Annotated in this window: 96 protein-coding genes and 1 riboswitch (1 of these 97 running past the window's edge); of the genes, 39 read left to right on the plus strand and 57 right to left on the minus strand. The window is 53.9% G+C overall.

From position 1 onward, the window contains the following. On the plus strand, positions 1–627 hold a 627-nt coding region (locus tag CJP46_RS30725; RefSeq protein WP_094599447.1), incomplete at its 5' end, for an IS3 family transposase. Positions 628–699: 72 nt separating this feature from the next. On the opposite strand, the gene CJP46_RS30730 is transcribed toward CJP46_RS30725, so the two are convergent. Next, entirely contained in the window at positions 700–3243 is a 2544-nt protein-coding gene (locus CJP46_RS30730; RefSeq protein WP_094599448.1) for a beta-mannosidase, read from the minus strand. A 593-nt stretch (positions 3244–3836) separates the two neighbouring features. Here CJP46_RS30730 and CJP46_RS37280 point away from each other — a divergent pair. Continuing rightward, positions 3837–3968, plus strand: a complete 132-nt coding sequence (locus CJP46_RS37280) for a hypothetical protein (protein WP_256992609.1) — start codon at positions 3837–3839, stop codon at positions 3966–3968. A 65-nt stretch (positions 3969–4033) separates the two neighbouring features. On the opposite strand, the gene CJP46_RS30735 is transcribed toward CJP46_RS37280, so the two are convergent. After that, the gene (locus CJP46_RS30735) at positions 4034–5947 is read right to left on the minus strand and encodes a sensor histidine kinase (RefSeq protein WP_094599449.1); all 1914 of its coding nucleotides are present in this window, start codon (positions 5945–5947) and stop codon (positions 4034–4036) included. A gap of 246 nt (positions 5948–6193) precedes the next feature. Here CJP46_RS30735 and CJP46_RS30740 point away from each other — a divergent pair, with 246 nt between their 5' ends. Next, complete coding sequence (locus tag CJP46_RS30740) at positions 6194–7123, plus strand: hypothetical protein (protein WP_094599450.1); 930 nt, start codon at positions 6194–6196, stop codon at positions 7121–7123. Between the two features lie 74 nt (positions 7124–7197). Then, a complete protein-coding gene (locus tag CJP46_RS30745; RefSeq protein WP_076173667.1) occupies positions 7198–7437 on the plus strand; it encodes an NHLP leader peptide family RiPP precursor in 240 nt (79 codons plus the stop codon). 84 nt (positions 7438–7521) lie between these two features. Here the strand turns inward: CJP46_RS30745 and CJP46_RS30750 are convergent, their stop codons facing one another. Continuing rightward, a complete protein-coding gene (locus CJP46_RS30750; RefSeq protein WP_094599451.1) occupies positions 7522–9423 on the minus strand; it encodes a sensor histidine kinase in 1902 nt (633 codons plus the stop codon). A gap of 359 nt (positions 9424–9782) precedes the next feature. Between CJP46_RS30750 and CJP46_RS36730 the strand changes: the two genes are divergently transcribed. Beyond that, complete coding sequence (locus CJP46_RS36730; RefSeq protein ID WP_179281398.1) at positions 9783–9947, plus strand: hypothetical protein; 165 nt, start codon at positions 9783–9785, stop codon at positions 9945–9947. A 73-nt stretch (positions 9948–10020) separates the two neighbouring features. Continuing rightward, the gene (locus CJP46_RS30755) at positions 10021–10449 is read left to right on the plus strand and encodes a hypothetical protein (protein WP_094599452.1); all 429 of its coding nucleotides are present in this window, start codon (positions 10021–10023) and stop codon (positions 10447–10449) included. A gap of 89 nt (positions 10450–10538) precedes the next feature. Here CJP46_RS30755 and CJP46_RS30760 read toward each other — a convergent pair whose 3' ends face one another. Then, positions 10539–11564, minus strand: a complete 1026-nt coding sequence (locus CJP46_RS30760; protein WP_094599453.1) for a YeiH family protein — start codon at positions 11562–11564, stop codon at positions 10539–10541. Between the two features lie 218 nt (positions 11565–11782). On the opposite strand from CJP46_RS30760, the gene CJP46_RS30765 reads away from it, so the two are divergent. Beyond that, the gene (locus CJP46_RS30765; RefSeq protein ID WP_094599454.1) at positions 11783–12685 is read left to right on the plus strand and encodes a LysR family transcriptional regulator; all 903 of its coding nucleotides are present in this window, start codon (positions 11783–11785) and stop codon (positions 12683–12685) included. Here CJP46_RS30765 and CJP46_RS30770 read toward each other — a convergent pair. From CJP46_RS30770 to CJP46_RS30785, 4 genes are all read right to left on the minus strand, one after another. Next, complete coding sequence (locus CJP46_RS30770; RefSeq protein ID WP_094599455.1) at positions 12670–13485, minus strand: formate/nitrite transporter family protein; 816 nt, start codon at positions 13483–13485, stop codon at positions 12670–12672. The two genes, CJP46_RS30765 and CJP46_RS30770, sit on opposite strands and share 16 nt — an antisense overlap. 323 nt (positions 13486–13808) lie before the next feature. After that, on the minus strand, positions 13809–14822 hold the full coding sequence (gene moaA, locus CJP46_RS30775) for a GTP 3',8-cyclase MoaA (protein WP_094599456.1): 1014 nt from the start codon (positions 14820–14822) through the stop codon (positions 13809–13811). 66 nt (positions 14823–14888) lie between these two features. Further along, positions 14889–15695: a formate dehydrogenase accessory sulfurtransferase FdhD gene (fdhD, locus tag CJP46_RS30780; RefSeq protein WP_094599457.1), complete on the minus strand. Its 807-nt coding sequence runs from the start codon at positions 15693–15695 to the stop codon at positions 14889–14891. Positions 15696–15702: 7 nt separating this feature from the next. Next, entirely contained in the window at positions 15703–16050 is a 348-nt protein-coding gene (locus CJP46_RS30785; RefSeq protein WP_094599458.1) for a Na-translocating system protein MpsC family protein, read from the minus strand. A 334-nt stretch (positions 16051–16384) separates the two neighbouring features. Here CJP46_RS30785 and fdhF point away from each other — a divergent pair, with 334 nt between their 5' ends. The 3 genes from fdhF to CJP46_RS30800 all read left to right on the plus strand — a co-directional run bounded on the left by fdhF (position 16385) and on the right by CJP46_RS30800 (position 20988). After that, positions 16385–19321, plus strand: a complete 2937-nt coding sequence (gene fdhF / locus CJP46_RS30790; RefSeq protein WP_094599459.1) for a formate dehydrogenase subunit alpha — start codon at positions 16385–16387, stop codon at positions 19319–19321. A gap of 18 nt (positions 19322–19339) precedes the next feature. Then, a complete protein-coding gene (locus CJP46_RS30795) occupies positions 19340–19813 on the plus strand; it encodes a helical membrane plugin domain-containing protein (protein ID WP_094599460.1) in 474 nt (157 codons plus the stop codon). A gap of 257 nt (positions 19814–20070) precedes the next feature. After that, on the plus strand, positions 20071–20988 hold the full coding sequence (locus tag CJP46_RS30800; RefSeq protein ID WP_094599461.1) for a polysaccharide deacetylase family protein: 918 nt from the start codon (positions 20071–20073) through the stop codon (positions 20986–20988). Positions 20989–21304: 316 nt separating this feature from the next. Here CJP46_RS30800 and CJP46_RS30805 read toward each other — a convergent pair whose 3' ends face one another. From CJP46_RS30805 to CJP46_RS30815, 3 genes are all read right to left on the minus strand, one after another. Further along, a complete protein-coding gene (locus CJP46_RS30805; RefSeq protein WP_094599462.1) occupies positions 21305–21850 on the minus strand; it encodes a glutathione peroxidase in 546 nt (181 codons plus the stop codon). 240 nt (positions 21851–22090) lie between these two features. Beyond that, positions 22091–22834, minus strand: a complete 744-nt coding sequence (locus CJP46_RS30810) for an SDR family oxidoreductase (RefSeq protein ID WP_094599463.1) — start codon at positions 22832–22834, stop codon at positions 22091–22093. A 278-nt stretch (positions 22835–23112) separates the two neighbouring features. Beyond that, positions 23113–23490, minus strand: a complete 378-nt coding sequence (locus CJP46_RS30815; RefSeq protein ID WP_094599464.1) for a MerR family transcriptional regulator — start codon at positions 23488–23490, stop codon at positions 23113–23115. Between the two features lie 316 nt (positions 23491–23806). Between CJP46_RS30815 and CJP46_RS30820 the strand changes: the two genes are divergently transcribed. Then, positions 23807–24550: an SDR family NAD(P)-dependent oxidoreductase gene (locus CJP46_RS30820; RefSeq protein ID WP_094599465.1), complete on the plus strand. Its 744-nt coding sequence runs from the start codon at positions 23807–23809 to the stop codon at positions 24548–24550. A gap of 75 nt (positions 24551–24625) precedes the next feature. Here the strand turns inward: CJP46_RS30820 and CJP46_RS30825 are convergent, their stop codons facing one another. Beyond that, positions 24626–26002, minus strand: a complete 1377-nt coding sequence (locus tag CJP46_RS30825) for an N-acyl-D-glucosamine 2-epimerase (protein WP_094599466.1) — start codon at positions 26000–26002, stop codon at positions 24626–24628. A gap of 135 nt (positions 26003–26137) precedes the next feature. Between CJP46_RS30825 and CJP46_RS30830 the strand changes: the two genes are divergently transcribed. After that, positions 26138–26518 (plus strand): hypothetical protein, encoded by a 381-nt coding sequence (locus CJP46_RS30830; protein ID WP_256992610.1) that lies wholly within the window; start codon positions 26138–26140, stop codon positions 26516–26518. Positions 26519–26851: 333 nt separating this feature from the next. Here CJP46_RS30830 and CJP46_RS30835 read toward each other — a convergent pair whose 3' ends face one another. From CJP46_RS30835 to CJP46_RS30850, 4 genes are all read right to left on the minus strand, one after another. Then, positions 26852–27313 (minus strand): DUF2269 family protein, encoded by a 462-nt coding sequence (locus tag CJP46_RS30835; RefSeq protein WP_094599468.1) that lies wholly within the window; start codon positions 27311–27313, stop codon positions 26852–26854. Further along, positions 27310–27930, minus strand: coding sequence for a TetR/AcrR family transcriptional regulator (locus tag CJP46_RS30840; protein WP_094599469.1), 621 nt, complete (start codon positions 27928–27930; stop codon positions 27310–27312). Before CJP46_RS30840 ends, CJP46_RS30835 begins: the two co-directional genes overlap by 4 nt. Before the next feature lie 32 nt (positions 27931–27962). After that, complete coding sequence (locus CJP46_RS30845) at positions 27963–28421, minus strand: DoxX family protein (RefSeq protein ID WP_094599470.1); 459 nt, start codon at positions 28419–28421, stop codon at positions 27963–27965. Between the two features lie 103 nt (positions 28422–28524). Beyond that, on the minus strand, positions 28525–29157 hold the full coding sequence (locus CJP46_RS30850) for a TraX family protein (RefSeq protein ID WP_094599471.1): 633 nt from the start codon (positions 29155–29157) through the stop codon (positions 28525–28527). A gap of 240 nt (positions 29158–29397) precedes the next feature. Between CJP46_RS30850 and CJP46_RS30855 the strand changes: the two genes are divergently transcribed. From CJP46_RS30855 to CJP46_RS30880, 6 genes are all read left to right on the plus strand, one after another. After that, a complete protein-coding gene (locus CJP46_RS30855) occupies positions 29398–30597 on the plus strand; it encodes a MalY/PatB family protein (protein ID WP_094599472.1) in 1200 nt (399 codons plus the stop codon). A gap of 390 nt (positions 30598–30987) precedes the next feature. Continuing rightward, positions 30988–31782: an SDR family NAD(P)-dependent oxidoreductase gene (locus CJP46_RS30860; protein WP_094599473.1), complete on the plus strand. Its 795-nt coding sequence runs from the start codon at positions 30988–30990 to the stop codon at positions 31780–31782. Beyond that, complete coding sequence (locus tag CJP46_RS30865; RefSeq protein WP_094599474.1) at positions 31779–32555, plus strand: SDR family NAD(P)-dependent oxidoreductase; 777 nt, start codon at positions 31779–31781, stop codon at positions 32553–32555. The genes CJP46_RS30860 and CJP46_RS30865 overlap by 4 nt, the downstream gene beginning before the upstream one ends. 29 nt (positions 32556–32584) lie before the next feature. Beyond that, positions 32585–33973, plus strand: coding sequence for a mandelate racemase/muconate lactonizing enzyme family protein (locus tag CJP46_RS30870; RefSeq protein WP_094599475.1), 1389 nt, complete (start codon positions 32585–32587; stop codon positions 33971–33973). Positions 33974–34164: 191 nt separating this feature from the next. Further along, positions 34165–34599, plus strand: coding sequence for a MarR family winged helix-turn-helix transcriptional regulator (locus CJP46_RS30875; protein WP_179281399.1), 435 nt, complete (start codon positions 34165–34167; stop codon positions 34597–34599). A 13-nt stretch (positions 34600–34612) separates the two neighbouring features. Beyond that, the gene (locus CJP46_RS30880) at positions 34613–35362 is read left to right on the plus strand and encodes an SDR family oxidoreductase (protein ID WP_094599477.1); all 750 of its coding nucleotides are present in this window, start codon (positions 34613–34615) and stop codon (positions 35360–35362) included. Positions 35363–35487: 125 nt separating this feature from the next. Here CJP46_RS30880 and CJP46_RS30885 read toward each other — a convergent pair whose 3' ends face one another. From CJP46_RS30885 to CJP46_RS30900, 4 genes are all read right to left on the minus strand, one after another. Beyond that, complete coding sequence (locus CJP46_RS30885; RefSeq protein ID WP_094599478.1) at positions 35488–36486, minus strand: mannonate dehydratase; 999 nt, start codon at positions 36484–36486, stop codon at positions 35488–35490. A gap of 135 nt (positions 36487–36621) precedes the next feature. Then, positions 36622–37899 carry an ABC transporter substrate-binding protein gene (locus CJP46_RS30890; RefSeq protein ID WP_094599479.1) on the minus strand — a complete coding sequence of 426 codons (1278 nt, stop codon included), beginning with the start codon at positions 37897–37899 and terminating at the stop codon, positions 36622–36624. 65 nt (positions 37900–37964) lie between these two features. Further along, positions 37965–38735, minus strand: a complete 771-nt coding sequence (locus CJP46_RS30895; protein ID WP_094599591.1) for a carbohydrate ABC transporter permease — start codon at positions 38733–38735, stop codon at positions 37965–37967. 53 nt (positions 38736–38788) lie between these two features. After that, on the minus strand, positions 38789–39754 hold the full coding sequence (locus CJP46_RS30900) for a carbohydrate ABC transporter permease (protein ID WP_373558058.1): 966 nt from the start codon (positions 39752–39754) through the stop codon (positions 38789–38791). Positions 39755–40051: 297 nt separating this feature from the next. Between CJP46_RS30900 and CJP46_RS30905 the strand changes: the two genes are divergently transcribed. Continuing rightward, positions 40052–40957: an RraA family protein gene (locus CJP46_RS30905; protein WP_094599481.1), complete on the plus strand. Its 906-nt coding sequence runs from the start codon at positions 40052–40054 to the stop codon at positions 40955–40957. A 62-nt stretch (positions 40958–41019) separates the two neighbouring features. Here CJP46_RS30905 and CJP46_RS30910 read toward each other — a convergent pair whose 3' ends face one another. Further along, positions 41020–42189, minus strand: coding sequence for a helix-turn-helix domain-containing protein (locus CJP46_RS30910; RefSeq protein ID WP_094599482.1), 1170 nt, complete (start codon positions 42187–42189; stop codon positions 41020–41022). A 46-nt stretch (positions 42190–42235) separates the two neighbouring features. Continuing rightward, complete coding sequence (locus tag CJP46_RS30915) at positions 42236–42883, minus strand: GntR family transcriptional regulator (protein WP_094599483.1); 648 nt, start codon at positions 42881–42883, stop codon at positions 42236–42238. A gap of 683 nt (positions 42884–43566) precedes the next feature. Between CJP46_RS30915 and CJP46_RS30920 the strand changes: the two genes are divergently transcribed. Further along, positions 43567–45570, plus strand: a complete 2004-nt coding sequence (locus CJP46_RS30920) for a methyl-accepting chemotaxis protein (RefSeq protein ID WP_306431110.1) — start codon at positions 43567–43569, stop codon at positions 45568–45570. A gap of 441 nt (positions 45571–46011) precedes the next feature. On the opposite strand, the gene CJP46_RS30925 is transcribed toward CJP46_RS30920, so the two are convergent. The 4 genes from CJP46_RS30925 to CJP46_RS30940 form a co-directional block, all read right to left on the minus strand. Next, entirely contained in the window at positions 46012–47115 is a 1104-nt protein-coding gene (locus tag CJP46_RS30925; RefSeq protein WP_094599484.1) for a Leu/Phe/Val dehydrogenase, read from the minus strand. A 185-nt stretch (positions 47116–47300) separates the two neighbouring features. Further along, positions 47301–49031, minus strand: a complete 1731-nt coding sequence (nagZ, locus tag CJP46_RS30930) for a beta-N-acetylhexosaminidase (protein WP_179281400.1) — start codon at positions 49029–49031, stop codon at positions 47301–47303. Positions 49032–49127: 96 nt separating this feature from the next. After that, the gene (locus CJP46_RS30935; protein WP_373558059.1) at positions 49128–50495 is read right to left on the minus strand and encodes a (Fe-S)-binding protein; all 1368 of its coding nucleotides are present in this window, start codon (positions 50493–50495) and stop codon (positions 49128–49130) included. Then, positions 50488–51903, minus strand: coding sequence for an FAD-binding oxidoreductase (locus tag CJP46_RS30940; protein WP_094599485.1), 1416 nt, complete (start codon positions 51901–51903; stop codon positions 50488–50490). Before CJP46_RS30940 ends, CJP46_RS30935 begins: the two co-directional genes overlap by 8 nt. Before the next feature lie 352 nt (positions 51904–52255). Here CJP46_RS30940 and CJP46_RS30945 point away from each other — a divergent pair, with 352 nt between their 5' ends. Further along, positions 52256–52984 carry a FadR/GntR family transcriptional regulator gene (locus tag CJP46_RS30945; RefSeq protein WP_094599486.1) on the plus strand — a complete coding sequence of 243 codons (729 nt, stop codon included), beginning with the start codon at positions 52256–52258 and terminating at the stop codon, positions 52982–52984. Between the two features lie 135 nt (positions 52985–53119). On the opposite strand, the gene CJP46_RS30950 is transcribed toward CJP46_RS30945, so the two are convergent. Next, positions 53120–53734 carry a glycerol-3-phosphate acyltransferase gene (locus CJP46_RS30950; protein ID WP_306431111.1) on the minus strand — a complete coding sequence of 205 codons (615 nt, stop codon included), beginning with the start codon at positions 53732–53734 and terminating at the stop codon, positions 53120–53122. Then, the gene (locus tag CJP46_RS30955; protein ID WP_094599487.1) at positions 53731–54837 is read right to left on the minus strand and encodes a glycosyltransferase family 2 protein; all 1107 of its coding nucleotides are present in this window, start codon (positions 54835–54837) and stop codon (positions 53731–53733) included. The genes CJP46_RS30950 and CJP46_RS30955 overlap by 4 nt, the downstream gene beginning before the upstream one ends. Before the next feature lie 295 nt (positions 54838–55132). On the opposite strand from CJP46_RS30955, the gene CJP46_RS30960 reads away from it, so the two are divergent. Both CJP46_RS30960 and CJP46_RS30965 read left to right on the plus strand, forming a co-directional pair. Beyond that, complete coding sequence (locus CJP46_RS30960; protein WP_094599488.1) at positions 55133–55561, plus strand: Rrf2 family transcriptional regulator; 429 nt, start codon at positions 55133–55135, stop codon at positions 55559–55561. 140 nt (positions 55562–55701) lie between these two features. After that, positions 55702–56340, plus strand: a complete 639-nt coding sequence (locus CJP46_RS30965; protein WP_094599489.1) for an NAD(P)-dependent oxidoreductase — start codon at positions 55702–55704, stop codon at positions 56338–56340. Positions 56341–56443: 103 nt separating this feature from the next. Here the strand turns inward: CJP46_RS30965 and CJP46_RS30970 are convergent, their stop codons facing one another. Further along, complete coding sequence (locus CJP46_RS30970) at positions 56444–56890, minus strand: hypothetical protein (protein ID WP_143813060.1); 447 nt, start codon at positions 56888–56890, stop codon at positions 56444–56446. 434 nt (positions 56891–57324) lie between these two features. Here CJP46_RS30970 and CJP46_RS30980 point away from each other — a divergent pair, with 434 nt between their 5' ends. The 3 genes from CJP46_RS30980 to CJP46_RS30985 all read left to right on the plus strand — a co-directional run bounded on the left by CJP46_RS30980 (position 57325) and on the right by CJP46_RS30985 (position 60340). Continuing rightward, positions 57325–58245 (plus strand): AEC family transporter, encoded by a 921-nt coding sequence (locus CJP46_RS30980; RefSeq protein ID WP_094599492.1) that lies wholly within the window; start codon positions 57325–57327, stop codon positions 58243–58245. 11 nt (positions 58246–58256) lie between these two features. Beyond that, positions 58257–58391 (plus strand): hypothetical protein, encoded by a 135-nt coding sequence (locus CJP46_RS37285; protein WP_256992611.1) that lies wholly within the window; start codon positions 58257–58259, stop codon positions 58389–58391. A gap of 449 nt (positions 58392–58840) precedes the next feature. Then, positions 58841–60340: an MDR family MFS transporter gene (locus CJP46_RS30985; protein ID WP_256992612.1), complete on the plus strand. Its 1500-nt coding sequence runs from the start codon at positions 58841–58843 to the stop codon at positions 60338–60340. 134 nt (positions 60341–60474) lie between these two features. Here the strand turns inward: CJP46_RS30985 and arsC are convergent, their stop codons facing one another. From arsC to CJP46_RS31000, 3 genes are all read right to left on the minus strand, one after another. Then, entirely contained in the window at positions 60475–60894 is a 420-nt protein-coding gene (gene arsC / locus CJP46_RS30990; RefSeq protein WP_094599493.1) for an arsenate reductase (thioredoxin), read from the minus strand. Positions 60895–60920: 26 nt separating this feature from the next. After that, positions 60921–62210, minus strand: a complete 1290-nt coding sequence (locus CJP46_RS30995) for an arsenic transporter (RefSeq protein ID WP_094599494.1) — start codon at positions 62208–62210, stop codon at positions 60921–60923. Positions 62211–62303: 93 nt separating this feature from the next. Next, on the minus strand, positions 62304–62630 hold the full coding sequence (locus CJP46_RS31000) for an ArsR/SmtB family transcription factor (protein ID WP_094599495.1): 327 nt from the start codon (positions 62628–62630) through the stop codon (positions 62304–62306). 156 nt (positions 62631–62786) lie between these two features. On the opposite strand from CJP46_RS31000, the gene CJP46_RS31005 reads away from it, so the two are divergent. The 3 genes from CJP46_RS31005 to CJP46_RS31020 all read left to right on the plus strand — a co-directional run bounded on the left by CJP46_RS31005 (position 62787) and on the right by CJP46_RS31020 (position 66519). Continuing rightward, a complete protein-coding gene (locus tag CJP46_RS31005) occupies positions 62787–63236 on the plus strand; it encodes a MarR family winged helix-turn-helix transcriptional regulator (protein ID WP_094599496.1) in 450 nt (149 codons plus the stop codon). A gap of 372 nt (positions 63237–63608) precedes the next feature. After that, the gene (locus CJP46_RS31015; RefSeq protein WP_094599498.1) at positions 63609–64421 is read left to right on the plus strand and encodes an arsenite methyltransferase; all 813 of its coding nucleotides are present in this window, start codon (positions 63609–63611) and stop codon (positions 64419–64421) included. A gap of 130 nt (positions 64422–64551) precedes the next feature. After that, positions 64552–66519 carry a DUF2339 domain-containing protein gene (locus CJP46_RS31020; RefSeq protein ID WP_094599499.1) on the plus strand — a complete coding sequence of 656 codons (1968 nt, stop codon included), beginning with the start codon at positions 64552–64554 and terminating at the stop codon, positions 66517–66519. 176 nt (positions 66520–66695) lie between these two features. Here CJP46_RS31020 and CJP46_RS31025 read toward each other — a convergent pair whose 3' ends face one another. Continuing rightward, complete coding sequence (locus CJP46_RS31025; protein ID WP_094599500.1) at positions 66696–67418, minus strand: HAD family hydrolase; 723 nt, start codon at positions 67416–67418, stop codon at positions 66696–66698. A gap of 430 nt (positions 67419–67848) precedes the next feature. Between CJP46_RS31025 and qoxA the strand changes: the two genes are divergently transcribed. The 5 genes from qoxA (at position 67849) to CJP46_RS31050 (ending at position 72961) form a co-directional block, all read left to right on the plus strand. Then, positions 67849–68799 carry a cytochrome aa3 quinol oxidase subunit II gene (gene qoxA / locus CJP46_RS31030; protein WP_373558060.1) on the plus strand — a complete coding sequence of 317 codons (951 nt, stop codon included), beginning with the start codon at positions 67849–67851 and terminating at the stop codon, positions 68797–68799. Positions 68800–68826: 27 nt separating this feature from the next. Continuing rightward, entirely contained in the window at positions 68827–70773 is a 1947-nt protein-coding gene (gene qoxB, locus CJP46_RS31035) for a cytochrome aa3 quinol oxidase subunit I (RefSeq protein WP_094599501.1), read from the plus strand. Further along, positions 70770–71366, plus strand: a complete 597-nt coding sequence (gene qoxC, locus CJP46_RS31040) for a cytochrome aa3 quinol oxidase subunit III (protein ID WP_094599502.1) — start codon at positions 70770–70772, stop codon at positions 71364–71366. Before qoxB ends, qoxC begins: the two co-directional genes overlap by 4 nt. Position 71367: 1 nt before the next feature. Continuing rightward, on the plus strand, positions 71368–71649 hold the full coding sequence (gene qoxD / locus CJP46_RS31045) for a cytochrome aa3 quinol oxidase subunit IV (protein WP_094599503.1): 282 nt from the start codon (positions 71368–71370) through the stop codon (positions 71647–71649). 193 nt (positions 71650–71842) lie between these two features. Next, positions 71843–72961 carry an acyltransferase gene (locus tag CJP46_RS31050; RefSeq protein WP_094599504.1) on the plus strand — a complete coding sequence of 373 codons (1119 nt, stop codon included), beginning with the start codon at positions 71843–71845 and terminating at the stop codon, positions 72959–72961. Positions 72962–73163: 202 nt separating this feature from the next. Here the strand turns inward: CJP46_RS31050 and CJP46_RS31055 are convergent, their stop codons facing one another. From CJP46_RS31055 to CJP46_RS31095, 9 genes are all read right to left on the minus strand, one after another. Continuing rightward, positions 73164–77699 (minus strand): collagen binding domain-containing protein, encoded by a 4536-nt coding sequence (locus tag CJP46_RS31055; RefSeq protein WP_094599505.1) that lies wholly within the window; start codon positions 77697–77699, stop codon positions 73164–73166. 247 nt (positions 77700–77946) lie between these two features. Beyond that, on the minus strand, positions 77947–78561 hold the full coding sequence (locus CJP46_RS31060) for a class D sortase (RefSeq protein ID WP_094599506.1): 615 nt from the start codon (positions 78559–78561) through the stop codon (positions 77947–77949). 33 nt (positions 78562–78594) lie between these two features. Then, positions 78595–78885, minus strand: a complete 291-nt coding sequence (locus tag CJP46_RS31065; protein WP_179281401.1) for a hypothetical protein — start codon at positions 78883–78885, stop codon at positions 78595–78597. Between the two features lie 147 nt (positions 78886–79032). Further along, positions 79033–82146, minus strand: a complete 3114-nt coding sequence (locus CJP46_RS31070; RefSeq protein ID WP_094599507.1) for a hybrid sensor histidine kinase/response regulator — start codon at positions 82144–82146, stop codon at positions 79033–79035. A 201-nt stretch (positions 82147–82347) separates the two neighbouring features. After that, positions 82348–83523 carry a response regulator gene (locus tag CJP46_RS31075; RefSeq protein WP_094599508.1) on the minus strand — a complete coding sequence of 392 codons (1176 nt, stop codon included), beginning with the start codon at positions 83521–83523 and terminating at the stop codon, positions 82348–82350. 594 nt (positions 83524–84117) lie between these two features. Next, positions 84118–84633: a mismatch-specific DNA-glycosylase gene (locus CJP46_RS31080; RefSeq protein ID WP_094599509.1), complete on the minus strand. Its 516-nt coding sequence runs from the start codon at positions 84631–84633 to the stop codon at positions 84118–84120. 24 nt (positions 84634–84657) lie between these two features. Next, positions 84658–85512, minus strand: a complete 855-nt coding sequence (locus tag CJP46_RS31085) for a MurR/RpiR family transcriptional regulator (protein ID WP_094599598.1) — start codon at positions 85510–85512, stop codon at positions 84658–84660. Between the two features lie 427 nt (positions 85513–85939). After that, entirely contained in the window at positions 85940–87280 is a 1341-nt protein-coding gene (locus CJP46_RS31090; protein ID WP_094599510.1) for a hemolysin family protein, read from the minus strand. A gap of 639 nt (positions 87281–87919) precedes the next feature. After that, complete coding sequence (locus CJP46_RS31095; protein WP_094599511.1) at positions 87920–90169, minus strand: ATP-binding cassette domain-containing protein; 2250 nt, start codon at positions 90167–90169, stop codon at positions 87920–87922. An 85-nt stretch (positions 90170–90254) separates the two neighbouring features. Between CJP46_RS31095 and CJP46_RS31100 the strand changes: the two genes are divergently transcribed. Then, positions 90255–91196, plus strand: a complete 942-nt coding sequence (locus CJP46_RS31100; RefSeq protein WP_179281402.1) for a helix-turn-helix transcriptional regulator — start codon at positions 90255–90257, stop codon at positions 91194–91196. A 140-nt stretch (positions 91197–91336) separates the two neighbouring features. Here CJP46_RS31100 and CJP46_RS31105 read toward each other — a convergent pair whose 3' ends face one another. The 5 genes from CJP46_RS31105 to CJP46_RS31125 form a co-directional block, all read right to left on the minus strand. Beyond that, a complete protein-coding gene (locus CJP46_RS31105) occupies positions 91337–91786 on the minus strand; it encodes a VOC family protein (protein ID WP_094599513.1) in 450 nt (149 codons plus the stop codon). A 56-nt stretch (positions 91787–91842) separates the two neighbouring features. Then, positions 91843–92295: a VOC family protein gene (locus CJP46_RS31110; RefSeq protein WP_094599514.1), complete on the minus strand. Its 453-nt coding sequence runs from the start codon at positions 92293–92295 to the stop codon at positions 91843–91845. 159 nt (positions 92296–92454) lie between these two features. Beyond that, on the minus strand, positions 92455–93993 hold the full coding sequence (gene gntK / locus CJP46_RS31115) for a gluconokinase (RefSeq protein WP_094599515.1): 1539 nt from the start codon (positions 93991–93993) through the stop codon (positions 92455–92457). A 43-nt stretch (positions 93994–94036) separates the two neighbouring features. Then, complete coding sequence (locus tag CJP46_RS31120; RefSeq protein ID WP_094599516.1) at positions 94037–95398, minus strand: GntP family permease; 1362 nt, start codon at positions 95396–95398, stop codon at positions 94037–94039. Between the two features lie 161 nt (positions 95399–95559). Further along, a complete protein-coding gene (locus CJP46_RS31125; RefSeq protein WP_094599599.1) occupies positions 95560–96237 on the minus strand; it encodes a GntR family transcriptional regulator in 678 nt (225 codons plus the stop codon). A gap of 423 nt (positions 96238–96660) precedes the next feature. Between CJP46_RS31125 and CJP46_RS31130 the strand changes: the two genes are divergently transcribed. Continuing rightward, positions 96661–97653 (plus strand): hypothetical protein, encoded by a 993-nt coding sequence (locus tag CJP46_RS31130; RefSeq protein WP_143813061.1) that lies wholly within the window; start codon positions 96661–96663, stop codon positions 97651–97653. A gap of 1 nt (position 97654) precedes the next feature. Here CJP46_RS31130 and CJP46_RS31135 read toward each other — a convergent pair whose 3' ends face one another. The 10 genes from CJP46_RS31135 to CJP46_RS31180 form a co-directional block, all read right to left on the minus strand. Beyond that, positions 97655–98455, minus strand: coding sequence for an ABC transporter ATP-binding protein (locus CJP46_RS31135; RefSeq protein WP_094599518.1), 801 nt, complete (start codon positions 98453–98455; stop codon positions 97655–97657). Further along, on the minus strand, positions 98442–99452 hold the full coding sequence (locus tag CJP46_RS31140; protein WP_094599519.1) for an ABC transporter ATP-binding protein: 1011 nt from the start codon (positions 99450–99452) through the stop codon (positions 98442–98444). The genes CJP46_RS31135 and CJP46_RS31140 overlap by 14 nt, the downstream gene beginning before the upstream one ends. Before the next feature lie 4 nt (positions 99453–99456). Beyond that, a complete protein-coding gene (locus CJP46_RS31145; protein WP_094599520.1) occupies positions 99457–100293 on the minus strand; it encodes an ABC transporter permease in 837 nt (278 codons plus the stop codon). 1 nt (position 100294) lies between these two features. Continuing rightward, entirely contained in the window at positions 100295–101305 is a 1011-nt protein-coding gene (locus CJP46_RS31150; protein WP_094599521.1) for an ABC transporter permease, read from the minus strand. 111 nt (positions 101306–101416) lie between these two features. Further along, positions 101417–103282 carry an ABC transporter substrate-binding protein gene (locus tag CJP46_RS31155; RefSeq protein ID WP_094599522.1) on the minus strand — a complete coding sequence of 622 codons (1866 nt, stop codon included), beginning with the start codon at positions 103280–103282 and terminating at the stop codon, positions 101417–101419. A 478-nt stretch (positions 103283–103760) separates the two neighbouring features. Continuing rightward, positions 103761–104717, minus strand: a complete 957-nt coding sequence (locus tag CJP46_RS31160; protein WP_094599523.1) for a DMT family transporter — start codon at positions 104715–104717, stop codon at positions 103761–103763. Between the two features lie 127 nt (positions 104718–104844). Continuing rightward, positions 104845–105005: riboswitch (FMN riboswitch) on the minus strand. A 245-nt stretch (positions 105006–105250) separates the two neighbouring features. After that, complete coding sequence (locus CJP46_RS31165; protein ID WP_094599524.1) at positions 105251–106357, minus strand: S-layer homology domain-containing protein; 1107 nt, start codon at positions 106355–106357, stop codon at positions 105251–105253. Positions 106358–106513: 156 nt separating this feature from the next. Continuing rightward, on the minus strand, positions 106514–110137 hold the full coding sequence (locus CJP46_RS31170) for a DUF6359 domain-containing protein (protein WP_373558061.1): 3624 nt from the start codon (positions 110135–110137) through the stop codon (positions 106514–106516). Positions 110138–110437: 300 nt separating this feature from the next. Beyond that, positions 110438–110986: an AAA family ATPase gene (locus tag CJP46_RS31175; protein WP_094599526.1), complete on the minus strand. Its 549-nt coding sequence runs from the start codon at positions 110984–110986 to the stop codon at positions 110438–110440. 60 nt (positions 110987–111046) lie between these two features. Further along, the gene (locus CJP46_RS31180) at positions 111047–113086 is read right to left on the minus strand and encodes a bifunctional 2',3'-cyclic-nucleotide 2'-phosphodiesterase/3'-nucleotidase (RefSeq protein WP_094599527.1); all 2040 of its coding nucleotides are present in this window, start codon (positions 113084–113086) and stop codon (positions 111047–111049) included. Positions 113087–113392: 306 nt separating this feature from the next. Here CJP46_RS31180 and CJP46_RS31185 point away from each other — a divergent pair, with 306 nt between their 5' ends. From CJP46_RS31185 to phnE, 3 genes are all read left to right on the plus strand, one after another. After that, a complete protein-coding gene (locus CJP46_RS31185; RefSeq protein ID WP_094599528.1) occupies positions 113393–114364 on the plus strand; it encodes a phosphate/phosphite/phosphonate ABC transporter substrate-binding protein in 972 nt (323 codons plus the stop codon). Between the two features lie 99 nt (positions 114365–114463). Further along, on the plus strand, positions 114464–115234 hold the full coding sequence (gene phnC / locus CJP46_RS31190; protein WP_094599529.1) for a phosphonate ABC transporter ATP-binding protein: 771 nt from the start codon (positions 114464–114466) through the stop codon (positions 115232–115234). Next, positions 115231–115343: the 5' end (the start) of a phosphonate ABC transporter, permease protein PhnE gene (gene phnE / locus CJP46_RS31195; protein ID WP_094599530.1), read on the plus strand. It continues 703 nt past the right edge of the window; only the first 113 of its 816 coding nucleotides appear in the window; its start codon is at positions 115231–115233; its stop codon lies beyond the right edge, outside the window. The genes phnC and phnE overlap by 4 nt, the downstream gene beginning before the upstream one ends.

Here is a 115343-nt window from a genome sequence, read left to right on the forward strand (position 1 = left end):
AGAATTCACGTTAATCACAAGCGCGTGTATCGACTGATGAAGGAGCTCGGCATACGTTCGGTGATTCGCAAGAGGAAACCGTATTTTGGCAAGAAGGAAGCTTACGTCATCTCAGAAAATATACTAAATCGCGAGTTTCATGCGGCACGGCCGTTAGAGAAATGGGTAACAGATATTACGTATCTCCCCTTTGGTCAAAGCTTTCTATATCTTTCAACCATTTATGATCTATATAACAACGAGGTGATCGCCTACAAGATCAGTCCCCGTAATGACATTCGCCTGGTACTTGATACCGTAAAGAAAGCCATTCGAAAGCGAAAAACAGGCGGAATACTTTTGCATAGTGATCGCGGTTTCCAGTACACATCCAAACCGTATCACCGGCTTCTAAAGCGCCATGGTATTAAGGTGAGTATGTCGCGCAAGGGTAATTGTCATGATAATGCATGTATGGAAAGCTTTTTCAGCCATTTCAAGAGCGAATCCTTGCGACTACACCACTACACTGACCAAAAGCAACTCGTAGATGAAGTTCATCGTTATATTCGATTTTATAACCATTACCGATTCCAGAAAAAATTAAACAACCTTAGCCCGGTTGAGTACCGAACTAAGGTTGCCTAGGTCCTTTTTATAACTGTCTACTTGACGGGGGTAACTCCAAACACCCGGGTGGCTCCTTTTTATGCAAATCTCCTATTTGGAGATGAAGTCCGCCATCGATCTCACTTCGATCCGGCCCGGCTTGGCCGGGATGAACGGCTCTTCCCCTTCCGAGCGGGCGTAAAACTGTACGCGCTGCTCTCTGCCGGGGATCAAATCAAAGAAGTTGTCGCTGAAGCTGCCCTCCGCCTCACTGGAAATCCATACCTGTTTGGCCAGCGTGTCCGTTGTGAGGATCAGCGTATGACCCTGGCTGCCTTCTTCCTCCCGTACTGTAATATTCGCCTTGGTGAGCGCAAACTCCTTAGCCGGTACGAAATAATGCTCCTTGCAGTCCACTTCCTGACCGGACACCTCCAGTTGGACGAGCAAAAACGTTTCCTGAGGGCGGCGTCCGCCAAGCAGCTGCTCCGCGGAGCGGGTATGCACCTTTTCCGACGTGTTAGCGCCGATACTGAAGCTCTCCGTCGCTTCTTGTACGACGTCCCCCTTCAGGTCCATGACCTGCAGCCGAAGATTTCCGGACAGCGGCTGGAGCACATCGGAAAGTACGTAGATATCCAGCTCATCGCCGCGCGTACCGTCGATGGATACGGCAACGTCGCGGAAGCTGCGTTTGGCGTAGTACTGAAGCGCCTTCCAGCGGCCGAAATAATCCATTCCCGCCCAGGAAGCCACCGGCCAGCAATCATTCATCTGCCAATACAGCGTCCCCATACAATAAGGCTTCTTGCGGCGATGCGCCTCAATCGCCATCTTCATCGCCTCTGCCTGCAGCACCTGGCTCATGTACAGGAAGGACGGAAAATCCTTTGGCTCGTTCATGTACATATCCATGTACTGCTTGATCAGGCGGTTGCCCTGCCCGTTCTTCTGGTGAGCGAGCATCACTTCGGATTCCAAGGCCAAATCATGCTCTTCGGCATAACGGCGAACCGATTTGTACTCCGGAAACGACTGAAAGCCGTATTCGCTCATGAAACGTCCGATATACACGTTATAATTCTCAAACGGCTCCACATTGTGCCACACGCCCCAGTAATGGATGTCCCCGCCGGTGGAGCTGTTCGTCGCGTGCTGATGAATGTCCCCGGTCAGCTCGATCATCGGCGAAGACGGCCAGTAATCGGCCTGCGGCGCGTAATGGGAAATCGCTTCCGGCAAAATCCGGTGGAAGATCGCCTCATAATCTTGCCACAGACGTTCGCGGAGCTCCGGAGAGTACTGCTGCTTCCAGCCCCAGCCGCTATTTTCGGAATAGTGGGACCAGGCGGTGTCGATTTCGTTGTTTCCGCACCACATTACAATCGAAGGATGATTTCTCAGACGTTTGACGTTCTCCTCCGCCTCCAGCCGCACATTTTCCAAAAATGCCTCGTCACCCGGGTACATGCTGCAGGCAAACATGAAATCCTGCCAGACCATCAGGCCGTATTCGTCACACAGTTCGTAGAACGCGTCCTGCTCGTAAATCCCTCCGCCCCAGACGCGAAGCATATTCATGTTGGAGGCTGCGGCGCTGGCAATCTCGTGACGGTAGCGCTCGTAGGTCACTTCAGTAATGAAGCTGTCATTCGGGATATGGTTGGCCCCCTTAGCGAACAACGGTACTCCGTTCAGCTCGAAATAAAAAGTGGAGCCGGCCCCGTCCTTCTCGCGGACCAATCTGACGGAGCGAAGACCCGTTTTGACGCTTTTCTTCGCAGTCACGCCGCCGTCAACAAGCAACTCCGCACAGAATTCATACAAATGCGCCTCACCGAGTCCCCGGCACCACCACAGCTTCGGATTGCCGATCACGAGCGGGATTTCGACCGTTTGGGTTCCCCGTGACAGCCGAACTTTCCGGTCCCAGCTCTGACCGTCCGCGCTCAGACGAATCAGTGCATCCCCCTCCTGATCGGATTCCAGCTCTATTACGGCCGTTATCTTGGCGGACGCGACGGTAACCTCCGTCTGATCGATGTGCACATCCTGAATCCGGCTGTGATCCCATCCTTCGATATAGACATCCCGCCAAATGCCGCTCGTCACGAAACGCGGACCCCAATCCCATCCGTAATGATACGGCGCCTTGCGGGCAAATACGCTGATTTTCCGGTCTCCGAGACCTCCGACATCCGACTGGTCATTCGTTGCCGGCAAATCATAGCCGAGGCGCTCCAGCTTGGGAAGATCCTCCTGAACCGGCGAGCGGAAACGCACATGGATCGTGTTGTCCTTCGGCTGCAGCACATCCTTGATATCGGCCTTCCATGTGCGGAACATATTATCCGCCTGAAGAACCGGTTTGCCGTTCACAACGACGTCCGCATAGGTGTCAAGCCCTTTAAATACGAGCTCCAGATGCGGAAGGGACTGCAGCTCCTCCGGCAAGTCGAACCGGCTTTCATATTCCCAGTCCTGCTTGTCAATCCACTGTACTTTCTTCTCATTCGTTCCGTAGAACGGATCCGGAATTTTGCCGTTTGCCAGCAGATCGGTATGTACGCAGCCCGGTACCTTCGCCTCCATCCATTCTTGATCCTTGCAAGCCTTGAAGTTCCAGCTGCTGATGTTCCATTGTGTTTTGCCCATGATATCCTCCTGCCATTGCTCGTTTTCGCCAATAAATGTTAGCATAATTTATTATAACAAAACTAACAAACTAGTAAATGCTCAATTTCCCCAACTAGGCGGAAGTGTCTGTCATATCCGGGATGATCCAAAAAGGTACGATACGACGGGAGTATCCCGGGATTGCATTTTTTTGCTCAAGGCAATAACATCTTGGCCGCTTCATCATACACTGCAGTAAGACCAGTGGCTTCAACGAATGGCGAAATGCGCTGCTAAGACCCGCATCGTGCGATTTCTATCCAATTCATATCGTCTCCTGTTTAAATCTATTTCTGATGAATTCTGACCATACATCTGTTCGTTTCCTATGTCTATTTTCTCTTTGCTTCGGAACGACTCGAGCTGCAGTGACATAACTTACTGTGAGTTCACTAAAGCACCCTAACATCGTTATAAAAAAGGATTCTCATGCAAAGGAGTGTCTGACCGTGAAACCAGTGAAATCGGCAAAGCCCGGGAAACGGGTTAAATCAAGATCAAAACCGGCGAAGCCCGTCCGAATCAGCGGAGTGGTCCCCTCCGCAACCCCGGGAATGGGAGGAGGCGGGAACATGGGATCGATGAGCACTGGAAAGCAGCTTGCTTTTATTTCCGCTTTCCTGTTCCTTGTTGCCGCAGCGATCAGCTTATATCTGGCCTGGAGGGACATCCAAGGAGGGACTGCCCCTGAAGTGCTCTTTTGAACGCAAAAAAATGACGCCGATGCAGGCGCCATTTTTTTTGTTCTACATGTATATGAATCCCGCGATTATTCCAATCCTTCTCCGTCGGGTACAGAAGCCGGGAACCGGACGGTCATCATCGTACCTGCACCCTTTTCGCTCTCGATATCGATCTTCCCCTGCATCACCTCAATGATGCGGAACGTAACCATCAGGCCGAGCCCGGTTCCTTTCGATTTGTTGGAGTAATATGGCTCGCCGAGCCTCGCCACCTCTGACGGCTCCATGCCTTCCCCATTGTCGGCGACGCGAATGACGACCTGGTCATTCTCCCGGTAGGCACGGATTTCAATGTGGCCTTCCTCCCGCAGCGCTTCAATGCTGTTCTTGATCATATTGATAAAAGCCTGCTTGAACTTGGACGAGTTCCCCTGGACGTACAGGCCTTTGGGAATATCCGTAGTTATCCGCCCTCCTTGAAGGTTGGCCAGCGGGATCAAAATGCCCTCGATATGTCGGAATTCATTCCTGACATCAAGCAGGGCGACCTTCTCCGCCTCCGGCTTGGCAAACGTCAGGAAATCCGTAATAATGCCCGATGCCCGGTCCAGTTCCTCAAGCGCTAACCTAAGATACTCCTTCTCCCGGTCCCTCGATTTCTCCTGCAGCAGCTGCAGAAAGCCTCGGGTGACCTGCAGCGGGTTTCTCACCTCATGCGCGACCGACGCGGCCAGCTCGCTGATGATTTCCATTTTCTCCGACCGCTGCAGCTCGCTGTTAAACATTTCAAGCTCCCGGGAATACACCACAATTTGCTGGTGATTATGGGCGAACTTTCGGCCAAGAATCATGATAAGGCTAATGACGAAGCCAAGAACTCCCCATTTCCACCAGAACAGCACATAGTCCCCCTGGCGTACATAGAACCAGACGAGTTCACCCAGCGCCGTAACCGCAAACAAGGCAAATCCCGTAGCAAACACGGCCGCGTTCCTGTTACCTTTCATCGCATAGGATATGGCACTGGCCGCCAGGATCATCAGCAGAGCGATCATGAGGCAACCAAGCACCGTGACGGAAAAGAAATAATAGATATCAGAGAAACGGCTGCCGCTGAGCAGGTTGACGACCATGAGCCCCAGGCAAAAGAGCGAGTACCCGGCCTGGATTTTCCGGCAAATCCGGATGATTCGCATGTATCCAGGTCCGATCGTTTTCTCGAAGTAATAGGTAATGGCCGGCAGGAGCGATAGTAATGCAAGGTCAAAAATGACCTGAAACAATGCTCCATAGCTGCTGAACAGGCTGTACACAAAAGGAGAATAAGTCAGGATCATCAGGCCGATCGACAAAATGACTATCGTTAGAGACAGCCAGCTGCTTCGCTCACTCCGGTTCAGGAATAAAGCCGAGATCAGCATTATTAGCGCGATGAATATAAACGAACTTCCCAAAACGATGTCACCCAGATTGGCCCTGATCAGCTTCGTGAGCAGCATCTGATAATCACCCGCCCAGACGGAACCTTCCAGTCCGATCCGGCCGGTCCCTCCCTGAATTTGCATGAGCAGCGTTTTGCCGGCATCCTCGCGGCTCAGCGGGAGAAGGATATGATTGACATCATACCGGTAATCCCGGCCTGTTTCGTATCGTTTCTCTTGTCCCACATAGATGGCGATCTTGATCCCATAGACCGGCTTCAGCAAAATCGCGGGCGTATTCCAGACGAGCGCCGGCAGCTTCGTTTCGAACCATCCCGTCTCTGCTTCTCCGGTGTTTGGCGGCAGCGGTTGCTTCAACCGGTACGGCTCCCACCCGGAAGCCGGCCCGATGCCGTCCGTGCCGCGGCTTCCTATGCCCCCATCCTCCCAAGTGAACCGCCAGTCTGTCAGCGGCTTCAGGGCCGGTTCGGAACTTCCGTAACAGGAGGCGGCAAACACAAGCTGGATGGCCATAAATATCATCGCCGCGATAATGCCGTATTTTCTAGAAGCTTTCATATGTGCACCTCTACCGAATGTTAATGTACCGGAACCAGCAGCGTCTATCCTATGATTCGGTTCTTTCAATTTCGGATTTCATAGATTGGAAATATATGCTAAACTATAAAATAACCTCATCTAAACTTCATATAACAACATACACACTGCCTTCCTTTCATAACCAGTCAACGATTCGATATGGATGTCTTTTATATCGGATGCCGCCGCTTGGAACATCAATCTTATCTAAAAAAAGGTGATTTTATGGAATGGCTAGAGCGTTATGAAGCCGATTTGTCGTATGTATTTCGCGAAACCGAGAACATGATTGCCTCGTTCCCCTCTCCGTTGAACACGAAAGGCCTCTCCTATTTAAGCCATTTTAACGTGCTCCAAGAAAACAGCGCCAAAAACTATATCTGCTACCTGCTGCCCTTCTGGCTGATGGAAACGGCCAGACTTTCGGGCGAAGACGCCCGGAAGCTGTCGATCGGCAACGTCTGCGCCATGCTATATTTTTTCATTCAGGATGATTGCATAGACTCCTCCTCACCCCAGGACAAGGAGCAGCTGCCGCTGGGAAACTTGCTCTATCTGCAGTTTCTCGACATCTACCGCGGCTATTTCCCCTCGGACTCTCCGTTCTGGTCCTATTTCAGACAGTACTTGCATGAATGGGCGGAAAGCGTTTCCAATGAGCAAACGGCCGACTATTTCCGAGTTAATCCGCTATTCATTGCGCGCAAGGCGGCGCCGCTGAAGCTGTCGAGCACCGGGGCGCTGCTGCTGTCGGGCAGGGATGAGCGGATTCCGGCGGTGACGGATTTGGTCGAACACGTGCTGGCTACGCTGCAGATGGCGGACGATTGGGCGGACTGGCGGGAGGATCTCGAAGAAGGGAGCTATAACAGCCTGCTCTCGCTGATCCGATCGCAGTTCGCCACCGCCGAAACGCTCTCACCGGAACGCGTCGAGCACTATATTGCCGTTCGCGGCATCCTGCGTTCATACACTGCCGTGGCGGAAGCCAACCATGAGCACATCAAGCAGATTCCTTTGAACATTCCTCATCTGATTTCTTTTCACGAGCATATCCTGCTGTCGATTCAGGAAGACGCAAATCGGATCGAAGAAGAGAGAAACGCCTTGCAAAAAGGCGGATTAAGTTTATGGTTGTTAAATCATATCAAATAATGATAGATTTATAATTTATTCCATGGTATACTTATAAAGGTAATATTAACCATTTTGTTGAAAGGGTGATTCTAATGACAGCAGAAGCTATCCTTCACAACCAAGTTATTCAAAAAGCATGGGAAGACCCAAGTTTCAAGGAAAGACTCCTGGCCGACCCCAAGGCCGCCATCAAAGAAGTGCTCGGTATTATTTTACCTGAACACATCAAAGTAAAGACAGTGGAGGAATCATCCAACGAGTTTTATCTCGTGCTTCCCCCAAGTCCGACAGAAACGGTCAGAGCGGCCGCGGCACCGAAATACTCCTGGTAGTTGAGGCTGCATCTCATCTTGGATATACATAAATCATGAAAGGGTTGGGAACGGCGGGTTTTGTCCCCTTATCCGTCAAGCGGCTTATACAGCCGCTGATGGAAAGGAGACGACCGCTTCGGTTCCCACCCCTTTTTCGCTTTTAAATTCAAGATTTCCCCCCATGGCTTCCACGATCCGGAACGTAACCATTAGACCGAGCCCGGTCCCTTTCGTTTTGTTGGAGAAATACGGCTCGCCCAGCCGGGCAAGCTCCTCCGTGCTCATCCCTTCCCCATTATCCTGAATATGGATCACGATCCGACCGTCCATTTCGTAAGCCCATACGTTAATCTGGCCGCCTCCGCTAAGCGCCTCGATGCTGTTCTTCACCATATTGATCAAGGCCTGTTTAAATTTCGAAGAGTTTCCTTTCACCTGCAAGTGTTCCGGAATACGCATGTCGATCTGGACGCCCTGAAGGTTCGCAAGCGGAACGATGATACCTTCCACATGCCCCAGCTCTTCCTTGACGTTCAGTATGGAAATCCGTTCAAACTGCGGTTTGGCAAAGGTCAGGAAATCGGTGATGATGCCTGCGGCCCGGTCCAGCTCCTCCAGGGCCATCGTCATATAGATTTTATCCTGGTTTCTGTATTTCTTGGTCAGCACCTGCAGGAAGCCGCGCGTTACCTGAAGCGGATTCCGGACCTCATGGGCGACGGATGCCGCCAATTCGCTGATGATGGCCATTTTCTCGGAGCGCTGCAGCTCGTTGTTGAACATTTCCAGCTCTCTTGAATATTTTACGATCTGTTCGTGGTTGATGGTATAATTCCGGCCTAGGATCAGCATCAAGGAGATGATGAATACCGCAGCCCCCCATTTCCATAGAAACAGGTCATAATTGCCGTCCTTGAAAAAGAACCAGACCATCTCTCCGATAACCGTTAGCCCGAACACCGCAAAACCGACGGTAAAAATTTCGGCGCTCCGGTTTCCTTTCACGGCATGGATAATCGAATTGCTGACGAGCAATATGGCTTGTACGATCATGACGACACCCAGAACGCGCACCGACAGGAAATAATGGATTCCGAAAAATTTGTCGTCCATAACGATGTTCGCCAGCATGAAGAGCAGGCAGAATGCCGAGTAAACGATTTGAAAATACAGCAGCTTCTTGATGATCGACCGGTACCCGCTGCCAAAGATCCGTTCGATAAAATAGGTTAGTGACGGAAGCAGCACAAACAGCGAGACATCCCACAAACGGGTGTAGAGCTTACCGTAATGCTTGTAAAAAGTATAAAGAAACGGGGAATACGTGATGACCAGAATTCCGGCGGATGCGATCACCAGACTCAGCGAAATCCAGGAAGCGTTCTGTTCCTTTTTCAAAAAAACCGAGCAAATGAGCATGACAAGCGCAATAAAAACAAACGCGCAGCCCAGTATGATATCGATCAAGTCTCTCTTGACGTAGTTGTCCAGCAATTCCGGATAGTTGCCCAGTTCAATCCCATGGCGCAGTCCGATGCGGTCCTTGGCGGATTGAACGCCTATGTACAGTATTTTATCGGAATCATTTCTCTGAAGGGGAGTTAACACTTTGTTGTTATCGTATATATAGTCGCGGTTTGATTCGTAGATGGGGGTACTGCCGATAAAAATCGCAATGTTCTGTCCGTATATCTTAGGGATAAGCATGGAGGGAATGTCCCATTTCAAGGCAGGGAGCTTGGTTCGGATCCATAATGTCGATGATGTCCCCGGCCTTTGTGGCAAACCCATGCCGGCTTGGTTCGGGCTCCAGCCTTCGCTTGTCGTTATGGATCCGGGCCCTGCCGCAAGATCCGGGCTGTCCGCCCATTTGACCTCCCACTCTGTAATCCAACGCTCACCCGCCTGCTTCGCCGAAGCGAATACCGGTGCCATCACGAACAGCAGGGTCAGGAAAGCGATCAGAGCCAGCTTCACGATTACGGATTTGGGGAAACCCTTCATTAAAACACCTCAAAAGTTAATATTTGTAAAATATTTAACTCCTATGTAGATTCGCTGTCATCATCCTTCACTCCTTCCTGTTCTTGCGGGCATCATCAAAAAATATATCATTTGCATAAATATGCAATATATCTAGAATATACCGTCATATATCTCATATTTATGCATTTGAAAACATAAGAATCCCCGGGACCTCTTCGATCACAGCGTACCCGCTTTCGGGAACGCACAAGTGGGTACTTCGTTTATCATACCACTTTTTCCTAAGTATGGTAACGATGTTTCACCATGAACCGGTCTGTTTATTAATGTACCAAACGATAGAGAATTTCCGATCAACGCTGAAAGGAGGGTTATCAATGAGTGAATCCCGCCGGAACAACGTGGAGGTTGAGCGTAAGGAAGTTCAGCAGAAGTCCGATTCCAGTCTTGTAGCATCCACTTTTATCAAATATGCGGCGTATATCATTATTTTTTTCGGTTTCCTCTACTTCTTGATCCGATACGTATTTCCGAAGTTTTAATTCAGGGGCGGATATACGGACTCATTTCGGGCAACGGTAAAGGAAAGAATTTATGCCAAAGGAGATGGATGACATGGCTGATGAGCATGATAAGGATATTAGAAGCGAAGCCGATTTGACCTATGACCGGTACGACCAGCAGCGCGAGCTTCCGCCCGAGTATGAGCTGCCCCGGGATGACTTCAAGGATACGGGGACGTACACCAAGCAAAGCATCAGCCGTGAGCCGGAAGCGGAGGACGTGAACTTCTATGTCCGGTCCGATATGAGTCCTGAGCTTGGGGGCAGAGACTCGGCTCCCGCCTCGACCGAGACGTCCGGCGTTAATGCCGATGCTTCCCCGGCCGTTAACGAACGGACAGAGGACGAAGAGCTGCCGGACGTTCCGGACGCGGACGACATTTCGGCGAATAGCCCGGTCGACCCTTCCGCGATGTTGGAGGATATGCACGGTACGGACCTGATCAACGGTTATGACGGCGATGATTCCGAGGAACTGTAGCGGTACGTTCGTTTATGGTTATAAAAAACAAAGACTCCGCCATTCCCGGCCGGAGTCCTTCTTTTATGTTCGCCAGTTCGTTTCGGCTCTTATGCTAACCCCAGCACCCTGACAAGGGCATACCCGACACCGGCAAGCAGGCAGGATCCGATCAGCGCTGCGGCGAACGGCCGCCCCCCTTTGCGCCCGAAAACGGCAAAGTCGACGTTGAGGCCAAGTCCGGCCATCGCCATGGCCATCAGCATATAGGCTGCTGTGACGATCTGCGCTGCAGCGGACTCGGGCAGGATGCCCAGCGTATGGATGCCGCTCATGCCCAGGAAGCCAAGCACGAACCAGGGGATGGGGATGCGGCTTTTTTCTCCCGCTGCGCCCTTGCGGCTGCTCCACACGCCGACGAGCACGGCGACGGGCACGAGCAGCGCCACCCGGGTCAACTTGACGATGACGGCCATGTCTTCGGCCTCCTTGCCCCCGGGCGCCGCCGCCGCGATAGCATGGGCGACCTCATGGAGCGTGCCGCCCGCAAACACGCCGTATCCGGCCGGCGAAAGGCCGAGCAGCGGATACAGGCCGACGTACAGCAGCGTAAACAAGGTGCCGAGCAGGGCAACCACAGCGGCGCTCACCGCCGTCTCCTGCTCGTTCGCCCGGACCTGCGGGGCAATGGCGGCAACGGCTGCCGCCCCGCAAATGGCCGAACCGCAGGCGGACAGAAGCGACATGACCGGATCGACCTTCATCAGTCTGGCGATGCCGTATACCGCGAGCAGCGTAACGCTGATATTGATCACAGCCAGCAGCAGAACCCTCGGCCCGGCGTGAACGATGTCCGCCAGGTTTAGCCGCATGCCGAGCAAAATAATGCCCAACCGCAGCAGCTTTTTATTGGAAAAGGCGATGCCGGGCATCGCGTACTCCGGCACGCCGACGGATGCACGGTAAGCCATGCCCAGCAGGATGGCCAGCACCAGCTGTCCCATGATGCCGAGAAAAGGCAGCAGCGCCAGCCCCTTGGCCAGCAGCGATAAAACAAATGTCAGGCAGAGCCCCAGCATGTAAGCGTTCAGATTGCGCTTTCTGCGAGGCAGGGCCGATCCCTGAGATGCAATCATGATTTATTCCTCCCGTCAGTAGCCTGATCATCCTTGCGGCTTTCGATACGCTCACTATAGAATGTCCGGCTCCGGAAGGGAAATACCGATTTGCTATCCCAATCATCAGGATAACTTATGATTGATTGCGGCCCTCCCTCACGTTACACTGAATGTAATCTTCAGCGCCGCCTTAGCTTCACCTGCCGCAGAAGAAATGATGAACAGGAGTCCACGCCATGATCACAGACACATTGAAGGTGTTCGTCACTGTAGCCGAAGAGCGTAATTTCTCCCGCGCCGCCAAGCTGCTTCATCTGTCCCAGCCGGGGGTAAGCCTGCATATCCGGAATTTGGAGGATGAGCTGGGCGCGAAGCTGATGCTCCGATCCCCGAAGCAGGTGAGACTAACCGAGGCCGGCGAAATCTTGTTCCGGAAGGCGAAGCAGATGCTTGCACTGTACGAGGAGGCCCAGCAGGAGATCCATCTGCTCAGAGATGTCGTGACCGGCTCTTTGATCATTGGCGCGAGCTTTACGATCGGCGAATACATCCTTCCGGCCGTTCTCGCCGAATATGCACAGCAATACCCCGAAGTCGACGTGCAGGTTCACATCAGCAACACCGACAACATCGTGCACGATATCCGCGATGGGCGGTTTCATATCGGACTGGTTGAAGGCAGCACGACCGCCAAAGACGTGCAGCTGACCACGTTCATGGAGGATGAAATGGTGCTGGTGATGTCGCCCGATCACCCCCTTGCCGTCTTCAAATCGATAGATCCCGGCATGCTGCAGGACCAGGTATGGGTCATGCGGGAGAGCGGTTCAGGCACGCGGGCATACAGCGACCGGCTGATTGAGGATGGAGGGCTTGCAGTCAAACGGAGCTTCGTCTTCAGCAGCAGCCAGGGCGTCAAGGAAGCCGCCGCCGCGGGGCTTGGCATCGCTGTCCTGTCCCGCTGGGTCGTTCGCAAGGAGCTGGCCAGCGGCGAGCTGAGCGAGGTCAAGCTGAAAGGAATGAAGCTCAGCCGGGACCTGCTGCAGGTTCACAGCAAAGATCAACCGGCTGGCATGGCACTGCTCAAATTCGTGCATATTTTGGAGCAGCACGCAAAGCGGCATTATGCCGATTTATGATTCACTTTATCCGCAAGAGGCAGCGTGGAGCCGGCGGGCTGACGGTAAGCGGCGAAATACGCAAGCGCCACGAAGACCGCTCCGCCGATGAGGTTGCCCAGAAACACAGCCGTAAAGTTCGGGAAGTATTGGCTCCAGCCCATCTGTCCCGCGAAGATCGCGGCCGGAATGACGAACATGTTGGCGACCACGTGCTGAAAGCCGATGGCAACAAACGCCATGACCGGAAACCAGATCCCGATGATTTTTCCGGTAACATCCTTCGCGCCGTAACCCAGCCAGACTGCCAGACAGACGAGCCAATTGCAGCCGATGGCCGAGACAAAGGCCTGCAGGAACGAATCGTGCACCTTCGCTTCGGCTACCGCAACCGTTTTGGCCAGAAACGCCCCTTCCGTCAGCCCGGCGACATGTCCGAAGAAATAGGCGACGAACACCGCCCCGATAAAATTGGCGACCGTGACGAGAATCCAGTTCTTGAGGACGGAGCCAAAGCCTATTTTCCCAGAAAACCACGCCATTGGAAGCGTCATCATGTTCCCCGTAAGCAGTTCCCCGCCGGCCAGAACGGTCAGGATCAGCCCTACCGGGAAGACGGCTGCACCAAGAAATCCGGCAACCGAGCCCCATTCCTTCGGAGCCGTTCCGATGACACGGATATCCAACAGAAATCCCAGCGCGATGAACGCACCCGCCAGGAAGCCTAGAATAAGAATCGCGGGCAGCGTGAGCTTAGCTTTCTTCTCCCCCGTTTCAATAGCAATATCACGAATTTGCTGCGGTGAATAAAAAGACGACATCGTACCATTCCTTCCGTTTTACTTTCGTAACATTCATCGATAGAAACCTGTGATTCGCAAAAAAATCCATTTTCCTTTTTTTTTCAAAAACAAAAAAACCGCTATGAATCAAGCCCTGGCTCTGCAGCCAAAGAATGATTAACAGCGGTTAATTCCCCTACCCGATTCCTATAGGGAGATCAAACTCACATGACACGTAACCAATAGGGCAGGTGCATTCCCTACACCACCCCATTTGTCTATGACATTTCATACATATGATAAACATCGGTTCATAAATTTGTCAACAATTAAAAACAAGCCGCCCAGCCCGGAACAAGGCATCATCCTCCGATCCGGGACATTTCCACCTTGGCTTCCCGGCCCGTGCCTGTACTGGCTTTACCGCGGTCCAGCGAATACCGGTCATGCCGCCCTTCCCAGATGGCTATGACTTGCTCCGCAATTTCGTCGTCGGTTGCGCCTGAGCGCAGCCATTCCCGCAGGTCGTGCCCCTTCGTCGCGAACAGGCAGGTGTAGAACATGCCGTCCGCCGACAATCGGCCCCGCGTACAGGTAGAGCAGAAGGCGTCGCTGACGGACGAAATGACGCCGATTTCGCCTTGGCCGTCGAGAAACCGGAAGCGGGAGGCCACCTCTCCCGCATAATTGGGATCGGCAGGTGCCAGCGGGAATTCGGCGTGAATCCGCTCCAGCATTTCCCGCTTGCTTACGACCTGATCCCAGTTCCATCCGTTCGTATTGCCGACGTCCATATATTCGATCATGCGCAGAATATGGCCCCTCTCGCGAAAATAACGGACCATGGGCAGCAGGGCATGCTCGTTGACGCCCTTCTGCACCACCATGTTGACCTTCACGGCCAAACCCGCTTCGGCGGCGGCGTCAATGCCCTCCAGCACCTGCGATACCCTGGCCTTGCCGCCGTTCATCGCCAGGAAGGTCTCGTCATCGAGCGCATCCAGGCTGACGGCAACGCGCATCAAGCCCGCCTCGCGCAGCGTCCGGGCGTGCCGGGCCAGCAGGCTGCCGTTCGTCGTCAACGCCACATCCTCCACGCCGGGAATCCGGGACAACTCCCGGATGATATCGGGAAGCTCCTTGCGCAGCAGCGGTTCGCCGCCGGTGATGCGGATTTTCCGGGCTCCGAGGCGGGTGAAAATACGCGTAATCCGTACCGTTTCCTCTACGCTTAGGATGTGTTCCCTTGACAAAAAGGCGTAATCCTTGCCGAAAATTTCCTCGGGCATGCAATACCGGCAGCGGAAATTGCAGCGGTCCGTCACGGAAAGCCTCAAATCTCTGAGTATACGGTTGTATTGGTCATGGGTTTCCATGATGATCCCTCCTTTTTGAGGCTGCCAGTTCCCTTTATGCTTGAGCCCTAAGCTCAATTGCTGCGATTAAGACTGCGCCCTGCACTCCGTAATACGGTGCGGGTGGGTATACACATTGCAGGATTGGCCGCGGATAAAACCGACGGCCGTAATGCCCAAATTGTCCGCCAGCTCCAGCGCAAGCGCGGTAGGCGCCGATTTGGACAAGATGACGGCACAGCCGATTTTCGCCACCTTCAGCAATATTTCCGAGGAAATTCTTCCGCTGAACACGATGATTTTATCGTCCACCGCGATGTCGTTCTTCAGGCAGTGACCATAAATCTTATCCAGCGCATTATGCCGGCCGATATCCATTCTCGACAGGAGGATTCCGCTTCGGTCGCACAAAGCGGCGTTGTGCACGCCACCCGTGCGGTTAAACGTCTCAGCCCCTTCCTGCAGCTCGCGCACGAGCCGGAAGCAATCGTCAAAGGACAGCTCCACCGGAGCCTGGTCCAGCACCTTGGCTGTTTTCGCGTCATTAAAAAACACGAAGCCCTGCCGGCTGGCGCCGCAGCAGGACGTGACATACCTTTTGCTGTAGAGCTGGCGGTGAAGGGGGCTCCATTTGCTGACCGTCGCATGGACGAACCCTTCCTCCTCCTGCACCCATAAGTCCTTGATTTCCCCGAGGCTTGAAATGACGCCTTCCGAGGCGAGATAGCCGATGGCCATCTCCTCAATATATTCGGGCGTACAGACGAGGGTTGCGAATTCCTCGCCGTTGATTTTGATCGTTACGGGATGCTCGTTCACGACCAATTCGGCCCGCTTCGCAATCTTTCCCTGCTCGTACCGGATCATGCCCGGTCTGCTCGTCACAGCGTCCATCATCGCTTCATCCCTGTTCTATATTTTTCTCGAACATAAAGACCGAAACGGCCATATCTTCTTCCACCTTGATATCCGTAAACAGATGGACCAGCTTCGACCCGCACAGCTCCTCCAGCCCTTCCGGGACATGGGATTTATACAGTTCCTTAATCATATGCGTTCTTGCGCTGTGCACCATCTTCTTGCCGTCTTCGGAATTTGCGATAAACTTTTCGGTAGGTGTGAAATTGCCGTGCATCCGGGTGATGGCCATGTTCTCGACAAACGTGGTATGAATGCGTTCCGGGCCTTTTCCGAACGTATCTTTCCTCACTTTGCGAATGATATCGTTAAACGCAACTTCCTTCTTCATCCCATTCTCACCTCATCACAAGTTTAACACTATACTAAATCTTAGTTAGATTGTACAGGATAATTCAACCTTGTTTTTTTGCCTGGTCGTAGTATAATCATGGCGAGAATACATTTACGCCATACAGGCGTCGGAATGATCCATTAGTAGGCCATTGCTAATCGGTTACTCCACTACAACCTGCCGCTCACCATGATTAGCGGATGCAGGTTTAGTGGAGTTTTTTTGTTTTTACGGCCTGCTCTTTAGCTTATGGACATCCGCCGGAGCGCTGTTATATCCAGAATGCTTGGCGGTTCCATTTAACACTGGGGTGAAAAGGGGTTTTATCTTCGTGAACCAAAATCTTGTAAACATTACACTCGACGGACAGGCGGTAGAGGTTTCATCGGGCATGACCGTGCTCGAGGCTATCAATCTTGCCGGCCTATCGCATCCTCAAATTTGTTATGTCCCGGAAGTGGACCCGATCCAGACCTGTGACACCTGCATTGTCGAAATTGACGGGAAGCTTGCTCGCGCCTGCTCGACCATTGCCGTCCCTGGGATGAACGTCAAGCTGTCTACCGCTTCCGCCAAGGCGGCACAGACGGAAGCGATGGACCGGATCCTCGAGAACCATCTGCTCTATTGCACCGTATGCGACAACAACAACGGCAACTGCAAGCTGCACAATACCGCCGAATTGATGGAAATCGAGCACCAGAAGTACCCGTACCGGCCGAAGGTCGATCCTTCGGAAGTCGATATGTCCCACCCGTTCTACCGTTATGACCCGAATCAATGCATTGCCTGCGGACAGTGCGTCGAGGTCTGCCAAAATCTGCAGGTGAATGAAACCCTTTCCATTGATTGGGAAGCGGACATCCCGCGGGTCAAGTGGGACAACGGGGTCGCGATCAACGACTCATCCTGCGTCAGCTGCGGCCAATGCGTTACCATCTGCCCGTGCAATGCGCTCATGGAAAAATCGATGCTGGGCGAAGCCGGCTTCATGACCGGCATCAATCAGGAAGTGCTGGATCCAATGATCGACCTCGTCAAGGAAGTGGAGCCGGGGTACAGCGGCATCTTCGCCGTATCGGAGATCGAAGCGGCGATGCGCGACACGCGTACGCGTAAAACCAAAACAGTATGCACGTTCTGCGGTGTCGGCTGCTCTTTCGAGGTTTGGACCAAAGACCGCAAAATTTTGAAAGTACAGCCTTCCCACGACGCGCCGGTCAACGCGATTTCCACCTGCGTCAAGGGCAAATTCGGCTGGGATTTCGTCAACAGCGAAGAGCGGATTACGACCCCGCTGATCCGGCAGGGAGACGCCTTCGTCGAAGCTACCTGGGATGAGGCGCTGACCTTGGTCGCCGAACGCCTCGGAGGCATCCGCAAGGAATACGGCAGCCATTCGGTCGGCTTTATTTCTTCTTCGAAAATTACCAACGAAGAGAACTATGTGATCCAAAAGCTGGCCCGCCAGGTGTTTGAAACCAACGACGTGGACAACTGCTCCCGGTACTGCCAATCGCCGGCTTCGGACGGACTGATGTCGACGGTCGGCATCGGCGGCGACGCCGGCACGATCCAGGACATCGCGGCAGCCGGTCTCGTCCTCCTGGTCGGCTGCGCGCCGGCCGAAGGCCATCCGGTTCTCGCGACCCGGATCAAGCGGGCACACAAACTGCACGGCCAGAAGCTGATCGTCGCCGACCTGCGCAAGCATGAAATGGCCGAGCGCTCGGACCTGTTCATCCGTCCGAAGCAGGGCACGGATTTTGTATGGCTGTCTGCGGTCACGAAATACATGATCGATCAGGGATGGCACAAGCAGGAGTTTATCGACCGGCATGTCAACCAGTTTGCCGAATACCGGAAGCTGCTGGACACCTTTACGCTTGAGTACGCGGAACAGGAAACAGGCATTGCCAAGGAGACGCTCATCTCGATCGCCGAGATGATCCGCGACGCCGACGGCACCGTCATCTGCTGGGGCATGGGCGTGACGCAAAACATCGCCGGCTCGCACACGTCAGCGGCAATCTCCAACCTGCTGCTCGCCACGGGCAACTACATGCGTCCCGGCGCCGGAGCCTACCCGCTGCGCGGACATAACAACGTGCAGGGCGCCTGTGACATGGGCACGCTGCCGCCATGGCTGCCGGGATACCAGCACGTCTCGAATGACGAGGCGCGGGGACGTTTTGAAGAAGCCTATGGCGTGGCTATTTCGCCGCAGCCGGGCATGGACAACATCCAGATGATCGATGCGATCGACCGCGGCGAAATGAAGGCGATGTACCTCGTCGGCGAGGATATGGCCTGGGTCGATTCCAATGCCAACCACGTGCATGAGGTGCTGGCCAAGCTCGATTTCTTCGTCGTGCAGGACGTGTTCCTGTCGCAGACGGCCCAGTTCGCGGACGTCATTCTGCCTGCCGCGCCGTCATTGGAGAAAGATGGCACCTTCACCAATACGGAGCGGCGCGTCCAGCGCTTGTATCAGGTGCTGGAGCCGCTCGGCGACTCTAAGCCGGACTGGTGGATCACAACTCAGATCGCCAAGCGTTTCGGGTATGACTGGGGCTATACCCATCCGAGCGAAATTTTTGCCGAGATGGCCAGCCTGACCCCGTTCTTCTCCCAGTGCAGCTATGACGTGCTGGAAGGCTGGGGCAGCTTCAACTGGGGCTCGGCAGACGGGGAACACACGCCGCTGCTCTATACGGAAGGCTTCTTCTTCCCGGACAAAAAGGCACGCTTCTCGCTGGTCGGTTACATTCCACCGGTGGAATACCCGGCCGAATTCGATCTTGTCCTGAATAACGGGCGCCTGTTGGAGCAGTTCCATGAAGGCAACATGACCAACAAATCGCACGGGATCAATCTCAAGCTTCCGGAAGTGTTCGTGGAAGTATCGCCTGAACTGGCCGCGGAACGGGGCGTCGAGAACGGGTCCTTGGTGCGGCTCGAATCGCCTTACGGCGCGATCAAGCTGAAGGCGGTCATTACCGACCGCGTTCACCGTAACGAGCTGTATGTGCCGATGCACTCGGTCAGCCACGAAAACGCGGTCAACCTGCTCACCGGCAATGCGGTCGATGTCCGCACGCACACGCCGGCTTATAAGCAGACGCGCGTGCGGATGCAAATTCTGAACGTGAAGGGTACAAATCCGCTGCCGCTGACCAACCCGCGCAACAAGAAGCGCTATCCGCAGGACGGCGTCGAGGTACGCCGCAAATGGAGCCGGCCGGATTATGTATCGCTCGTCGATTAAAGGAAAGGTGGAATCCAAATGGCACAACCGATTTCATACATCAAAAAACGCGAGCTGACGGAAGAAGAGCTGAAGCAGCAGTCCCTGGACCAGCTGACGGATTCGATCGCCGAGCATGAACAGGCGCTGGAAAAAGCCATCGGGGTGCTGAGCGAGCTGCACGGCAGCGGCATTCTGGAGGCCGCCGAATCGCTGCTGAAGGCTAAAGCCAAAGTGGCCGAAATCGTCCTGGGCCAGGCGACCCGGCCGGAAGTGACCAACATGATCAACAACGGCATGGCCGCCGCCGGCGCCCTCGCGGCCATCGATCCGGAGCAGACGGCGAAGTTGCTCGGCAGCGTCTCCAAGGGTCTCGAGGAAGCCAATCAGCCGCAGGACAAAAAGGTGACGGTCTTCTCCCTCATGAATGCGTTGAAGGATCCCGACGTGAACCGGGCGATCGGCTTCGGATTGCGGTTTCTGAAAGGCATGGGCAAAGGCCTGGGGGAATAAGTCGAATCAGAATCAACCGATGAACATTTGCCGATGAAACAGACCCTTTGCGGGTTTCCCGCAAAGGGTCTGTTGTTTTACTGGCGCTTCGTATGCGAAAAAAAATGTTGTGGTTTCCAGCTGACCTGCCATTTTGTAAAATAGCAGCCGTCTGTTTTCGTATGATTGGAGCCGCTGTGGCAAATTGCTCCGGTTCCAAGCGTATGTATAGAATATCGCAAAGACCCTGATTCTGTACGTTCTGGAGGCGACATTCCTTGAACCTCGCACAAGCTTTGGGCTATTCCCCCGGCGAACGGCTGCTGATCGTCAATGCGGATGACTACGGCATGTGCCACTCGGCCAACGCGGGCATCCAGCAGCTGCTTGCCGAAGGGGCCATTTCCTCGACAACGATCATGATGCCGTGCCCTTGGGCCAAGGAGGCTGCCGAATGGGCGGCTGCACGCCCAAACGTAGATGTCGGCATCCACTTGACCTTTACCAGCGAGTGGGACACCTACCGCTGGGGGCCTGTCACCCGCCGACAGACCGTGCTCTCCCTCATCACCGAAGAGGGGTATTTTCCCCGCGATTGCCGCACGGTGGAAACCAAAGCTCGGGCGGCCGAGATATATGCCGAAATGACCGGCCAAATCCGACTCGCCCGGCGCATGGGATTGACTCCGACCCATCTCGATAATCATATGGGCAGCCTGTACGGGCTGGAAACCGGTCGGGATTTCATCTCCCTCGTCCTCAGCATCTGCGCGGGAAACGGGTTTCCCTTTCGCCTGCCAAGGCATATTCCCGCCTCGCTCCCGCTGCCTTCCGCCGCCCGGCGCATCCACAAGGCACGGGTCCGTGAGGCGGATTCTCTCGGGGTCGTCATTCCGGATTACTTAATCCAGCTGCCTTTTTCTCTTCGTCCGGGGGAAACCTATGAATCCTTCAGGGAGAGCATGGCGGCTGCGCTGTGCTCGCTGCAGTCCGGAGTCAGCGAGCTGTATATCCATCCGGCGGTCATTACGGATGAGCTGATGGCCATCCATCATGAGTGGCTAAAGCGCGGCATGGAACTGCAGATTTTCCGCGATCCCTGGATCCGCGAAGTGATGAGAAGCCAGCGCATCCGGCAAATCTCCTGGCGCAGTCTGCAGCAGCTTCAGTTGCGCCGGCGTCGCCGGGATCCGTAAGTCCGGGCCGGGCTGTCGGGCATTTGTGCTCGGACGAAAGACTCGGCGTAACAAGACGCTCCCGGCAGGAGACACGCAGCCTTAATCCCCCGGCCGAAGCCCTTTACGAAAAATGGACAAAAAAATAGACCCTAGTCCCGTGCCTAGGGTCAATTCATATATAAAAGGGGTATGAATGCATTATATGAGAGTTTTCTTAAAAACACCTGAAAATTACCTTCAGAATTCATTAAAATTCAAGGCAATTCTATCCAAATGGGCGATTGGCGGAGCTGATAGCAAGTATAATCGCTATTAACCGCAACGCAATGGCGCCTTAGATCAGCGCCTCGATGGCCGATTCCAGCTCAAGCGGACCAATCGGCGTCTCAAACCGCTCCACTACCCGTCCTTCCCGGTCGATCAGGAACTTGGTGAAGTTCCATTTGATATCGTCACCTTCCAGCAGCTCCGGCTGTTCTTTCTCCAGGAACGATTGCAGCATTTTCCCTTCGGAATTGTTTGTAGCGATCCCCTTAAACGGAGCCTGCTCCGTCAAGTAAGCAAACAGCGGATGCTTGTCTTCTCCGCGCACATCCACCTTCTCAAACAGCGGAAAGCTCACTCCATAATTAATTTGGCAAAACGCATCGACTTCCTCGTTGCTCCCGGGCTCCTGTTCGGCGAACTGGTTGCTTGGAAAACCGAGCACCTTGAATCCCTTGCCCTCATATTTCTCGTACAGCTTCTGCAGGTCGGCATACTGCGGAGTGAATCCGCATTTGCTCGCCGTGTTGACAATGAGAAGCACGTCGCCCTTATATTCCGAGAGTTCCTTTTCCGCCCCGCGGATGCTGTTTGCTTTGAAAGAATAAATGCTCATCGTCTCATCCTCCATCAAATATATTTTATAAAATTAAATTGCACACAACTTATATATTGAATGTACCACCATCCTTTCCGGAAAGCAAGCTCTTTTTGCTGTTCAAAGAAGACAGACCGCGTCTAAAGGAAGTTTTTCTTGCGAGATCAGGAAGCGGAAGCTCCGAACCTTATACTTTCTGATCTCTTAAAAAAAATCGCCGTCCAACTGTTCCACTGGGAAAGTTGGGCGGCGACCGCTTTACAAGCTTTGCGACGTGGGGCGGACAATCAACTCGTTAATCGTCACGTTAGTCGGCTGCTGGATGGCAAACCATATCGTTTTGGCAATGTCGTTAGGGTCAAGTTGGTTCCATTCCTGGCTGCCCAATTTCTCGAGCGCAGGATAAATCGATTGATCTGTAATGGTATCGTACAGTTCGGTTTCCACGGCTCCAGGGGATATGAGGGTCGTCCGAATATTTTGTTTAGCCCCCAGTTCGGTTCGCATGCCTTCCGTTAACACCCGTACGGCATGCTTGGTTGCACTATAAATGGAGCTCGATGGGAAGAGGATATGCCCTGCAATGGAGGAGAAATTAATAATATGTCCCTCATTCCGTTCCTCCATATGTTTGTACACTGCTGCCATCCCATAGAGTACGCCTTTAATGTTTACATCAATCATTCGTTCCCACTCATCAACCTTCAAATGCCTGAAGAACGAGAGCGGCATGATCCCGGCATTATTAATCAAGATGTCGATTTGGCCAAAAGTATTCATGGTTTCATCTGCCAATGCTTCCACGTCGGCACGCGAGGTGACGTCAGTCACTTTATAGCTAGCTTCGCCTCCTGCCTTTCGAATTTCTGCCTGCAGCTGCCGCAAACGTTCTTCCCGGCGAGCGGCAAGCATGACCTGAATGCCATGTTGAGCGAGAAGCTTGGCCGTAGCCGCCCCCATTCCGCTGCTCGCGCCTGTGATGATCGCTACTTTCTTATTCATAGGTAGTTCCCCTTTATCCGTTTTTAGCCAGTCATCTTTGGCTTGATAACAGGGTAACAAGTGGAGTTTGCTGTAAGTCAAGTCTCGGTAAAAAAATAGTACGCAGGCCAAAAAACGCTGAATTACAGGCTTTTATAAAAAAACCAGGTATACAAACATCACAAGAAGCAGCAAAAATAAAAGTAAATCCCTTATAGTTAACTCTAATATAAAAAGCAAAAAATAAGCACGTTCCGTTGAACGCACTTGGCTTTGAGTGGTCTACTGCAGCCGATCCCCTAAGGCAGCATTTTACTTAACCCTTTTTCTTGTAAGTCGTACAACGCCAGCTTGTAATTGATTTGCTCCAAATTTTTGTATGTCTCTCTAAGGTCATTTTCTACTTTTTCCTTATGCTTAAGCATCATTTGTTTGCGTATCTTCAGCGTGCTCTCGCCTTCCCAATACAAGTCTACATAATGCTTGATCTCCGCAAGCGGCATGCCTGTCGATCGCAACGCCAAAACAAAATTCAGCCACTCCATACTTTCATCATCGTATAACCGATTGCCACTCGAATCGCGCTTAACACCCGGCAAAATTCCTTCCCGTTCATAATAACGGAGAGTATATGTACTAATCCCGGTTTCTTCCGAAATTTCTTTAATTGTAGACATGTCTTTCTCCTCCTAGAGTTCGATTTAAAGGCAATGATTTATCCGTAGTTCGCATCCAAATTCCCGTTATCATTTATGAATTACCCGGCTTTGAAGGTGTGTCATGAACTCTTTGATTTAGAGTCTACTGTACCACTTAAGATATGATCAAGCCAGATCCTTAACCTCATCCCAAGGCACGCAGATCCTCGATTTGATCTCACAAGCTTGCTCCGATCGGCTAATATTTTCAGAAAAATGGGTAAATTAACAAGGATGAACCCGGGTTCCGGCGACGGGATACGGACAATTGCTGTGAGAAGGAGTGACGCGGATTATGAAACTTTCCGGTAAAGTAGCGATCATTACGGGCGGTGCCAGCGGGATCGGACAAGCCACCGCACGGCTGTTTGCCCAGGAAGGCGCCAAGGTCGTCGTGGCCGACCGCTCGGAGGCGGGCCAGGAAGTGTCCGACCATTTGAAAGAAAACGGGTACGACTCGATTTACGTCCGTGTGGATGTGACCAAGGAGGAAGAAGTCCAGGCCCTGGTGGAACGGACCGTACAGGAATACGGAAAACTGGACATTATGTTTGCCAATGCGGGCGTGGCCAACGATGAGCCGGCCGACCAGCTGTCGCTGGACAAATGGCAGCGGACGATCGACGTCAATTTGACAGGCGTCTTCCTCTCGGATAAATACGCCGTGGTCCAAATGCTGAGACAGGGCACCGGGGGCGCCATCATCAACTCCGCTTCGATCCACGGCCATGCGGCCAAGGCGGGAGTCACGGCTTACGGCTCGGCCAAGGGTGGCGTCGTGCTGCTCACTCAGACGCTCGGCATTGAATACGCCAAACACGGCATCCGGGTGAACGCCGTCTGTCCGGGGTATATCGATACGCCGCTCCTCAAGGCGCTTCCGCCGGAAGCCAAGCAGCAGCTCGTGGAGCTGCATCCGATCGGCCGGCTCGGCACCGCGGAAGAGGTTGCCAAATCCGTCCTGTTCCTGGCCTGCGACGATTCGTCATTCGTAATCGGATCGAGCCTGATGGTGGACGGCGGATACACCGCCCAATAAGGTTTATGACATGTGCAAAAAAGCGTCCCGGCCGCAACGCTGCCGCCGGGACGCTTCTTTCATGCTCAGCTTCTTCTAAGCCCTATGATCCTGCTCTACTTTTAGCCTGTGGCCAATCGGGGTTTCGACCGACTTTTTGCCTTTGACATGCCACAGTCCGGGCGTATCCCTCACCCCGCTGACCTCGACCATTAAAGGCCGCCGCGGAAGCCCATCCACCCGCAGCCATAAACGGTTGCCGTCGACGGTCCTCTGTTCTATGGTTACGCCGGCAAGCGGCCCGGCCTCCGCGTTCTCCCCCGCAAAGAACAGCACCGTTCCCATAGTATCCGGATCAATCCGCTTGTTGAACGAAACGGTCAGTTCATGTTCTCCGTGCATTACCGCCTTCACAGGGACAGGCGGTTCGTCATACATATACCCGCCGAGATGGTATTCGTACGCGGTCCATGTATCGTAGCCGAGCTCGTAAACTGTATTTTGGAAAGCGTTAAGCCAGCGCCGGTCCTTCACCATGCTGCTTCGGGAGCCGATGTCGGCCTGAATGCCGAGGGGAAGTCCGGGATAGGCGGCCCGAATCGGTGCTGCAAAGCTCTCGTACCCGCCCGCGTACTGCGGCAGCAAATGGCGCTTCATCCAGTCCGGCCAGTGGGTCTGAAGCACGTGCATATCCGGCCGGACCTTCTCGATCATCGAGATCGCATCAAGTCCCTGCCACTCCTTCAGCCGGAGGGTAGATACTGCCCCGCCGTCAACCGCCAGCGACCAGGTCGCCACGGCAATATCCGGGCGGACGCTTCTTGCACCTCCGCTGCCGTTAATGATTTCATCGATGAGTCCGTTCACGGCGTCCACGCGGAAAGCGATCCATTTACCGTAGATTTCGGGTACCTTTTTAAAATAATTTGCCGCCCGCTTGTTCAGGAATTCGGGAATATCAAGGCCGTACCTGTCCTGGAACGCCTGCTTCGCATGGGGGCCGACGTCTCCGTATACGCCTCTGCGAATGCCGTCCCATTCCGGAAAATAAGGCTCGGCGATTTCGATTCCGTCAAACGGGTGATCCTTAACGACCCGGGCGACCGCCTCCTTTTTCCATTCCACATAAGATGCCGAGAACGGAGAAAAACGCACGAAGCCGTCATTCAGCTCCTTCAGCAGCCCCATCCGCCAGGACGGCCACTCGCGGGGGAGATGATCGGTGACGAACGTCCCATTCCCGATCACAAGCGCCCACACGGCAATATCCCGGGCGTGAAAAGCTTCAATAATGTCCGTACGGACCCTGCTCTCGTTCACGACAAAATAATGCACCGTTCGGTAGCCGGACAGCTCAATCTCTTCGGCGATGCTCTCCGCGGAACGGTCCGCATAATAAGGAAACAGCGGGTCGATTTGAATGCTGGGCCCTTCCAGCGCCCATGGTCTTGATAACACCTTGCTCTCGTTCATAGTTCCTCCTTTCGTAAACCTTATGCCGCCTTTACTTAGCTCGCGGACAACGGCCTGTGATTCCCCTCAAAAAAATCGAAGCACCTGCCCAGTGCAGGGCATACAATGCAGTAAACGTTCATCGGAGGGATTCAAGTGCTGCTCACGAAGTTTAAAAGAAACGTCACCCTGCAGGAGCGCCTCGCCAAGTTCAACGGGCATCTGGTGGAAATCAACGGCGCAGGCCTGGGTCTTGAGCCCGGACGGCTGCAGCATGTGTATAAAAGCAACTTTATCCGCGTTCAGGGCGAGCTGTTTGTTCCGCTCAGCCTGCAGTCCATCCGCGTTTTTGACGTCAAGCCGCCAGCGGTGTTCCGCCGCATCGGGATTCGGACCGTATTCCAGTCCGGCAAAGCCTTTTCCAACATGAAGCTGGTGCTCATCGGATCCGACTTCATCGAGGTGCAGGCCAAAGGAAAATCGCCATCGAGAATTTTATTTCCCCTGAATCAAGTCGAAGGGATCTTTCCGGTCTGATTCGCGCTTACCTTATTGTACATCCTTGAACCGGAAAATGCTCAGGTGCAGCTGCTTTGCGGTTGGCCCATGAATTTCGGTGTTCTATTTAAAGGTATGCTCTATTTCTTTCCATAAAAACCGCAGCTATACCCCTGTTTCTGCTGACCCCTGCTGGTGCAGGCGCCGGCCTTATGTCTCCCCCTCATCGGCAAAAAAAAACCGGCCGTTACGAATAACGGCCGGTTTTTTGCCAGGCGCGAACCCCGCGCCCAGCATCAAATCAACAAGGCGATATAAAGAAGCCCAGTCTCCGAAGCTTATATTTTCTTATTTCTAAAGAAAAACGTTTCTTTAAAACGGTTTGCTGACCATAAAGTACAATATAAAGAGCGGCAGCAAGGTCGCAAGGATGCCGAAAACTGCCCAATACGCGGACAACTTCTTATAGGCTGCGGAGACCGCTCCGCTTTCGAGCGCCTGCCGGCTGAGCCGGATCATTCCCCTCTGTAGCGGGATCAGAACGGCAAGCCACAGCACACCGGTGATGCCGAACAGGATTAACGAGGCCGTAAGCCAATTCAGACCTGCCAGCGAATAGCCGCCTTTGGCGGCCATGAGGCTCCCGGTCAAGATCAGGAGCAGCAGTCCAGGCAGCGTAAACGCATAGTCGGCAAGCATCACGTTGTTCACGGTGCGGTGAATTTCCGCGGCGTCGCCCCGAACGTCGGCGCGAACTTTCCAGAAAGCCGCCGTAATAATATTGCCCAGGAAGATCACGCTTCCGGCAATATGCAGAAACAGGAGCAGCGTCATGACGTCGGAGCACCTCCCTGCCGGTCCGGCCGCAGCGTCCGCATAATCAGCTCCGAAAAGTCGCGAATGCCAAACCCGGTGCTGCGAACCCCGATCAGGCTGCGCATCCGCAGCCCGAAGGAGAGCAGCTCAAACAGCTCCGCCGCCTGGTCGGCATTGACCGATGATGGGATGACCCCGGATTCCTGGCCCGTGACGATCCACTTTTTGGACGTGGCGACCGCCTGCCGATAAAAGTCTGCCACGATGTCGGCCGCTTCCGGCTGATCGCTCTTCCCGATCAAATACATCATGATGAGGTTGCTTACGTCTTCCCGGCTCTCCAGCTTGGGAAGGCTCAACGCGATCGCATTCATCGGCCCGTCGAATTCCTTCACCGCCGGGGCATCCACGGCGTCCATGAAGCTTGCGTTCGTCTCCTCCAGCTTGGCTTCAAGCACCTTCACGAACAGCTCATCCTTGCCCGATACATAGTGGAAAATGGCGCCTTTGGACAAGCCTGTCTTTGCCATAATATCGCTGAGCGTCGTCTTGGTGCAGCCCTTCTCCAAAATAAGCTCCTCTGTTGTTTCAAGCAGTAAATTCAGCGTGTGCTCGCGTCTCTCTTCCTGTTTCATCTCCATCATCCTCCTGGTTCAGTTCCAATCCGTCATGCTAAAGCTCCCGGCGGGAGCCAACCCGCAGCGAGCACGGCAGCCAAAAAAACAACCTGAAGCACGGTACGCGGGACAAGCGGCGTCACCGTTCTGCCGTCGAGGGTCAATCGATTCCTAGCCGCGTACACGTTCGCTGGAAACATAGCCAGCAGCATCAGGGCAAGCCCGGTGGAAGCCGCCTCGGACATGACCGGAATCATGATCCCGACGGCGCCGGCTATTTCCAGCCAGCCCGTCAGCGTAACCCATGCGGCCGGCTGTCCTAGCCGCGGCGGCACCATGGCTACCAGCTCGGCGCGGCGCTTTCCCCAGTGGGCCGATGCGGTCAGCAGAAACATAACGGCCACGGCAAAACGCAGACTGATGACCCAGTCATTCATATATTCCAAGCCCAGCCAGCCCATCAAGCGGAAACCCAACAGTGAAACGATTAATCCAATCAACGGGGCCATTTTTTTCACCATCCCTTGTTTTGTTAGCTTCATTATAAATACCGACCATCGGTTTGTAAATAGAAAAACTGAAAATATTTCCAACATAAAAAAGGCTGGTGCTCTAAGCATCCAGCCTTTGCAGCACAGCCAGCACGGTCAGATGAAGCGGATAAAACGACCTCCATACCCATGCTCTAACCCTGGCCTGCTCGATCTTTTTCCATAAATAAGGCCCATATACAATCACCAGGGTCGGTACGATGCTCAGCATCTGCAGAATAGCTCCGCCGCCGAATACAAACAAATACAGCATATTGAGCAGCAGATGGGCACCCAGCAGTTTTTCAGAAGAGGCATAGCGGAAGGCAAGCACCAGCAGCAGGCCGTATGCCCCGTAATCAAACGGGAACACTTCCATGAGAACGCAAAAGCCAAGGACGATCCCTGCTTTGGCAGCCATGGAAAGATGGCGTTCCAGGATTTGCATAACGGCAGCTGCCAGGAACAGCGTCGCGACCACGTTCAGGCCGTCCGGGTCCAGAGCCAGCTGGTAAGGGATCTGTGAGAGCAGGGCCAGTATAAACAGCCTGAATAAATATTTGGGTCGGCTTCGGGTAAAATAATGTCCCTGTACGAGTGCATAGGCATATATCGGAAAAGCGATCCTTCCGATCACCCTCAGCCAAATTTGATCCGGAAAAAACACGATCCCTGCATGATCGATCAGCATCGTCAGCATGGCGATCAGCTGCATGTCCTTCCTCCTTTCGGATAACCGATAACCGGTTGGCATCATCCCTCATGCGTTTATTGTACTTGAGATGCGGGACGGATTTCAAAGCCGGCTACCGGGCAGCCCGTGCCTATGGGGGCGGGCGATGATCCCCTTCTCATTTTCAATGCGGATACGTACACCAAAAACTTGCCTGTATCTGTTATGATTATATTCGTAGATAGAAGAACTTTTGAATGACCTTCCAAGGAGGAGAACAGCTTGAATTTTCATACACCAATCGAACGTATAAATACCGATAGTTTCAAATGGGACGACCTGCAGCGGATCTTCGGCGCATCCGACGTCCTTCCGATGTGGGTAGCCGACATGGATTTTCCCGCACCCGACTCGGTCGTTTCCGCGCTGAACAGCCGTGTAGAGCACGGGGTATTTGGCTATACGATGCAGTCTGATGCGTATAATCAAGCCATCGCGGACTGGATGAAGAGCCGCCACGGATGGTCCATCGACAAGGAATGGATCGCTTTCTGTCCGGGTGTGGTGCCCGCCCTTAGTTTCATCGTGCAGGCTTTTACCGAGCCTGGGGACAAGGTTGCCATCCAGACGCCGGTATACCCTCCCTTTTACAGCGTCGTTACCGATCACGGCCGGGAGCTGGTTCAGAACCCGCTGATAGAGCAGGACGGATATTACACAATGGACCTCGAAGCGCTCGAGCAAAGCCTTGACGATCGGGTGAAGCTGTTCATCCTGTGCAGCCCGCACAATCCGGTGGGCAGAGTATGGCGGCGCGAGGAGCTGGAGGCGGTAGCGAAGCTCTGCATGGAGCGCGGTATTCTGCTTGTGTCCGACGAAATCCATGCCGATCTGGTCTATGAAGAAGGAGCCCATACTCCCTTGGCCAACTTGTCCGAGCAGATCAAGGAGAACTGCATCATTTGTACGGCGCCGAGCAAAACGTTTAACATCGCCGGACTGAATACTTCCAACATCATCATTCCGAACGATTCGATCCGTCGCCGGTTCAAAAAGACCCTGGAGCTCTATCATGTCAATTCGATCAGCACGCTCGGCAGCGCAGCGACACAAGCCGCCTACACCGGCGGCAAGGCATGGCTTGACGAAGCGCTGGCGTACATGAAAGCGAACATGGAGTATGTGAGCGAATATTTGGGTGAACATATTCCGGAAATCAAGACCCGGGTGCCTGAAGCGACGTACTTGATGTGGCTCGATTTCCGCGCGCTGCAGATGTCGCCCGACGACTTGGAACAATTTTTGCTGAAAAAAGCCAAGATTGCCCTGAACAAAGGTTCGGCTTTCGGCAAGGACGGCGAAGGCTTCATGCGCCTGAACATTGCCTGCTCCCGCTCCCTGGTCGAGGAAGCGATGAAGCGTCTTGACCAGGCGGTTCAGAAATGGCGCAAGGAGCAGCAACAGCATAAGCAAACGGTGTAAAAGCAGCATAAATCTTCTTCACCAATTAGGCATTAGGCTAAAGACATGGTCCGAACAAGCGGCAACCGGCTTGCGTAGGCTTCCCGTACAGGGCAGCTTTCGCTCCGGGAGCCGCTTTTTTCTTGCTTCCGATTTATCGAGTCGGTTCAGGCCGCTTCATCATATTCCACTTCTACCTCCCTCGTTTCTAACGATTCCCGCAATAAGTTCACAACCGCCGAATTTCCAGAGCATCCGGCACTTCGGATCACTTTTTCCCCATGGATACGGTCTTTTGAAAAAAATCAAACAAAATCATAAGATTCACGTCTCGAAGCCGGCAGCGCCAAAATTTTATGATGAAGTTGAACGTATGACAGCCATTGGTATCGCCCTATCCGGAGGTGATTTATGAATCATTCTGCACAAGTCGTCCTGATTACGGACGCAGATACCCCTGTTGGCAGAGCATTGATCCGGCATTTTTCGGCCGGCGGCGCCCATCTCGTGCTGAACAGCGGATCCGGCGGCGCTGTGGCGGCGGTTGAGATCGCTGCAGCCCGGGCCGCAGGTTCCAGCGTCATCGTGAAGAGCCTCGACCTGAGTATCGGAGCCAACGCCGGCCAACTGGTCGAGACCGCCGAGGAGCTCGGCGGACTTGACGTCCTGGTCCATAATAACGATCTGCTCGCTCCCGCTACCGTCGAGACATGCGCCGAGACGCTGTTTCACGAAGTGATGAATGCGAATGCAAAGTCCGCCTTTCTGTGCGCTCAGGCCGCAGGAAAGGCGATGGCTCCCCGGCAGTCGGGCTGCATCGTCTTTGTTTCGTCGATCCACGCCGAAAAGCCGACCGGCTCCTCCTTTGCCTACAGCGCGTCCAAGGGAGCCGTAAAAATGCTGGCGAAGGAAGCGGCTCTGGAGCTCGGCCGGCACGGCATCCGCGTCAACACGATTGAGACGGGTCCTGTAGAAGGCGATGATGAACGCTTTCGCAGCCCGCTGACGACGCTGTATCACAGCTACGAGACCAAGGTGCCCCGCGGGCAGCTGGGAAGCGCCGAGGATATCGCCCATGCCGCAGGCTACCTCGCCTCTGCGGAAGCCCGCTACTTGAATGGCGCGGATCTCCGGCTGGACGGCGGTTTCCTACTGCATTATATGGACCATAAAATGAAACGGCCAAAGGGAGGCGATTCGCCATGAGCATAGCGGGCAAGATCGCACTGGTGACGGGAGCGGGAACCGGCATCGGCCAGGGCATCGCACTCGAGTTCGCACGCAGAGGTGCAAGCGTAGCGGTCCACTATAACCGCAGCGAGGCTGGCGCCCTTGAAACGAAGCGGCTGATCGACGAGGCCGGCGGCGAATGCTTCATCGTTCGGGCGGACGTCGCCAGACAGAATGAGATTGCCGCAATGGTAAGAGAGGTCGAGGAGCGCAGCGGCAAAATCGATATTCTGGTCAACAATGCCGCCGTGCAGCTGAACTACGACCTCTTCAAGCATGATGAAGAGACGTTCGACCGGATGATAGATACGAACGTGAAGGGCTATTGGCAGAGCATTCAGGCCGTCGTTCCGGCTATGAGGCAAAAAGGCGCCGGCCGCATCATCCTCATCTCTTCGGTGCATGCGAAGCGGCCGACCGATTTTGACCCCGTCTACGCCATGACCAAAGGGGCGATCCGGATGCTTGGAAGGGAAAGCGCCATTGAGCTGGCTCCTTACGGCATCACGGTAAACATGATCGAGCCGGGAGCGGTCGATGTCGGCAAATATGAGCGCATTCTGCCGGACGATCCGGAAGCGCAGAAGAAACTGGAGGCGCGGCGCAAGCGCCAGCTGGCCAAATTTCCGATGGGACGCGTCGGCATCCCGCTCGATGTCGCCAGACTGGCGGCCTTCATCTCCTCCGACGAAAGCGAATATTTGACGGGCTCCGCCATCCGGCTGGACGGCGGAAGCATGCTGCTGTAACGGAACCAACCAATAGGGGGAATGATTTCATGATTAACAAAGAATCGTACGAGCAAACACTGGCCCATGTAAGCACGGCTTCGAGACCCTCGGAGCTGAAGATTACGGACATCCGCTTCACCGATATCGTCGGGGGACCTTTTCACAGCAGCCTGATCAAGGTGTACACCAACCAGGGACTCGTCGGCTTCGGGGAGGTCCGCGACGGCGCGGACAAGGTATACGCCCTCATGCTGAAGAGCCGCCTGCTCGGTGAAAATCCCTGCAACATCGACAAGCTTTTCCGCCGGATCAAGCAGTTCGGCGGCCATGCCCGCCAAGGCGGCGGCGTCAGCGGAATCGAGCTCGCGCTGTGGGATCTGGCCGGCAAAGCTTATGGGGTGCCGGTCTATCAGATGCTCGGTGGAAAGTTCCGCGATAAAATCCGCATGTACTGCGATACGGAGGTCGTCGGCAAGGATACCGGCACGGCGATGGGTGAAGCGCTGAAGAAGCGGATGGAGGCTGGCTTTACCTTCCTCAAGATGGACCTCGGCATCGGCCAGATCATCAATGAGCCGGGCACGCTGAGCGCTCCGCTCGGTTTTCTGGAGGAAATGAGGGAAAAGTCGAAGCGCCGCTATAATCAAAACTTCGACGGACTGACGGAAGACGAGCTGCGGGAAATTACGAACCGCCACTACGATATTTACAACATCCCCCATCCTTTAACCGGCATACATGTCACGGAAAAAGGACTCGACATGCTGGAGCAGTACGTCGCGGACGTCCGCTCCGTCATCGGTTACCAGGTGCCGCTCGCCATCGACCATTTCGGCCATATCGGGCTTCAGGACTGCATCAAGCTGGGCCGGCGCATCGACAAGTTCAACCTGGCCTGGATGGAGGACATGATTCCTTGGCAGTACACGCAGCAGTACGCTCAGCTCTCCCGCGCCGTCACGACTCCGATCTGCACGGGCGAGGACATCTATCTGAAGGAGAACTTCAAACCTCTGCTTGAAGCAGGCGGCGTTTCCGTCATCCACCCCGACGTCCTGACCACCGGCGGGATTCTGGAAACGAAGAAAATCGGCGACATGGCCCAGGAGTACGGCGTCGCGATGGCGATCCATATGGCGGAGAGTCCGATCGCCTGCCTTGCGGCTGCTCATGTCGCCGCCGCGACCGAAAACTTCCTGGCGCTCGAATACCATTCCTGTGAGGTGGATTGGTGGGACGACATCATTATCGGCAGCAAGCTGCCGGATAAACTCGTCCAGAACGGTTACATTACGCTGACGGACGCGCCCGGCCTCGGCATCGACGACTTGAACGACGAGGTGCTGGCTGAACATGTCCACCCTCAGATCGGCGGTATCTGGGAGTCGACCGACCAATGGAACAAGTTCTATTCCAACGACCGGCTGTGGAGCTGACAACCGGTGGCTAGATCAAGAACCCGCGCAGCGTCAACGCTGTGCGGGTTCTTTTTTTCCCATAGATCCCACGGCAAAGCCGCCTGCATGACATGCATCCGGATGAAATCATGTTTGACATTTCCAAGCTAATGTTTTTACAATAAAACCATACAGTCAACTAGTTGACCATTTCGTTAGGAGACATGACAATGAACCACCAAGGTATGGACTTGATTTCCAACACATTTAAAGCCACGAATCTTTTATCCCGGCGAGGAGGTGAGATCGTATCCAAATGTAAGCTGACGAGCGTACAGCAATGGCTGATCCTCAGCGCGATTGCGAAAACGGACAAAACGTCGCTGGGCGATTTGTGCGCAAGGACCATGGTAACCAAACAGAACATTACTAAAATGGTTGAACGCATGAAGGGTTCAGGTCTTGTTAGAACATATCAGGAACCGGAGGATAAACGTTATGTTTATGTAGAGCTGACCCCATTGGGAAACGAGAAATTGCAGGAGCTGGAAGTCGCGCTGACCGAACTGGATAACCAGGTTGTGAATGCATTTACGGAAGAAGAGCTGGAGCAATTCTCGCAATTGCTTAACAGGTTGATCCATCAATTTACAGAACCGATGTGAGGAGTTGTTGGATATGGTGCAAGAACGAGGGGTGGCATGGGTTACAGGGGCCGGGAAAGGGATCGGAGCAGCCACGGCAAAGGAATTGGCCGGTATGGGCATGAAGGTTGCCGTCAACTACTATTCGGACCATGCTGCAGCAGACAGGACCGTACATGAAATTGAACAGCTTGGCGGGGAAGCCATCAAGCTGCAGGGCGATGTCCGTGATCGTGAACAGGTGGATTCCATGACGAAACAGATTATGGATCGGTGGGGAACGCTGGATGTACTGGTCAGCAACGCTCATATTTCCTTTGACGTCAAACCTTTCCTTGACATGAAATGGGCCGAAATGTCCGAGAAGCTGAATGGCGAAATTCAAGCCGCCTTTCATTTGACGCAATCGGTTATCCCATTCATGCGGCGCAACCGATACGGGCGAATCGTCTACGTTGCCAGCAGTGTGGCGAAAACTCCCGGAATGGGCTTTATCGCGCACGGTACGGCAAAAGCCGCCCTGGTCCAATTTGCGAAATTCATCGCTCAGGAATTCGGCGAGTTTGGTATTACGGCAAACGTTATTTCGCCGGGCGCTGTTGAAACCGAAGCGTCGAGGGAACAAATAGAATCATTTCGAAATGCTATGATTGCACAAACGCCGTTAAGGAGGATCGGCCAGCCGGAAGACATTGCAAAGGCGATCGCATTATATGCGAGTGAGAGATCCGGCTTTATCACCGGCTCCTATGTTCCTGTGAATGGCGGAAAAGATATGCCTTGAGTCTATTCCAATACTTCTTTCACCAACAGGTATTTTGTATTCAGATCGATCACGGGAAGCCCATCAGGCACGGACCCGCAGATCCGCGCCTGATGGTTGATACCTTCGCATAAAGTGCTTCCTCTCTAACTTTTACCGTCTAAAAGTGTCACCGGAGCCCGGCTCATCTTGCCCGCCGCCTCCATCAGCCCGATGATATAGCCGACGCCGTACAAGCGGCCGAGCAGCTCGTATCCCGGGTTCGCATTGTCCTCGCCTTCCATCGTCGGCACATGGTCGGGTCTCGCCGGCCCATCATAGCCGACCTCGTAATAGGTCTTCATCGCCTCGAGCATATCCGTCTTGCCGTCGTCATGGAAGGTCTCCTCGAATTTTTCCGGCGTGCCTTTGACGTCGCGGAAGTGGACGAAGAACAGCTTCTTCTGGCTGGCGAACCGGCGGATAACCGCCGGAATATCCTCGCCCGCCGTCGCGAGGGTCCCCTGGCACATCGTAATGCCGCTGTACGCGCTCGGCACCAGATCGATCGCCCGCTGCAGCGCCGCCGCGCTCGTGAGAATCCGCGACACGCCCCGGATCGGCGAAATCGGCGGATCGTCCGGATGAAGCGCCAGCTTCACCCGTGCGGATTCGGCGACGGGCACGATTTTTTCCAGGAAGTAGTGCAGGTTCTCCCACAGCTGCTCCTCAGTGACGATGCCGGCCTCTGTCAGCGGGGCATCCGCCATCAAGCTGTGGTCATAGCTTGATACGAGCGCCCCTCCGCGCGTGCGGGTCGTCGTCGAGGTGCGGAACCAGTTAAACTGCGCCATGAAGTTGTAGCAGAGCACAGGAATGCCGGCGGCGCCCATGTTGACGAGGAACTGCTGGAAAATCTCGATCTCCTCGTCGCGTCCCGGAGTCCCGAGCTTGATGTTGTTGCTCGGCGGCATCGATTCGATGACGGACAGCGACAGTCCGAAGTCAGCGTACCGCTGCTTCATGCGGATCAGCGGCATCAGATCCCACGGCTTTTCCGACTTCTCTTCCCACGGCAAGCCGCCGACTGCATAATTTACGTTCATCTGTTTCGCCAAATGCCACAGCCGGCTCGGCTGCGAAGAGAAAAATTCCGCCAATTGCATGGAATGAACACCTCTTTTCAAAGATTGGAAATATCATATCAGGAAAACCGCAGCGTGGTCTTGCAAAAAAAATCAGCTTCATCAAGCGGTAAGCCTTTCAGGAACGTCGTTCCCGAAAGGCGCTAATTCCTCGGCTCAGCTTCCTGCCTTAGCCGCCAGTTCCTTGCCTAGCTTGTCGATCTTGTCGAAGGCCTGCTCCAGGCTCTGCTGGCCGAACGTGACCGCGTCCATCTCTTTTTTGTAGGCGTCCACCCATTCCGTGAATCCGGGAGCCGGCGAGTAGAACGGCAGCGCTTTGTCGACGGACTGATCGTAAATTTCCTTGCCGAGCTTATCTTTCGCTTCCAAATTCGGCTCGAGCTCCTTGTAAATTTCCGGATTGATCGGAATGCCGCGAGTCAGTCCGAGTGTTTTTCCCGCTTCCTTATCCGTCACGAACCATTTGACGAAATTTTTCGCCTCTTCCTTATTCTTCGAATTCGCGCTGACGCTGAGGAAAATAGTCGATTGTGCCCAGCCCCCGCCGGTCGGACCGGTCGGCATATTGACGACACCCACTTTGCCTGGCATCAGCTGCTCCAGCGCGCTGACCGAGCCGGTTGTCGCTCCCCGGGTCATGACGACGCCGGAAGCCATCGGATCCGCCTGCGGGTCGTTCTCCAGGAACGAGGCCGCCTGGTCCGCCGGAGGAACGATTTTATCCTTGCGGAACTGTTCATAGGTTTGATAGAACTTCATGAACAGGTCTTTATCCAGCGTGAACGTCTTGCCTCCGTCGGCCATGATCGGCGGCTTGCCCATCGACGTCTGGTAGTAGTTGAAGCCGTCCCATGTCGTCGTGTCGCCGATCGGATACTTGCCTTCCGGCAGCTTGGCGCGGGCGTCCTTCGCCCATTGGAAATACTCGTCATACGTCCAATCTTTATGCGGCAGCGGGATGCCGTATTTCGCCAGCTCCTCCTTGTTGAAGGCGATCCCCTGCGCGTTCTGGCTGAGCGGAATGCCGTACAGCTTGCCGCCGATCTTCAAATTCTCGATGACGCCGGGATCGACGATGCCGTTCAGGTCGATATCGGACAAATCCTCCAGCTGCCCCCGGCTAACGTATTCCTGCAAATAAGCAGCGTCCATCTGAAGGACATCGGTGATCGTTTTTGATGCCGCCAGCGTCGGCAGCTTTTGCCAATAGGCGTCCCAAGCCATGTATTCCGGTTTGAATTTTACGTCCGGATGCTGCTGCGTGTACAGATCCAGCGCTTTTTTGGTCGCTTCGTGCCGTTCGTCCGTCCCCCACCACATGATGCTCAGCGTCTTTCCGCTGCCGCTTCCGCTTCCGCCGCCGCTGCAGGCCGTGATCGCGAAGAGCAGCGCCAGCAGGAGAGAGACCAGGCTCATTCGTCTCATGTTATTCATCTTCCGTTTCCCCTTTCGCTTTGTTTCAGCCATTTTTTTCGTGGAATCTTATTACCGCTGCCAAACTATCCTTTGAGGCCGGTCGTCGCAATCCCCTCGACAAAATGCTTTTGCGCAAACAAAAAGATAAGCATGGACGGGAGGACGGACAACAGCGACATGGCAAGCAGCTGTCCCCATTGGATATCGAACTGGTCGATGAACATCCTCAGCGCCAGGCCGACCGTAAACTTTTCGACCGAGCTGATGTACAGCACCTGCGCGAAGAAATCGTCCCAGCTCCAGATAAAGGTGAAAATCGCGACCGTCATGAGCGCCGGCTTGATCAGCGGGAAAATGATCCGAAGGAAGATGCCGTACACCGACGCGCCGTCGATTTTCGCCGCCTCGTCCAGGTCCCGAGGAATGCCCCGGATGAACTGCACGAGCAGGAAAATGAAGAACGCACCGCCGCCGAAAAAATGCGGCAGCACCAGCGGCACATAACTATCCACAAGGCCCAGCTTGTTAAAGAGAATGTACTGCGGAACGATGGTTACCTGTCCGGGCAGCATCATCGTCAGCAGCAGGATCGAAAACCAGAAGCCCCGCAGCTTGAAGCTCAGCCGGCCGAAGCCGTAAGCGACGATGGCGGCGGTGAGCACCCCGCCCACGACGTTGCCGAGCTCCATCAGGAGCGAATTGCCGAAGAAATGGGCGAACGTGTACTCGCTGGAGAAATGCCAGCCTTTGCTGTAATTTTCCCACATCGGCGTCTTTGGCCAGATCGTCGGCAGGCTGAGCTCTGCGGTTTTTTTCAGGGAAGCGCCGACCCACCAGATGACCGGGTAGAGCATAAGCAGCGAGAACAGGGACAGCAGCAGATGATTCGTGATCTTGGACCTCAGCTTCACTTCGCTCCCCCTCCTTCGGATTCATAGAACACCCAGTAGCGGGATGCGGCGAAATTCACGATGGTCAGCAGCGCGACGATGGCGAGCAGGATCCAGGCCAGTGCCGAGGCGTAGCCCATCTGGTAATGCTTGAACGCCTTCTCGTATAAATACAAGGCATACACGTAAGTGGAGTTAACCGGTCCGCCCTTCGTAATGATAAAAGCGGAGGTAAAAGTTTGAAAGGAGCCGATCACGCCCAGGATCAGGTTAAAGAACATGACGGGAGACAGCATCGGCAGCGTAATGCTGACGAACCGGCGAATCCTCGCCGCGCCGTCCACGGCCGCGGATTCGTACAGCTCTTGGGGGATCTGCTTCAGGCCCGCCAGGAAGATAACCATCGTCGAGCCGAACTGCCACGTGTTCAGCAGAATGAGCGTGCCGAGCGAAGTGTCGGGATTGGATATCCAGCCGACGCCCTGGATGCCGAACCAGGCGAGCACCTGATTAATGTAGCCGTCGAGACCAAACATATTGCGCCACAGGGCTGCCACCGCAATGCTTCCGCCGATCAGCGATGGAAAATAAATCGCCGTCCGGTACAGGTTCATGCCCTTTAACTTCTGGTTCAGCGCCATAGCTACGAGGAGCGAGAAAAACAGCTTCAGCGGCACGGAAAACAGGACGAACAAGAAGGTGACGCCAAGCGATTTAGTAAAGGTCGAATCATTCGTAAAAATGTTGACGTAGTTGTCGGTTCCGACCCAGACCGGGTCTTCCAGCAGCGAATAGTCGGTAAAGGACAAATAAAACGATTGGGCGATAGGCCACAGCGTAAGCAGCAAAAAGCCGATGAGCCACGGGGAAATAAAGATGTAACCCGCTAAATGGGTGTCCCCGGTCTTTGCGCGCTTTCGGACGGCGCGTCGGGTCTTTTCCGCTTCGGTTGACGTCTTCGTTTCTGCAACCATCCTTTTCATTTCCTCCCCTCTTGCATTCCATCATCTTAAAAATGATTGTAGTACTACTTTATTCGAAAGCGGTTTCACGATTAAAGGCGACGAAATTACGATAATGTTTGTTTTTTTAAAATCCGTCGACGCCTTACCCTGCTGCTTCCAACGTTTGGTAGAAAAAATGATGATAGCCCAGTCTCTGCTGAAAATTTATAAATTCGATAATCTAAAGAAAGTCGCATCGACAAAACGGAAGCCGTCCTTAACAATAGAATCAAGCACAAGGTTCGAAATGATCCAGTAAACGAGGAGGGGTTTGGAATGAAGTTTGACAATCCGGAAGATATCATTCAGTTGACGCCGCAGTGGACGGGCGAGCGGTTCGAGAACGGACGGCCGAAGGTGCCTGAGGACGTGCTGAGAAGAATCCGCAAAATTACGCTGGAGGAAGCATGGGGACCGCTGTGGCACCGTGGTTATAAATTTCAATTCGAGGGTGCCTTCAAGATCGTGCATCCCGACCAGGTGATGGTGGGACGTGCGGTCACCGCGGTCATGGTACCGCAGCGGCCGGATCTGCACGAGACGCTGCTGGACTACGGCCATGAACAGGAAGGCCGCAGAGGTTTCTTCAACCAGTGGGTGATCGACTCCCTGGTCGAGGATGACGTCGTCGTCGTCGATATGTTCGACAAGGTCCACCTCGGCACCTATGTCGGCGGCAACCTCTCCACGGCTATTTCTACCCGCACGAAGCGCGGCGGTGCCGTCATTTGGGGCGGCATCCGCGACAATCAGCAGGTGTCCGAAATCAAGAACATCAACGTCTATTACCGCGGAAGCGACCCGACGGCCATCGGCGAAGTCACCATGGTGGGCATGAACGTGCCGACGCGGATCGGCAAAGCGATCTGCCTGCCGGGCGACGTTGTGCTGGGCACGCCGGCCGGCGTTATCTTCATCCCTCCCCATCTGGCCGAGTTGACGGCCGTGCAGGCGGAAAAATCGCAGGTGCGGGACATCTTCGGCTTCGTCCGGCTCAAAGAAGGAGTCTACTCCACCGCACAGATCGACGCATCCTGGACCACGGCACTGTGGGAAGACTTCACTCGCTGGTTCGAAAGCGACGAGGCCGCCTCCGAATACCGTCATCTGACCTGGGAGGCCGAGCTTGAGGAAGCACGAAAAAACGAGCTCGACGGTCCACGGAGCGACGTGCGGCTCTAGCGGGTTTCCATAACGGGAAAAAGGAAGCGGGCCCTGAAGCCTGCTTCCTTTTTTTGCGCTGCCTATTTGCAGATCGACTCCCGATACTCGCTTGGGGAAACGCCGACCTTCTTTTTGAAAATTTGGCTGAAATAGCGGGAATCCTGATATCCGACCTTTTCAGCAACCTCATAATTTTTGTAATGGGTCGTCCGCAGCATGTCCTTGGCCTTGTCGATCCGGATCTCGGTCAGATGCTCGATGAACGTCTTGCCGGTATTCGTCTTGAAGAGCAGGCTCAAGTAAGTCGGCGTAATGAACACCTTCTGCGCTACGCTTTGCAGCGAAGCACACTGGCATTCCTGTTCCATGTAATGAATGGTCTTTTTAATAAGACTGCGGTGGCTCTCTTTAAGCGTGGGCGAAAAGACTTCCCACAGGCCGGTCAGAAACCGGATAACGTAGCGCTTCAGCTCCTCGAGCGTGCCGATCTTGACCAGCGACGTCGCTTCAAACGGCTTGTAAGCGCCTCCATTCCCTTCGTCGGCAATCACCCTTTTTTCGATACCGACCAGCATCCGGATTGTCAGCTCATACATGCTTGTAATGTCGATCGGCCCTGTCTCCAGCAGCGCGGCATAAAACTGGTCCACCGCTTCCGCGATCTCCGCCTCCGTAGCGGCCGAACGGAAGCTGGCGTACAGCTTTCTCTCCTTCTCGGCCGGATAGCGCCCGAGCGGCTCCAGCCGGCGAATTTCGCTGTAATGGATAATTTGGCCCGTTCCGCGGTAGAACTTGTTTTCCAGGGCTGCCGAAGCTTGCCGGTAAGAGATATGGATGTCGCTCAGGTGGCTGCACGGCTTACCCACTCCAATGTTCACCGGATAGGCGAACTTCTCCTGAAGCATGGTTTGCACCCGGACCAAAACCTCTTTCGAAACCCAGGAGAACAGCAGCCCGATTCTCCCCTCCTCGTCCAGGAAAACGACGCTCCCTTCCGGCACGCGCTCCTGAAGATCGCTGCGCATGTCCTCGAGATACGCCAAGCGGTCATGCTCATGGTCGTAGGGAGCGGTTGGCTCCAATACCGCAATCGCGGGAAACGTATAATACGGGTTCAAGCGAAGGCGGGACAGGCTTTCCTTCAGTTCCCCCTTCATATTTGCTTTGCCGGAAATGAGATACCGCAGAAGGCGGTCCCTCATCCAAGTCATAACATCCTGGTCATCGAACACGAAACGTTCATTTAACATGCTTCATTTCCCCTTTGTGAAAGGATGACGAACGAGAGGCATGGTTCTAGTCCATATGGATGAATTTATAGGCATGCATATGCTCGATAAAAGCCTCCTCAGCCGCGTCCCCGTCTCCTGCCCGGAGAACGGTGATCAGCCGCTGGTGCCACTCGGCCAGCAAATCCGTCGTGTGGTGACGATTGGAAATGGCCATAAAGCGCATCACCTTCGTCCTCATTTGGTTCCAGAGCTCCAGAATGGCTTGATTGTCGCAGCGCTTGTAAAAAAATCCGTGAAAATCCATATCAAGCTCAAGGATGCCCAGCGTGTCGTTGCGCCCGACGGCTTCCTCCATCGACCGGATAACCTCTTCGAGCTGCTCGTAATCCGCCTCCGACAACGTCGGCATGGATGTTCGGACCGCATAGCCCTCGATGATTTCACGGAGCACGAATATATCTCTGATCTCCTTCGACGTAATATTGGAAACGACCGACCCTTTATTCGGGATGCCGTTTATTAATCCTTCCTGCTTCATTCGCTCCAGCGCTTCGCGCACGGGCGCCTGGCTGACCTGAAATTTACCCGCAATGTCCAGTACGATGAGGCGCGTTCCCGGCTGAAGCTCCCCTGCGATAATTTCCCGCTTAAGCGTCAAATAAATCTGTTCGCTGATGGAACTCCCCAAAGGGAAGTAACCGCTGTTTTGCATGACTCTCAGTCTCCATTCGCCGATCATCCATGACCGCTGATTTGACCAACGTGCAACGGCAGTAAAGTAACCGTTTTCAAAAAGGTCGGTCGATAGCTTCTTTTACGACGTTCCATCATCCCTCCTGTTATTATCGATTATCGATAATCTGTTTGTATCCCATTATATGGGGACCGGATCGTATCTGACAACGGAGGATTTTGACGAAAAGGGTTTGTTTTTTTATGATCTTTTCGCGTTTATCGACAAGCGGTTTCCGGACCTCATCCCCTTCCCCGCCAAAAGTCCCTGTTTCAAATGAAACCACCGAATTGTATCCGAACAGCTGACCTCTGGCATTATATATGCGCTTCAAGGCCTACCCATTTCGGAATAAATCAGGAAATGAATCGTTCTTCCACTCATTTTTTTCAGAAAAAATTGCTGGTTTACGAAAAAAAGATATGAAAATATCGGGGATACTTGTCGAAATATAGAATAGGAACTAAAACCGGTCGGAATGCATTTCCCGCTCCAGTAGGCGCTCCGCTGAAACGGATGAATCCAAGTCAAATCTTTCAACATACATATCGATGGATTTACACGGATCGACGCCCGCCCGAAGCTGCTCTTTCAAGCGCTGCACCCGTTCAACAGGTGCTTCCGGAACTTTAGACCTATAATGACTGCAGGGGGAATCTCGTTTGAACAAGTTGCTCCAAAAAATAACCGGGCTTTTCAACATTAAAAAGCTCAGAAGCAGACTGATGCTTTTCATCTGTCTCATGCTCATTATCCCGACGATAGTGTTGGCCGTATTCGCCGTGAACAGCGCCAAAGCACAGCTTCAGGACAAAATGGAAGACACCACGAAATCAAGCGTCATGCTGCTCGACAAGCTGATCAACACGATGGTTGAAATGCAGCTATCCAACGTGAAGCAGCTCAGCAACCAGATCACGTATGCCGATATCGAAAGCCATTCGGTGCAGACCCGGATTCTGATTGACGATTTTAAAGCGCAGCATCCGGAAATCGAAATCGTCTCCATCGGCACCGACAACGGGTCCTGGATGAAATCCCCGGATCCCGGCGCTCAAGAGTTTGATCCGCGGACCCGGGCTTGGTACAAGCTCGCTATGAATAACAAGGGGCAAGCGGTCGTCGACGATCCGGCCGTCTCGGCCACGACGAAAAATTACGCGATCGCCATTTCCAAGACGCTGCCCGACGGCAAAGGGGTCATCAACATCAGCCTGAGCATCGGGAATATCAATAACATCGTGAAGCAGGTTCACCTCGGCAATGAGGGATATATTTACATGGTGGATCGCAACGGCCTGCTGATGTCCCACCCGACCGAGAAGGCCGGTTCCAAGTTTACCGGCGACCAGCTCAAAACGATGCAGAGTAAAAATGAAGGGATGCTCTCTTACACCAACCCGCTCAATGGCGTTGGCCAGCGAGGCTATTTTATTACCAACGAGCTGACCGGCTTTAAAATCGTCGGCATCCTTCCGGAAAGCGAATATACGAAGGCGACGATGCCGATCTTCTGGACATCGGCCATCGTTCTTGTGATCGCCGTCATTGCCGCGCTGATCGTTATGTTCTTCATCATCCGCAGCATGACGCGTCCGATCGAGCAGCTGAATCGTTCGGCGAAGCGCGTGAGCGAGGGATATTTGAACGACCGCGTCATCACGAAGCGAAAGGACGAAATCGGGGACCTGGCGCATAACTACAACGCCATGGTCGACTCGCTCCGCCTGATGGTGCTGGACATGTCGGAAACCTCCAGCCAGCTGGCAGCCTCAAGCGAGGAGCTGACCGCCAGCACCGAGCAGAACGCGCAGAGCGTCGAATTCGTTTCCAATCTGATGACGGATTCGGCCCAGGAGGCCGACAACCAGGCCATCGCCGCGCAGGAAAGCGCGCGCACGATGGAGGAGATGGCCAGCGGCATCCAGCGTATTGCTGAGTCGGCCAGTACCATCGTCGATTCGTCGAACCGCACGGAAGAAGACGTACACGCCGGCAGCCGGAAGGTCCAGCTGGTCAGTGCCCAGATGGATACGATCAAAACATCCACACACGAGTCCGCAGCCCTGATCGAGAAGCTGAACGACCACAGCGCAAGCATCGCCGCGATGAGCACGGCGATCGCCGAAGTCGCCAAGCAGACCAACCTGCTCTCCCTGAACGCCGCGATCGAAGCGGCGCGGGCCGGCGAGCATGGACGCGGCTTCGCCGTCGTCGCCGAGGAAGTCCGCAAGCTGGCGGATCAGTCGAATGTCACGGCGGAGGATATCCAGCATACGATCCAGGAGATGACGACGCTGATCGCAGACGCGTATAACGTTATGCGTCATAAAGTGCAGTCCGATGTGGATCAGGGGATGGAAGTCACGGCAGAGGCGCTCGAAGCTTTTGCCAATATCGAAAAATCCGCCAAGCAGATTACCGACCAGATTCAGGACATTTCCGCCGTCACCGAGCAGATGTCCGCGAGCAGCGAGGAAGTATCCGCCTCCGTGCAGGAAGTGGCCAGCATTTCCCGCAACACGGTTGCCTCGTTTGAGCGTGTGAGCGCGGCGAACCAGGAGCAGCTGGCTTCCATGGAGGAAATCTCGTCTTCGGCGAACAGCCTCTCGAAGATGGCGGTGGACATGCAGGAGAAAATCGACCGTTTCAAGCTGGAGGGCTGATTGAGGCAGACAGCCCTTCCGTCCCCGGGGTCTAAGGAATGCTAAAAAGCGTACCGCACGGTTTAAGTCCGTGCGGTACGCTTTTTTCGTGGTTACAGGGACGATTCACCACAGTTGTCACCGGGGAGGCCGATCGAGACCATTCAGGCGGGCGGGAATGTTACCCAGGAAGCCATTGATCTTCCCCCACGGGGTAAGTGCAAAAGTACAGCTATTTAGCTATTAGTCGCCAGTTCCATCGGAAATAAGTGCATATTTGCAGCTATTTCGAGAGACCATTCCGGGGATCACCCACAGATCCAATCCAAGGAATTCTCTCGATCGCTCATCGTGCCCCCCTAGGATCACTCCGTTTGCACTCCAGCACGAAGGCACTCCGGCACTCCAGCAATCCGGCACCCCAAGGCACTTCCCAGCTACGATTCAAAAATCTCCTCCCGCTTAACGACCTAATCGGCGGCTCAGCACATGGTGCGGATTCTGCAGGAACGGGCTGCGCGTATTTTTGAGCGTTTCGATCCGCTCGAGCGCAAGCCGGTCCGCGGCGGCATACGTCGGGATGCCCGCTTCCCTGGAGATGTCGAAGATACGGGAGATACAGCTATAAATCCCGCTGATCTGCTTCCAGGCACGGTCCTTGTTATAGCCGTTCAGCTCGTCGGCGATATTGATGACGCCGCCGGCGTTAATGACGTAATCCGGCGCGTATACGATGCCCAGCTCGTGAATCAGATCCCCGTGCCGGGCTTCCTTCAGCTGGTTGTTGGCCGAGCCGGCAATGACCTTTGCCTTCAGCTTCGGAATGCTCTCATCATTGATGATGGCGCCAAGCGCACAGGGGGAGAAAATATCGCATTCGACGCCGACGATATCCCCTGGCGACACCGCTGTGGCGTTATACTTCTCCACCGCACGGCTGACAGCTTCCTCGTTGATATCGGTCACGATCAGCCGAGCTCCCTCCTGATGCAAATACTCGCACAGGTGGAATGCCACGTTGCCGACGCCTTGCACCGCAATCGTCCGTCCTTCCAGCGAGTCGGAGCCGAAGGCTTCCTTGGCGGCGGCCTTCATTCCTTGATACACGCCAAAGGCCGTCGCCGGTGACGGATTGCCGGACGAGCCGTAGGTCGGGGAAATCCCGGTCACAAAGTCCGTCTCCTGATGAATGATATCCATGTCGGCCACCGTGGTGCCAACGTCCTCTGCCGTAATATAGCGGCCGTTCAATCCTTGTATGTATCTTCCGAAGGCCCGGAACATCGCTTCGTTCTTGTCCTTTTTCGGATCGCCGATGATGACAGTCTTGCCTCCGCCCAGGTTCAGGCCTGAAATGGCGTTTTTATAGGTCATGCCTTTGGCTAGGCGCAATGCGTCTTCGATCGCGGCTTCCTCGGAAGCGTAGGTCCACATCCGGGTCCCACCCAATGCCGGCCCAAGTGTCGTATCGTGAATCGCAATGATCGCTTTGAGTCCGGACGACTTGTCCTGACAAAAAAGCAGCTGCTCATAATCGTGCTGTTCCATTGCGCTAAACAGTTCCATATCGGTGTTCCCTCCATTGTGATTCATGCCTCATGCTGCTCACGCTTATAAGCGTAACAGGATCATTATAGTAATGATTTGACTTGAAAGTAAAGTTTTCACCGGTGTTAACCGACTTTTCGGGCTTGACCCGATCAGGCGTTTATGACAACAAAAAAGACGGCTAACGCCGTCTTAAAAATGCTCTATCCCTGCTTTGGGGCTTCCGTCTGCAATCCCCAACCTGCGGGGTACGATGCACCGAGCGATACCGGCAGGCGCCCTTTGAAAGGAACAGCACCGGCGATCGCCTTGGCCGTACTTACAAGCGCGAGCGGCCGGCTCTCATAAGCCGCAACCAGCGCAGACGCTTCCGGAAAGCACATGAGGTCGTACGGATTACGCAGAGCGGCCACCAGGACCGGTTTGCCAAGTGCGAGTAAATCCTGGACCAACTTGATCTGCGCCGGGTCAAACTGCGCATTGTATGTGCCGACAACGATCTGCCTCACCTCTTCGCCTCCGGCTTCCTCCACAAGACGGCCCGCCTGGTCCGCCACTTCGGTCAGCGTCACCGGACGGTCACTCACGTCAACTCCCTGCGCGGCCAAGGCGCTGCCCAAGCTTTCCGTCCTCGCGATCACTTCGTCGGCAATCGTCAGCGCGGCAGCTGCGACCGAGATGACCAGCGTTCGCTGCCGTTTCAGCGGCAGGACGCCATCCCTTGCTTGTACCAGCGTGATGCTTGCCTCGCTGATCCGGCGGGCCAGGTCCATATGCACTTCGTTTCCGGGAAGCTTGTCCTGCAGTCCCGGCGCATCCTGTTTGTCATCATGGACCCGGGCCGCCTGCCCGTCCTGCTCCTGCTGCTGCTGCGCTGCCTCAAGCTCAGCCGTGCTCCCGAGCAGTCCGCGCTTCGCCTTCAGCGCAAGCAGCCTGCGCACGGAGGCGTTAATCCGGCTCTCCGCGATCCGGCCGGAGCGGACCGCCTGTTCCAGCGCCTCCATCGCCTCTACCTGAAGCTGCGGGGTCTGACTGATCAGGACGGTGTCCGCTCCCGCTTCAACCGCCATGACCGCGGCCTTGACGGTACCGTAATGCTCGGCAATCGCCTTCATTTCCATGCAGTCGGTCATGACGACGCCGTCGTAGCCGAGCTCTTCGCGCAGCAGGCCGGTCAGCACGGCATGCGACAGCGTCACTGGCAGCTTAGACGGCTCAAGTGCCGGGAAATATATATGCGCCGACATCACTGCATCAATGCCTTCGGCGATCGCCTTTTTGAACGGGACAAGCTCGACCTCATCCATCCGCTTCCGCTCGTGGGTAATCGTCGGCAGGTCCAGATGGGAGTCCACCGCGGTATCCCCGTGCCCCGGAAAATGCTTGGCCGTGGCCGCGACACCCACGTCCTGCAGGCCGCGGAACGCAAGCGTTCCGTACGCCGCCACCGCCTCTGGGGACTCTCCATAGGAACGGACGCCGATGACCGGATTCAGCGGATTATTGTTTACGTCGAGCACCGGCGCGAAGTTCAGGTTGATGCCGAGGGAGCGCAGCTCCTCCCCGCTGACGCGCGCGGACTCGTACACCCAATCCGCCGAGCCCGCGGCGGCCAGTGCCATATTTCCCGGCATCAGAGCGACGCCTTCCGTAATGCGGGCGACCATGCCGCCTTCCTGGTCAATGGAAATCCATAAGGGAAGCGTCCCCGACGCCGCGGCCGCCTGCTGCAGGTCACGGCTAAGCCTGCCCACCTGCTCCGTCGTCTTCACATTGCGGGCAAAATAAATGAGGCCGCCGATCTGATGCGTGCCGATAAACTGCCGCAGCTCATCGCTGATTTCCGTCCCCCAAAAGCCGCAGACGAACATCTGCCCGATTTTTTGCCGCAGGCTCATGCCCTTGATCAGCTGATCGATATACCCCTGATTCATCGTAATATCCCCCTAGCCCATATGCTGTTTATCGATCCCGATATGATTCCTCAATTTCAATCATGTCAATTCCGATTCACCTTGTAATTCCGTCGCCTATTCCGGCCGGTGCTGCAGCCGCTCATGCAGAAAATCGACGATATGGACAGCCTTCATGCTGCCGCTGAGGCCTTCCTTCTCAATGCCGTGCTTCATCTGGAGCAGGCAGCCGGGATTGCTGGTCAGCAGATACTGGGCCTGCGTCGCTTCCACGTGCTCCATCTTATGATCCAGAATGCTGCCGGCCATTTCCGGCTGCGTCACGTTGTAGATACCCGCCGAGCCGCAGCAGCGATCGGCGTTCTTCATTTCGATAAATTCGGCGCCGTCCACTTGACGCATCAATACGCGCGGGGCGTCCGACGATTTCATTACGTTGCGCAGATGGCAGGAATCCTGATAGGTGATTTTCACCTTCGGGTCCCCTTCCGGAGCAAGGCCTGCCGAAGAGGCGCCGAAGTTTAAGCTTCGGCCCGCGCGAACGAGCAGCTCACTGATGTCGACGACGCGCCCGGCGAACCAGGCGGCATCATCCCGCCACTGCGGATCTTCATGCAGCAGATGGTCGTATTCGGTCAGGATCGCCCCGCAGCCGCCCGCATTAGAGACGATGTAATCCACATTCGCATCTTTGAAAGTACGAATGTTGCTGCGGGCGAGCTCCCGTGCTCCTTCCGCCTCGCCGCTGTGCGCATGCAGGGCGCCGCAGCAGTTCTGCGCAGCCGGAATGACGACGTCGAAGCCGGCTGCGGTAAGCAGGTCCACGGTATGAATGTTCGTGTCCGTGAACAGCACATCCATAATGCAGCCTCTAAAAAGCGCTGCGGTCGCGATTTTCTCGCCTTTTGCCGGGTGATACGCGCCGATCTTCTCCAGCACGCCCTTGCCGGAAGCTTCAGGCAAAATTTTCTCCATATCGCTGATATGCTTCGGAAACAGCTTCATGATGCCGGTGGATCGCGCTACCTTCCGCAGCCCCGACTTCTGGTACAGCTCGAGACCTCGGCCCACGAGCTTCATCCGCTTCTGATGCGGAAATACCGTTTTGAACGCCGCATGACGGGCAGCCTTCACCAGCGGTTTATGCTGCTTGTGATCCTCGATGGCGTCCCTGGCCTGTTCGATGAGCTGCCCGTATTTGACGCCCGCCGGACATGCCGGCTCGCAGGCCCGGCAGCCCAGGCAGTGGTTCATCTGCTCTTCGAACGCCCCATCCGGCTCCATGATGCCGTCGGCGACGGCCTTCATCAGGGCGATCCGGCCCCGCGGCGACTCGGCCTCGATGCCTGTCTCGGCAAAGGTCGGACACGCCGGCAGGCAGAAGCCGCATCGCATGCAGTTGGTCAGCTGGTCTTCATCGAGGCGCAGCCGGAGCGTCTCGGCGAGCGGGTTCGCCCGCTCCTTCACATTCAACGCATTACCCACGATCGATCACCACCCGTTTTCTCGTTTCCTTCGCGAACATTTTCCCCGGATTCAGCAGGTTATACGGATCAAAGGACTGCTTGATCGCCTTCATGACCCCCATCCCGGCTGCCCCGACTTTCCATTCGAGGAACGGCGATTTGACCAATCCGACCCCATGCTCGCCGGTAATCGTTCCCCCGAGCCGGATCGCCGCCTCGAAGATTTCCTCGAACGCTTCGTCCACCCGGTGAATTTCCTCCTGGTTGCGCGCATCGGTGGTTGCCGTTGGATGAAGGTTGCCGTCTCCCGCATGGCCGAAAGTGCAGATTTGAACGTCATATTTCTTCGCAATGCGGTTGATTTCGAGCACCATGTCCGCAATCTTGGAACGCGGCACCGTCGCGTCCTCGAGAATCGTCGTCGGCTTCAGCCGTGCCAGCGCGGTAAAAGCGCTGCGCCGGGCGGTCAGCAGCTTCTCAGCCTCTTCCGCGCTCGCCGCGATGCTCACCTGGTCAGCCTGCTCGCTGCGGCAGATGTCGGTGATGAGCGCGATATCCCGCTCCACGGTTTCCATGTCGCCGTCCTGCTCGATCAGCAGGATCGCTTCCATGTCGAGCGGCAGCCCCAGCTGCGCATAATCGTCCACGACCCGGATCGTGGAGCGGTCGAGAATTTCCAGGGTAGCCGGAATGATCCGGTTCTCGATGATTTTGGATACCGTACGGGCCGCGCCGTACAAATCCTTGTACATCGCAAGCATCGTCTTCTTGTACTTCGGCGGCGGAATCAGCTTCAGCGTCGCCTCCGTGATGATCGCCAGCGTGCCTTCCGATCCGACCAGCAGCTTCGTCAGATCGTAACCGGCGACATCCTTCATCAGCTTGCCGCCGGTTCGAATGATGTCGCCGTTTGCCAGGACGGCCTCCAGCCCGATCACGTAATCCTTGGTCGTTCCGTATTTCAGCCCGCGCAGGCCGCCCGAGCATTCGGCGATGTTGCCGCCGAGGGTCGAAATTGACATGCTGCTCGGATCCGGCGGATAGAACAGTCCAAGCCCCTCTACATGCGTAATGAACTGTTTCGTATTCAGGCCCGGCTGAACGATCGCCGTCAAGTTTTCCATGTCGATTTCAAGGATCCGGTTCATCCGGTGCATCACCATGACGACGCCGCCTTGGACGGGCACCGTACCACCGCACAGGTTCGTTCCCGAACCCCGGCCGACGACCGGAATCTTGTGGCGGCTCAGCACCTTCATCACTTCGGAGACCTGGCCGGTATTTTCAGGGTACACGACCGCATCCGGCAGCGACTGCAGCATCGGCGTGCCGTCATACGAATGCGTAACCAGCGACTGGGGATCATCCTTTACATAAGAGCTGCCCAAAATGGCAATAAGCTCGCGTTTTACGTCTTCCTGCAACAAGGAAAACACTCCTTTACATTCCAGAATGCGATATAAGTGCGAATAAATTAGTCAGGTCATCTGATGACTTTTATTGTGATCAAGTATACACTAAAATAAATGAATCCATATAGATTGAATTAAAGAAAGTCACATTTTTGACACAATTATTCCCCCTAGATCAAGGAATGACAAGTAAAAACTTTAATTCATTCTATCTAGATAGAATGAATTAAAGAAATGAATGTTATAGGGCCGTATTGGGCCGTTATAACAGGAAGTTCAATGAAAAACTTTAGTTCAATCTATCTAAATAGAGAGAATGACAAAAATTGATGATTGGTAATCAGTAGAACGGAGGGACCCTAGAACGATGAATCCGCAGCGGCCGTTGAAACAATACGAGTGGGTCATGAATGATTTGAAGCGGCAGATGGACGAGGGCTCGCTTCAGCCGGGAGACCGGCTCTCCTCGGTCGTGGACCTGGCGCTCCAGTACAATGTGGGCAGATCGACCATCCGAGAGGCGCTCAGCGCCCTGAAAGCGATGGGGCTGCTGAATATCCGCCAAGGCGGAGGCACGTTCGTGCGCACCCCGCCCGCCGATGCGCCGCCGGTTCATCCGGGACAGCTGTATGCCGACCTGTGGGAAGGACGCGCGGCTTCGCTGCGCCATCTGCTTGAGGTCCGGCGCGTGCTGGAGACCGGCTGTGCCGCCGTTGCCGCAACGAACCGCAGCCAAGCGGATCTGACGGTCTTCGAGGAAATCCTGCGCGAGATGGAGAACGCCGCGGATGAGCAGGTCAGCGAGCAGGCGGACGTGAAATTCCACCAGCAAATCGCCGCAGCCACGCACAATCCGCTGCTGCTCGATTTAATGGAATCGTTATCGAACAAGCTGCATGAAAATATGAAGGATATGCGCGCCTTGTGGTTTTATGCCGAGCGCTCCTCTGCCGAGCGGCTGCTGCAGGAGCATGCGTCCATATATAAGGCGATCCGGACCCAGGATGCCAAGGAGGCGCTGGCCCGGATGGAGGCCCATATCTCCAAAGTCGAGCAGGTGCTGAATGAAAAAGGCGCGGGCGATCAGCCGCTCTGATCCCCCGGCGCCGGCAATGTCGGCAGATGGTAAAGGGTTAAAGCTGCTGCCTGAGATGGTAGCCCGCGTTTAGCATCCGCCTTTGCCGCCTGCCGTATCCCCGCTCGATTTACCTTGCAAGGGCAGTACACAAGGCTATCCCCTTCGCCCGCTATGCCCCTTCAAAAACACTTCCAGCTTTCTTTTATTCGTAAAGACGAGAATCAGCAGGTTTACGAGCCATATGCACAAATATGGACCCGGATATCCCCGGACGATCAGATAGACAACGACGAGCATGAAGCCGACCACCACCTGGAAGCCGCTCGCTTCCGTGGACAAGGGCCGCCGGCTGATCAGCTTGGAGACGATTAGCAGCAGCGCCAAAATGACGGCCAGCGCCAGCGATGCTTCAAAACGGGTCAAGGCGCTCCATACCCCGAAGGTGACAGCGATCGCCTTGCCTCCCTTGAACTTCAGAAACGGCGAGAAGGCATGCCCCGCAATCGGGGCCGCAGCGACAGCCACCATGCCATACCCGTGCAGGGTGCCGCTGCCGACGATCCATACCAGGGGCAAATATCCCTTCAAAAAGTCTAGCGCCACCCCCGCCAGGCCCAGCTTATAACCCGCGGCGCTCCAGAGGTTGAACGCGCCCGGGTTCCCGTCTCCCACCGCCTTCAAATCCTTGTTCGCCGCCCGGCCCAGCCAATACGAGAACATCAGCGAGCCGCACAAAAATTCCACGGCCGTCAGCAGCAGGATCATCATGGTTCCCTATGACCCCCAACATCCACGGCCCTGTCCTTCCACATGACATGCCCCAGAAACACGACCTGGTACGCGGAATACAGCATCACTACCAGGAAAAAGATCGTGGATAACATATGAAGAACAGGCATCACAAAGCCGAATTTGCCTACATATTTGATCAAATAGGCGATGTGCGCCATATACAGCAAGTAGCCGGCGATAAAGGGGATTTCCCATGGCGTGTTCCACAGAAAGAAGGCCCCTATGGAACAGAGTAGCCCGATAAACCAGAGCGCGATCAGCACGATCGTCCACCGGCTCAGCTTGGCTGTGCTCAGCACCGCCCCCTTGCCGAATCCCTGCAGCTCGCTTTTGATGCCGTGCGGGTACATGCGGAACGATACCATTCCCCGGCCGATAAAGTTCGTTACGCCGATTCCCGCTTCCATGTACTTGGCGCCCAAGTTTAAATCGTCCAATATTTCCGACCGGATGCTGCTGTGGCCACCGACTTCCTCGTAATCATGCCTCGTTGTCACAATGCAGGAGCCGTACAGCCCTTTCCGGAGGTTACGGCGTTCAAAAGGGGAGGTAAACGCAAATACGCCCAAAATATTCGGAATGAGTGCAAGACGTTCGTAAAATTTCTCGGTGTGGTGAAAGGGGACGACGGAAATGACGCCACCGGTACGGGAGCGAAGCTTAAGGAGGGAGTCCAGCGCGTTCGGCGACAAACGAATGTCGGCATCCAGAAAAGCAAACGTATCCCCGGAAGCATGAAGGTATCCGTTCCACACGGCCCATGTTTTTCCCGTCCATCCGGGAGGAAGCGGCGGATTCTGCACCACGGTCACCCCGAAGCCCGCGGCTACGTCCCGGGTCCGGTCCTGCGAGCCGTCGTCGACGACAATGATTTCATGCGGCTGCAAGCTTTGATGCCGGAGCGATTCCAGAAGGTTGGCCAGATTTTTCTCCTCATTCCGCGCCGGAATGATCACGGAGAGCTTCTCCCCCGTCTGCCCCGCGCTTTCACTGCGGGGGACCAGGTTTTTGCGGAACAAAACAATCCCGGAAAGGATGCCGATAACAAATAACAGGTAAAGAAACAGGTAAAGCCCCATAGCCAACAACCCCATCTCTCTAAAGTAGCTGGAACCTTGGAAGGTTAGAGCCTTTCGTGCGTCTGCCGGATCTGTCATGAAGCGTTATCGTTGAATGATGCAACCATAGTGTAGCCGAGCATTTCTCCCTTTTCAATACATTATATTCCAGTCCCTTGGCCAAGGATTCGCGGATTGCGCCATCCCTTCAGAAAACTTTCTGACCCCTCCGGACCAGGCTGCGCAGCGGAACGCCTTTTATGATAAAATAATCGTATTGCCCCCTGTACAGGGCGGCGGCAAGGAGGCATAATCCATGAATATCAGCAGCCGGTTTTCCGTGGCTATTCATATCCTTTCAATACTGGAAATTAACAAGACGAGCACCAACACGTCTGATTTTATAGCTTCAAGCGTTAATACGAACCCGGTCGTCATCCGGAGAATCACGGGCATGCTCAGCAAGGCGGGGCTTGTCGAAGTGAAGCCCGGTGTCCCTGGTGCGAAGCTTGCCAAGGAAGCCGGCGGCATTACGCTGCTGGACATTTACAATGCGGTCAACGTCGTGGAAGAGAACGGCCTCTTCGGCGTCCACGATTCTCCAAACCCGGACTGCCCGGTCGGCCGCAACATCCAGGGAGCGATCGTCCCGCTGTTCACCAGCGCCCAGAAGGCGATGGAGAACGTGCTCGCTGTCGTTAAGCTCCAGGACATCATCCAGGACATCGAAGCTCATGAAATGTGACGCACGCCCCAACTCCCGATCCGGAAGAGGGGCGTGTTTTTTATGTTGTATGATTGCCGACCCTTCTTGATTTGACATTCGCTCAACTTGTAACTACAATAGTTACATGTAAGGACATGATGATCAGGAGGGAACTTTTTATGAATATTGGAGTCATTGGAGCCAGCGGCAAGGCTGGACGCCTTATTGTAGAAGAAGCATTGAACCGTGGACATCAAGTTACGGCGATCGTTCGTGATGCGGCCCGTGTATCCGAGAGCGTTAACGTTCTGGAGAAAGATGTGTTTGACCTGACAGCTGAAGATCTGAAGCCGTTTGATGTCATCGTCAACGCCTTTGGAGCCAAGCCCGGAGACGAGCATCTTCACGTCGAAGCCGGAAGATCGTTGATTTCCGCCCTGAAGGGAGCACCGTCGACCCGGCTGATCGTCGTGGGAGGTGCAGGCAGCCTGTTCGTCGACGAGGCACTGACCACCCGGGTCATGGACACGCCTGATTTTCCGAAGGAATACTTCGCCACAGCATCCAATCAGGGTAAAAACCTCGGGGATCTGCAGCAGTCCAGCGGGATGGAGTGGACATTTATCAGTCCGTCCGCCTTCTTTGATCCCGAAGGAGCAAGAACCGGCTCCTACCAAGCCGGAAAGGACCAGCTTCTCGTTAACTCTTCCGGCAGCAGCTATATCAGCTACGCGGATTACGCCATTGCCGCCCTCGATGAAATCGAGCATCCGCAGCATCGGAACGAACGGTTCACCGTCGTGGGCGAATCCAAATAAATAGGATTTATTGGCAAAAAGAGACGATCCCATACCTTCTTGGGATCGTCTCTTTTATTCCATATGAGGCAGGCGGATTCGACTCTCGTTTCGATTCCTCCGCTTAAGGGGCAGTTTTCCAACTCAACTCCTCCAAAATGGTGCGGACCCGCTCCAGTATCATTTCCATATGCGCAGCATGCATATCTTTAAGGACCGTCATATTTTCCGGCTCGGAAATATAGCTTAACGTGTTCAAAAACAGCTCCGTCTCCAAATCGATTAACGCGATCTCCCGCGCCCGGCCAATTAGATCCTCGTATGGTAAGCGGTCCATGGAGGGCTCAAGCCGGAGGTGCAGTGCGACTTCCTTCAGCTTGGTTTTCGCCGCCATGTGAGCGAGAATCAGCGCCGGCTGCAGCTGTCCCTCGTCTTTGAGCAGGATCGCCAGATTCATATGACTCCTGGATAAATCACTCCAAATGCGGGTCTTGGCGGACTGGAGGCAATCCCCATCCGCGTTAAGTTCCCTTTCTCTAACCAGGCTCGAGTTTGCTGTGTTTGAACTCATTCCCAATCAAACCTCCCTTGGAGCAGCACTTCTGCAAGGACTGAAGCCGGCATGGCGATGCCGGTGCGAAGTAAGGGGGTGCATACTCATCTTGAGTGTCGGCATTTAAATGCCGAAAGTGCTTGCTGCCTGCGGCTTCATGCATCGAGAATCCAAGGGCGGGAACGTTCCCATCCTGATCGGTGCGTGCTTTAGGCTTAGTAACTGCTGGCACTCTTGTTGTATATTTCGGTTTTTTCTGCATCAAAATGAAGAGTTTTCCATATTAAAACGTTTTCTCCATCGATTCGTTTGTTGTTTGGACTTCATTGCTAGATGCGCCCCGCTCCTAGTCTCCTCTCTATTTTTTTCATCACGGTTCCGGGTACGGTGCTATAATGAAGAGGTTATTTCAAATACATCATGACAATGATCTCGAAAAAGGAAGCTGAGCTATGATTGGAGACATACTTCTGGAAGTCGTGCTGCCCGTCTTTGTGCTGATTGGAATCGGCTCATGGATGCAGCGCGTGTTCCGCCTGGATTTGTACACATTGGCCAAAATCAATTTTTACTGCATTACCCCTGCGGCCGTCTTTATGAGCATGTATCATTCGGATATGTCGGGCGAACTGCTCGGGAATGTGACGCTCTTTTATGCACTCTATGTATTTATTCTATACATCATCGGGACCTTGGTCGCCCGCCCGCTGAAATTCACCAAAAGCATGCGCGCGGCATTCAATAACAGCATCATGCTGGACAATTCGGGCAACTACGGAATGCCGATCAACGCTCTGGTGTTCAAGGGGGACCCCCTCGCCAGCTCCATGCAGGCGCTGATCATGTCGCTGCAGAGCCTGTTGACGTTCACTTATGGAGTCATTTCGATTCAGGGCGCCAAGCTGAAAGGCAACTACCGCAGCATGATCATCGGTTTCCTGAAAATGCCGGTCCCCTATGCGCTCGTGCTCGGTATCGTGCTGCATGCTGTGCATGCCCCCCTGCCTTTGTTCGTCTCGCAACCGCTCACTTATGCCCAGCAGTCGATGGTCGCCGTCGCCTTGCTGACACTGGGGGCCCAGATCGTCAAGTATCCGCTCAAGCTGTACCGGGTGGACGTGTATATCAGCCTATTCCTCCGCCTCATTATCGGCCCCGCGATCGGCGTAACGCTTGTGTTTGCGCTCGGAATGAAGGGCATTCCCGCCCAGGCGCTGCTCATCGCATCCGGCATGCCGACAGGGGTCAACACGTCGATTTTGGCGGAAGAGTACAACAACGAGCCGGATTTCGCGGCGCAAACCGTCCTGATTTCCACACTGTTTAACATCATTACAATAACGGGATTGATTTCACTGGCGAAAATGTTCTGAATAGAGGCGAAATGCTTCTATTTTTTTTATATATCGGCCACGTCTTCGAGAGAAAAATCCTGATCGAGAAACGCATCGGTGTACTGCAGCGCCTGATCCAGCTGATCAGCTTATGCAGGGCCGCCGGCCCCGGGTCCGAAGTCTGAACCGTAACGGCCGAACAAATGCACGGTAAGCACACCTTTTTTTTCATTCTAAACGCTGCTCCCGTCCGTGACAAAGGGTACTTCGGCCCAAATGAGCATTTTGTTCACAAAAGGTGATCATCCGGTTCAAGAAACCGCCCGCGGATTCCCCGTATACTTGGCTTCAAGGAGAGCAACAACAATATGACATTGGATGAAGGCGTCGGACGATGAAATATGTACAACTTGGAAATCCGGGACTGATCGTGTCCAAACTGGCATTCGGGGCAATGACTTTTGGCACGGTGAATCTCCCAAACGTCTATAAGGTAGGCCCATCGGCAGCCCGGCAGCTGGTGGGCGAAGCGCTGGGATTACTTATTTTCCGGCGTCGTTCATATTCAGTTCATAAACATCGTGTATTTTGGTTTCATTCCAAAAAGGCAAATAGAGAAATGAGGGAGTTTGGAGTGAAATCAAATCGAAATACGCTAATTCTGATCGGACTCATGATCGGTCTGATTTTTGCGGAGCTGGACGAAACCGTCGTGTCCACGGCGATGCCCACCATCATCCGCGATTTGCACGGCCTGGCGCTGTATGGCTGGGTCGCCGGCATTTACATGCTGGCTGCAACCATTTTCATGCCGATCCTCGGCAAGCTGGCTGACATTTACGGCCGGAAAGTCATTTATTTAAGCTGTATGGCACTCTTTATCGCAGGCTCGATCGTCTGCGGTCTCGCCCCATCGATGGCGGTGCTGCTCATCGGCCGGGGGATTCAGGGCATTGGAGCCGGAGGGCTTATGCCGATTGCCCTGGTCATCATCGGGGATTCGTACCCGCTGGAGAAGCGTGCCAAGATCCAAAGCTTGTTCGGCCCCATGATGATTATCCCGCAGCTGCTGGGCCCGACGGTGGGCGGCTATCTCGTCGGCCATGTCAACTGGCATTGGGTGTTCCTGATCAACATTCCGGTCGGCTTAATCGCCGCCTTGGTGCTCGGAATCGGAATGCGGGAATCTCGCGGAGACGAGAAAAAGCAGATCGACTGGCTTGGTTCTTCAGTGCTCACCTTAAGCATGCTGTCCCTGCTCATGTCGCCTGTATTGGTGGATAACCAGGGCCTCGCCTGGTCGTCGCCGACGATTATCGGGCTGCTGGTTCTCGGGGCTGTACTGCTCGGTCTGTTTATCTGGATCGAGACAAAGGTCAAGGAGCCCATTATCCCGCTGCATTTGTTCCGCAACCGTAATGTGGTCGTGCTGTCGCTGCTGGTCTTTATTCTGATGCTCGGCTTGATGGGCGGCATTGCCACATTCCCGTACTTTGCCCAAAACGTGATGGGTCTGACGCCGACGCAGTCCGGGTATCTCATGCTGGCGTTTATGGCTGGCGCCATTCCGTCGAGCATCGTCAACGGATTTCTGATCACCCGCGTTCCATACCGCAATCTGTTTATCATTTGCTTTATCCTGCCCGTGATCGGCATTTATCTGCTGACGCAGCTCGGCATTCACACATCTGTGGTCTATATCGTAGCTTCCTTTTTTGTTCTGGGCCTGGGCCTCGGCGCTCTGTTCGGCGGCGACAATCTGATCGTGCAGGAATCGGTGTCCAAGGAGAACAGCGGCATTGCGCTCGGCACCGTACAGCTGATCCAATCGCTCGGAACGACGATCGGCCTCAGCGTCTTCGGCAGCCTGCTTGCCAAGCATATTAAGGACGGCGTCTCCTCCATTGCCGGACAGCTTCCCGCAGGAAGCGCGGAGCATCTGGCCACGGGCGGCATTCCGAAAAACCTGGCACCGGATTTGCTGGTGAAGGTGCAAACCGTTTTTGTGGACGCGTTCCAAAACTTGTTCGGCATTGCGTTCGTATTTATCCTGGCATCCTTTGTCATCACCTGGTTTTTGAAAAAGGGAGTGCTCACCAGCCAAGAAACGGCGGCCGAGTCGGGACACAGCTGAGCCAACCGCCCGTAGTTCATAATGCTGCTGAACGCATTCTTGGATAGGATTGCCTCAAAAATAAATAGCGACAGTCTTGGGACAGGAAAATAACATCCCGGACTGTCGCTATTTCATTTTCTTTTCCCCTGATTCTATTCGCCTGTTTTGGCAAATCGCTCGATTCTCTCGCCAATCTGATCGCGTACACGTTGAAATACGGCCCACTTCTCTTCATCCGTACCTTGGGCTTTCGCCGGATCATCAAATCCCCAATGCTCACGTCTGACTTGTTGCGGGGTTACGGGACATTTGTCAGCTGCATCGCCGCAGAGAGTCACCACGAAATCAGCCTCGTTAAGAATTTTGGGATCGATAATATCGGAAGTTTGACCGGAAATATCAATCCCTGCTTCTTTCATAGCTTTGACGGCATTGGGATTGAGCCCGTGAGCTTCAATGCCTGCACTGAGCACATTCCAATCGTCCCCAAGATGTTTTTTCGCCCAGCCTTCAGCCATTTGACTTCGGCAGGAATTGCCTGTGCACAAAAAGTAAATTGTTTTCTTGTTCATGTGAGTGTGTCTCCTTGGATATGAAATTATAAAATCACCAGCCACAAATACAGGCCAAGCAGCGTAATCAAAAGAGTAGGGATCGTAAGGATGATGCCCGTTCTAAAATACGTCCCCCATGAGATTTTGACTCCTTTAGCGGACAGCACATGAAGCCAAAGGAGCGTCGCCAGAGATCCGATGGGAGTCATCTTCGGCCCTAAGTCAGAACCGATGACATTGGCATACGCTAGAGCCTCTTTGATGGCATCGGTTGTGTGGGTTGATTGTATAGCCAGGGCATCAATCATGACGGTGGGCATATTGTTCATTACAGACGAAAGGACAGCTGATAAAAAGCCCATCGATATCGTCGCTGCAAACAATCCTTGATCTGCTGCCGACTGAATGACTTGGGCTAATAAGTCCGTTAGCCCGGCATTTCGCAATCCATACACCACCACATACATGCCAATCGAGAAAAAGACGATTGCCCACGGGGCGCCCATAACCACATCCTTGACCGGGACTATTGGACTTTTTCTTGCGATAAGCAGAAAGAGGATCGCTATTATACCAGCGACGATGGATACCGGTATATTTAAAAATTCGCTCGCAAAGTATCCCGCCAGCAGGATGACAAGCACAACCCAGGATAGTCTGAACATTTTAGGATCCTTTATCGCATCCCCTGGGTTCTTTAGATCGGCAGTATCAAACTTTGTGGGAATGCTCTTTCGGAAGAACAGGTAGAGGACGATGATGCTGGCACCCAAGGCAAATAAATCCGGAACGATCATATGACCGGCGTATTCCATGAAGGAAATGCCGAAGAAGTCCGCAGACACGATGTTTACAAGGTTGCTGACAACCAGCGGGAGTGAAGTCGTATCCGCAATAAACCCGCTGGCGATGATGAACGGGAATACCTTCTTCTCATCGAATCTGAGCGCCCGCACCATCGCGAGGACGATAGGCGTAAGAATCAACGCGGCACCGTCATTTGCGAAGAATGCAGCAACTATGGCACCCAGGAAGGAGACATAAATAAACATTCGCGTGCCGCTGCCGCGAGCGGCCCTTGCCATATGGAGCGCAGCCCACTCAAAAAATCCGATGCTGTCCAAAATAAGAGAAATGAGGATGATGGCTACAAAAGCAAGCGTGGCATTCCAGACGATTTGCGTTACATCCCAAACGTCTTGGAAACGAACCACCCCAACGAGCAGCGCCAGAACAGCGCCTCCGCAGGCAGACCACCCAATAGACAGTTTTTTTGGCTGCCAAATGATGAGAATTAATGTGATCAAAAAAATGACGCAAGCCAATACAACCATTTCAACCTCCGTGTAATCTGTCGCTGATCTTGATTCGTAAACATTCGTGAATCATTATATAACTATGTACTTATATATTCAACAAAAGAAAACTCACTTGCACACGGAAGTTAAATTTTGTTTGTTTAGTGCGGATAAAATGGTTTTGGAATCGGGCGTGTGATCCAAAACAGCCTTGATATATGGTTTATCATCTGCATTTAAGGAGTAATATACCCATTGTCCGCGTTTACTCTCCTTCACCACTCCCTGAGATTTCAGCTTTCTTAAATGCTGGCTTACAGCAGGCTGGGAGATCTCCAGAATCTCAACAAGCTCACACACGCAAAATTCCCGGTCCTTAAGCAAGGATAATATGGTAAGGCGGGTATAATCGCTTAGCAGCTTTAGTTTATCAGCCATTTCGCGAATTTGTTCCATAAGGGTCCCTCCTTTTAGTGATATATAAGTGAATGTTTATATGATATGCTGATCAGAAATAAAAATCAAATCCAAAGAAAATCATTTTGATTTCCCGAAGACACTTGCATTTTGCAATCTATACATGTATAAAGGATTCAAGAGGTGAACAACGCAATGGAAAGCACTCGCGAACTATTCCAGATCATGACCCGCCGCTTCGGCTTACTCAATAAAAATTGCTGTACCGTGGGCGGGCATGACGTCACACCCGTCCAAAGTCATATTCTGTTTGAGGTTGACCGCCAGCACCATCCATCGATCCAGCAGATCGCGGATACATTAGGCACAGATGTTACGACTTTCAGCCGTCAAATACAATCGTTGATCAAAATGAACCTGATTAAGAAGACGCCTGATCCGACGGATCGCCGGGTCTCCACCCTCTCTTTAACCGTAGAGGGAAAATACGTCGCTACAACGATTGATCATCAGATGAACGCTTACCTGGACGAAGTTTTTTCGTTCATGACGGAGTTTGAAAAGGAGACGGTTCTCCGGTCCATAAAATTGATGAATGAGGCGATGGCCAAATCCGATAACTGCTGCAAACCTATGTTAGGGTAAATTTTTTTGACCTTAATTACTTGTAAATTACAATTAAATAAACCGATGTCATGCCCTGAACAGGTGTTAAATGTCTCAGCTGCCTCTCACAGCGGGTCATACAACATACACATTATTAAAGGAGGTCCTTCGATGTACGATAACTACTACTCTGTAGAGTACATGATGAAAATAAACGAACAAGAGGTGCAAAAGTCTGCCCGGCAGGCCTGGAAATGGTCCAACCCCAAACCAAAAACGGTTTGGTATAGATCCCTAGGCTCTATACGTAAAGTGAAGACAGGTCCTTGCTGCTCTCAACCCATTCAGGCTTGCTGCTAAAGCGCTGCTGACCATTGATCGAATCCAAACCCATTCTAAGGAGTGTTATCCATGTCAAAGTTAACGAATGATGAGATCCGACAAAACGTGCGTAGTCGATATAAACAGATTGCCGTTGCCGAGATGAATGTTGAATCATGCTGCCAAGCGGACAACAGCCAAGCCAGCTGCTGCAGCACGCCTTCCGATTTTAATTCGATCTCGAGCCGATTAGGTTACTCCGACGACGAATTAAGCGCGGCACCTGAAGGCGCAAATCTTGGTTTGGGGTGCGGCAACCCGCAAGCCGTTGCTTCTTTGAAGGCTGGTGAAGTGGTGCTGGATTTGGGAAGCGGCGGAGGATTTGATTGTTTTCTGGCATCACGGCAGGTGGGAGATACGGGTAAAGTCATCGGCGTCGACATGACTCCCGAAATGCTCAGCCGTGCACGCAGCAATGCAGTGAAAGGAAACTTCACGAATACCGACTTTCGTTTGGGTGAAATCGAGCATCTTCCCGTAGCGGATAACACGGTAGATGTCATTATCTCGAACTGCGTGGTCAATTTATCACCAGATAAGCAGCAGGTGTTTCATGATTCTTTTCGTGTACTAAAAAGCGGAGGCCGGCTGGCCATTTCGGATATTGTCACAACGGCGGATCTTCCGCCGGAAATAAAAAATGACTTGGAGGACTTTTACTCCGGCTGCATTTCAGGAGCATCGTCCGTCAGCGAAATTGAAGCGATGCTTGGACAAAGCGGTTTTACCAACATTAGCGTTGAACCTAAAGATGATTCCAGAGCGTTTATTAAGGATTGGGTCCAGGGATCGAATATTGAAGATTACATTGTTTCGGCCGTCATCCAAGCAACCAAACCTTGAGCTTGAAAGAATACAGTCCTTTTTTACCAATACCCATCCATATTATGGCTTTCGTTCCAAATGAGATGTGTTATATTAGTACCATCTCGGTTAAATACATAATTATGGAATTTTTAGGGGTGAACAGCTATTGGATTTGGAAAGAAGGATTGAGCAGCTCGAGGCGAAAATGAAAGCGATGGAGCTCGAGCTGAACGAACTTAGAGGGGGTAGGCCTGGCGTGGGCGATCCTCGGCAGCAGTCGGTGAATCCGGCGATCCAGCGACCGGCGCAGCCGCCGGTTCCGCCTCAGGCACCCTACGCCGCTTCGCAGGCACCAGGTGCTGCATACTCGAACCCGCCGGGGGGACGGCCTTACCAAGGCCCTCCAGGCCCGCAGCTGATGCCCGGGCAGCCGGGAATGCCGGGGTATCCTGGAGGTCCCGGAATGGGGCCGTATCCGGGCCAGCCGGGAACCGAAGGCTACCAGGCACATCCTGGCTCGCACCAAGGCCAACCGGGCCAAGGGCCGTACTATGGCCAGCCTCGTCCCGCCGGGCCGCAAGCCCAGCGGCCGCCCAGGCCGCCAAAGCCGCCCGTGGACTGGGAGCATGCCATCGCCCGGGTGTGGCTGCCGCGCGTCTTTATCGTCGTGCTGCTGCTCGGTGTCCTGTGGGGCTTTATCGCAGCCGTGTCAGCGGGATATCTGACGCAGCCGGTACGCTGTCTTCTCGGCCTGGTTGCCGCCGGCGCCATGTACTTCTTCGGGGAGAGACAGGTCCGGGCGCAGCGGGAAGGGCTGGCGCAGGTGCTGCTCGGCGGTTCCGTCGCCGTGCTCATGCTGACCTTTTTTGCGGCGCACCATCTGTATGAACTGATTCCGTCATGGCTAGCCTTCCTATTATATATCTTGTCCATTTCCCTCGGGGTTTGGACCGCCGTAAGGCGTCGTTCCCAGACGCTCGTGATCATCATGACGGTCGGCGGTTATCTCATTCCGTTCCTGGTGAAATCCACGGAACCGAACGCCTGGATCGCCGTAGGTTTCGAGCTCATCCTTTCCCTGGCAATGACGGCGCTGTCGATCCGCTGTGCCTACCGTGCCGCCTACTTCGTGTCCATCGGCGTGCTGCATTTGCCGCTGATGATTCTATACATGGCAGGCGATTTCGAAGGCAGCCGGCATGTCTTCCTCGGCGCGGTATTCCTGCAGCACGCCCTGCTGCTCGTCCTCTCGCTGGTCCGTCCGTACCGTCACCGTGTGGACGAGACCGTGTCGCTCATGACCGGCTTCGGCCTGGTCGTGTTGTGGATTTACGCCTTGTACAATCAGGCGGGCGGCCCCGGTCCCGAATCGATGATGATGATCATCTGGTCCGTCATATACAGCCTGATCGCCCTCTGGCGGGTCATGAGCGGCCGCGTTCCCCACGAATACATGGCGATTGCGACCTGCGGATGGCTCATCTGGCTGGTTGAAATCGTCAGCCAAGAGGCGCTGCCGCTGTCGGTCCTGATCGAGGCATCCCTGGGACTCGGCCTTGGCATCCTGTTGAGAAGCCGGATGCAGCAGATTACGTCCGCCATCCTGTATTTGTATGGAGGACTGAGCATCTTCCAACTGATCATTCACGAGGTCGTATCCGTTCAGACCTTGTCCTGGATCATTCTTCTGGCCAGCCTGGCAAGCTTATCGGCGGTTCTCCGCAGGCATATTGCCGAAGAGTGGCAGCGGAAGGTTCCGGATATCCTGATGTGGGCCGCCGCGCTGCTGTCCATCGTCTTCCTGACGGAGGTGACCCAGGTTCTGACACGGAGCCTGTCGTTCGACCTACAGCATTTGATCTTGTCGGGCGAGTATGTCATCTACGCGATCATCGTCATTATTTACGGCGTAATGGTCCGTAAATCGATGGTCCGGCTGGCCGGCCTGATCGTTCTGCTGATCACACTGCTCAAGGTCATCTTCTTCGACCTGCCGGGCGTGTCGCTGGCCGTGCGGGCGATTCTGTTCATCGGGCTTGGCGTGGCCGGCATTGCTGTTTCCCGAATTTTGTACAAACGCAAAGGGGCCGATATCGAAACCCCACCAGGAAATCCGCCGTTCCCGCCGGAATAGATACGAAAATGGCCGCGCCGCGAGAGAGCTATTCTACTTAGCTCAAAGCACGCTGGCACGGCGGCCGTGCTTGACCGATTCAAAGCATAAAGGGTACCTGTACATCCCCGATGGATGCAGGTACCCTTTTTTAAGAGATCAGAACGTATAAACTTCCGAGGTTAAGCATCCTTGCCCTATAACCCCAGAAGAACGGATCTCAATTCTTCGTAGCCCTCCAGAATATGATGGGGCTTATGTCCGGTCGCATACGGTCCAATCTTTCGATGGTTAAACCAGATCGACGTCCATCCCGCCTCCAGCGCGCCGATGACGTCGTTGTTCCAGGAGTCGCCGATGTACCAGCTTGCCGCAGGCGCCGTCGCCGTCGCCTCATTGACATGGCGGAACAGCCGGGGATCCGGCTTGTCGATGCCCACCGCTCCGGACACAAAAACGCGGTCCAGCCCTACAAGCTTGTCCAGCCCCAACGCACGCACTTTGAGCATTTGATGTTCCTTGGGGCCATTAGTGATCACGCCGACCACATCTCCGCGTTCCTGCAGCTCCCGGATCAGCTGCTGCGCGCCTGGAAACAGCCGGATGTCGAACTGCCCCTCCAAATAAGCCGCCTGAATGGCGGCCGCCTGCTCCCGGTTCACGTCGATGCCGAACTCCGCAAGGGCCAGCTGAATCCGCTGCTCGCGCATATTCTCCAGATCCCTTGCATTCCCTGGATCATTCACCTGACCATGCCGGGCCGACAGCAAGTCGCTGTAATGCCGGAATCGGTGATATACTTGTTCATAAGGAAAGCCGTCCGGCGGCGAAATCAAGCGATCGAGCGCTTGCCGCAGCGGCTCCAGATGGTCATACAGCGTATCGTCCACGTCAAAAAATACCGCTCTGCGTTCACTCATTTTCTTCTTCTCCCTCTCATCTGCCTGTCTACGGTCACATGCCGGCCGCTGCCCGCATTAGCCTTCATATTGTACCATACAGCGGGGTGTTTCAGGTCCGTTAAGCCGCTGTTTCAGCGGAGAAAAATCCGGTTAACACGCTTATGATAAGCCCTTTCAATTGTGACGAAACTGGCAACATTGACGGAGCCTTGTGCAATTTTGAACAAAAATGAAAATCCCCGATTATCGGCGATTACAGTGATATTTCGCACAATTTGAGGTTTTTTTATAAATCATGTGAAGATGTTCACAGAATTATTGTAAATAATTTACATTAATTACTTTTGTTGCATTTGTTTTCGCTACCCCGGATTACTAAGCTATGGCTATATGGTTCATTAATTCTTAGACCAATTCAGCTACATGTAACGCTAGAAAGGAGCTCACTGTGAAGAAAAAAAGATGGTTATTTTTCGGTTTATTTGTATCCATCATGTTGCTGCTTAGCGGATGCGACTCGTCGTCACTCATCGTGCTAGATCCGAAAGGTCCGCAGGCAAAAACTCAATCCAGCACGATTATTTTCTCCATCCTAATGATGGCCTTCGTCCTGATTGTTGTTTACATCTTGTACATCATCATGCTGACCAAATACCGGGCAAGCAAAACCAGTGACGATTATATCCCGCCTCATATAGAAGGTAACAAATGGCTCGAGTTCACCTGGATTGCGATTCCGGTTATCATTGTGGCCATTCTTTCGGTTGTGACGGTCAAAACGACCAGTGCGGTGGAAAGTGTTCCTGCAGGTTACGAGAATCAAAAGCCGCTTGTTATCTATGCCGCATCGTCCAACTGGAAATGGCACTTCAGTTATCCTGAAGAAGGCGTTGAAACGGTGAACTATGTGAATATTCCTACAAACCGGCCGATCGAGTTCCGCCTGTATTCTTACGGACCGATTACGAGCTTCTGGGTGCCGCAGCTTGGCGGACAGAAGTACGCCATGAGCGACATGGTCAACACGCTTCACCTGCTGGCCGACACACCGGGTTCCTTCATGGGACGTAACTCCAACTTCTCCGGTAAAGGCTATGCGCAGATGGAGTTTGAGGTTCAGTCCATGAGCGCCGGAGACTTCAGCAAATGGGTCGACGACGTGAAGAAGACCGCGCCTAAATTGACCGAGGACAAATTCAACGCTCTGCTGAAAACCTCCTACGTTGGACGGGAGTCATTCACTTCCACGCACCTTGGGTTTAACCCGCCGCCTGAAATGGATATGTCCGAAGGGCATCACGGCAGCGGCAGCAGCGACAAAGATTCCGGCTCGGATACGATGGATCATTCGGATATGAGCAATATGGAAGATATGGGGTCCATGGAACATGGAAACTAACATCAACTGGAAAGGAGACCTACCTGCATGAAATGGGACGAATTTTTTGTAACCGGTGAGCCGATGATCTATGCTGCCATGGTCAGTATCGTCGTCGTTTCCCTCGCCATTCTGATCGGCCTGACCTATTTTAAAAAGTGGGGTTATCTGTGGCGCGAATGGCTTACAACGGTTGACCATAAACGGATCGGGGTCATGTACATCCTGGCCGCTCTCATCATGCTGTTCCGCGGCGGCATCGACGCCTTGCTGATGCGTACGCAGCTCGCGGCTCCGGAAATGAAGTTTCTGGATGCGCAGCACTATAACGAAATCTTTACGACGCACGGCGTTATCATGATCCTGTTCATGGCTATGCCGTTCGTTATCGGACTCATGAACGTTGTCGTTCCGCTGCAAATCGGGGCACGCGACGTAGCTTTCCCTAGACTGAACGCCGTCAGCTTCTGGATGTTCTTCTTCGGAGCGATGCTGTTCAACATTTCCTTCGTCATCGGGGGATCGCCGGATGCCGGCTGGACCGCATACTTCCCGCTGGCGAGCCTGGAGTTCAGCCCGACCGTAGGTAACAACTTCTACTCTCTGGCCCTTCAGATTTCCGGTATCGGTACGCTGATGACCGGTGTCAACTTTATCGTAACGATTCTTAAAATGCGTGCGCCAGGCATGAAACTGATGCGTATGCCGATGTTTACTTGGTCCGTTCTGATTACGAACGTTATCATCCTGTTCGCATTCCCGGTTCTGACCGTTGCCCTTGCCCTGATGATGTTCGACCGCATCTTCGGCAGCCAGTTCTTTACGATGGCGAACGGTGGTATGGATATGCTCTGGGCCAACCTGTTCTGGGTATGGGGACACCCTGAAGTATATATCGTTATTTTGCCGGCCTTCGGTATATTCAGTGATATTATTTCCACGTTCTCGAAAAAGAACCTGTACGGTTATAAATCGATGGTCGCCAGTATGGTGGTCATTTCGCTCCTGTCCTTTATCGTATGGGCTCACCACTTCTATACGATGGGTGCAGGCGTCATGGTCAACGGTTTCTTCTCCATCACGACGATGGCGATTGCCGTACCGACCGGCGTAAAAATATTCAACTGGCTCTTTACCTTGCAAAAAGGTAAGATTTCGTTCACGACACCGATGCTGTACGCCATGGCCTTTATTCCGATCTTTACGATCGGCGGCGTGACCGGCGTCATGCTGGCCATGGCCAGCGCGGACTACCAGTACCATAATACGATGTTCCTGGTTGCCCACTTCCACTATGTATTGATTCCGGGTACCGTCTTCGGGGTTCTGGCAGGCATGTACTTCTGGTTCCCGAAAATCTTCGGTTTCCGTCTGAACGAGAAGCTCGGCAAGACGGCCTTCTGGCTCATCGTCGTCGGCTTCAACACAGCTTTCCTGCCACTGTTCTTCCTTGGACTGAGCGGCATGACGCGCCGGATGTACACGTACTCGGCCGACACCGGCTTTGGTCCGTTGAATATGGTGGCTACGATCGGCGCCTTTATCCTGGCCATCGGCTTCGTTGTTCTGTGCTACAACTTCTACTGGAGCTTCCGTTACAGCCCACGGGACGAAAACGGGGATCCATGGGATGCACGTACGCTGGAGTGGAGTACGCCAAGCCCTGTGCCGGTGTATAACTTCGCCAAGGTACCTAACGTCAAATCCATGGATGCTCTGTGGGAAGCAAAAGTCAATGGGGTACCTCTCTACGAGGAAGGCCCTTACGAACCGATTCATATGCCTAACAACAGCGGTCAACCGTTCATTCTCGGCGTCATTATGTTTTTCCTAGGCTTTTTCCTGGTATTCAGCTGGTTCATTCCTGCAATCATTGCGGGTATCGCTGTCGTAGTCATGCTGGCCCTGCGTTCCTTCGAACGCGATCATGGCTATCACATTTCACCTGAGGAAATTGCCGCCACTGAACAGAAATTGCGGGGTGATTCCGTATGAAAATAAATGATTCGCTGCCACTCGAGTATAGAACGGAAGAGAACAGCAACAAGATCTTCGGGTTCTGGCTCTTCCTCGGTGCAGAGATCGCCCTCTTCTCCACGCTGTTCGCCGTCTACCTCACCTTGTGGAACCGGACGGGGAGCGGCCCGACGGGGAAAGAGCTGTTCGAACTGAACGGCGTCATCTGGGAGACGTTCCTGCTCCTGACCAGCAGTTTCACCTGCGGCCTTGGCATTCACGCCATGCGCCTTAATCTGAAGAAACCGATGATCGTCTTCTTCGTCCTCACGCTGCTCATGGGCCTCGGCTTCCTGGGCATTGAGATCACTGAGTTCGTCAACTACGTTCACGAAGGCGCCACGCTGCAAACGAGCGCATTCCTGTCCAGCTTGTTCGTCCTGCTCGGTACGCACGGTCTTCACGTCACGATGGGTATACTCTGGGGTGCGGGCATCCTGATCCAGGTCGGCCGCCAAGGCTTTACGGATGAGACGGCGAACAAATCGTTCATCTTCTCGCTGTACTGGCACTTTCTTGACGTTGTCTGGATCTTCATCTTCAGCTTTATCTACATGAAAGGACTGATGTAAAATGGCACGTTTATTTCCAATACGGCACGTGATCGGATACATCTTCTCGCTGATCCTTTCAGTGGTTGGACTGGGCGTTGTATTCTGGGATTTCAACCCGACCGCCGGACTCTGGATCCTGATCGTATGTGCGCTCATCCAGGCGTCGCTGCAGCTTGTGCTGTTCATGCACATCGGCGAGACCGACAACAAAAAGACGCTGTACTTCAACATTGCGTATGCGTTGTTCGTCGGACTGGTTACGATCTTCGGTACGCTCTTCACAATGCTGTGGGGATGGTAAGAAGCTTAGCTTAAGCTAAGATATAAAAGAGGCTTTTCTGATTCTTAAGGATCAGGAAAGCCTTTTTTGCGTTATGGGGTATATATTTGTAGCTCTCAAAACATAAAGATTATTGGATAAGCATCGAATCTTACATTCGTTCGTTAAAAATGTGATATAGGTACACGTACCATTTTGAACGGGGGCATACGGCATGGCGCAAAAACTAAGAATCACCTATTTGGATCTCCTGCGCGGCATCGCCATTTTGGCTGTGATCACCATCCATGTGACATCCTATCCGGTAGCCTTTCTATCGACGAATTCCACCGTGTACCCGCTATATTTCGTCCTGAATGCGGCGTCGCAATTTGCCGTTCCAGCCTTTCTGTTTTTGAGCTCGCTTGTCCTGTTCTACCGATATGACGACGGCTTGCAGAGCAGCTGGCTTATTTTTTATTGGAAACGCTTAAAGCGGATCCTTCTGCCTTATTTGTTCTGGTCCGTTTTATATTCCACTTATCTATCGTATATCCAGCATATCTCGTTTTCCGACGCCCTCCGCAAGTTCCTTCATGGATTGCCGCTTGGCGGCAGCTACGATCATTTGTATTTCATGATCATCATCGCCCAGTTTTATTTGTTGTTTCCTTTCCTTTCGCTGTTGTTTCAAAAAGTCGGGCAGGTCCGGCGTCATCCATTATTCGTTGGAGCCTTCCTCCAGATCGTCTTCTACTTATTGAATTATTACGTGCTTCATATGCATAAAACCGGAACGTTCGTGATGAGCTATCTCGTCTATTTCTTTTTGGGGGCTTATATGGCCGACCGGTTGAAGGGTATCCCTCCGCAAGCAACGCCGCAATGGAACTACCGATGGACGGCTCTGTTTCTCGGATCCGCTTTGCTCTTTATCGTGCAAAAATGGCTGCAGCTTGCCAGCCCCCATTGGATTCGCCAGCCTTTTCTATCCAACATCAACTTTATTACGGATTACGCCTACTGCAGCATAACGTGCGTATTTTTGGTACACTTCGTTCGAATTCTGGAAGGGAAACCACGCCTTCAAAGAATACTGTTTTCTCTCGGCTCCTGCGCCTTCGGCATTTACTTTATTCATCCCTACTTTTTGATCTTGTGGCGGCATTTTGTCATGACGAGCGGCCCGATCGCCTATCACATTCTCACATGGACAGGCGGTGCCGCCGCGCTGGCCGCATCCTGGCTGATCACTTGGCTCATCATGCATACTCCGCTCGGCGTCTATCTGGTCGGGGAATCCAAGTGGAAATCCCGGAGCAAGCGCGGTGTGTCTCAGAGCGGGACGATGTGAGCTTGGGAGTTAGGCTGTGCAGCCCACTCTGAGGTTAACATGGGCTGACAAAGGCGACCACTTCGATTCTCCAGAATTGATCCGTCCGCTCCGCTGGATTCACGGATGCAAAAAAGCAGCCTGCCGTTTCTGCGGCAGGCTGCTTGCTTACTACTTGGTTTACACTGCTTCTATCCAATTTGCTTAAGCTAGTCGCTTCATTCTACAACTGCTTTTGGGCTGCTTGTCTCTTCTTGAGTCCGAACAAAGCAGCACCAAGTGCAATCAAGCCCACACCCGCAAGCTGCATCGGCAGATGGCTGGCCTCCCCTGTCTTCGGCAGAGTTGCCGCCCCTTCAGTCGATGACCCGCCAGGCTTCTGGCTGCTACCTGTATGGCTGCCAGCGCTGCTGTTCTCGCCTGGGTCGGTTTCATGACCCGGGCTCGGCTGCGTTCCAGCCCCGCCAGTGCCCGCTGTGCCGCCGCCATTCGGCTGCCCCGGCTTGGCTGGCTGCTCCGGCTGGTTCGGCTGTCCCGGATCGCTTGGCGCCGGTCCGATGATCACTCCGCCTGGTATGTTCGGAATCTGCGGACCTTCTGGCGTTCCGCTGTCCCCAGGCAGCTGCGGTTCGTCCGGATCCGGAGTAGGCGTTACCGGCGGATTCGGTTGGTTACCTCCACCGCCGGGGTCACCGCCGCCATCGGTGCTTCCACCGCCGCCCCCGCCTGTGCTGCGGCCGTTCTCCACGGTAATCGCGGTCTCCTGACCGGATACGATTTCGAATTCGGTCTGTGCCTTCCAGATGTAGTAGCCGGACGGAGCGGCCGTCTCTTCGGCGTAATACTTGCCAGGTCTCAGATCGTCTACACCCAATTCGCCGTGCTCGTCCGTCACCAGACCGGCGAGTTCCTCGCCTTTGGCATTTAGTACCGGCTGCTTGTTCTCATCGAGAATGCGGAACTCGGCACCTTTCAACGGAATATCCAGCCGGCCTGTCTGAATTTTGGTGATCTTCAGCGAGCCGGTGATCTTGTCGTTGGTGAAGTTCAGCAGCAGCGGCTGGTCATCTACGATTTCGAATTTCAGCGGTTCCAGCACGGACTGATAACCGACAGGAGGTGTAACTTCTACAAACATGTAGCTGCCCGCCTTCAGATTCGGAACGGGTACCTTACCGTCCGCATCCGTGGTCAGCCCTGTCACCACTTCATGTCCCTGCTCGTCCAGCAGGTTAAACACGGCGCCTTCCAATGGCGAGCCGTCATAAGCGTCGGTTTTGGTCAGTTGGACAGAACCGACATAGATTTCATTGGCTACGGTTTTTTGCTTGGTGATCGACTGGTTCACTTCAATGGTAAACGGGATCGGCGTCGCATCGAGCCTGTATCCCTTAGGGGCTTGGACCTCGATCAACTGGTAGTCTCCAGCTTCAAGATGAGCCAGCAGGATTTTTCCATCCTCCCCTGTATTCAGCTCCGTCTTACCCGTGACGTCTTCGAAAGCCCCGTTCACGTCCTTTTGAAGCTTGAACACGGCTCCTTCCAGAACCTTCGCAGAATCATCCTTATCTACCTTCGTGAGCTCGAAATCCCATATGCCTTTCGTATTCGTGACGGTTATTTCGGCTGCATCCGCTTTGAAGGTCATCTTCTTACCGTTCCGGTACTCATCGTCGATGAGATAGCCGGCAGGAGCGGCCAGTTCCTTCAGCACGTAATCATTGTACCGGGTGCTGCTGAAGACCGCTTTCCCCTCTTTATCGGTAACGAGCTCCCGAATGAGAGTGCTGCCGGTCTTATCGTAGAGCCCGAAACGGGCACCTTCCAACGGCGCGTTATCTGCGGCGTCCACTTTGGTAATCGTCAGATCGCCTTTGCCCGTCTGGGCGCCGCCGCCGGCTCCCGAGAAGCTGACATTGACGCTTTTATTTTCGTCTTTGCTGACGCTACCCGAGGATTGGCCGGCAAACTTGGCATTGTTGCTGATCGTGTCGCCATTGTCGGCATTAATGAACGACTTATACTTCAGAATATACGCTTCCTGGATCGTATCCTTGAAAGTCAGGGTAAATGCATTGTCCTTGACGTCAAGCATATAAGCTGCCGGGCTTACGAGTGCCTTTTGTGTGAGGTTCCCGTTCTTGTCTACTGCCGTACTATACAGTTCAAACGAAGATGGAATCAGGATCTGATTCTCGGATAAAGTATCCGTCAGCACCGCGTTGTCCACGATGGACTGGCTGCGGTTCACATTGAGGGTCCAGTAAGCAAAATCCTGATCCGCCCCGGCTCCTTGCACGCCGGTTTTATTGATATATTCGCCGCCAAACTGAGGATTCACATTGGTAGACTGCGCAAACAGCTTGGAATCCGGCTGTGCACGGTCAAACATCTCGGCGGCGTTGCTGTAGCTTGCTGCCACCGGATGATCTTTCAAGCTTGTTTTGTACGTGATCCGGTAGGCGCCGTCGATCGGTTTGTTGAACACCAGTTCAAAACCGTCTGTTCCATTCTCCGTCAGCGTCTTTAACGTGTAATCATCGTTCAGTACGAGAGGAGCTCCATTTGGATTAACGCCATTCGCACCGCCTGTGAGCTCCAGCGGTTGAACCACCAAGGATTCCGGCAAAAACGTCTGCTCCCCGGTGTAGAAATCCCTGACGACAGGCTGGCTCACCTGATAAAGGTTGTAGTTCACGTTCAAGTTCCAAGTGATTTCCTTGGTCTTCGCATCATAGCTTCCCGTTTTGCTGCCGTTGTTTTTCGTGAAGTTGTCAGCAGGGGCGCTTGCGGTTTTGTTGATCGACTTTTGTCCGTCGCTTTCCTTCCAATCGACCTTGGCAGTGTTCGTATATTCATTCATTTTGCCTGCGGTCGGATCGAATTTGGTTTTGTAAGTAATTAGATAGTTAGCATTGATAGGATTAGTGAACGTAATCTTGAACCCGGTATCATATCGCGGATCAGGCTCAAGCTTGTAATCCGTTCCCTCCGTCAGTCCTTCTATTTTGACGCTATCAGAAATCAGCTCCATGTGCTGGTCTGCAAAATTATCCGTAATGACGACATCGGTCATGTTCTTATTGTCATCATTCAGGCTGAGCTTCCAATCAATCGTCTTGTCGGCATAGTTCGTTCCCGTATAGGTCTTCCAGAAAATAACCTGCTTGATGTCTTTTCCGACCGTGACATCCGGCACATCTGGCATGCTAACTGTGTTTTGAACGTTTCCATCCTCGTACACGCGCCCGGATGCCTTCGTCTTATATTGAATTTCATAGGCAGCATTAACATCGCGCGAGAACTGAAGCTTGAAGCCCTCCGCCGTTTTGGTCACGGTATAATCCGTGTCCTTTAAAAGAGGCAGCGTTTCGGTTTTCTGCGAAGCGGTGCCGTTATCGGCAATCGTCATCTCGTACACTTTGAACGAGTCGTCTACCAGCTCCTGCGTGGATGTATCAAACTTATCGTTGATCCAAGCCTTGGCCTGAGGCAGGCTCTGTTCGTTATAGTTGTACTCGATCGCCCAAGAAATGGTTTGACTATTTGCGTCATAGCCTGTGGACTTTTTACCGAGCGGCTTGCTGTACTTCGTATCCACCTTTGCCGACTTCGTCAGCGGGGGCCCGCCACCGTCGACTTCCACATTGTTTGTGTACGTTGTGTCCGTCGTCTGCGTAATTTTCGTCTTGTAATGCACCCGATACGCACTGTCCGAGCTTCCGTTAAATTTCAGTTCAAATCCATCAGCAGCTGGAGTCGTGTCATATCCGATGAACAACTCCGGATCTTCCTTGACCGAGCCGTTCAGCTGAACCTCCAGCTTGTGGACTTCGATGGAAGCCGGGATCAGCTCCAAACCTGCTGGCAGCGCATCCTTGAACTGCGCATCCGTCAGCATGCGCTCACCCTTGTTGAAATCGACCGTCCAGGTAATTTCGCTCGGGTTCATCGCTTTGTTCGGCGTACCGGACTTGTCGATTTCGCTGTCTGTCGGATTGTTGAAATGAATAGGGATGATAATCGGATCATCGGGATAATCAAAGACGATGTCCTGCTTGGTCCCGCCGGAAAACTTGCTGCCGTCGAAATTTCTCCATACGTAAAAATCCCCGGACCATTCATTGTTATCCTCGATCTCCTTGCTGAACGTAAAGGTAACCTTACCCTCCGACGTAATATGATAGGTACCTACATCACCAGTCAGGATGCCGTCCAATGCCCGGTCCGGCTTGAATTTGTCAGGGAGATCGAAGGTAAAGGTAGCACCTTCATGGAAACCATGGTCTGCAGGAAGTGTCCAATATACGTCCACTTGAACGGTGGCCCCCATATCGATGCGGATGTCCTGAAGTTTGTTTCCCTTATCGTCCTTCATTTGAACATCGGTAATGATGTTCTCCGTAATAACCTCGCCCTGCGCCGCCGGATCTGCATCCGCCTGTACGTCTCCTTCAGCAGCAGCCAAGTCCGACGCAGCCGGCGCTCCAGTCGATGGGTCGGGTTCAGCCGGTACAGCTGGTGTCTCTTCCCCAGGGGTCGCTGGAGCATCCCCAGCCGGCATATCCGTCCCCTGATCCCCCGGGGTCACAGCCCCTTCACCGGAAGCCGGTGCATCCGCATCGGATGTGCTCACGGCTTCGGTTGTACTTCCGGTGGTGTCCGTTTCGGCACGCACCAGACCGGAAGGAACCAGCAGGTTAATGAGCAGAAATAATGCCATTAACACATAAGGCACCTTCCAAAATCTTCTTCTCATTCGTAAGATTTCACCTCTCACTCTCTATTTTTCAAAATGGTTCCGCTGGTGAAAAATGATAAGTTTTGTCCGTGTTTGTCGAACCAGCAAACATAATTACTATAAAGGGTCCCTCTGAATAAGTTCTGAATCTCGCTTTCCGTCCATGGAAGGCCAAGTGAGAGGGTGCGGAAGTTTTTGAGCAAACGACGATCTTGGTGCACCGGACAACAAAAAAACGCCCTGCCTTCACATGGAGGCAGGTGCGTTATAGGGATTTCATTTTACCTTTGATAATCAGCCGATGCGTCGGATTCACCAACGGATCGCAGGTCACCAGGGTGATTTCCCGGTCCCGGCCATTCGCTTCCAAGACCCACACCTCTTCCGGTTTGACGACCAGCTTGTCCGTTACCGTATATTCAAAGATCGCGGAGCCGGTGTCCACGCGAATGGCGTCCCCTGGCTGGAGCTCATCGAGCCGATTGAAGTTGCGGCCGTACGTCCGGCTGCGATGGCCTGCGACGGCGAAATTCCCGATTTGTCCGGCTTTGCCGGTATGCTCAATGCTGGCAAGGCTTGTTTTCATATGCTTTAGGGTAGCACCGTGCAGGATGGGCAGCTTCAAATCGATTGTATCGATGCTGAGCATGCCCTCCACCTCTCCGTCATCAGGCTTAGTAGAGACTGCGGCAGGGGTTCCCTTCGGTACATTGTCATACTCGGCGATTCCGCCAACTGCCTTCGACACCTGCTCCTCTTCGTAGCCTTCGATGTTTTGGAAGCTCTTCTCCCACTCGCTGGCCAGCTTCTGCTGCGCCGCGTCTTCCCTTAGCTCGGCCAGCTTTGGGTAACACAGCAGGATTACGCCGGCCGCAATCATGATGCCTGCCCATATTTTGATCTTAATCGATGGTCACCCGCTTTTCTCCCCAGATTTTTCTTCCCAGATCAGCCCTGCAAACAAAACGCGTTTCGGTTCCTTCGTCAGGGAACAGCTCTCCCAATGATCCATTTTGGCCAGCCCGCGCCGGACCAGTGCAAAAATCGTATTCGTCGTACAATACCAACCCGGTTTCGAAGGATTCAAGGAGTTATCAGGCTCCTCCTCGTAAGTCCAATACCCGCCATGCTTCCAGCGTTTTAACCGCCCGCCGTGCTTTCGCGCCATGTTCAGCGCTTCAATTTGTTTGTCGGATAAATGCATACGATCACCACTTAACCTTTAATTGTCTTTTCGCCGGCAGAGTCGGCGGATCAGGCATCAATTTACCGATACCAAGCATATCTTGATTAAATCATACGGGACTGGATAAATTCTGAATATCACAGATCGATGACAGAAGAAATTCCTTTACGTATCCGCTGAACGGCTGGCTTGTACGGGTATGACAAAAGATACGACGGTCCCTGTTCCCCATTGGCTCTGAATCTTCAGTCCCTTTCCATACTGCTGCATCAGTCTGCGATTCGTATTCAGAAGCCCGATGCCGCGGTCCTCCGATTTCGTCTCGTTCCGCCGGGGCTTCAGCAGCTGCTCTACTTCCTCCTCGGACATGCCTTGGCCATTATCCTTTACCTCAAAAAGGACTTCATCCGCTTGTCGTGAAATTCGGATCCATACCGTTCCTCCTTGCAGACGGCTCAGCAGCCCATGTTTGACGGCATTTTCTACTAGCGGCTGCAGTGTCAGCGGAGGAATCCAAAGCGCGAGATCCGAATCCAGGTCCCATACGACCTCCAGCCGTTCCCTGAAGCGCTCCTTCTCGATGTAGAGATAAGCGCTCACCAGCTCCAATTCGTGGTCGAGCGGTATCGCCTTCTCCGAATTCAGGAAATCGATGCTGATCCGCAAATATGACATGAAGGCATGGGCCAAATCGCGCATTTTATCCTGATCGATTTCGCTCAGCGCCATGATGGAATTCATCGTATTGAAGAAAAAATGAGGCTTGATTTGCGCTTGCAGATAGGCGGCCTCCATGCCAAGCCGTTCGTCAATCGACCTTTTCAAAGCTGCCAGCGATAAAACCCTGTATTGTAACTCAAGCGCATCCACGGGCTTGGCGACATAATCGTTGGCACCGGCGATAAATCCGGCATAAATATCTTCCGGCCGGGTTCTCGCGGTCAGGAGCAAGATCGGCAGCTCGGAGCCCGAATAGCGCTCTCGGACGATCCTCGTCAATTCATAGCCGGACATCCCAGGCATCATGACGTCGGAAATAAGCAGATCCCATCCGGAAGAATTCAGTTGAGTCAACGCTTCTTTCGCCGATCTCGCGGTCCCCACCTCATACTGCTCCTCCGTAAAAATACCTGTCAGGACCCGTAAATTGACCGGATTGTCTTCAACGATCAGCACCTTCAGCCCATTGGAGGAGAAGCGACGATCCGAGGCGATCTGAATAAGATCCGATTCGGTACCGACCGCCGCTTGCCACAGCAGCATGCTGGAGGCTTTCTCCTGGTCGATCTGCTCCTTCTGCGGCATCGGGACCATCGCCTTCGCCGTGATCTTAGCGATTGGCAGGGAAAAGCTGAATGTCGTTCCTTTTCCCAATTCGGATTGTACGTTCAGGCTTCCCCCATGCAGTTCGACCAGCTGCTTGCTGATGCTCAAACCAAGCCCGATCCCTCCGTTACCATCCTCAGCCCCCTGCTCATAAGGAAGAAATATTTTTTCCAGCGCCTCTGTGCCCATCCCCCGGCCTGTGTCTGCGATTTGGATGACAACGCTCCCCGCTTTGGCTTCTGCCATCACGTTGACCGACCCTTCATCCGTAAACTTGATCGCATTATGAAGCAAATTGGACAGAATTTGGATCAGCCGCTGCTCGTCGGCATATACGGAGGGAAGCGGGCCGGATACGGACAGCCCTACCTGAATCGGCTTGCCTTCTGTCATATATGCAAGCATGCCGATGACCCCTTGAATGACAGGTTCAACCTGAAGAGACTCCTGCCGCAGAACGATCCGGTGGTCCTTGAGTCTGGAAGCATCGAGCAAATCGTTCAGTAAATGCGCCATCCGGCGGCTGATCGTTATGAGAAGCTCCATGTTGCTGCGGCTGTCCTTCTGGATCGCCCCATCCTCTCGAGCCAGCACGGATTGGGCGATGTTGATGATGCCGTGCAGCGGGGTTCGAAGCTCATGCGACGTGTTCGCCAAAAACTGATCCTTCCGTTCGTCGGCTGCTTGAAGCTGGGCATTCAGCTTGGCATTTTCCGCCGCATTGCGGAAGTACCTAATAAACCAGTATGTAGAAAACCCGATAATCGCGGCAAGAATATCGATAGGATAGTAAATCGGACTGGCGATCCAGTCAAAGTTCACGACTCCCCAAAGGATATTGGACAACACGCTGACCGCGGACAGAAGAATAATAAAAGCGTCCCGCTGCTTCCGATATACCATTTTCCCAAACGAAACGATAAACCAGGCAGTAGGAATCAGATAGAGCAAGCCAAATATATGATTGGCCGTCGAAAGGTGAATCAGGCGGGACGGGGCCGCCAGTACGAATGCGCAATACAGCACGAGCACGCCGATATATCCCCTGAAAAAACGTCCCCGCCAGGCTTGCCCTAAAAAGCTTCCACCCATTAGCATCAAGCAGAACGTCACGCATAAATAGGAAAGGATTTTCACCTTAAGAGCCCAGGCGTAAGTGAGAGGGATCCACATTAACAGAATAGACTCATGATCCGATATTACGGTCATCCCCGCGGATACCAGCAGCAGAATAAATACCAGCAGCAGCTTTTCTTTCGGATTGATCGCATACAAAATGACCGCATAGGATGCGTGGAGAAGCAATATAAAAAAGGTGATGAGCTGAAAGCCAATGGAATACCACCACTCAAAATCGATGGCCGCCTGCGTACCAAAGCGCAAAGATTTGACGATCCCCCCGCTGGTCGGGTCCTCATAGTTCGCGGCCTGAATCATCAGATCAATGACCTTTTCGCCATTTGCGCTATATGTGTCAATAAAAGAAACCATGCGGGGCGCATATGCTTTCGCGTCTTCTGCAGGCTGGCCGAAACCGCCTACGGTCTTTCCGTTCATGATCACCACGGAGGAAGACTTGACCTGCTTGACCCATAAGGCATACGACTGTTCCATCGGCTGATCCACCAGGATGCGAAGCCGGTAGGTACCGTAGCCGAATGAGGAGGATCTATTCTCCCAAGTACCTCTCCAATCCCCGGGCACTTGAATGAGGCTTCTGTCCCCGGCGGCCTGCTCGGCCTGGCTGCCGCTCTTGAAAAGCATATCGGGATAAAACTCCCACTCTCCGTCCAGGTTGATGGAATGCCTGTCATCCAGGCTTACCCCGCGGAGATCCAAGACGCCGTTCACTGCGTTCACCTGCACGTCGATGCCGCCGAATGCCGTCGACCAGCCCCACCGGGCTGCAAGCAGGCAGGCTAAATATAAGATTAAGATCACTGCTTTTTTCATGTTCAATCGCGGCCTCGTTTCGTCAGGAAGTTCTGCATTTTGTATTCATACTTTTTTATCGGACTAAGCCGCTTCATTAAACAGAACCAATCCAATACAATTCAGAGCACTGCCGGCGCAAATCAAAAACGGGTGCCTATTCGGCACCCGTTTCCTCATTTCTCCTTATTTCTGCAGCTTGCCGTATTCAGACAGGCCGTCCTATTGAACGTCGGCTTCTTGCTTTTCATGCAAGCGCTCCTTCTCCCACGCCGCGAACCAAGCTGAGATCTCCTTACTGGGCGTCATATCGTAGTCTTCCAGGAAAACCGATGTCATTTGCTCGTACAGCCGGCGGACCCCCGCCAGTTGACTGATGGCGGCATACAGCTTCATTAAGCCGTCGTACCCCTCTTCCCTGTAGGGCATTTTCCGGATCATCTCCTGGTACAATCCGATGGCTTCCGCGTGCTGACCGAGGCGGACGCAGCATTCGGCGATCTGCTTCGCATGGTCAAACCAGAGGAGCCGGGTTCGCTCCTGTTCCGGTTCTGCCCACCCGTACCCGTGCTCCCCTAGGAAATCCCCAGGATACTTATCCATGATGACGATATGTTCTGAAAGGTTTTCGGGCGCTACCAGAGGAGCGCTGCGCAGGCATTGTTCCCACTCCTCGATATCCAGCGTTACATTTCCGAATTCAAGCCGGTATCCTTCATCCTGAAACTTGATATGTAGATCGATGCCGCACATCTTAATCGTTTTCCGGATTTGATAGATTGCCGTGTGAAGCTGGGTTGTTGCCCTTTTCAGGTTAAAGTCCGGCCATAACAGGTCGATCAAGGTTTGCTTGCTCACGGTTTTATTCCGGTAATAGATCAGGTACGCAAATAATTCCGGTGCTTTAAGGGTTCTCCATGAAAAGGACTGGGGCTTGCCGTCTGCGGATCGAAAGTGCAGGTTTTTCAGGCAGCACAGCATCATATGGTTTTCGGGTTGTCCGTCATCCGAAGAGGAAACCGCAGTCCGCGATCGGGTAGCCACACGCTCCATCGTCACGGCCAGCCTATTGGGATGGATCGGTTTAAGTAAATAGTCCAGCGCGTTAATCTCAAAAGCTTTTATAGCAAACTCCTGGTATGCCGTTACAAAGACAACCTCCAGGCCGGGAATCATGGCATGCAGGTGGTCAGCCAGTTCAAATCCCGACATTTCCGGCATATCGATGTCCAGAAAGGCAAGATCCGGAGCGGTCTCTGCCGCTGCATCCAGCGCTTGAAGAGGGCTCTGGAAGGCAAGGACAGACATCGTTTCCGGATTTACTCCTTCCAGCGACTGCAGGAGCCGTTCCATTTTCTGCAAAGCAAGAAATTCGTCATCAACGAGAATAATCTTCAAGGTCTATGCGTTCTCCTTTCAGGCCATTTCGAACATGAGCCGCCTCCTTCCCAAAGATGCGGTCCCCCGCTAGAGTCATGTACGGCTATGCTGAAAGCAGCCCCGCAAAAAAATCTTATTGCAGAGCTGCTCTACGATCACTCAATTCGAGAGTATCATTAATTGGGTATCTATTCAATTCGTTCAGTAAATAAGAGAATGAAGGATGAAAGACCCTTAAGTAAACAACGCGATATTAAACAATTTTATAATTAAAGCAATAACGACAAGGAATGACGAAGTATATGCGAGTTGGTTAAATGTTTGATCTTCGGCGGAGCGGCGGCGCTTCTTTTTCGGACGAGGCTTTTTTCTGATGAGTTTCCTTTTGGACATGTTGGAAGTCCTCCATTAAGGGAGTGTCATACAGCAAAGGCTGCACCCGGTTGTCTTCATGGTCAGCACCTTATTCCACTTATATGTAGCCAAAGAGACAAAGGGAACTAGCCGAATCGCCCCTTGTACGCCGGCCCGTTCCCTGCTGTCTTTGTAGACGCCAAAAAGCAGGGCCTACCTCTGGGCATCGCCTGCTTGGTTAGACGGACGATGACATGGTCAGGATCCCTGCTTCTCTATAAACTCCGCCAGCCGGCGGTAGATTCCGATGATCTCCTCCATCGGCATTCGTACGAGCCCGCTTGAGCTGGGGGCCACGAACTCATGAATTTCCGGGATGACGGGGTCCGGCTGAAATCCCCAATCCACCTTGGACCGCCGGCTGTATTCCGTATACACGCCTTTGCCCACAAAGCAGGCGATCCGCGGCAGGTACTGCCGCAATTTTCCCCGGAGAATTTCCCTACCCTCCGCGTACTCCTGCCGCTGGATATCCTCGACGCCCCGGGTTGGTCTCGCCACAATATTCGTGAAACCGTAGCCGAGCTTCAGAAGATCCTGGTCTTCCGAAGCATCGTACAGTCTCGGCGTCAGCCCCGAGCGTTGCAAAATACGGTAGAAATTGTTCCGCGGATTGGCGTAATGGTGTCCGGTCTCTCCGGACTGCAGGCTGGGATTAAAGCCGATAAACAGGATGGACAAGCCATAATCGAGATGATCCGGTATCTCGGGCATCCTGATCGCCTCCTTTGTTTCCGGTTAGTACAATTTATCCGACGTCGCTTTAGCCGTGATTTCCCTGTACTTCAGCGCTTCATCCTTCATACGCAAGGATACGGCGACGTTCAGCATGTCGATGACGGCCAGCTGCGACATTTTCGCCGACAGGGAACTCCCCTGAAGCGGATTCTCGCGACCCACCATAATCAGCACGATGTCCGCCACTTTGGTGATCGGGGAACGGGCGTTGCTCGTAATGGCAATAATGCGGGCGCCCGCTTTTTTCGCCAAATTCAGATTGTCGATCGTGTCCTTGGTGCTGCCCGAGATGGACAAACCGACGGCCACGTCGCTGCTCGTCATGAGCGAAGCACCCATCGCCTGAAAATGGGTATCCGCGACAGCCGTGCTCCTTTTGCCGATCCGGGCGAAGCTGTGAGCCCCCTGCATCGCCGTCAGCCCCGAAGACCCCACCCCAAAAAAGTGGATGGACGATGCGCTTAGCAGGCACTCAATCGCCTTGCTCAGCTGCTCCCCATTGATCAGCTCGCGCGTTTGGTCGAGGGTCTGGATATGGGTGCCGATGATTTTCTGGCTGAGCGTGATCGCGTCATCGTCCTCGGAAATCTCTTTATGAATATGATCCGTCGGCTTGACCAGATCCTGGGCAAGTGACAGCTTGAAGTCCTGAAAGCCTTGAAACTTCAGCTTGCGGCAGAAGCGCAGCACCGTCGTTTCCCCCACATCCGCCTTTTCGGCGAGCTCCGTCACCGACTCATAGATAATATCCTGGGCATGCTCCAAAATATACTGGGCCACCTTCTGCTCGGTTTTCGTCAGTCCGTTCAGATGGCTGCGGATGCTCAGCAGGGTTTTTCCCATTTCCTGCACCATGGACAATCGTATCTTCCCCTTCCTCTTCCTCTTTCTAAGCCGTTTCGCCGGTAATTCGCACGGCCGGTTCGCTTGGTTATTCGTAAGACCGGTTCGCCGGTTATTCATATACACTCGTTTAGGAGATTATTTCCCCTAATCATATATAATGGAGGTTAATTTCTCCAATAACAATACAATTTTATTGTATAAGCAAAAAAGGAGGATTGCAAGCAGGGGGGATGGCATTTGCAAAAGTGCATCTATTTAGCTTCAAAACTCGCTTTTAGCGAAAATAGCCAAAATCAGATGCACTTTTTGCAGTTATTTCGTCCAACTTGGTTGTCGTACTAGAACCCGCTTTTCCATCCATGTCGTTGTCATTGCGCGATAAAGCCCAGCGGTGGCCCTTCCATGCCATCTGGGCGAAATCGGCGCAAAGACACATTTAATCGCTCTTCCCTGGCAAATTCGGCTCAGGGTCATGCTTAACGACCTCGATTTCCCGGATCAGCGGTCCTTCCATGCGCCGGACGGCAAATTCGCAATCGTCCTGCCGGATGACGTCCCCTTCGGCGAGATCGAATTTTTGCGAAAGCAGCCATCCGCCGATCGTGTACACTTCGTCCCCCGCCGGGATGTTGGTTCCCAGCTTTTTGTTCACGTCATGGATGAGCGCTTGGGGCTGAAAGCGGTAGCGGTTGTCCTCCAGCTTCGTGATCAGGCCGGTTCCGGCTGGCTGAGGCCCTCCGGAACTCGAAGGAATCTCGCCGACGATCTCCTCCAGAATATCCTCCATCGTGACAAGACCCGACGTGCCCCCATATTCGTCCATCAGCACCGCCATATTGATGCCCGCCTTCTGCATCTGGGCCAGCAGATCTCTCGCCTGGACGGTCTCGATGACCTGCAGTACCGGACGGACGAATGGCGCGACCCCCTCGTCTTCCCCAGTTACATGCCGAACGACTTGATGCAGCATTTCCTTAACATGGATGATACCCGTAACACGGTCCTTATCCCCATCGATCACAACCGGAAGGTAATTAAACGTTTTGCTCTCGATCACCTCCAGGACATCCCGGACGGTCGCATCGTGGGAGACGTAGCGGATGGAAGTCCGCGGCACCATGATTTCCCGGGCGTCCCGCTCGTCGAAATCAAAAACGTTGTTTAGATAGCGGTACTCGGTCGGCGTAATTTCGCCGCTGCGGTACCCTTCGGTGAGCGCAAAACGAAGCTCCGCTTCGCTTAACGCGGCGTCCTCCTCCGATACGGGCTTAATCCCAAAGATGCCGATAATAAAGCGCGAGGAGCGGCTCAGAATCCAGTTGAAGGGATACGTGATTTTGTAAAAAATAATCAGCGGACGGGCGAAAAACAGCGCCATCGGTTCGGCGATCTGAATCGCGAAGCTCTTCGGTACAAGCTCCCCGATCACAACCTCAAAGTAGGTCAGGATCAGAAAGGCGATGATGAAGGATACAATGCTCTCCACGGACTCTGGTGTATGCATAAGCTCGAACAACGGGTGGATCAACCGCTCCACGGTAGATTCCCCCAGCCAGCCGAGAGCCATCGAGGTCAGCGTCGTTCCGAGCTGGCAGGCGGACAGAAACTCGTCCAGCCGGGAGATGATATGTTTGACCGCGCGGGCATTTTTATTGCCTTCGGTCACCAATTGATTAATGCGGGACACTCTGACCCGGATCACCGAATATTCGGAGGCGACGAAGAACGCGGTTAACGCGATCAGCAAAACAACGAATATGATTTTCACGATTTCCACAGCATTTCCTTACCCCTGCGCCGCGGGCGGCCGTTGGCGGCCAGGATAAGGAGCACCTCCTTTATGTTCAACGGATGAAAAATCTCTTGGAATGTATATACCCATTTTTAAGGAGGGACGCATTGGTTTTGGGATGGGCCAGACAAGATGAGGATTCCTGGACTTCAGCTTTTGACGCGTGGGAACGGGCCGTGACTTCGACTTTTGCGCGTGGGAGGAACGGGCATTGGGCTTCAGCCGCTGTTGAATTCGTGTTTTATTGACTTAGGATGGACCCGAGATGATAGAGTTACCCCGGCTTCAACTTTTGGCGCGTGGGAGGAACGCGCATTGGGCTTCAGCCGCTGTTGAATTCGTGTTGTTTGGGATTTAAGGGGTGGTCACAACACGAATTTAAAGGCGGCACGTAAACTTTACGCCTCAATGCCCTTTTCCTCCAGGTGCAGCTGTCCAGGGAAACAAACCTAAAAGATAAATGGTCCATCGACTTACTTATTGAGAAGCCAGACCACGTCTTATCGGAAATTTGTTCAAAAGCTTACACTTTCTTAGACCAAAAAAATCCCGATAATTCGTAGAATCGTCGGGGTCATCTTATACTGTGAATTTCCTCCGGCACATTTGAGCCAAACATCCCCGCTAAAGGCCTAAATACCTCCCAGTGATCGAGGCGCTGCAATCGATACTATCTTTCGGTATACCTTCAAACATCACCTGGCCTCCTTCTTCTCCTGCACCAGGACCGAGATCGATCATCCAATCGGCCTGACGGATCACCTGCAAATTATGCTCGATCACGATCAAGGTACTGCCTCGCTCAACGAGGCGATTCATGAGGCCGATCAATAGTTCTACGTCAGACATATGCAGTCCGGTGGTCGGCTCGTCCAGAACATACAGGGTCCCCTCCCCCTCCAGTTCGGCGGCCAGCTTGGCCCGCTGCAATTCGCCGCCCGACAAGGTACTCAGAGGTTGTCCCAAGGTCAAATAACCGAGACCTACTTCTTTCAGTCTTTTGAGCGGCGGTTCAATTTCTTCCTCCTGGAAATAGCCCCGCGCCTCCTCGACGGTCATAGCCAAGACATCACTGATGTTTTTCCCGCGAAACCGGTAGGACAGAACTTGTTCCGTATAACGCTTCCCGCCGCATGCTTCGCAGATGCTGGAGACCGTGTCCATAAAGGCGAGATCGGTATATATGATCCCCAAGCCCTTACAGTGCGGACAAGCCCCATCGGAGTTGAAGCTGAACAGCGAAGCGTTGACGCGGTTTTCCTTGGCGAACAAAGTTCTGATCGTGTCGAATATGTCCGTATAGGTTGCCAGGTTGGACCGATTGGAGGCGTGGATCGCGCCTTGATCAATAAATATCGCTTCGGGGTAGTATCTCGGCAGAACTTGACGGATCAACGTGCTTTTTCCGGATCCCGCCACTCCGGTAACAGCGGTCATTACGCCGGCCGGAATTCGAACACTAATATCTTTAAGATTATTCAAAGACGCATGCTCGATGGCAAACCATCCGCTAGGCTTTCTGACCTCGCTCTTGAAGGCGAGTTTACGGTTTAAGTATTCGGCAGTTAATGTTTTGGACGACATCAGATGGCGAAAGCTTCCTTGGAATACAACATGTCCGCCGTCGGTTCCGGCGTGCGGCCCCATTTCAACAATGTGATCGGCGATCTGAATTACATCCGGATCATGCTCTACAATCAGAACGGTGTTGCCTTTATCCCTCAGCTGTTGAAGCAACCCGTTGATTGTGTTGACATCATGCGGATGGAGCCCGATGCTGGGCTCGTCAAAAATATACAGCAAATCGGATAAGCTGCTGCCGAGCTGGCGCACCATCTTGATCCGCTGCGATTCACCGCCCGACAGGCTGGGCGTTTCGCGGTTCAGGCTTAAATACCCAAGGCCAACCGCCAGCAAATTTTCCAGGCGTTTTGCGATCGCTTCCGTAACCGTCTGAGCTTCGGGCTCACGGATGGTACGAATAAACCCAGTAAGCTCGCTAACTTGCATCGCAGCGCATTCGGCAATGTTCTTTCCGTTAATTTCGCAGGACAACACGCGCGGATTCAAACGGCCGCCGCGGCATGAAGCGCACCGGTTCTCATTCACGATGCGATCGATCGCTTCCCTATATCTTTTAGCATCTTTCGAATCCTTGTATAAATAAGTACGCTTAATGCGCGGGATGACCCCTTCATAAAGAGACGTCGGCGGCCAACCCTCCGTTGGACTTGGCGGCTTAAATCCGCTTTTATTCAAAAGCGTGTCCATCTCCTCATCTGTATAATCCTTAAGCTTTTTGTCGTTATCGAACAGGCCGGTGCAAACATACCTTTTCCACCTGACGTCGCCAGGCATGAACGTTGGGAACAGGATTGCCCCCTTGTTAAGCGATTTTTCCCTGTCGATCAACCGGTCGACGTTGATGTCTTTCACTCTCCCCAAACCTTCGCAATCCGGACACATGCCTTGAGGGTTGTTAAAAGAAAACACGTCGGAATATCCAACGAAAGGAGTACCGATACGAGAAAACAGCAGCCGCAGCAGCGCGTAAATATCCGTGACTGTGCCAACGGTCGATCTCGCATTCCCACCGATTCTTTTTTGATTCATCACGATAACCGCCGGCAAATGCTCAATGGCATCCACCTCAGGCTGCCCATAGTGAGGGAGCCGGTTGCGGATGAAGCTGGAGTACGATTCGTTGAATTGCCGCTGCGACTCCGCTGCGATCGTATCGAAGACGAGCGCCGATTTGCCGGAGCCGGATACGCCTGCAAATACCGTAATTCGCTTTTTGGGGATCGTCACATGGATACCCTTCAGATTTTTCTCTCTCCCGCCGACAACGCGAATGTCATCTTCTTTGTTCACGTGAATTCCTCCTCTTGCGATTTGTATAAAATAGTATATGCTAAAACCATGTCAGAAACTGTCATGGTTAGGAGGAGGAACTTTTGTGAGCAAAGCCAAACTACTGTTTGATTTGATCCTGTATGTCAATGCCAAACGCAGCTTTACTGCCCAGGATGTCGCGAATGAATTTGGCATTTCTATCCGAACGGCGCACCGGTATCTTACTGATATTGGCGATATGGGTGTTCCGCTCTATACGGAACCAGGAAGAAGCGGCGGTTACCGGGTACTCCCCAACCGGACACTGCCGCCGATCATGTTTAACGAGGAAGAAGCGTTTGCTATTTTTTTTGCGTTTCAGTCATTGAAGTACTATCAGTCGCTCCCTTTTGACATTCACATCGATTCCGTCTCCCGCAAGCTGTACGCAAGCCTGCCGGGCGATACGAAAAGGAAAATGGACAGCCTTGATTCGGTCATCACCTTTTGGAATCAAAAAAGGACCGTTTCGTCTCCATTTTTAAAAGAAATCATCGAGGCTGCCGCCGCGCACCAGCTGCTTAAAATCGAGTATGTGTCGAAGCTGGAAAATACAGTGAGAGAAGTGGCTCCGATTGGTATTTACGCCAGCGATGGCTTCTGGTACATGCCTGCATTCGATCAGGCTCATGGCGAAATTCGGCTGTTTCGGACGGACCGGATCGTGTCTATGGAACAAACAAAGCAACCGTTTACACCACAGATTGAACTGCCAGAATGGCTTAACCGCAGTACGGCCCAAACGCCCCAATCGCCTGTTCGTTTATATGTAGAGCTGACCCGTGAGGGCATGAGACAGTGCCGCAGTCAGCCGTGGCTGGAGCCTTATATCGTGGAGGTTAACCCGGATCAAGGTTACATTGAATGTGTAATCGATGAGCGCGAGATGGAATTCGTGACCGGCTACTTTTCTCAGCTGGGCACTGCCGTTAAAGTCATCGAGCCCCGAGAGCTTGTGGATGGGATTTGTGAGCAGGCGCGGGAGATCCTTCGCCAGTATGCATGAGGCGATTGCTTTAAGGTAAGCTGATATGGACCGAACTAAAAAACTCCCCATACGGAGAGTTTCTTAATAAAGCATTGGTATGTTCATTAAAGCTACTGCTAAACACCGCCCTGACAAATCCATTGACACCTGGTTAGCAGTTATTTATACATCTCCCGAATCCGCTTGGCCTGCTCCTCGGGGGTCAAATCTTCAACATGGGTGGCAATCCACCAGATGTTTCCGAAGGGGTCCTTAACCCCGCCGTACCTCTCACCGGCATGCTTCATATCGGCCGGAACCATCACCGATACGGCTCCATTCCGAATGGCTCGCTCATAGACGCTGTCACAGTCGGCAACATACACGTACAGAGAAGCTGGAAAAGCACCGAAATCTGCATTGGGCTCACCGGCCATAATAACGGAATCCCCGAGCGCAATCTCAGCATGCATTACGGATCCATCCGGTCTGTCGAGTTTATACTTTAGTTTTCCATCGAACACCGATTCTATGAACTCAACCAAACACTTCACCTGTTCCACCATTAAATAGGGATTTACTGTTTTCATTCCTTCGGGTTGATGATTCGTTGTATTCATCGACGCCATGAATGAAGCCCCTCCTTAGCTTTAAAGTCGCTGTGGCCATTTATTCGACGGAAAGACTACGCTCTGCGCATCGCTCCAAGGACGATGCTGTAGCCATCCGGGTCAAGGAGGCAGGCGTTCTTGAATTCAAAGCCTCCGTGCGAACCGGTATACGGTTCGGCCGCCACGTTCGCGCCTCTGCTGCGCACTTCTTCAAGGTAGATGTCCAGGTCTCCCCATTCCATATGTACAAACGTATCCCATCCATGCTCGGGTCCTTCCCATTCCGTAGGGTAATTCCTTCGTTTGGCGGAAACCGCATTCGGTTTAACATCCTCGGGCGAGGCCGCCTGCTGCAAAATAAAAATCATACCGTCCCGTTCAGCATGCCCCCAATCATCCACTTGGCATCCGAGCATATCCCGGTAAAATAACTGCGATTGCTTCAGGTCCGAAACGAGCCTGACTTGAATCGACTTTCCCAGCAGCTTCTTCGGTTCTGTCTGCATGCCCATCGTTTGTTGGTCCATGGTTACACATCCCCTTGTGATCATTGTAAGGGCCGTATTGAAATGGAAAATACACCCACTCCTAGATTAGCGAATATACGTTCTGATGTAAACCGTTTTTTATGCAAAAAGCCTGCACAGCTGTTATCCGCTGTACAGGCATTCTTTTGATCCTTCGGATTAGAACAGGCTGCGCTGAAAATCGGCGATCGCCTTATATTCCTCTTCCAAGTTTCGCGAAATTTTAATAAAGATCGGCAGCAGCTGGTGGTAGACTTTTGCGTTCTCCTTCACCGGCTTATGCTGATGCGTCGATCCAACCATTCCGGAGACGATACCGAGTGAATCGATTTTGCCCATCGCGTACAAGCCGAGCACGACGGCGCCAAGGCAGGAGCTCTCGAAGCTCTCCGGAACGATCACTTCCTGATCGAAGATGTCGGCCATCATTTGGCGCCACAGCGGGGAACGTGAAAATCCGCCGGTCGCGTGGATTTTGGCCGGGCGCCCGATGCGCTCTTCCATTGCCAGCAGTACGGTATATAAGTTGAAAATGACGCCTTCAAGAACGGCACGGATCATGTGCTCCTTGCGGTGGTGCATCGTCAAGCCGAAGAAGGATCCCCGGGCATCGGGGTTCCAGAGCGGGGCTCGCTCCCCCGTCAAATAAGGGTGGAACAGCAGCCCGTCGGATCCCGGATTCACCTGTTCCGCAATCCGCGTCAGCAGATCGTACGAATCGATGCCAAGACGTTTTGCGGTCTCGATCTCGGATGCGGCAAGCTCGTCATGGACCCATTGGAACAGCATGCCGCCGTTGTTGACGGGACCGCCGATCACCCACAGCTTCTCCGTCAAGGCATAGCAGAAAATGCGGCCCTTCGGATCCGTCACCGGACGATCGACCACGGTGCGGATCGCACCGCTGGTGCCGATGGTGGCGGCAACGACGCCGGGCTCGATCGCATTGACGCCCAGGTTGGACAGCACGCCGTCACTCGCTCCCACGATAAACGGCGTGGATGGGTCGAGCCCCATCTCGGCGGCAAATGTCTGATCCAGTCCATCCATACGGTAGGTGGTCGGAACGAGCTCGGACAATTGGCTTGGCGTAATGCCGGCTACCTGCAGCGCCTCTTCGTCCCAATCGAGCTTGTTCAAGTTCATGAGGCCCGTACAGGAGGCTATTGAATGATCCACGACGTACCGGTTAAATAGCTTGGCGAACACGTACTCCTTAATCGAGATGAACTTGGACGTTTTTTCGAAAATGTCCGGATTGTCATGGCGCAGCCACATCAATTTGGTCAGCGGGGACATCGGATGGATCGGCGTACCTGTGCGGAGGTAAATTTCATGCCCGTTCATGTCGTTCTTCAGCACTTCGGACCATTTCGCGCTGCGGTTATCCGCCCACGTAATGCAGTTCATCAACGGTTTACCGTCCTGGCCGACCGGAATGACGCTGTGCATGGCCGAGCTGAACGAGACGAACATCACCTGCTCGGGGCGGATTCCGCTTGTGTCCATCACCTGCTTCACCGAATGGATTACGGCCGTAAATATCAGATCCGGATCCTGTTCGGCAATGGAAGATGTCGGCGTCAACAGCGGGTAGCCTTCACTTCCCTTGGCTACAACCTTTCCGTTTTCTTCGAACAGAACAGCTTTGGTGCTCGTCGTTCCAATATCGATTCCGATCATCAGATTACTGCTCATGTTTCAACCTTCTTTCCTCTTCACTAGACGTATCCTTATATCCTTATACTACCAGACTGAGCACCAGGATGATAATCAATGCAACGACCGACAACAGCGTTTCCATGACGGTCCAGGATTTCAACGTCTGTGGAACGGACATGTTAAAGAACTCCTTGACCATCCAGAAACCGGCGTCGTTGACATGCGATAGGACGAGCGAGCCGGCTCCGGTCGCCAGGACGACGAGCTCGACATTGGCTGCCGGGTTCAGCGCAAGCACCGGCGCGACGATCCCCGCGGTCGTGGTCATGGCCACGGTCGCGGAACCGGTTGCAACGCGGATGAGTGCGGCAACGAACCAAGCGAACAAAATAATGTTGATGTGGGCCGAAGTCGCGATTTGGGCGATCGCGTCACCCACGCCGCTGTTAATGAGCACCTGCTTGAACGCGCCGCCGCCGCCAATGATCAATATAATCGTGGCTGTTGGCGCCAGGCATTCGCTCGTAAACTTCGAAATCTGTTCTTTCGTAAAACCTCTGGCAAAGCCGAGGGAGAAGAAAGAAAACACGACCGAAATCAGGAGCGCGATAATTTCGTTACCGATAAATTCACAGAACAGCGTGAAGCCGCTGGTTGCATCCTTATCGACGATCGAAGCGATCGAACCGATCAGCATCAGAATGACCGGCATCAGAATCGTCAACAGCGTGATGCCGAAGCCCGGAAGCTTGCGCGTATTGCTGCTGGAGAACTGCTCCGCCAGTTCGGCAGGCGGCTCGACCTGGATGCGTCTGCCGATCCATTTCCCGAAGAGCGGACCGGCCACGATGGCCGTCGGAATGCCTACAATAAGGGAGTACAAAATCGTTTTCCCCAAATTCGCCTGATACGCGTCAATGGCGATCATCGGTGCCGGATGCGGCGGCACAAGTCCGTGAACGGTAGACAGACCGGCCAGAATCGGAATGCCGATTTGCAGCAGCGACATTTTGGTTTTACGGGCGACGGTAAAAATAATCGGGATCAGCAGAATGACGCCGACCTCAAAAAATACTGGAATCCCTACAATAAAGCCGACGATCATCATCGCCCAGTGAACGCGTTTCTCCCCGAACCGGTTCACGAGAGTCGTAGCGATCTGCTCGGCGCCGCCGGATTCGGCCATCATTTTACCGAGCATCGTGCCGAGACCGATGACGATCGCGATCGTGCCGAGCGTGCCGCCAAGCCCCTTGGTTACGGAATCGATAATATCCATCGGTTTCATGCTGGTCAGGAATCCGAGCAGCAGGGCGGACAACAGCAGGGTCACAAACGGATTCCACTTGAATTTTGCGATAAACACAATAAGAAATGCAATGGCGATCAGTGTCCATACAATGAGCGTCCAATTATGGCTCATACCGAAAATACTGGACATGGGTTGTCCTCCTTCTGTTCGTACATGATGTTTTCACATATGATACCCATTATTCCAAGCTTTGATTTTAAATACTTGCATACTTGTCGACAACATGAAACGGAAGCTGCCGAGGACAGCCTCTTTCGTTCATATGGTGGATGAAAGGCCAGCCGGAAGCTTTAAAAATCCGTTAAGCTGCGGTGCAGCGTCATGCGCGAATCGGCGAAGTACTCCTGAACGAGCTTCTGAATTTCGTCCGCATCGCCGAAGGCCAGCCCGTCCATGATTTTCAGATGCTTGCCGATGACGGAGCCCAGCTTCTTCTCCCCCTTGGAAAAGATCTCTTCGGTGGTAATGAGCATGACCGTCATCACGATGGGCCGGATGCTGCTCCATAAATGCAAAATGCGCTTATGGTCCGCAGCCGTAATAATCGCCTCGTGAAAGGACAGATCCTGGAACGAAAATTCAACCGCATCCTGATGCTTTACCGCAAGCTCCATCCGGTCAACGATCCGGCGAAGGGATGTCAGCAGCTGCTCCCGATCCATCTCCGCCAGCCGCTGCTGGACGAAGCTCTCGATGAGGAAGCGGACATCATACAATTCTACAATATCGGTCAGGCTGAGCCCGACGACGACGGCGCCCATTCGCTCAAGCCGGATCAGCCCTTCGCTCGAGAGCGATTTCAAGGCTTCTCTGACAGGGGAACGGCTTGTCCCGAATTCGGCGGCCACCCGGTTTTCTGAAATGATTTCACCCGGCTTGATCCGGCCGCTGATGATCTGCAGCCTCAGCTCGGATGCGATCGACTCTCCCAAGGAGACACCTTGCAGCCAGGATGAAGGATAACGCAGCATGAGACAACTCTCCTAAATCAATGTATGTACAACGATGTACGTTACCGATTTTATCATACAACCGCCCGCCCCATCCATGGTGTCTTACCTGTATTCCGGAAGCCTGCCTTAGCCGTTTGACCGGCTGCCATATGACGGGAGCCCGAATTTTCCATTTTTTCAAATGAACCATGCAACAACGAAGAACCGGAATGCGTCTTTTACCACGAAGACAGCGTGTGCTTCGAAAAAGAAACGCTTCCAGTTTTATTGTGCTTTGCCCAATGAGGATCGATTCGTCAAAAAAAGGTGCCTGGCCTGCTCCTGCCTTCAAGTATACTTGTATACAACTTGTAATCGTCTTTATTTTAAAACAATCCGCGCGATCTGTAAACCGCGTGGATGAAACATCCAGCTCACCGCGCTTCGTAAAAGGAGAGAATGAAATTGAAAAAAATCGCCGGCATCCTGCTGCTTTCCATCTGTATCGCCACGGGCTGCGAAAGTCACAAGCCTTCGGCGGGTACCGCATCACCTGACGGCACGGACACCGCTACCACCGTTAACGTTACGGACGGGGACAACGGAAATCATCCTGCGGATGCCACTCCCCAAGCTTCCACCCGTGATGACGGGAGCCAGCAATCTCCAGAAGGACATGTCGGCACGGTCGAAGCAGAAAATCAAGGGCGGCTGCAGTCTTCCCAGCTAATGTTCGGCTATTTGGACTCCGCCGGCAGCCGGATTCTTGCAGCCGATCCTGAAGGGACGCAGCAAACGCCCCGGGAGCCGTTTACCCAAGCGGTCATCGCGCCGGGCGAGCTTACTGAAATCCGCTTCGCGAAGCATCAGACACGGACGGAACAGGATACCGGCAGGCAGACCCGGTACAATTTCGCCAACGATGAAGGTGATATGTACCTCCTCCCTTCCCCGGTAACCCCTGCCGATCCCGACGACGGCGTCGTCCTTGCGCACAAGGACGCTTTTGCCGGGCATCAGTTTTTACAGGTGGAGCATGCAGAAGGAAGCCTGCCCCAGGAGGCTGCGGCCCGGATCGAGCAAGCCAAAGGGCTGAACATCCAAAGCCAGGGACTTATCGGACAAATCGCCCCGGACGTTCAGCTGGGTATCGTCCGTTACGCCCAAGGCAGCGGCAATCCGCTGGCCAGCCTCGTGCTGATCACCCCGGATCAGCTGCTGTTTCGCGACTTTGAAGGAACGGATGACCCGAACTCCACTTGGCGCGTCGACGACGGTGGGCAGATGGACCCGCAGCTGTTTCACGTCTTATTTGTCACCCGTTCCGGGCCTGGCTATACACTGGGGTACGAATGGTGGGGCGCGGAAGGATCGAACCTGGCCGTGCTGCAGCAGGACGGCGGCGAATTTCGCGTCGTGCAGGAAGGCGGCCGCTACACGGCTCCAATGTAACCTAACCCAAATCCCAAGCCGTATGAATTTTCGGCACGTCGCTGATGAGCTGCTTCGTATAAGTATGCTGAGGGTTCAAAATAATGTCCTCGGCCGGTCCCCTCTCCACGATCTGGCCCTTCTCCATGATGTAGATCGTGTCGCTCACGTAATAAGCGAGCCCAACGTCGTGCGTGATGAAAATAATCGTCATCTGGTTTTCGTCCCTCAGCTTCAGCAGCATGTCGAGAATGGTGGACCGGGAGCAGGCGTCGACCATCGAGGTGGGTTCATCCGCGATCAGCACTTTCGGATGAAGCATAAAAATCCGGGCGATCATGAGCCGCTGCATCTGCCCGCCGGACAGCTCGAACGGATACTTGTTATATAGCTCCTCGAACTTCAGATTGACGAAAGAGCAGGCTTCTTTCATTTTGTTGAACTGCTCTTCCTTGGTGAGCTTCAGCCCCTGCAGCCGGATGCAGCTCAGCAGCAGCTTCTCCACCCGCTGGAACAGGTTAAAGGATGAGAACGGGTCCTGAAAGATCGCCTGAATGTCTTTCCAGTACTTTTTCCGGTCGGCATGGCGGCTGAGCACTCTGGGTTGTCCTTTGTAATCGATGCTCCCCCCCGACTCCTTTAAGAGGCCCATAATGATTTTGGCAAGGGTCGTTTTGCCGCTGCCGCTCTCGCCGACGATGGAAATGATTTCGCCCTTGTGAAAATCGAAATCCACCGTATCGACCGCCGTCGTTTTGGCCGCTCCGTAACCGAAAACTTTCGTAATGCCTCTGCCGCGGATCAACAGGTCACGACTGCTCATTCGCATACCACTCCTTCAGCGTTCCTGTGTCAAAATGGCACCGGTACTGGCGACCGTCCACTTCCTGGACCGCCACATTGTTTTCCCTGCATAGATCCTGGGCAAAAGAGCACCGCTCGGCAAACCGGCAGCCGGCCGGCACATGCTTTAAATTCGGCGGCGTGCCCGGAATGGCCGCCAGCTTGTGCCCCTTCATCCCCTCTTCCGGAACGATGATGGAGCCCATCAGCTTTTTCGTATACGGATGCAGCGGATCGAATATCATCTGATCGGCCGTTCCCCGCTCCACGATCTCACCTGCGTACATGACCATAATGTCGTCGGTGACATGGTAGAGCAGCGGCAGCTCATGCGTGATGAACACCAGCGAGCGGATGAACTGCTTGTCGAGCAGGTCCTTCATCAGCTTGATGACCGCCTTCTGTGACGTCACGTCAAGCGCGGACGTCGGTTCGTCGGCGATCAGCACCTTCGGATTCAGAATGGTGGAGATGGCAATGACCGTCCGCTGCTTCATGCCCCCGGAGAGCTCGTTTGGATAGGAACGCAGTACCTTGGGCGACAGATTAAGCGTTTCAAACCGCTCGACGGCCATGTCCCACACCTGCTTCTTGGTGAGCTCAGGCCGATGCTCCTTCATGATATCCTCAATGAAGCGGATGATCCGCAGCGTCGGATTGAGGGCGTTCATGGCCGCCTGGGGAATATACGCAATTTCCCGCCCGGAAATTTGCGTGCGCAGCTGCTCCTTGCTCAGCTTCATGATGTCCCGGCCGTGGATTTGGATCGAACCGCTGCCGTAATGGAGCGGCGGAAAATAAAATCCCATCAGGCTCAGCGCCAGCGTCGACTTGCCGCAGCCGGATTCGCCGGCGATGCCGAGCGTTTTCCCCTCTTCCAGCACGAAATCGACGCCGTCGACGGCAAACACTTTTTCCTTGAGCCGGGTTTTATAATAGGTTTTCAGTCCGCTTACTTCCAGAATGTTTGTGGTCATCGGCCTAGCTCCTTATTTTCGGATTAAAAATTTCGTCCATGCCGGTGTTCATCATGTACAGCGAGAACGTGATCAGCGCGATCGACAGCGCTGCCGGAATAAACGCCCACCATGCGCCCGCCACCGGCGCCTCGAAGACGAGCGCCCAGTTCATGATGATGCCGAGGGAGATCGTGTTGTACGGCCCCAGCCCCAGCATCGAGATGGAGGCTTCCGACAGAATGCCGGACGCGGTCTGCAGCACGAACGCCATGACGACATAGGACGCGATGTACGGCAAAATTTCAAAGACGATGATCCGGGGCGTGCTGTGTCCGGAAATTTTGGCGATATGGACATGGTCCCGGTTTCGGAGCGAGCTGGTCTGTGCCCTGACGGCCCGAGCCGTCCACGGCCAGCTGGTGATGCCGATTATGATCGCGGTCACGAGCGAGCTGCGCGAGTTGATGCTGACCGAGATGAGGATCAGAATAATAAACGACGGTATGACGATAAAAATGTTCGTGATCGACGTCAGCAAATTATCCACGATGCCGCCGATGTAACCGGAAGCGAGACCGATAATGAGTCCGATCGCCGTGGCGAACACGCCTGCGATGAGACCGACCCGGATCGAGGTTTGGATGCCGTACATCAGCTCCAGGAACAAATCCCGCCCGAAATTGTCCGAACCGAGCCACAATTGCGAACTCGGCGGCTGAAACGCCAAGGCGATCATCTCCAGCGGATCCTTCTTGTTGATCATCGGATAGATCAGCACCAGCGCCAGCATGACGATGAATATCCCCGCCCCCAGCATGAATTTGGGGGATTTGATGAGAATGTTGAGCGAATTTTTCATATTACTGGTCCTCCATTTGCGAGGCTTTGATCCGCGGATCGATAAAACCGTAAATAATATCAATCGTAAAGTTAGCCAGCAGAACAGAGAGCGCGATCAGCAGCGTGCAGCCGGATATGAGCGGGTAATCGAGCTGACGGATGGCCGTGAACAGCCAGGTGCCGATACCCGGATAGCTGAACACGATTTCGCAGATGAGCGAACCGCCCACCATCGTGCCGATGGACAAGGCCAATCCGGTGATTTGGGGAAGCATGGCGTTCCGGAACACGTATCTGGAAATCCGCGAATCGCGGATCCCGAGCAGCTTGCTGTACAGCACATAGTCGGCATTCAGCTCGTAAATGGACATCTCCCGCATCCCGATCGCCTGGCCGCCGATGGTGACGAGCACGATCGAGAGGAACGGCAGCGTATGGTGGCGGATGACCGAGCCGATAAATTCGAGGCTGAGCTGCGGAATCATTTGAAAATCGTACCCTCCGGACAGCGGGAACCATCCCAGCGTCAGGGCGAATACGTACAGCATGATGATGGCCAGCGTGAAAAAGGGAATCGAGTTCACGAACAGGGCCACCGGAAAGATCACCTTATCGAACACGCCCTTTTTATAGGCGGCCACGGCTCCGAGTACGTTGCCCAGAATCCAGCCCACCAGAATCGCCGGCAGCTGCAGGCCGATTGTCCACGGCACTGCCGAAGCCAGAATGTCCGTCACCTTTTTCGGATACAGGCCGAACGAAGTGCCCAGATCGCCGGTAAACAGGTTTTGGATATAGATCAGAAACTGCTGCCAGAGCGGCTTGTCAACACCAAACTCCTGGATGAACGTCTCATAGACCCGTTTGATCGTATCGCTGTCCGTCATGCCCTTGGTCATCTGCGAGACAATCAGGCTGACGGGGTTCCCCTCGATCATGCGCGGAAGGAAAAAATTCAGGGAAACGGCAATGACGAGCGTCACCAGGTACCAAAACAACTTTTTTATGAAATATTTGGCATAGGCATTCAAGAAGGTCCCTCCCTTGATCTTTGGATCGGCGGCGGATGCGTCTTGGAAAAGAGGGCCCGCATGGCGCTCCGGCAGTACCGGGAGCCTCCCATGCAGGCCGCTTACTTGGGCTTAGTTGTGAATCTGGTACAGCGCCCGGATGCCCGCGCCGTCCATGGCGATTTGTGGAGGGATGTTGCTTCCGTCTCCATCAACAGGGAAGCCTTTCCACACCGATTCATTGACCGTATGGAACACCCACGGACGGTACATGAGCGGAATGGACGGAATGTCGGTCAGCCAGATTTTCGTCAAATCCGTGTACAGGTTTTTGAGCTCTGCCTGATCGGTGACGGACGGGATTTTGTCGATAATTTGGTCGGCCTTGTCGTTTTTGTAACGGCCCCAGTTCCAGAACGCCATTTCGCCGAGCGGAGCCACTTCCTTGGAATACATGATGTCATGCGCTCTGCTCCACGGCTGGCTCGGATTGACGCCGCCCGCAGGCGTGTTCATGATGATGTCGAACTTGCCGGTTTGCAGGTCGTTTGTCCATACCGGCGCTTCCGGGAACTTCGTGCGGATCTCAATGCCGATCGCTTTGGCGCTCTGTGCTACGATTTCCAGCGCCGCGTTCCAGTCGGACCAGCCGTAAGGGCATTCCACTTCATATGGCCCGAGCCGGGTGCCGTTCAGCACGCGGATGCCATCCTTGCCTTTCTTGGCGCCGATTTTGTCAAGCAGCTCGTTGGCCGCCTTGACATCGGTCGTCCACTGCAGCGATTTGATCGCACCCTGATCGACGTACTTGGACTCCGCATCCGTGTTCAGCGTCAGGGACGGCTCCATTGCGGCGGAGTAGCCGCTCATCGCGAGGTCGGAGATTTTCTTGTAATCGATGCTCATCGCAATCGCGCGGCGGACGTCTGGGTTATCCAGCCCTTTTTTCGAGAAATTGAAGAAGATCGAAGGCATGGAGCCCGGCACGTAATAAGGCGCGTCTTTCAGATAGGTCTTGATGGGAGCGCCGTTCTTCCACATGTTCCATACCTGCGGGATGAACTGCTGGGAGACGTCCACCTGTCCGCTCTTGAAGGCCAAATCGCCGGCAGCGTTATCCTTGTAGATGACGTGCGTAATATATTTCGGAGCAGGCAGCTTGCCGAAAAGCGATTTGCCCCAGTAATTGTCGTCGCGAACAATCGTGATTTTCTGGTCGTTGTAGAAGTAGATTTTGTAAGGGCCGGTGGCTACCGGATTGGCGTTGACTTCCTTGCGGATCGTCGCCAGATCGTTGTTCGACTTCTTCTCGATTTCTTCCCAAATATGTTTGGGCATCATCGGAATCAGTTCGATGCTGTCGAGCACCGTCAGGCGGTTCGGATTGTCTTTGTTCAGCGTGATCTTGACCCCATTCGGGCCATCCGCCGCGACATCCGCGATGTACGCCCAGTAGTTGCTCCAGTTGATGTCGTATTTTTTTCCGAGCTGGTAGGTGTACACGACGTCATCGGACGTAAATGGCTGGCCGTCACTCCACTTGGCGTCCTTGTTCAGCTCGATATGCAGCGTCATGTCGTCGGTCCACTCATACTTCGTGCCGAGCAGTGGCTCGAGCTTGCCGTCCAGCTGGTTGATCATGAACAGCGTCTCGTAAACCAGCTCTCTCGAGTTACCATAGTTGATCGGGAAAGCCGGATTGCCGCTCAGCAGGTTGAAGTTGGACGGCGGCCCCCATTGAATTCCGTTGATGTACAGGGTTTCATTTCTCGGCGTTTCTTTGGCGTCTCCGCTCGTTGCCGGCTGGTTCGCCGCGGGTTCGGTTTTCGCGGGTTCCGTGGCTTTTTCTCCCTGATCGGCCGGCGTATTTTCCCCTTGCGCCGGCGGCGTCGTCGTTCCCGTTGCGGAAGGCGGCTGCACGGTCTGGCAGCCCGCGATCATCACGGTCGCCGCCACCAAAAGGGCCATGAGCGGCTTGGAAGCGAATTTCAGCTTCATGTGAACTCCCCCATTTCCTCCAATTCACATCTACATAAATTGAACTAAAGAAAGGGAAAGCACTTCGCCTGTATTCCAGATGGAATCAAGAGAAGCAAGGTTAAACTTTAGTTCATTTTATATACATGCAAGCGTGCTGCAGATTTCACGTCTTTAGATCGGTAGGTCCGTGCCTCCTGGATTCGAAGAAACCGAACCTCTTCATCCTGAGGAAACCGCATACCCATTCACGAAAAAGCACAGAGCGGGCTGCCGGATTCATGCGGCTAAAACGTGTTCTGCAAGCGCTTTCCGTAAAATGTATGAAGGATCGCTTGGAAATGATGACTGATTTATTTTTTAAATGTGCTGAAAAAAAGTTACTGGAAAATTCCGCTCGGAGCTGCCCCCTCCAAACAAAAACGGCCCCTGCTATCAACAGGAGCCGCCTTTCAAACTTATATAAATTGCGCCTTCAAAACTTGGACCGCTTGCGAGGTTAAGCTGCACTTCTCCGGGAAATCGCGAACAGTGCAGCCCAGATCAGGATAAATCCAACCGCCTGTGTCAGCGTCACGGCCTGATTGAACACGATCCAGTTGATCAGCACACTCACCATCGGGAAGCTCAGTTCCGCCAGCGTGGCGACCGATGCTTTCGTCGTCGTCAGCCCTTTATAGTATACCAGCAAGCTGAACAGACCCGGCAGGAGCGCCTGGCCCAGCATGTTGATCGATACCGCAGCCAGCGTTCCCCCGTCAGTGTTCACCTGCCAAGGGTCGCCCTGATTGATGGTGATTCCGATTAGCAGCGGCAGCGCCAGGATAAAGCGCAGGGAAGTTACCGTTTCATACTCCATTTTTCCGACCATCAGACGCCCCATGACCGTGGAACCGCCCCACAGTGCCGCGGCACCCAGTGAGAACAAGCTGCCGACCTTGACGAAATCATTCACATGCCCGAACGGAAACGTAAAGCCGAAGGTCAACAAATACGTTCCGGCCAGCGCAACGATGAACAGCCAGGTGAAATGCTTCGGAAGCTTCTCGCGCAAAAGCAGTTTAGCCATCAGAATGGCGAAGATTGGCTGCAGCTTCTGCAGCAGGACGACCGCGTTCAAATTTCCAGAGGACAGCCCCTGCGTAAACAGTATGGTAGCAATCGCCGAGCCGCCCCATGACAGGAAGAGCAGCGCGCCGACGTGTCTCATCTTCAGACCTTTCAATTCGCTCCGGCGTTTCCAGAAGATCGGTGCGACGAACAGCACCAGCAGGATATGCTCAATGAGCACGATCTGCGTTGCCGTCATATGTTCTTTGAGCAAAATAATCCGGAACAGCGGATCCGCGCCCCACAACGCTGCACCCAGCACGACCAGCCAAAAGCCGGATTTGCTGCGTTCGGCCTTCCCGCTTGCCGCGGGCCGGACCTTGATATTGCCGCCTACATTTTCCATACTCCAGTTCCCCTATCCCTGAATACGGAGTCAACATTGGAAAACCCCCGAGATCGACATCAATCGACACATCGGGGGTTGATCAAATAAGCTTGCGGAAATGTCAAAATTTCGCGCACGCCTACGTAATGATCTTCTCCCATCCGGACTTTACCGTCGGCCCTGGATTCGCACCAGGTCAGTCCCAGCCTTACTGCTAAAGCTGAGAGTCGCGGGCTTGACGCCGACTTCGCCAGAAGAAGGACGCTCACCGCCGGTCAGGAATTTCACCTTACCCCGAAGATCCATATTCATTTATTTTTATTTTTTCATGCAACTTACATTGTTTTCATTATTATAACATAAGTGTATCCAAAAGTGTTTCAGTTTTTTAATAGCTTTTTATTTCCACTGATAAAAAATTTGGATATGGGGCTGGAGAAATGGCTTTTCCGGTGTTTCGGCAGCATCATGAACGGTTCAGCGTACTAACCCGCAGCTGACGCATCACAACGGATGGTTTTTGATAAAGCGGATTAGCGGCATTCTGATCGCTACCGCTGTTCAAGCACGGACTGTATGACGACTACTGCTTCAGCCCGCGTAGCGTGCGCGTTCGGGGCGAACAGGCTGCCCGCTCTTCCATGCATGATTCCTTTCTCCACCGCTGAAGCGATATACGGCTTGGCCCAGGCTGGAATTTGACCGCTGTCGGCAAAATTCAAGCTACCCGCGCCGCCCGTTGTATCGGTTCCGGTCGCCCTTACGGACATCGCCGCCATTTCGGATCGGGTAATGAGCCGGCTTGGCCCAAACGTTCCGTCGGCGTAGCCGTTCATGATACCGCGCGAAACCGCATCCTGAACAGAGGACAGCGCCCAAGCCGGAATTTTCTTCGCGTCGGAAAAAGCCATTACCTGCGAGCCGGTCGTCTGACCTGTTGAAATCGCACGCATCATCATGCTGGCGAATTCCGCCCGGGTCACTTCCTTGCCCGGCTGAAACGTGCCGTCGGGGTAACCGCTGACCCAGCCCTGCTGAATCGCGTTCAGAATCGACTGCTCCGCCCAGTGGCCGCTAATATCCCGGATAGTGCCTTGCGTTCCTTCCGCCTTGCCCGGCAAGACGGTGATTTCCGGTTTGACGGACATCTCGGATGAATGGAGAGCGGAGTCCACCAATTTGGCGCTCTTCACGGCCACCCGGGACGAAGCCGCCTGCAGCGCCGTAAATTCAATGGCGGCGAGCTGGAGCTTGCCGCTGTCTCCGGCTGTCTTCCCTACTTTGGTATGGGCCAGGCGGATTTCGTTGTTTTTGACAATCGGATCGACCGAAAAACCGGATGATCCTGATGAAGCGGTGCGAAAAGACAGTTTCGCGGGGTCGAAGCTGAGCGTCAGCTCATACGCGTATAAGTCCTTCAGCTGCTCGCCGGTCACCGTGACCGTCACCTTAGAGCCATTGGAGGTTACCGCCAGTGACAATGTAGGGGACTGCGCAGCGGCGGCGGTCACTGCAGCGGCCGTGGCGGCGACAACTGGCGAGCTGCCGGCACCTGCTGTTCCTGACCCCGCAGCGTTCACCGGGTTTCCTGATCCCATGAGTCCGATACAAATGGCTGCAACCCATACGGTATAGCAGGTAAATTGTTTTCGAAGCATACGTCCAGCCCTCTTTCCATGAATTGAAAATCGCAGGAGCAAACTGCACCGCTCCTGCGATTGTATCCTTTTCAAAACAATCGATTTCTAATGTTGCGTTGCTTGTAAAAAAATCTTTTGGATGGTTTAGCTTACAGGCCATCCCTTCCTACCTCTTTATTTCGCATACCAGTTTCCGATGATCATCTGCGCCACCGCAGCCAGCGAACGGATCGAAATTTCGCCTTCGCTGAACAGATCCGCCGGAGCAACGCGGCTCCAGTTCGGGTCCGTCGACTGGACGCCATAATACTTGGCGAGGATGGACAAATCCTGCACCGTAATCTGCACCGCTCCAGGTACCAGCGTAACCAGCTTCTTCTGGAAAGTGGCTACGGCGCTGCTGAGTGCCGCCGCAGCGGAATCCACCTGGGATTGCGTCGCGGAAGAGCTGTCTTTGACCGCTTTCGCCGCCTGGATGGCCGATTGCAGCTCGGACTTGGCCGCAGCCGGATATTGGCCGACCTTATCGCCTGCGACAGCCCGGTCATAGACGCTCTGCGCGGAAGCAATCGCCGAAGAGAGGGCCGACTTGTCCACCGGAACCGTAGGAACCGTGATGACAGCGTTCTTGAACGTGCTTACCGCCGATTTCAGCGCGGTCAGCGCATCGTCGATCGCCTTCTGCGTCGCAGCGGCGTCATTCGCCACGCGCTTCGCGTCGCTGATTGCCGACAGCAGGGCAGTCTTCGCCGATGCCGGGTACTGTCCCGGCTCTGTGCCCGTGATCGCCTGGTCTGCCAGCTGCTGCGCTTCGCCGATGGCGGCAAGCAGCGCAGCCCGGTCCGCAGCGGTGATTTGGATCTGCAGCGCAGCAGAATCCGTGTTCACCGGGCTCGAAGCGCCGTCCGCCGAAATGTCAAAGGCGGAAAACGAAACGGCTGTGCTTCCGGATACGCCGGATTTCAGCGTTCCGCGGAGCTTCAGCAGCTCCCCGTCTTCCGATACGGCGTTGTCCTGGCCGGTGCTGGCCATGATGATGCGGATCTCGCCTTCTTCCGGCTTCACCCCGGTGGCCAGCACGCCAAAGCCGGTGCGCGAAGAGCTCACCGCGCCTTCAGCCAGTGCCAGCGTGCCGTCTGAATTCGCCGTGGTCCCAAATTCCAGCTTGGCCGGATCGTATTTAACGATCAGGTCCAGCGCCGTAAAGGGGAACGACGGCTTGGAAATGCCTACGCCCAAATCAACCTGCGATCCCGCGGAAGCAGCGGCCGGGCCGGTCAGCACGGCGGAGTTCGGCGTCTGCGTCCCTGCTGCCTCGACCGTGATGCTAACCTGAAGCGCATCGCTTCCGCCCTTTCCGTCCTGAACCTGGAAGGAAGCCGTATAGCTGCCTTCCGCTGCCGGTGTCCATGTGAACTTGCCGGAAGCCGCATCAAATGCCGCTCCCTCTGGCAAAGACACCGCCTCATAACTTAGCGCGTCTTCGTCCTCATCCGTGGCATACACCGAGAATGTCACCTGCTGCCCGGCCTTCACGGTTTGAGCGGGCACCGCGGCAAACGCCGGAGCATGGTTGTCCCCGGCTGCAGCAGCCGGACGGATATCGCTTTCTTTCAGAAGCTTCAGCTGATAAGCGCCTTTAAAGATCGATGAGATTCCGGTAATATCCACGGCCGTTCCTGCCGGATAGGCCAGCTTCAGCGCATCCGCGCCGATGCCCGTCCGGCTGTCCACGCGGACACGGCCCGTCGTGCCGTCGCTAACTAGATCGAATTCCAGGGCCCCCGAGACGGTGGCATAGTTTTGCACCGCCGCGTTTTTGATCGTGATCAGCTGCCCTTGGTTGCTGTCATTAGCCGCGGTCGCAACCTTTGGAGTTGCAGCCGGAATGTTGGCCTGGTCGTCCAGCTTGGCCATCTGGACCTCATTGGTCAGCTCCACCTCGGTGTTATAGATCAATTTTTGAGCGGTTAGCTTGACCTTATCCCCAACGTGGTAGCCTGTCGCCTTGCTGGGATATACATAGACACCGCCGGTGCCGTCCTGCAGGTAAAATCCAGAGCCGCCAAAAACTCCCGGCTCCGATGTGACGACGCCCTGCACGGTAACGTAATCGTTGTCCGCCGCTTTGCGCGCTTCCGCGATGCTCGTCAGATCGGGAATGGTGATGACGGGCGGCGCTCCACCGGCTCCGTAAGAGCCGGCTTTGTACGTCGTAGGATCATACCATTTGTACCCTGCAACCGGCGTCGTCCACGGCTCGGTTCCTGGAATCTCGGCCGATGTGGCCGGTTCTTCCAGATTGCCGAGCAGCGGCGTCGGTGCGTCAAGCGTAATGCCCTGATTTTCGAACGTTGTGTAATCTTCATGAACTGCCAGCCATTTTACTGTCTGGACGAGGAAAACGGCGTCCTGCCCCTCTCCTTTGAAGCCGTCGTAAGTCGTTTTCTTGCCGCCGTTGTCCTCGCGGACGTATCCCGGCGTGGGGTCCTCAACCGGCGAGGAATCGCCGATGAACGCGGCTTTTCCTTTTTCCAGTTTGGAAATGGCCGCGAACGGCCCTTCGGCGATCCCGCCGTTTTTATAGACGCCTCCCTTAGGGAAGTTCGCCTTGTCGCTGTTTTCCACGGCATTGCCCCAACCCGGCACATTTTCCGGGAGATACACGACGCCCTTGACACGGGTCGGATCCAGAATCAACATCGTAGAACCGCTGTGCATCTCCACATCGTTGACGCCTGCGGTAATGCCAAAGGACTGATCGTATTTCACCGCATCGGTTTTGGTGACATCACCGACCGAATTGTAGCGGAAACGCACGCCGAAATTCTGGCCGAGCCAGTCCGTGCTGGTCACGTCCTGCATTGCGCCCGATGCTGCTTCGGCGGTGGACATGCCCTTGGTCGGATTACCGAACGCTCCGCGACGGTAGCCGTTCATCACTTCCGAGGAATCCCAGCGGTTCAGGTTCCGGTCAGAGTTGTAATGGTCGGAGATAAAGAAAATGCTGCCGCCTTCTTTAACATACGACAGCATGGCGGCCTGCTCGGACGCCTTAAACGGAATGTTGGCTTCTCCGATAATAAAGACGTCGTATTGCTTCAGCTTGCTCAGCGTAACAGCCGGCGCGTCAAAGACGTGCGAGTCCATCGGCAGTGTTCTTTGCAGCGCATCCACCTGAAAACCCGCTTCCTTCAGCCCGTCGGCAAAGTCCGAAAACGCGCCGTCAATGACCCAGTCCGAAGCTCCGGCCGTCTGTCCGTGCGTTTCGTCGAACAGCACTTTTTTTCCCGAACCGTCCGGCAGCGTCGTCGGAACGCCGATATTTTCGCTGCCCGGATCCGCCGGGTTCGGCGTGCCTCCTCCCGGATTTTCTCCGGACTCTCCGTCCAGAGACATCGCTGTCGGGCTCTTGATTCCGGCCATGCCGCTGTAGGCGCTCAATGCGCCGGTGACGGTCAGTTTTTTTCCCACATTGGCGGGGTTCGACTTCAAACCGTACTGGGAGCGAAAGGAAGCCGAAATCTGCACGTCGATCATCTTGCTCTGCGTCTGCTCCCCGGGTGCATCGGCAATCAATACGTTAAAATCGTCCTGAAAGCCCGAATAGATCGGTTTGGAATTGTACACTTCACCGACGATATAGCCTTCAACGGTTGCGGTCTCTCCGCTGTTGTTTTTAGCGAGGGCCTCGGCCACCGTGAGCGGAACCGCAGCCGCAGCCTGTGCGGGCATGTATCCCAAAGCGGCGGACAGAATCAGCATCCATGCCAGAAATAGGCCTGCGAGCTTTTTCATGCGGACGAAATACGGGTTGTCCATCTTACTTTACTCCTCCTTTAAATTCCGGCAATTATGATTGCGGCTTCCTCAGGTTAACATCCCTTTATTATGGCTTATTGCGGAGTATGTAAAATATGGGATGACTGTGCAAAAACACCTCGGATGCCAGGTAAATCCTTCCTTACCTTGGATTTTATATGAGGCACCGGAAGGGCCGGCAGTGCCGCAGTCCTCATTTTGGCGCAAAAAAAAGAGAGACCTTTAGGCTTATGCCTAGGCCTCCCCCTCAACCGTTTTGTCATGTCCTGCCGGAATTTAACGAATCTTGGCTTCCTCCAGACTGGACATGATTTGGTCCGCCGTCTCCCCGGGCGTCAAGCTGGAAGAGTCCAGCCACAAACCGATCCGGGGCGTTTCATCATGCAGCACTCGGTTTAAAGCATCTACCGTCCAGGCGCCGTAGCCCTTTTTAGACCGCTGTGCTTCCCGCTGCTCTACCGCTTCGGGACTGGGACACAGCACCACCAAATATACCGGGCGGCTCTGCAGGAAGGACAAAAAATCTTCCAGCACGGCACCGACGATGACGTCCTGCACCACGACCGTAAACCCGGCCGCGGCGTATGTATCCGCCGCCTGCGCGGCAAGCCGGTAGCGAAGCAGCAGCTGGCCGAGCTCCTCTTCGGAAGCGTCCGGCTCGACCTCTTTTCGATCGTTCACAATCATTCTCCGGAACAGGTCACCCCGAAGATGCACGGACTTGTCAAGCCGCTCGGCGAGCAGCTGCGCTACCGTCGATTTGCCGCTGGCCATAACGCCGGTCACCACAATGACGGCAGGCCGCCGAACAGAATCGGTTGCCATATACGATCTCCTCCTTGCATGCCGTTTTCCCTATCATTATATATTCGGCATGCCTGGTAGTCAGTGGAATGATCCCTTTAAACCGATTTTTCCCGGATTTCGGGTCGCCGCGTTGCGTTCCGGCGACTGCGGCCCCAGGTCCAGACAGAAGATGCCGAAGCCCTGATCGTTCATCCGCCCGGTAAAACGGATGTGTGGAAAATCTCCGGCATACTTTACCGCGTCAGGCGAAGTCGTAAAAGTTACGTTCAACGGTCCTTCCATAGGTACGAAGCGCCAGCCCGGCTCCACCTCAGCCGGGATTTCGCCGCACGCCGTAATATAGTCAATCAGCGCCTGGCGGCTTTCCGCCTCGGAATCGATAACCAGCTCCGCCTCCCGGATGCCGGGAAAATTGCCGCCGCCGAAGATCCGGTAGTTGCTCGAAATGACGATGAACTCCTGATCCGGGTCCAGGGGAGCCCCCTGATAACGCAGATGAACGATCCGGCTCGTATGCGGGTCGTTCAGGTTCCCATCCAGCTTATACTTGGCCGGCTGCGTCACGTCGACCTCGTACGTAATGCCGCTGATCACATCAAAATTGAACACGGAAAACTGCGGATTGAGCAGCGGCTGCTCCTCTGAAGACAGCGGATCGATGCGGTTGTACGCTCCCGCGGTCATTTCCAGCCACTCCTTGACGAGCCGTCCGGAAATCCGCACCCCTTTGATCGTATTGTCATACAGATACAGCTCGGTCGCGCTTTTGATCGCAATCGGCCCGGCCGGAATATCCGCGTATTCCTTGGGACCGTTTCGTCCCGCTTTAAACGGCGAACCCACGGACAAAACCGGAAGATGCGACAGCTCCGGCATAGAAGCCGCAATGATCCGCCGGGCATACCACGTCTGGGCATGATTGACGAGCTGAACGGAGGCGTCATCCTGCACGAGGGAAAAATAGCTGTGCAGCGGGGCGTGAATGGTGCCGATCGGTTCATTGGCATAGGCAACGGTCGCCTCATGGTCCTGCCGGAGGAGATCGGCGATCCCCGCGTCCCGATGCCGTGCATCACCGTCAACGTCCGCCTCCTTTTCCAAACGGCGAACCGCGGAAGTTCCCTGAACCACCTGCCATCTGCCCTGCACAAATTGAAGCGACAGATCGATCACGCCCAGATGTCCCCCGCCGAAACCGGCCTGTACGGCCGGAATGCCGTGAATGGTGCCCTTGTCCAGGTTGATGTCCGGCAGAAGTTCACCCGTCTCGTCCTTGAAGGAAGTATCCAGCAGATGCAGGTCCACCGGAAACACATGATGTGTATGGGAAAAGGTCAGCGCGTCAATGCCAGGCACCAGGCTGAGCGGAAGCACGGCATTCTCCTCGTTGCCGTCCGTCAGCGTCACCTTGCCGTCAAAGCCCGTATGGGCCAGCGCAACGATCAGATCCGCGCCTTCCTCCTTCATTTTGGGGACCCACTCCAGCGCAGACAGCAGGATGTCCTTCACCTTCACCCTGCCTTCAAGGTTGGCCTGGTCCCAGTCCATGATTTGCGGCGGCACAAAGCCGATGAGCCCAATACGGATATCATGGGCCTGCCCGCCATCGTCTAAGCATCTTCTATCCAAAATGACATACGGCTTATATCTGTTCCGGCGGCATTCCTCCGGCTCTAGGCCTAGGCCGTCATCGAAATATACATTGGCGTTAACGTAAGGAAAATCCGCTCCGGCAATGACATCGTCCAGTATGTCGAGACCATAGTTAAATTCATGGTTGCCCAAGGCTGCCGCGTCATATCCCATCGCATTCATGACCCTGATCGCGGGATGGACGTATTGCCCTTGTCCATGCTCTATAGAAGCATATTTTTTAGCGGCATACGTTCCGAGCGGCGTCCCCTGAATCAAGTCCCCGTTATCCACGAGCAGCGTGTTCGGAACCTCATGCCTCGCGCTTGCAATCAAGGCGGCCGTACGGACCAGCCCGATCGAGGCATCCGGCTGATCCCGGTAATAATCGTAATCCATCAGGCATGCATGCACATCCGTCGTCGACATAATTCGCAGTCTGACCGTTCTATCTTTAACCGGGGAAATCCCGTTCACTGAATTCATAGATGGCTTCTCTCCTCCCGACCGGCTCGAACAAGCCGGTACTTCCTGTTTTCCAGTATAACGGACAAACATTAATTCCAGGTAAACGACCTTTCGGACCTGATTCTTCATATTGGAAGTAGACCTTTCGCCTTAGGATCACGCCGGGTCATCCGTTCCGAAGTACTAAATTTTTACATTCGTTTACAAAAGACACCCTTTCCGTTAACCCTTGTCCCCAGGAACGTGTGATAAGCTCTTTCCTGTCAGACGGGCTACTCCCCGGTTCTGGCCAAATAGATGAATCAAGTGGAGAGGGGATCATCCATGTTTAAAAAAGTACTTACGATCAGCATGACCTTGGCCTTGGCGGCCGGTTTAGCGGCATGCGGATCCAAAACCAGCGGAAGCGACTCGGGCAGCACCACCGCCTCATTGAGCTCCACGGAAGCGGCAGCCACAGCCTATGTTCCTAAAGAGCTGAACGTGCAGTTCGTTCCGTCCCAGAATGCAGACACCCTGGAAGCCAAAACGAAGCCGCTGGAGAAGCTCCTTGGCGACCGGCTTGGTATTCCGGTTCACGTCACGGTTTCTCCGGACTATAACACGATCGTGGAAGCGATGGCTTCCAAGCAGGTGGACGTCGGCTTCCTGCCGCCAAACGCATACGTGCTGGCGCATGACAAAAAGAAAGCAGCCGACCTGCTCCTTCAGGCGCAGCGCTACGGCATTAAAGACGACACCGGCGAAGACACCACGGAAAAGGTCGATTTTTACAAAGCGATGATCGTCGTGAAAAAGGATTCTCCGATCCAAAGCCTTCAGGATTTGAAGGGCAAAAAGATCGGATGGCAGGACGTCACTTCTTCCGCCGGCTATGTATTCCCTGCGGCTGAGCTGAAGAAGGAAGGCATCGATCCGGACAAAGACGTTCAAGGCGTAACGATCAAAGGGCATGACGCCGCCATTATGGCGCTCCTGAACGGTCAGGTTGATGCCGTCGCTGTATTCCAGGACGCGCGCAACACGGTGAAAAAGGACGTTCCGGACGTCTTCGAAAAGACCCGTGTCCTTCACTATACGGCCAAAATCCCGAACGATACCGTCAGCGTCCGCAACGACATGGACCAAAGCTGGAGAGACAAGATCAGCCAGGCGTTCATCGACATTACGAACGATGCTGAAGGCGCACAAATCATCAAGGACATTTACACGCATGTCGGCTATGCCAAAGGCGATGACAAAAACTTCGATCCGGTTCGCGAATACGCCGAGGCCGTCGGGCAAGAAATCAAGTAATTGAATGGAATTACAATGAACCGGGCAGCACCGTCCATGGCTTCATGGCGGTGTTGTTTTCCCGTTTTATCCGAAAACACGACAGAAAGTTGGAATCTCATGATTGAATTCGATCACGTCTCCAAAGTGTACCCCAACGGAACGGTCGGGCTTCGCGACATTAATCTGACCATCAAGGAAGGAGAGCTTGTCGTCATCGTCGGCCTTTCCGGTGCGGGCAAGTCCACGTTTTTGCGCAGCATTAACCGGCTGAACGAAATTTCCTCCGGGGAAATCCGCGTCGGCGGGCAATCCGTCACCCGTGCGGCCGGACGGCAGCTTCGACTGATCCGCCGCGACATCGGCATGGTGTTCCAAAACTTCAACCTGATCAAGCGCCAAAGCGTTCTCAGCAACGTGCTGTCCGGACGGGTCGGCTACCATTCGACGCTGCGGACGATGCTGGGCTGGTTCCCCAAGCCTGATGTCGCCATCGCGCTCGACGCCCTGAACCGCGTCAACATCCGTGAAAAGGCCTACGTCCGAGCCGACCAGCTGTCCGGAGGTCAGCAGCAGCGTGTCTCGATCGCCCGCGCGCTCGCACAGGAGGCCCAGGTCATTCTGGCGGACGAGCCCGTCGCCTCACTGGACCCGCTCACCACCCGCCAGGTCATGGACGATCTGAAGCGGATCAATCGCGAGATGAACATTACGACCGTGATTAACCTGCATTTTATTGACCTGGCGCGGGAGTATGCGACCCGGATCATCGGCCTGCGCGCCGGCGAGGTCGTCTTCGACGGCACCCCGGAGGAGGCGACGGACGAGGCGCTGGCTGAAATTTACGGGCGGCAGCTTCTCAAGGACGAGCTGCTGGGAGGCGTGTCATGAAGACGTCGCCTCAGGCAGAGGCGCTGCAGCCTGCCTCGCTTCCCGGAATGGCGCCGCCGCCGAAATACAAGCGATACGCGGGGTGGATCGTCCTGATCGCCATCCTGAT

Source organism: Paenibacillus sp. XY044, assembly GCF_002257645.1.
Classification (GTDB): domain Bacteria; phylum Bacillota; class Bacilli; order Paenibacillales; family Paenibacillaceae; genus Paenibacillus_AQ.

Bases quoted from the DNA above. Each gene is read 5' to 3' on its own strand.
- CJP46_RS31085 (WP_094599598.1), bottom strand. From the start codon at position 85,512: ATGGTGCAGGAAATGGGAAAAACCCTGCTGAGCATCCGCAGCCATCTG.
- CJP46_RS30915 (WP_094599483.1), bottom strand. From the start codon at position 42,883: ATGCAAAACAGCGGTTACTTCCCTTTGGGGAGTTCCATCAGCGAACAG.
- CJP46_RS30890 (WP_094599479.1), bottom strand. From the start codon at position 37,899: ATGAATAACATGAGACGAATGAGCCTGGTCTCTCTCCTGCTGGCGCTG.
- CJP46_RS30875 (WP_179281399.1), top strand. From the start codon at position 34,165: ATGAACCACCAAGGTATGGACTTGATTTCCAACACATTTAAAGCCACG.
- CJP46_RS37280 (WP_256992609.1), top strand. From the start codon at position 3,837: ATGGGATCGATGAGCACTGGAAAGCAGCTTGCTTTTATTTCCGCTTTC.
- CJP46_RS30740 (WP_094599450.1), top strand. From the start codon at position 6,194: ATGGAATGGCTAGAGCGTTATGAAGCCGATTTGTCGTATGTATTTCGC.
- CJP46_RS36730 (WP_179281398.1), top strand. From the start codon at position 9,783: ATGAGTGAATCCCGCCGGAACAACGTGGAGGTTGAGCGTAAGGAAGTT.
- CJP46_RS31065 (WP_179281401.1), bottom strand. From the start codon at position 78,885: ATGCATTTATCCGACAAACAAATTGAAGCGCTGAACATGGCGCGAAAG.
- arsC (WP_094599493.1), bottom strand. From the start codon at position 60,894: ATGAACAAGAAAACAATTTACTTTTTGTGCACAGGCAATTCCTGCCGA.
- CJP46_RS30925 (WP_094599484.1), bottom strand. From the start codon at position 47,115: ATGGAACTGTTTAGCGCAATGGAACAGCACGATTATGAGCAGCTGCTT.
- CJP46_RS30845 (WP_094599470.1), bottom strand. From the start codon at position 28,421: ATGGCCCCGTTGATTGGATTAATCGTTTCACTGTTGGGTTTCCGCTTG.
- CJP46_RS31120 (WP_094599516.1), bottom strand. From the start codon at position 95,398: ATGTCCAGTATTTTCGGTATGAGCCATAATTGGACGCTCATTGTATGG.
- gntK (WP_094599515.1), bottom strand. From the start codon at position 93,993: ATGAGCAGTAATCTGATGATCGGAATCGATATTGGAACGACGAGCACC.
- CJP46_RS31165 (WP_094599524.1), bottom strand. From the start codon at position 106,357: ATGCTTCGAAAACAATTTACCTGCTATACCGTATGGGTTGCAGCCATT.
- CJP46_RS30805 (WP_094599462.1), bottom strand. From the start codon at position 21,850: ATGAGCATTTATTCTTTCAAAGCAAACAGCATCCGCGGGGCGGAAAAG.
- CJP46_RS30840 (WP_094599469.1), bottom strand. From the start codon at position 27,930: ATGAAACAGGAAGAGAGACGCGAGCACACGCTGAATTTACTGCTTGAA.
- CJP46_RS31060 (WP_094599506.1), bottom strand. From the start codon at position 78,561: ATGATTGCGGCCGGCGTAATCCTGCTGTGTTACCCAAAGCTGGCCGAG.
- CJP46_RS31025 (WP_094599500.1), bottom strand. From the start codon at position 67,418: ATGAGTGAACGCAGAGCGGTATTTTTTGACGTGGACGATACGCTGTAT.
- CJP46_RS31180 (WP_094599527.1), bottom strand. From the start codon at position 113,086: ATGAATTCAGTGAACGGGATTTCCCCGGTTAAAGATAGAACGGTCAGA.
- CJP46_RS30895 (WP_094599591.1), bottom strand. From the start codon at position 38,735: ATGCTCTACCCGGTCATCTGGTGGGTCGGCGCTTCCCTGAAAAAAACC.
- CJP46_RS30815 (WP_094599464.1), bottom strand. From the start codon at position 23,490: ATGTCTACAATTAAAGAAATTTCGGAAGAAACCGGGATTAGTACATAT.
- CJP46_RS31110 (WP_094599514.1), bottom strand. From the start codon at position 92,295: ATGGACCAACAAACGATGGGCATGCAGACAGAACCGAAGAAGCTGCTG.
- CJP46_RS31015 (WP_094599498.1), top strand. From the start codon at position 63,609: ATGTCAAAGTTAACGAATGATGAGATCCGACAAAACGTGCGTAGTCGA.
- CJP46_RS30870 (WP_094599475.1), top strand. From the start codon at position 32,585: ATGATTAACAAAGAATCGTACGAGCAAACACTGGCCCATGTAAGCACG.
- CJP46_RS30905 (WP_094599481.1), top strand. From the start codon at position 40,052: ATGAAGTTTGACAATCCGGAAGATATCATTCAGTTGACGCCGCAGTGG.
- qoxD (WP_094599503.1), top strand. From the start codon at position 71,368: ATGGCACGTTTATTTCCAATACGGCACGTGATCGGATACATCTTCTCG.
- CJP46_RS31175 (WP_094599526.1), bottom strand. From the start codon at position 110,986: ATGGCAACCGATTCTGTTCGGCGGCCTGCCGTCATTGTGGTGACCGGC.
- CJP46_RS30760 (WP_094599453.1), bottom strand. From the start codon at position 11,564: ATGATTGCATCTCAGGGATCGGCCCTGCCTCGCAGAAAGCGCAATCTG.
- CJP46_RS30885 (WP_094599478.1), bottom strand. From the start codon at position 36,486: ATGCAATTGGCGGAATTTTTCTCTTCGCAGCCGAGCCGGCTGTGGCAT.
- CJP46_RS31050 (WP_094599504.1), top strand. From the start codon at position 71,843: ATGGCGCAAAAACTAAGAATCACCTATTTGGATCTCCTGCGCGGCATC.
- CJP46_RS30825 (WP_094599466.1), bottom strand. From the start codon at position 26,002: ATGAACGAGAGCAAGGTGTTATCAAGACCATGGGCGCTGGAAGGGCCC.
- CJP46_RS30960 (WP_094599488.1), top strand. From the start codon at position 55,133: ATGAATATCAGCAGCCGGTTTTCCGTGGCTATTCATATCCTTTCAATA.
- CJP46_RS31170 (WP_373558061.1), bottom strand. From the start codon at position 110,137: ATGAAAAAGCTCGCAGGCCTATTTCTGGCATGGATGCTGATTCTGTCC.
- CJP46_RS31005 (WP_094599496.1), top strand. From the start codon at position 62,787: ATGGAAAGCACTCGCGAACTATTCCAGATCATGACCCGCCGCTTCGGC.
- CJP46_RS30950 (WP_306431111.1), bottom strand. From the start codon at position 53,734: ATGATGATCCTGCTGCTGACGGCCGTGGAATTTTTGTGCGGCTCGCTG.
- phnC (WP_094599529.1), top strand. From the start codon at position 114,464: ATGATTGAATTCGATCACGTCTCCAAAGTGTACCCCAACGGAACGGTC.
- CJP46_RS31145 (WP_094599520.1), bottom strand. From the start codon at position 100,293: ATGAAAAATTCGCTCAACATTCTCATCAAATCCCCCAAATTCATGCTG.
- CJP46_RS31155 (WP_094599522.1), bottom strand. From the start codon at position 103,282: ATGAAGCTGAAATTCGCTTCCAAGCCGCTCATGGCCCTTTTGGTGGCG.
- CJP46_RS30970 (WP_143813060.1), bottom strand. From the start codon at position 56,890: ATGAGTTCAAACACAGCAAACTCGAGCCTGGTTAGAGAAAGGGAACTT.
- CJP46_RS31070 (WP_094599507.1), bottom strand. From the start codon at position 82,146: ATGAAAAAAGCAGTGATCTTAATCTTATATTTAGCCTGCCTGCTTGCA.
- CJP46_RS30765 (WP_094599454.1), top strand. From the start codon at position 11,783: ATGATCACAGACACATTGAAGGTGTTCGTCACTGTAGCCGAAGAGCGT.
- CJP46_RS31140 (WP_094599519.1), bottom strand. From the start codon at position 99,452: ATGACCACAAACATTCTGGAAGTAAGCGGACTGAAAACCTATTATAAA.
- CJP46_RS30770 (WP_094599455.1), bottom strand. From the start codon at position 13,485: ATGTCGTCTTTTTATTCACCGCAGCAAATTCGTGATATTGCTATTGAA.
- CJP46_RS30835 (WP_094599468.1), bottom strand. From the start codon at position 27,313: ATGACGCTGCTCCTGTTTCTGCATATTGCCGGAAGCGTGATCTTCCTG.
- CJP46_RS30745 (WP_076173667.1), top strand. From the start codon at position 7,198: ATGACAGCAGAAGCTATCCTTCACAACCAAGTTATTCAAAAAGCATGG.
- CJP46_RS30880 (WP_094599477.1), top strand. From the start codon at position 34,613: ATGGTGCAAGAACGAGGGGTGGCATGGGTTACAGGGGCCGGGAAAGGG.
- CJP46_RS30945 (WP_094599486.1), top strand. From the start codon at position 52,256: ATGAATCCGCAGCGGCCGTTGAAACAATACGAGTGGGTCATGAATGAT.
- CJP46_RS30795 (WP_094599460.1), top strand. From the start codon at position 19,340: ATGGCACAACCGATTTCATACATCAAAAAACGCGAGCTGACGGAAGAA.
- CJP46_RS30820 (WP_094599465.1), top strand. From the start codon at position 23,807: ATGAAACTTTCCGGTAAAGTAGCGATCATTACGGGCGGTGCCAGCGGG.
- nagZ (WP_179281400.1), bottom strand. From the start codon at position 49,031: ATGAATCAGGGGTATATCGATCAGCTGATCAAGGGCATGAGCCTGCGG.
- CJP46_RS31000 (WP_094599495.1), bottom strand. From the start codon at position 62,630: ATGGAACAAATTCGCGAAATGGCTGATAAACTAAAGCTGCTAAGCGAT.
- CJP46_RS30900 (WP_373558058.1), bottom strand. From the start codon at position 39,754: ATGAAAAGGATGGTTGCAGAAACGAAGACGTCAACCGAAGCGGAAAAG.
- CJP46_RS30965 (WP_094599489.1), top strand. From the start codon at position 55,702: ATGAATATTGGAGTCATTGGAGCCAGCGGCAAGGCTGGACGCCTTATT.
- CJP46_RS30850 (WP_094599471.1), bottom strand. From the start codon at position 29,157: ATGCAGCTGATCGCCATGCTGACGATGCTGATCGATCATGCAGGGATC.
- CJP46_RS30860 (WP_094599473.1), top strand. From the start codon at position 30,988: ATGAATCATTCTGCACAAGTCGTCCTGATTACGGACGCAGATACCCCT.
- CJP46_RS30735 (WP_094599449.1), bottom strand. From the start codon at position 5,947: ATGAAAGCTTCTAGAAAATACGGCATTATCGCGGCGATGATATTTATG.
- qoxB (WP_094599501.1), top strand. From the start codon at position 68,827: ATGAAATGGGACGAATTTTTTGTAACCGGTGAGCCGATGATCTATGCT.
- CJP46_RS30810 (WP_094599463.1), bottom strand. From the start codon at position 22,834: ATGAATAAGAAAGTAGCGATCATCACAGGCGCGAGCAGCGGAATGGGG.
- CJP46_RS31185 (WP_094599528.1), top strand. From the start codon at position 113,393: ATGTTTAAAAAAGTACTTACGATCAGCATGACCTTGGCCTTGGCGGCC.
- CJP46_RS31105 (WP_094599513.1), bottom strand. From the start codon at position 91,786: ATGGCGTCGATGAATACAACGAATCATCAACCCGAAGGAATGAAAACA.
- CJP46_RS31135 (WP_094599518.1), bottom strand. From the start codon at position 98,455: ATGAGCAGTCGTGACCTGTTGATCCGCGGCAGAGGCATTACGAAAGTT.
- CJP46_RS30955 (WP_094599487.1), bottom strand. From the start codon at position 54,837: ATGGGGCTTTACCTGTTTCTTTACCTGTTATTTGTTATCGGCATCCTT.
- fdhD (WP_094599457.1), bottom strand. From the start codon at position 15,695: ATGGACGCTGTGACGAGCAGACCGGGCATGATCCGGTACGAGCAGGGA.
- CJP46_RS31080 (WP_094599509.1), bottom strand. From the start codon at position 84,633: ATGCCCGAGATACCGGATCATCTCGATTATGGCTTGTCCATCCTGTTT.
- CJP46_RS30980 (WP_094599492.1), top strand. From the start codon at position 57,325: ATGATTGGAGACATACTTCTGGAAGTCGTGCTGCCCGTCTTTGTGCTG.
- CJP46_RS30755 (WP_094599452.1), top strand. From the start codon at position 10,021: ATGGCTGATGAGCATGATAAGGATATTAGAAGCGAAGCCGATTTGACC.
- CJP46_RS30785 (WP_094599458.1), bottom strand. From the start codon at position 16,050: ATGAAGAAGGAAGTTGCGTTTAACGATATCATTCGCAAAGTGAGGAAA.
- CJP46_RS31160 (WP_094599523.1), bottom strand. From the start codon at position 104,717: ATGGAAAATGTAGGCGGCAATATCAAGGTCCGGCCCGCGGCAAGCGGG.
- CJP46_RS30995 (WP_094599494.1), bottom strand. From the start codon at position 62,210: ATGGTTGTATTGGCTTGCGTCATTTTTTTGATCACATTAATTCTCATC.
- CJP46_RS37285 (WP_256992611.1), top strand. From the start codon at position 58,257: ATGCTTCTATTTTTTTTATATATCGGCCACGTCTTCGAGAGAAAAATC.
- CJP46_RS30910 (WP_094599482.1), bottom strand. From the start codon at position 42,189: ATGTTAAATGAACGTTTCGTGTTCGATGACCAGGATGTTATGACTTGG.
- CJP46_RS31055 (WP_094599505.1), bottom strand. From the start codon at position 77,699: ATGAGAAGAAGATTTTGGAAGGTGCCTTATGTGTTAATGGCATTATTT.
- CJP46_RS30865 (WP_094599474.1), top strand. From the start codon at position 31,779: ATGAGCATAGCGGGCAAGATCGCACTGGTGACGGGAGCGGGAACCGGC.
- qoxC (WP_094599502.1), top strand. From the start codon at position 70,770: ATGAAAATAAATGATTCGCTGCCACTCGAGTATAGAACGGAAGAGAAC.
- CJP46_RS30750 (WP_094599451.1), bottom strand. From the start codon at position 9,423: ATGAAGGGTTTCCCCAAATCCGTAATCGTGAAGCTGGCTCTGATCGCT.
- CJP46_RS30730 (WP_094599448.1), bottom strand. From the start codon at position 3,243: ATGGGCAAAACACAATGGAACATCAGCAGCTGGAACTTCAAGGCTTGC.
- CJP46_RS31130 (WP_143813061.1), top strand. From the start codon at position 96,661: ATGAAATTGAAAAAAATCGCCGGCATCCTGCTGCTTTCCATCTGTATC.
- moaA (WP_094599456.1), bottom strand. From the start codon at position 14,822: ATGGAAACCCATGACCAATACAACCGTATACTCAGAGATTTGAGGCTT.